This window comes from Erwinia sp. Eh17-17 (genome assembly GCF_039675725.1).
Taxonomy (GTDB): domain Bacteria; phylum Pseudomonadota; class Gammaproteobacteria; order Enterobacterales; family Enterobacteriaceae; genus Erwinia.
The window spans coordinates 57,672-169,759 of sequence record NZ_JBDFQT010000006.1 but is presented as its reverse complement, the minus strand read 5'-3'; the positions used below and the strand labels follow the sequence as shown (position 1 = coordinate 169,759).

112 protein-coding genes and 2 pseudogenes (2 of these 114 cut by a window edge) are annotated in these 112,088 nt (G+C 55.1%); 46 read left to right on the top strand and 68 right to left on the bottom strand.

The annotated features are described in order from the left end of the window. The 5 genes from ABEH87_RS16415 to ABEH87_RS16395 all read right to left on the bottom strand — a co-directional run. Nucleotides 1-1,024, bottom strand: partial view of a PTS sugar transporter subunit IIC gene (locus ABEH87_RS16415; RefSeq protein ID WP_346577795.1) — the 5' portion only. 242 nt of this gene lie to the left of the window's left edge; the window shows 1,024 of its 1,266 coding nt (coding positions 1-1,024); its start codon is at nt 1,022-1,024; the stop codon falls past the left edge of the window. 96 nt (nt 1,025-1,120) lie between these two features. Beyond that, nucleotides 1,121-1,420 (bottom strand): PTS sugar transporter subunit IIB, encoded by a 300-nt coding sequence (locus tag ABEH87_RS16410; protein ID WP_346577793.1) that lies wholly within the window; start codon nt 1,418-1,420, stop codon nt 1,121-1,123. An 81-nt stretch (nt 1,421-1,501) separates the two neighbouring features. Then, on the bottom strand, nt 1,502-1,945 hold the full coding sequence (locus ABEH87_RS16405; protein ID WP_346577791.1) for a PTS sugar transporter subunit IIA: 444 nt from the start codon (nt 1,943-1,945) through the stop codon (nt 1,502-1,504). A gap of 231 nt (nt 1,946-2,176) precedes the next feature. Next, nucleotides 2,177-2,758: an AAA family ATPase gene (locus ABEH87_RS16400; protein WP_346577789.1), complete on the bottom strand. Its 582-nt coding sequence runs from the start codon at nt 2,756-2,758 to the stop codon at nt 2,177-2,179. Next, nucleotides 2,751-3,680, bottom strand: a complete 930-nt coding sequence (locus ABEH87_RS16395) for a tagatose-bisphosphate aldolase (RefSeq protein ID WP_346577787.1) — start codon at nt 3,678-3,680, stop codon at nt 2,751-2,753. Before ABEH87_RS16395 ends, ABEH87_RS16400 begins: the two co-directional genes overlap by 8 nt. Before the next feature lie 199 nt (nt 3,681-3,879). Between ABEH87_RS16395 and ABEH87_RS16390 the strand changes: the two genes are divergently transcribed. Both ABEH87_RS16390 and ftnA read left to right on the top strand, forming a co-directional pair. Continuing rightward, nucleotides 3,880-4,857, top strand: coding sequence for a sugar-binding domain-containing protein (locus ABEH87_RS16390; protein WP_346577785.1), 978 nt, complete (start codon nt 3,880-3,882; stop codon nt 4,855-4,857). Between the two features lie 393 nt (nt 4,858-5,250). Then, a complete protein-coding gene (gene ftnA / locus ABEH87_RS16385) occupies nt 5,251-5,763 on the top strand; it encodes a non-heme ferritin (RefSeq protein WP_346577783.1) in 513 nt (170 codons plus the stop codon). A gap of 257 nt (nt 5,764-6,020) precedes the next feature. On the opposite strand, the gene ABEH87_RS16380 is transcribed toward ftnA, so the two are convergent. The 3 genes from ABEH87_RS16380 to ABEH87_RS16370 all read right to left on the bottom strand — a co-directional run bounded on the left by ABEH87_RS16380 (nt 6,021) and on the right by ABEH87_RS16370 (nt 8,843). Then, nucleotides 6,021-6,881, bottom strand: a complete 861-nt coding sequence (locus tag ABEH87_RS16380; protein ID WP_346577781.1) for an SMP-30/gluconolactonase/LRE family protein — start codon at nt 6,879-6,881, stop codon at nt 6,021-6,023. 77 nt (nt 6,882-6,958) lie between these two features. Further along, on the bottom strand, nt 6,959-7,432 hold the full coding sequence (locus ABEH87_RS16375; RefSeq protein ID WP_346577780.1) for a DMT family transporter: 474 nt from the start codon (nt 7,430-7,432) through the stop codon (nt 6,959-6,961). Nucleotides 7,433-7,445: 13 nt separating this feature from the next. Next, on the bottom strand, nt 7,446-8,843 hold the full coding sequence (locus ABEH87_RS16370) for an amidohydrolase family protein (RefSeq protein ID WP_346577778.1): 1,398 nt from the start codon (nt 8,841-8,843) through the stop codon (nt 7,446-7,448). Nucleotides 8,844-8,973: 130 nt separating this feature from the next. Here ABEH87_RS16370 and ABEH87_RS16365 point away from each other — a divergent pair, with 130 nt between their 5' ends. After that, nucleotides 8,974-9,903, top strand: coding sequence for a LysR family transcriptional regulator (locus ABEH87_RS16365; RefSeq protein WP_346577776.1), 930 nt, complete (start codon nt 8,974-8,976; stop codon nt 9,901-9,903). Between the two features lie 82 nt (nt 9,904-9,985). On the opposite strand, the gene ABEH87_RS16360 is transcribed toward ABEH87_RS16365, so the two are convergent. Next, complete coding sequence (locus ABEH87_RS16360) at nt 9,986-11,176, bottom strand: MFS transporter (RefSeq protein WP_346577774.1); 1,191 nt, start codon at nt 11,174-11,176, stop codon at nt 9,986-9,988. Between the two features lie 87 nt (nt 11,177-11,263). Here ABEH87_RS16360 and ABEH87_RS16355 point away from each other — a divergent pair, with 87 nt between their 5' ends. Further along, a complete protein-coding gene (locus tag ABEH87_RS16355; RefSeq protein ID WP_346577772.1) occupies nt 11,264-12,058 on the top strand; it encodes a helix-turn-helix transcriptional regulator in 795 nt (264 codons plus the stop codon). A 186-nt stretch (nt 12,059-12,244) separates the two neighbouring features. Here ABEH87_RS16355 and ABEH87_RS16350 read toward each other — a convergent pair whose 3' ends face one another. The 3 genes from ABEH87_RS16350 to ABEH87_RS16340 are packed head-to-tail and all read right to left on the bottom strand — an operon-like array spanning nt 12,245 to nt 15,403. Further along, nucleotides 12,245-13,072 carry a metallophosphoesterase gene (locus ABEH87_RS16350; protein ID WP_346577770.1) on the bottom strand — a complete coding sequence of 276 codons (828 nt, stop codon included), beginning with the start codon at nt 13,070-13,072 and terminating at the stop codon, nt 12,245-12,247. Continuing rightward, nucleotides 13,069-14,598, bottom strand: a complete 1,530-nt coding sequence (locus ABEH87_RS16345; RefSeq protein ID WP_346577768.1) for an alkaline phosphatase family protein — start codon at nt 14,596-14,598, stop codon at nt 13,069-13,071. Before ABEH87_RS16345 ends, ABEH87_RS16350 begins: the two co-directional genes overlap by 4 nt. After that, the gene (locus ABEH87_RS16340; protein WP_346577905.1) at nt 14,588-15,403 is read right to left on the bottom strand and encodes a DeoR/GlpR family DNA-binding transcription regulator; all 816 of its coding nucleotides are present in this window, start codon (nt 15,401-15,403) and stop codon (nt 14,588-14,590) included. Before ABEH87_RS16340 ends, ABEH87_RS16345 begins: the two co-directional genes overlap by 11 nt. Before the next feature lie 582 nt (nt 15,404-15,985). Between ABEH87_RS16340 and ABEH87_RS16335 the strand changes: the two genes are divergently transcribed. The 6 genes and pseudogenes from ABEH87_RS16335 (at nt 15,986) to ABEH87_RS16310 (ending at nt 20,649) form a co-directional block, all read left to right on the top strand. Then, on the top strand, nt 15,986-17,095 hold the full coding sequence (locus ABEH87_RS16335) for an ABC transporter substrate-binding protein (RefSeq protein WP_346577766.1): 1,110 nt from the start codon (nt 15,986-15,988) through the stop codon (nt 17,093-17,095). Nucleotides 17,096-17,102: 7 nt separating this feature from the next. Beyond that, the gene (locus ABEH87_RS16330; RefSeq protein WP_346577764.1) at nt 17,103-18,029 is read left to right on the top strand and encodes an ABC transporter permease subunit; all 927 of its coding nucleotides are present in this window, start codon (nt 17,103-17,105) and stop codon (nt 18,027-18,029) included. Then, entirely contained in the window at nt 18,026-18,820 is a 795-nt protein-coding gene (locus ABEH87_RS16325) for an ABC transporter permease subunit (protein WP_346577762.1), read from the top strand. The genes ABEH87_RS16330 and ABEH87_RS16325 overlap by 4 nt, the downstream gene beginning before the upstream one ends. Next, entirely contained in the window at nt 18,817-19,908 is a 1,092-nt protein-coding gene (locus ABEH87_RS16320) for an ABC transporter ATP-binding protein (RefSeq protein ID WP_346577760.1), read from the top strand. The genes ABEH87_RS16325 and ABEH87_RS16320 overlap by 4 nt, the downstream gene beginning before the upstream one ends. Before the next feature lie 18 nt (nt 19,909-19,926). Further along, nucleotides 19,927-20,115: pseudogene (locus ABEH87_RS16315) on the top strand (Rid family hydrolase); the annotation flags it as partial. Nucleotides 20,116-20,271: 156 nt separating this feature from the next. Next, nucleotides 20,272-20,649, top strand: a complete 378-nt coding sequence (locus ABEH87_RS16310) for a RidA family protein (RefSeq protein ID WP_346577758.1) — start codon at nt 20,272-20,274, stop codon at nt 20,647-20,649. Between the two features lie 208 nt (nt 20,650-20,857). Here the strand turns inward: ABEH87_RS16310 and ABEH87_RS16305 are convergent, their stop codons facing one another. Beyond that, nucleotides 20,858-21,985, bottom strand: a complete 1,128-nt coding sequence (locus ABEH87_RS16305; protein ID WP_346577756.1) for an FAD-dependent monooxygenase — start codon at nt 21,983-21,985, stop codon at nt 20,858-20,860. Between the two features lie 100 nt (nt 21,986-22,085). On the opposite strand from ABEH87_RS16305, the gene ABEH87_RS16300 reads away from it, so the two are divergent. Continuing rightward, nucleotides 22,086-22,994 (top strand): LysR family transcriptional regulator, encoded by a 909-nt coding sequence (locus tag ABEH87_RS16300; RefSeq protein ID WP_346577754.1) that lies wholly within the window; start codon nt 22,086-22,088, stop codon nt 22,992-22,994. A 155-nt stretch (nt 22,995-23,149) separates the two neighbouring features. Here the strand turns inward: ABEH87_RS16300 and ABEH87_RS16295 are convergent, their stop codons facing one another. Together ABEH87_RS16295 and ABEH87_RS16290 are read right to left on the bottom strand one after the other, a co-directional pair. Continuing rightward, on the bottom strand, nt 23,150-23,647 hold the full coding sequence (locus ABEH87_RS16295; protein WP_346577752.1) for a hypothetical protein: 498 nt from the start codon (nt 23,645-23,647) through the stop codon (nt 23,150-23,152). Nucleotides 23,648-23,728: 81 nt separating this feature from the next. Next, a complete protein-coding gene (locus ABEH87_RS16290) occupies nt 23,729-24,166 on the bottom strand; it encodes a VOC family protein (protein ID WP_100703025.1) in 438 nt (145 codons plus the stop codon). Nucleotides 24,167-24,460: 294 nt separating this feature from the next. Here ABEH87_RS16290 and ABEH87_RS16285 point away from each other — a divergent pair, with 294 nt between their 5' ends. Together ABEH87_RS16285 and ABEH87_RS16280 are read left to right on the top strand one after the other, a co-directional pair. Further along, on the top strand, nt 24,461-25,204 hold the full coding sequence (locus ABEH87_RS16285; protein WP_346577903.1) for an SDR family oxidoreductase: 744 nt from the start codon (nt 24,461-24,463) through the stop codon (nt 25,202-25,204). Nucleotides 25,205-25,329: 125 nt separating this feature from the next. Continuing rightward, nucleotides 25,330-25,451, top strand: a pseudogene (locus ABEH87_RS16280) (integrase core domain-containing protein); the annotation flags it as partial. A 90-nt stretch (nt 25,452-25,541) separates the two neighbouring features. Here ABEH87_RS16280 and ABEH87_RS16275 read toward each other — a convergent pair. From ABEH87_RS16275 to ABEH87_RS16265, 3 genes are all read right to left on the bottom strand, one after another. Then, the gene (locus ABEH87_RS16275; protein WP_346577750.1) at nt 25,542-25,895 is read right to left on the bottom strand and encodes a hypothetical protein; all 354 of its coding nucleotides are present in this window, start codon (nt 25,893-25,895) and stop codon (nt 25,542-25,544) included. A 149-nt stretch (nt 25,896-26,044) separates the two neighbouring features. Beyond that, the gene (locus ABEH87_RS16270) at nt 26,045-26,290 is read right to left on the bottom strand and encodes a hypothetical protein (RefSeq protein ID WP_346577748.1); all 246 of its coding nucleotides are present in this window, start codon (nt 26,288-26,290) and stop codon (nt 26,045-26,047) included. 587 nt (nt 26,291-26,877) lie between these two features. Further along, nucleotides 26,878-27,093 carry a hypothetical protein gene (locus tag ABEH87_RS16265; protein ID WP_346577746.1) on the bottom strand — a complete coding sequence of 72 codons (216 nt, stop codon included), beginning with the start codon at nt 27,091-27,093 and terminating at the stop codon, nt 26,878-26,880. A 990-nt stretch (nt 27,094-28,083) separates the two neighbouring features. On the opposite strand from ABEH87_RS16265, the gene ABEH87_RS16260 reads away from it, so the two are divergent. Both ABEH87_RS16260 and ABEH87_RS16255 read left to right on the top strand, forming a co-directional pair. After that, nucleotides 28,084-28,467 carry a lysozyme inhibitor LprI family protein gene (locus ABEH87_RS16260; RefSeq protein WP_339457126.1) on the top strand — a complete coding sequence of 128 codons (384 nt, stop codon included), beginning with the start codon at nt 28,084-28,086 and terminating at the stop codon, nt 28,465-28,467. Nucleotides 28,468-28,852: 385 nt separating this feature from the next. Beyond that, a complete protein-coding gene (locus tag ABEH87_RS16255; RefSeq protein ID WP_346577744.1) occupies nt 28,853-29,848 on the top strand; it encodes a serine hydrolase domain-containing protein in 996 nt (331 codons plus the stop codon). A gap of 137 nt (nt 29,849-29,985) precedes the next feature. Here ABEH87_RS16255 and ABEH87_RS16250 read toward each other — a convergent pair whose 3' ends face one another. Continuing rightward, nucleotides 29,986-30,573: a TetR/AcrR family transcriptional regulator gene (locus ABEH87_RS16250; protein WP_346577742.1), complete on the bottom strand. Its 588-nt coding sequence runs from the start codon at nt 30,571-30,573 to the stop codon at nt 29,986-29,988. A gap of 134 nt (nt 30,574-30,707) precedes the next feature. Between ABEH87_RS16250 and ABEH87_RS16245 the strand changes: the two genes are divergently transcribed. Beyond that, the gene (locus ABEH87_RS16245; RefSeq protein WP_346577740.1) at nt 30,708-31,904 is read left to right on the top strand and encodes an MFS transporter; all 1,197 of its coding nucleotides are present in this window, start codon (nt 30,708-30,710) and stop codon (nt 31,902-31,904) included. Between the two features lie 27 nt (nt 31,905-31,931). After that, the gene (locus tag ABEH87_RS16240) at nt 31,932-33,122 is read left to right on the top strand and encodes an MFS transporter (protein ID WP_346577901.1); all 1,191 of its coding nucleotides are present in this window, start codon (nt 31,932-31,934) and stop codon (nt 33,120-33,122) included. Here ABEH87_RS16240 and ABEH87_RS16235 read toward each other — a convergent pair. From ABEH87_RS16235 to ABEH87_RS16225, 3 genes are all read right to left on the bottom strand, one after another. Further along, nucleotides 33,095-33,928 carry a hypothetical protein gene (locus ABEH87_RS16235; RefSeq protein ID WP_346577738.1) on the bottom strand — a complete coding sequence of 278 codons (834 nt, stop codon included), beginning with the start codon at nt 33,926-33,928 and terminating at the stop codon, nt 33,095-33,097. The two genes, ABEH87_RS16240 and ABEH87_RS16235, sit on opposite strands and share 28 nt — an antisense overlap. Nucleotides 33,929-34,106: 178 nt before the next feature. Then, nucleotides 34,107-34,517, bottom strand: a complete 411-nt coding sequence (locus ABEH87_RS16230; protein ID WP_346577736.1) for an ASCH domain-containing protein — start codon at nt 34,515-34,517, stop codon at nt 34,107-34,109. A gap of 346 nt (nt 34,518-34,863) precedes the next feature. After that, nucleotides 34,864-35,799 carry an aromatic alcohol reductase gene (locus ABEH87_RS16225; protein ID WP_346577734.1) on the bottom strand — a complete coding sequence of 312 codons (936 nt, stop codon included), beginning with the start codon at nt 35,797-35,799 and terminating at the stop codon, nt 34,864-34,866. 85 nt (nt 35,800-35,884) lie between these two features. On the opposite strand from ABEH87_RS16225, the gene ABEH87_RS16220 reads away from it, so the two are divergent. The 3 genes from ABEH87_RS16220 to arsH all read left to right on the top strand — a co-directional run bounded on the left by ABEH87_RS16220 (nt 35,885) and on the right by arsH (nt 37,698). Further along, nucleotides 35,885-36,286: a helix-turn-helix domain-containing protein gene (locus tag ABEH87_RS16220; RefSeq protein ID WP_346577732.1), complete on the top strand. Its 402-nt coding sequence runs from the start codon at nt 35,885-35,887 to the stop codon at nt 36,284-36,286. A gap of 360 nt (nt 36,287-36,646) precedes the next feature. Further along, entirely contained in the window at nt 36,647-36,979 is a 333-nt protein-coding gene (locus ABEH87_RS16215; protein ID WP_346577730.1) for a metalloregulator ArsR/SmtB family transcription factor, read from the top strand. Nucleotides 36,980-36,984: 5 nt separating this feature from the next. Then, complete coding sequence (arsH, locus tag ABEH87_RS16210; RefSeq protein WP_346577899.1) at nt 36,985-37,698, top strand: arsenical resistance protein ArsH; 714 nt, start codon at nt 36,985-36,987, stop codon at nt 37,696-37,698. A gap of 64 nt (nt 37,699-37,762) precedes the next feature. On the opposite strand, the gene arsC is transcribed toward arsH, so the two are convergent. The 4 genes from arsC to ABEH87_RS16190 all read right to left on the bottom strand — a co-directional run bounded on the left by arsC (nt 37,763) and on the right by ABEH87_RS16190 (nt 40,671). Then, on the bottom strand, nt 37,763-38,191 hold the full coding sequence (gene arsC, locus ABEH87_RS16205; protein WP_346577728.1) for a glutaredoxin-dependent arsenate reductase: 429 nt from the start codon (nt 38,189-38,191) through the stop codon (nt 37,763-37,765). A 48-nt stretch (nt 38,192-38,239) separates the two neighbouring features. Beyond that, a complete protein-coding gene (locus ABEH87_RS16200; protein ID WP_346577726.1) occupies nt 38,240-39,523 on the bottom strand; it encodes an arsenic transporter in 1,284 nt (427 codons plus the stop codon). Between the two features lie 88 nt (nt 39,524-39,611). Then, a complete protein-coding gene (locus tag ABEH87_RS16195; protein ID WP_346577724.1) occupies nt 39,612-39,971 on the bottom strand; it encodes a metalloregulator ArsR/SmtB family transcription factor in 360 nt (119 codons plus the stop codon). A gap of 226 nt (nt 39,972-40,197) precedes the next feature. Beyond that, entirely contained in the window at nt 40,198-40,671 is a 474-nt protein-coding gene (locus tag ABEH87_RS16190; RefSeq protein ID WP_346577722.1) for an NUDIX domain-containing protein, read from the bottom strand. Between the two features lie 234 nt (nt 40,672-40,905). Here ABEH87_RS16190 and ABEH87_RS16185 point away from each other — a divergent pair, with 234 nt between their 5' ends. Next, on the top strand, nt 40,906-41,556 hold the full coding sequence (locus tag ABEH87_RS16185; protein ID WP_346577720.1) for a DUF2268 domain-containing putative Zn-dependent protease: 651 nt from the start codon (nt 40,906-40,908) through the stop codon (nt 41,554-41,556). Between the two features lie 205 nt (nt 41,557-41,761). On the opposite strand, the gene ABEH87_RS16180 is transcribed toward ABEH87_RS16185, so the two are convergent. Both ABEH87_RS16180 and ABEH87_RS16175 read right to left on the bottom strand, forming a co-directional pair. Beyond that, a complete protein-coding gene (locus ABEH87_RS16180) occupies nt 41,762-42,205 on the bottom strand; it encodes a MarR family transcriptional regulator (protein WP_346577718.1) in 444 nt (147 codons plus the stop codon). Next, on the bottom strand, nt 42,198-42,824 hold the full coding sequence (locus tag ABEH87_RS16175; RefSeq protein WP_346577716.1) for a type 1 glutamine amidotransferase family protein: 627 nt from the start codon (nt 42,822-42,824) through the stop codon (nt 42,198-42,200). Before ABEH87_RS16175 ends, ABEH87_RS16180 begins: the two co-directional genes overlap by 8 nt. A 225-nt stretch (nt 42,825-43,049) precedes the next feature. On the opposite strand from ABEH87_RS16175, the gene ABEH87_RS16170 reads away from it, so the two are divergent. Together ABEH87_RS16170 and ABEH87_RS16165 are read left to right on the top strand one after the other, a co-directional pair. After that, nucleotides 43,050-43,535, top strand: a complete 486-nt coding sequence (locus ABEH87_RS16170; protein WP_346577714.1) for a GNAT family N-acetyltransferase — start codon at nt 43,050-43,052, stop codon at nt 43,533-43,535. 242 nt (nt 43,536-43,777) lie between these two features. Continuing rightward, on the top strand, nt 43,778-43,987 hold the full coding sequence (locus ABEH87_RS16165) for a DUF6434 domain-containing protein (protein WP_133842120.1): 210 nt from the start codon (nt 43,778-43,780) through the stop codon (nt 43,985-43,987). A 213-nt stretch (nt 43,988-44,200) separates the two neighbouring features. On the opposite strand, the gene ABEH87_RS16160 is transcribed toward ABEH87_RS16165, so the two are convergent. Continuing rightward, nucleotides 44,201-44,530, bottom strand: coding sequence for an NIPSNAP family protein (locus ABEH87_RS16160; RefSeq protein WP_346577712.1), 330 nt, complete (start codon nt 44,528-44,530; stop codon nt 44,201-44,203). Between the two features lie 186 nt (nt 44,531-44,716). Continuing rightward, nucleotides 44,717-45,013, bottom strand: coding sequence for a chorismate mutase (locus ABEH87_RS16155; RefSeq protein WP_346577710.1), 297 nt, complete (start codon nt 45,011-45,013; stop codon nt 44,717-44,719). A gap of 280 nt (nt 45,014-45,293) precedes the next feature. Here ABEH87_RS16155 and ABEH87_RS16150 point away from each other — a divergent pair, with 280 nt between their 5' ends. The 3 genes from ABEH87_RS16150 (at nt 45,294) to ABEH87_RS16140 (ending at nt 47,332) form a co-directional block, all read left to right on the top strand. Next, nucleotides 45,294-45,788 carry a GNAT family N-acetyltransferase gene (locus ABEH87_RS16150; protein WP_346577708.1) on the top strand — a complete coding sequence of 165 codons (495 nt, stop codon included), beginning with the start codon at nt 45,294-45,296 and terminating at the stop codon, nt 45,786-45,788. A 221-nt stretch (nt 45,789-46,009) separates the two neighbouring features. After that, nucleotides 46,010-46,414 (top strand): Insecticidal toxin complex protein tccz, encoded by a 405-nt coding sequence (locus tag ABEH87_RS16145; protein WP_346577706.1) that lies wholly within the window; start codon nt 46,010-46,012, stop codon nt 46,412-46,414. 405 nt (nt 46,415-46,819) lie between these two features. Next, nucleotides 46,820-47,332 (top strand): GrpB family protein, encoded by a 513-nt coding sequence (locus ABEH87_RS16140; RefSeq protein WP_346577704.1) that lies wholly within the window; start codon nt 46,820-46,822, stop codon nt 47,330-47,332. Between the two features lie 87 nt (nt 47,333-47,419). Here ABEH87_RS16140 and ABEH87_RS16135 read toward each other — a convergent pair whose 3' ends face one another. The 5 genes from ABEH87_RS16135 to ABEH87_RS16115 form a co-directional block, all read right to left on the bottom strand. Next, nucleotides 47,420-48,547 carry an ABC transporter substrate-binding protein gene (locus tag ABEH87_RS16135; protein ID WP_346577703.1) on the bottom strand — a complete coding sequence of 376 codons (1,128 nt, stop codon included), beginning with the start codon at nt 48,545-48,547 and terminating at the stop codon, nt 47,420-47,422. A 135-nt stretch (nt 48,548-48,682) separates the two neighbouring features. Then, nucleotides 48,683-49,177, bottom strand: a complete 495-nt coding sequence (locus ABEH87_RS16130) for a GNAT family N-acetyltransferase (RefSeq protein ID WP_346577701.1) — start codon at nt 49,175-49,177, stop codon at nt 48,683-48,685. Nucleotides 49,178-49,308: 131 nt separating this feature from the next. Beyond that, complete coding sequence (locus tag ABEH87_RS16125; RefSeq protein WP_346577699.1) at nt 49,309-50,442, bottom strand: porin; 1,134 nt, start codon at nt 50,440-50,442, stop codon at nt 49,309-49,311. Between the two features lie 146 nt (nt 50,443-50,588). After that, nucleotides 50,589-51,710: a porin gene (locus tag ABEH87_RS16120; RefSeq protein WP_346577697.1), complete on the bottom strand. Its 1,122-nt coding sequence runs from the start codon at nt 51,708-51,710 to the stop codon at nt 50,589-50,591. Nucleotides 51,711-51,823: 113 nt separating this feature from the next. Next, on the bottom strand, nt 51,824-52,720 hold the full coding sequence (locus tag ABEH87_RS16115) for a LysR family transcriptional regulator (RefSeq protein WP_346577695.1): 897 nt from the start codon (nt 52,718-52,720) through the stop codon (nt 51,824-51,826). Between the two features lie 118 nt (nt 52,721-52,838). Between ABEH87_RS16115 and ABEH87_RS16110 the strand changes: the two genes are divergently transcribed. From ABEH87_RS16110 to abgT, 3 genes are all read left to right on the top strand, one after another. Then, on the top strand, nt 52,839-54,155 hold the full coding sequence (locus tag ABEH87_RS16110) for an amidohydrolase (protein ID WP_346577693.1): 1,317 nt from the start codon (nt 52,839-52,841) through the stop codon (nt 54,153-54,155). Beyond that, nucleotides 54,155-55,603, top strand: coding sequence for a M20 family metallopeptidase (locus tag ABEH87_RS16105; RefSeq protein ID WP_346577691.1), 1,449 nt, complete (start codon nt 54,155-54,157; stop codon nt 55,601-55,603). Before ABEH87_RS16110 ends, ABEH87_RS16105 begins: the two co-directional genes overlap by 1 nt. Before the next feature lie 98 nt (nt 55,604-55,701). Then, on the top strand, nt 55,702-57,225 hold the full coding sequence (gene abgT, locus ABEH87_RS16100) for a p-aminobenzoyl-glutamate transporter (RefSeq protein ID WP_346577689.1): 1,524 nt from the start codon (nt 55,702-55,704) through the stop codon (nt 57,223-57,225). 91 nt (nt 57,226-57,316) lie between these two features. Here abgT and ABEH87_RS16095 read toward each other — a convergent pair whose 3' ends face one another. The 4 genes from ABEH87_RS16095 to ABEH87_RS16080 form a co-directional block, all read right to left on the bottom strand. Then, on the bottom strand, nt 57,317-58,582 hold the full coding sequence (locus tag ABEH87_RS16095) for a phosphatase PAP2 family protein (protein WP_346577687.1): 1,266 nt from the start codon (nt 58,580-58,582) through the stop codon (nt 57,317-57,319). A gap of 95 nt (nt 58,583-58,677) precedes the next feature. After that, nucleotides 58,678-60,414: an iron ABC transporter permease gene (locus ABEH87_RS16090; protein ID WP_346577685.1), complete on the bottom strand. Its 1,737-nt coding sequence runs from the start codon at nt 60,412-60,414 to the stop codon at nt 58,678-58,680. 4 nt (nt 60,415-60,418) lie between these two features. Beyond that, the gene (locus tag ABEH87_RS16085; RefSeq protein WP_346577683.1) at nt 60,419-61,396 is read right to left on the bottom strand and encodes an ABC transporter substrate-binding protein; all 978 of its coding nucleotides are present in this window, start codon (nt 61,394-61,396) and stop codon (nt 60,419-60,421) included. 32 nt (nt 61,397-61,428) lie between these two features. After that, entirely contained in the window at nt 61,429-62,496 is a 1,068-nt protein-coding gene (locus ABEH87_RS16080) for an ABC transporter ATP-binding protein (protein WP_346577681.1), read from the bottom strand. Nucleotides 62,497-62,863: 367 nt separating this feature from the next. Here ABEH87_RS16080 and ABEH87_RS16075 point away from each other — a divergent pair, with 367 nt between their 5' ends. Next, nucleotides 62,864-63,799 carry a LysR family transcriptional regulator gene (locus tag ABEH87_RS16075; protein WP_346577679.1) on the top strand — a complete coding sequence of 312 codons (936 nt, stop codon included), beginning with the start codon at nt 62,864-62,866 and terminating at the stop codon, nt 63,797-63,799. On the opposite strand, the gene mdcH is transcribed toward ABEH87_RS16075, so the two are convergent. The 9 genes from mdcH to ABEH87_RS16030 form a co-directional block, all read right to left on the bottom strand. After that, nucleotides 63,789-64,694 (bottom strand): malonate decarboxylase subunit epsilon, encoded by a 906-nt coding sequence (gene mdcH / locus ABEH87_RS16070; RefSeq protein WP_346577677.1) that lies wholly within the window; start codon nt 64,692-64,694, stop codon nt 63,789-63,791. The genes ABEH87_RS16075 and mdcH overlap by 11 nt on opposite strands. Beyond that, nucleotides 64,691-65,302 carry a malonate decarboxylase holo-ACP synthase gene (locus tag ABEH87_RS16065; RefSeq protein ID WP_346577675.1) on the bottom strand — a complete coding sequence of 204 codons (612 nt, stop codon included), beginning with the start codon at nt 65,300-65,302 and terminating at the stop codon, nt 64,691-64,693. The genes mdcH and ABEH87_RS16065 overlap by 4 nt, the downstream gene beginning before the upstream one ends. 1 nt (nt 65,303) lies before the next feature. Beyond that, nucleotides 65,304-66,263, bottom strand: coding sequence for an AEC family transporter (locus ABEH87_RS16060; RefSeq protein ID WP_346577674.1), 960 nt, complete (start codon nt 66,261-66,263; stop codon nt 65,304-65,306). Between the two features lie 138 nt (nt 66,264-66,401). After that, the gene (mdcE, locus tag ABEH87_RS16055; protein ID WP_346577672.1) at nt 66,402-67,202 is read right to left on the bottom strand and encodes a biotin-independent malonate decarboxylase subunit gamma; all 801 of its coding nucleotides are present in this window, start codon (nt 67,200-67,202) and stop codon (nt 66,402-66,404) included. Continuing rightward, nucleotides 67,199-68,035, bottom strand: coding sequence for a biotin-independent malonate decarboxylase subunit beta (locus ABEH87_RS16050; RefSeq protein WP_346577670.1), 837 nt, complete (start codon nt 68,033-68,035; stop codon nt 67,199-67,201). Before ABEH87_RS16050 ends, mdcE begins: the two co-directional genes overlap by 4 nt. Further along, a complete protein-coding gene (gene mdcC, locus ABEH87_RS16045; protein ID WP_346577668.1) occupies nt 68,028-68,327 on the bottom strand; it encodes a malonate decarboxylase acyl carrier protein in 300 nt (99 codons plus the stop codon). Before mdcC ends, ABEH87_RS16050 begins: the two co-directional genes overlap by 8 nt. A 183-nt stretch (nt 68,328-68,510) precedes the next feature. Continuing rightward, entirely contained in the window at nt 68,511-69,380 is an 870-nt protein-coding gene (locus tag ABEH87_RS16040) for a triphosphoribosyl-dephospho-CoA synthase (RefSeq protein WP_346577667.1), read from the bottom strand. Beyond that, complete coding sequence (mdcA, locus tag ABEH87_RS16035) at nt 69,380-71,032, bottom strand: malonate decarboxylase subunit alpha (RefSeq protein WP_346577665.1); 1,653 nt, start codon at nt 71,030-71,032, stop codon at nt 69,380-69,382. The genes ABEH87_RS16040 and mdcA overlap by 1 nt, the downstream gene beginning before the upstream one ends. A 255-nt stretch (nt 71,033-71,287) precedes the next feature. Beyond that, on the bottom strand, nt 71,288-73,015 hold the full coding sequence (locus tag ABEH87_RS16030; RefSeq protein ID WP_346577664.1) for a GNAT family N-acyltransferase: 1,728 nt from the start codon (nt 73,013-73,015) through the stop codon (nt 71,288-71,290). A gap of 156 nt (nt 73,016-73,171) precedes the next feature. Between ABEH87_RS16030 and ABEH87_RS16025 the strand changes: the two genes are divergently transcribed. After that, nucleotides 73,172-74,368, top strand: coding sequence for a serine hydrolase domain-containing protein (locus tag ABEH87_RS16025; RefSeq protein WP_346577662.1), 1,197 nt, complete (start codon nt 73,172-73,174; stop codon nt 74,366-74,368). A gap of 84 nt (nt 74,369-74,452) precedes the next feature. On the opposite strand, the gene ABEH87_RS16020 is transcribed toward ABEH87_RS16025, so the two are convergent. The 5 genes from ABEH87_RS16020 to ABEH87_RS16000 form a co-directional block, all read right to left on the bottom strand. Further along, complete coding sequence (locus tag ABEH87_RS16020; protein WP_346577660.1) at nt 74,453-75,163, bottom strand: proteasome-type protease; 711 nt, start codon at nt 75,161-75,163, stop codon at nt 74,453-74,455. Nucleotides 75,164-75,181: 18 nt separating this feature from the next. Next, nucleotides 75,182-75,982, bottom strand: coding sequence for a transglutaminase family protein (locus tag ABEH87_RS16015; protein ID WP_346577659.1), 801 nt, complete (start codon nt 75,980-75,982; stop codon nt 75,182-75,184). After that, nucleotides 75,982-76,911: an alpha-E domain-containing protein gene (locus ABEH87_RS16010; protein WP_346577657.1), complete on the bottom strand. Its 930-nt coding sequence runs from the start codon at nt 76,909-76,911 to the stop codon at nt 75,982-75,984. Before ABEH87_RS16010 ends, ABEH87_RS16015 begins: the two co-directional genes overlap by 1 nt. After that, nucleotides 76,905-78,341 carry a circularly permuted type 2 ATP-grasp protein gene (locus ABEH87_RS16005; protein WP_346577656.1) on the bottom strand — a complete coding sequence of 479 codons (1,437 nt, stop codon included), beginning with the start codon at nt 78,339-78,341 and terminating at the stop codon, nt 76,905-76,907. The genes ABEH87_RS16010 and ABEH87_RS16005 overlap by 7 nt, the downstream gene beginning before the upstream one ends. 177 nt (nt 78,342-78,518) lie before the next feature. After that, nucleotides 78,519-79,130, bottom strand: coding sequence for a cupin domain-containing protein (locus tag ABEH87_RS16000; RefSeq protein WP_346577654.1), 612 nt, complete (start codon nt 79,128-79,130; stop codon nt 78,519-78,521). Between the two features lie 396 nt (nt 79,131-79,526). Here ABEH87_RS16000 and ABEH87_RS15995 point away from each other — a divergent pair, with 396 nt between their 5' ends. After that, on the top strand, nt 79,527-80,450 hold the full coding sequence (locus tag ABEH87_RS15995) for a transcriptional regulator (RefSeq protein WP_346577653.1): 924 nt from the start codon (nt 79,527-79,529) through the stop codon (nt 80,448-80,450). After that, complete coding sequence (locus tag ABEH87_RS15990; RefSeq protein WP_346577651.1) at nt 80,425-80,889, top strand: hypothetical protein; 465 nt, start codon at nt 80,425-80,427, stop codon at nt 80,887-80,889. The genes ABEH87_RS15995 and ABEH87_RS15990 overlap by 26 nt, the downstream gene beginning before the upstream one ends. Here ABEH87_RS15990 and ABEH87_RS15985 read toward each other — a convergent pair. Beyond that, entirely contained in the window at nt 80,870-81,865 is a 996-nt protein-coding gene (locus tag ABEH87_RS15985) for a hypothetical protein (protein ID WP_346577650.1), read from the bottom strand. The genes ABEH87_RS15990 and ABEH87_RS15985 overlap by 20 nt on opposite strands. Before the next feature lie 192 nt (nt 81,866-82,057). Here ABEH87_RS15985 and ABEH87_RS15980 point away from each other — a divergent pair, with 192 nt between their 5' ends. After that, entirely contained in the window at nt 82,058-82,540 is a 483-nt protein-coding gene (locus tag ABEH87_RS15980; RefSeq protein ID WP_346577648.1) for a YlaC family protein, read from the top strand. A 94-nt stretch (nt 82,541-82,634) separates the two neighbouring features. On the opposite strand, the gene ABEH87_RS15975 is transcribed toward ABEH87_RS15980, so the two are convergent. Further along, nucleotides 82,635-84,041, bottom strand: coding sequence for a PLP-dependent aminotransferase family protein (locus ABEH87_RS15975; RefSeq protein ID WP_346577647.1), 1,407 nt, complete (start codon nt 84,039-84,041; stop codon nt 82,635-82,637). Between the two features lie 65 nt (nt 84,042-84,106). Beyond that, a complete protein-coding gene (locus ABEH87_RS15970; protein WP_346577645.1) occupies nt 84,107-86,239 on the bottom strand; it encodes a bifunctional diguanylate cyclase/phosphodiesterase in 2,133 nt (710 codons plus the stop codon). 552 nt (nt 86,240-86,791) lie between these two features. On the opposite strand from ABEH87_RS15970, the gene ABEH87_RS15965 reads away from it, so the two are divergent. From ABEH87_RS15965 to ABEH87_RS15940, 6 genes are all read left to right on the top strand, one after another. Continuing rightward, nucleotides 86,792-87,358, top strand: coding sequence for a spore coat protein U domain-containing protein (locus tag ABEH87_RS15965; protein WP_346577644.1), 567 nt, complete (start codon nt 86,792-86,794; stop codon nt 87,356-87,358). A gap of 56 nt (nt 87,359-87,414) precedes the next feature. Beyond that, nucleotides 87,415-87,906, top strand: a complete 492-nt coding sequence (locus tag ABEH87_RS15960) for a spore coat U domain-containing protein (RefSeq protein ID WP_346577897.1) — start codon at nt 87,415-87,417, stop codon at nt 87,904-87,906. A gap of 24 nt (nt 87,907-87,930) precedes the next feature. Beyond that, nucleotides 87,931-88,647 carry a molecular chaperone gene (locus tag ABEH87_RS15955; protein ID WP_346577642.1) on the top strand — a complete coding sequence of 239 codons (717 nt, stop codon included), beginning with the start codon at nt 87,931-87,933 and terminating at the stop codon, nt 88,645-88,647. 3 nt (nt 88,648-88,650) lie between these two features. Then, nucleotides 88,651-91,074 carry a fimbria/pilus outer membrane usher protein gene (locus tag ABEH87_RS15950; RefSeq protein ID WP_346577640.1) on the top strand — a complete coding sequence of 808 codons (2,424 nt, stop codon included), beginning with the start codon at nt 88,651-88,653 and terminating at the stop codon, nt 91,072-91,074. Next, the gene (locus tag ABEH87_RS15945; protein ID WP_346577639.1) at nt 91,071-92,057 is read left to right on the top strand and encodes a spore coat U domain-containing protein; all 987 of its coding nucleotides are present in this window, start codon (nt 91,071-91,073) and stop codon (nt 92,055-92,057) included. The genes ABEH87_RS15950 and ABEH87_RS15945 overlap by 4 nt, the downstream gene beginning before the upstream one ends. Before the next feature lie 184 nt (nt 92,058-92,241). Further along, the gene (locus ABEH87_RS15940) at nt 92,242-93,564 is read left to right on the top strand and encodes an MFS transporter (protein WP_346577638.1); all 1,323 of its coding nucleotides are present in this window, start codon (nt 92,242-92,244) and stop codon (nt 93,562-93,564) included. Nucleotides 93,565-93,641: 77 nt separating this feature from the next. On the opposite strand, the gene exbD is transcribed toward ABEH87_RS15940, so the two are convergent. Together exbD and exbB are read right to left on the bottom strand one after the other, a co-directional pair. Beyond that, nucleotides 93,642-94,064, bottom strand: coding sequence for a TonB system transport protein ExbD (gene exbD / locus ABEH87_RS15935; protein WP_346577637.1), 423 nt, complete (start codon nt 94,062-94,064; stop codon nt 93,642-93,644). 5 nt (nt 94,065-94,069) lie between these two features. After that, complete coding sequence (exbB, locus tag ABEH87_RS15930; protein ID WP_346577636.1) at nt 94,070-94,804, bottom strand: tol-pal system-associated acyl-CoA thioesterase; 735 nt, start codon at nt 94,802-94,804, stop codon at nt 94,070-94,072. 248 nt (nt 94,805-95,052) lie between these two features. On the opposite strand from exbB, the gene metC reads away from it, so the two are divergent. Together metC and ABEH87_RS15920 are read left to right on the top strand one after the other, a co-directional pair. Next, a complete protein-coding gene (metC, locus tag ABEH87_RS15925) occupies nt 95,053-96,243 on the top strand; it encodes a cystathionine beta-lyase (protein WP_346577635.1) in 1,191 nt (396 codons plus the stop codon). Between the two features lie 176 nt (nt 96,244-96,419). After that, nucleotides 96,420-97,076 carry a DedA family protein gene (locus tag ABEH87_RS15920; RefSeq protein ID WP_346577634.1) on the top strand — a complete coding sequence of 219 codons (657 nt, stop codon included), beginning with the start codon at nt 96,420-96,422 and terminating at the stop codon, nt 97,074-97,076. 49 nt (nt 97,077-97,125) lie between these two features. Here ABEH87_RS15920 and ABEH87_RS15915 read toward each other — a convergent pair whose 3' ends face one another. From ABEH87_RS15915 to ABEH87_RS15905, 3 genes are all read right to left on the bottom strand, one after another. Beyond that, on the bottom strand, nt 97,126-98,589 hold the full coding sequence (locus tag ABEH87_RS15915) for an aspartate aminotransferase family protein (protein ID WP_346577633.1): 1,464 nt from the start codon (nt 98,587-98,589) through the stop codon (nt 97,126-97,128). A 13-nt stretch (nt 98,590-98,602) separates the two neighbouring features. Next, nucleotides 98,603-99,988, bottom strand: a complete 1,386-nt coding sequence (locus tag ABEH87_RS15910) for a diaminobutyrate--2-oxoglutarate transaminase (RefSeq protein WP_346577631.1) — start codon at nt 99,986-99,988, stop codon at nt 98,603-98,605. A gap of 213 nt (nt 99,989-100,201) precedes the next feature. Next, a complete protein-coding gene (locus ABEH87_RS15905) occupies nt 100,202-101,095 on the bottom strand; it encodes an AraC family transcriptional regulator (protein WP_346577629.1) in 894 nt (297 codons plus the stop codon). A gap of 179 nt (nt 101,096-101,274) precedes the next feature. On the opposite strand from ABEH87_RS15905, the gene yqhD reads away from it, so the two are divergent. Together yqhD and dkgA are read left to right on the top strand one after the other, a co-directional pair. Beyond that, entirely contained in the window at nt 101,275-102,432 is a 1,158-nt protein-coding gene (yqhD, locus tag ABEH87_RS15900; RefSeq protein ID WP_346577628.1) for an alcohol dehydrogenase, read from the top strand. A gap of 86 nt (nt 102,433-102,518) precedes the next feature. Further along, nucleotides 102,519-103,343, top strand: a complete 825-nt coding sequence (gene dkgA, locus ABEH87_RS15895; RefSeq protein ID WP_346577627.1) for a 2,5-didehydrogluconate reductase DkgA — start codon at nt 102,519-102,521, stop codon at nt 103,341-103,343. A gap of 53 nt (nt 103,344-103,396) precedes the next feature. On the opposite strand, the gene ftsP is transcribed toward dkgA, so the two are convergent. The 4 genes from ftsP to ABEH87_RS15875 all read right to left on the bottom strand — a co-directional run bounded on the left by ftsP (nt 103,397) and on the right by ABEH87_RS15875 (nt 109,033). Further along, on the bottom strand, nt 103,397-104,824 hold the full coding sequence (gene ftsP / locus ABEH87_RS15890; RefSeq protein ID WP_346577625.1) for a cell division protein FtsP: 1,428 nt from the start codon (nt 104,822-104,824) through the stop codon (nt 103,397-103,399). Between the two features lie 139 nt (nt 104,825-104,963). After that, nucleotides 104,964-105,701 (bottom strand): 1-acylglycerol-3-phosphate O-acyltransferase, encoded by a 738-nt coding sequence (locus ABEH87_RS15885; RefSeq protein WP_346577624.1) that lies wholly within the window; start codon nt 105,699-105,701, stop codon nt 104,964-104,966. A gap of 119 nt (nt 105,702-105,820) precedes the next feature. Beyond that, the gene (gene parC, locus ABEH87_RS15880; RefSeq protein ID WP_346577622.1) at nt 105,821-108,097 is read right to left on the bottom strand and encodes a DNA topoisomerase IV subunit A; all 2,277 of its coding nucleotides are present in this window, start codon (nt 108,095-108,097) and stop codon (nt 105,821-105,823) included. A 171-nt stretch (nt 108,098-108,268) separates the two neighbouring features. Then, nucleotides 108,269-109,033, bottom strand: coding sequence for a transporter substrate-binding domain-containing protein (locus ABEH87_RS15875; protein ID WP_346577895.1), 765 nt, complete (start codon nt 109,031-109,033; stop codon nt 108,269-108,271). A gap of 136 nt (nt 109,034-109,169) precedes the next feature. On the opposite strand from ABEH87_RS15875, the gene ABEH87_RS15870 reads away from it, so the two are divergent. Continuing rightward, entirely contained in the window at nt 109,170-109,751 is a 582-nt protein-coding gene (locus ABEH87_RS15870; RefSeq protein ID WP_346577620.1) for an NAD(P)H-dependent oxidoreductase, read from the top strand. Nucleotides 109,752-109,795: 44 nt separating this feature from the next. After that, nucleotides 109,796-110,104, top strand: coding sequence for an antibiotic biosynthesis monooxygenase (locus ABEH87_RS15865; protein ID WP_346577618.1), 309 nt, complete (start codon nt 109,796-109,798; stop codon nt 110,102-110,104). A 50-nt stretch (nt 110,105-110,154) separates the two neighbouring features. Here the strand turns inward: ABEH87_RS15865 and ABEH87_RS15860 are convergent, their stop codons facing one another. The 3 genes from ABEH87_RS15860 to parE all read right to left on the bottom strand — a co-directional run. Continuing rightward, nucleotides 110,155-111,057: a LysR substrate-binding domain-containing protein gene (locus tag ABEH87_RS15860; RefSeq protein WP_346577617.1), complete on the bottom strand. Its 903-nt coding sequence runs from the start codon at nt 111,055-111,057 to the stop codon at nt 110,155-110,157. Nucleotides 111,058-111,205: 148 nt separating this feature from the next. Then, the gene (locus ABEH87_RS15855) at nt 111,206-111,373 is read right to left on the bottom strand and encodes a YnfU family zinc-binding protein (RefSeq protein ID WP_346577615.1); all 168 of its coding nucleotides are present in this window, start codon (nt 111,371-111,373) and stop codon (nt 111,206-111,208) included. 180 nt (nt 111,374-111,553) lie between these two features. Further along, nucleotides 111,554-112,088 carry the final stretch of a DNA topoisomerase IV subunit B gene (gene parE / locus ABEH87_RS15850; protein ID WP_346577613.1) on the bottom strand. 1,361 nt of this gene lie beyond the right edge of the window, so the window shows 535 of its 1,896 coding nt (coding positions 1,362-1,896); the start codon falls outside the window, past its right edge; it ends in the stop codon at nt 111,554-111,556.

Here is a 112,088-nt window from a genome sequence, read left to right as displayed (position 1 = left end):
TCATCGCTAACCCCACCCACGGAAACAGAAACATGCCGATCACCGCCCCGGCTGTAGTGGAGATAAAACCGATAATGACCGCATTAGGCGCATAGGGGAACAGTACCGGACAGTCGAGAGCCGGAACCGCATCCGGGACGATGCGCAGCGCGATGCCGCGAAATGCCGGAACAATTTCAGCCAGCAGCAGGCGTACACCCGCCAGCAGAACATAGACGCCAACCACAAACTGGATCGCCTGCAGGAAGGCATAGACCAGATAATTGACACCGTTTGAGGAGGCCGCCACCACTTCCGGACCTGCGGCAATCGCCGGGATCAGATAGATCGGGATCATCACTACCATCATCGACAGATAGGTATCCTGCAGGAACGACAGCGCCTGCGGCAGTTCCACGTCTTCCGTACTTTTGCTGACATCCCCGGTCACTTTCGCCACCCCGGCCTGCACCATATAGCCAATGGTGCAGAAATGGCCGAGGGCAATGTCATCCCCTCCGGTGATCTTGCGCACGATCGGCTGAGCAATCGCGGGCATCAGCACCGCCATCACCCCGGCAATCCCTCCGCCGAGCAGGATCAGCTCCACGCCGCGCAGACCGCCCATATAGCCGATCACCGAGCATACCGTCGCCATCCACAGCGAAGCCTGACCGGTGAGGAAGATGTACTTATAGCGCGTCAGGCGGGCAATCAGGATATTGACCACAAAGGCGACCACCATAATCAGCGCCGTTTCGCGCCCCAGCGTCTGCTGCGCGATCCCGGCGATAGAACCGACATCGGTGACCACGCCGCGCATATTAAACCCTTTCTGGAAGATATCCCCCAGGAAGGTCAGCGTGGCGACAATAATACTGGCCCCGGACAGCAGCACTAAGAAACCCAGTAATGTTTTTAATGTACCGGTGATAACCTGACCCGGGCTTTTTTTCAGGGCGATAAGACCGATCATGGCAATCAATGAAATAAGAATTGACGCCTGCCCCAGCACATCATGGACAATAAAAGTAAGGAAAGACATAGTACTCCCCTGTTTTTTGGCACAGTTACCCTTTATATTTAAGCGGCACGATGCCGCAAAAATATTTTGGATTATTGGTTAAGATTAAAAAGGAAATTAAATAAGATAGCCTTTCTCTTTCAGAACAGGCTCTAGTTTTAGTTTTATTTCATTTTTGTCCACCAGTCGCTTGAGATAAATGATGGTGGAGTTAATGGTGTAATGCTGAAACTGCGAACGGAAGTTTTCCCCGGTCATGATAATATCCGCACGTGACGAGGTGGCGCTGGAAATATCACAGTGAGATAAATCAGCATCCACACCCAGATCTTTCAGAGCCGCTTCAATACTCATTTCACAGGCAAAACTGCTGCCAAGTCCGGCACCGCATACGGCCAGAATAGATAATTTTTTCATCAGGCATACCTTATAAAGTGTCTGTAAGTCCGCGACCACTGACTGCGGGTATGATGACGGGCATCCCTGCCCTGATGCGGTTCAGAACTGCTGAAGAATCTTCATTACCGCAGCTTTATCCCGTGCCTGTCTTAGCTGTTCAACTACATTATCCTCACAAAAAAGCTGTGACAGGCTGGCGATCATTTCAATATGCGAGTGGCTGTCGATAGCGGCCAGAGCAAATATGATATATACCGGGTCATTATCTTCGCTGCCGAAACTCACGCCTTCTGAAACAATTAATAAAGAGAGCCCGGTATGATTCACCCCTTCTTCCGGCCGGGCATGTGGCATAGCAATCCCTTCGCCCAGCACATAATAGGGACCAATCTGTTCATGCATATCATAAATAGCGTTTAGGTATCGTGGTTGAACTGCACCATTATCGATCATCGGTTGCAGTGCGATCTCTACCGCTTTACGCCAGTTATCCGTATGCGTTAACAGATTCAGGTTACTGTGATTAATCCAGTCGGTTAACATACATCGTTGCCCTATTCATGATTCAGAGAGTTAATTCACTATACTTTTTGCAAAAAGATAAAAATGTGATCGGCCTGACTTATTTAATAATAAATAATTTAACATCAACTAATTATATTAATAGCCATAGCTTCGCACTGGTTAATTAAACCAGTCGTAACAAAATTCATTAAATATACCGTCAATATTCAGGATTAATCCTGGTTATTTATGGCTAAATGAATGCATTAACTAAACCTGATTTAAATTCTCCTGCAGCCAGTGAATTAACCGTGTGAAGTCGATCTCGCTACGCTGATCGGCAACCCATACCGGCCCGAGTTGCATCGGTTCGGCTCTGTCGGCCAGTTGTTGCAGCTCTGCCACATATTCCGCTCCCGGATGGCCCGGTAATCGTACCCCCAGTCTGTCGCTGTAACGCTTTGCAGCCAGCACCCCTGGGATCTGGCACCAGACTTCCGCCACGCATTCAATGCCCGCCGTATGAATAAAAGCGGCCAGATCTGCTTTTGGCTGGAAGCCAAACCACGCATCGACGATAAAGGTGTTACCCGCTGGCGCGGCGGCAATGATCGACCAGATTACCTGATAAGCGGCGATGCCCAGCCTGCGGTTCATCGGACGATCAATTCCGTCAATCTGACGCATAAACGGCTCTTTGATCTGATCCAGCGTCAGCAGCGGCCAGCCGGTCTCCGTTGCCAGACGGGTCGCGATATGGCTTTTTCCCGACGCGGGTACGCCGTTGACCATCACCAGGCGTTTAGCGCCGGGCTGCTGGGCAGAGTGCTGCAAGACAGGCTGTTCAGGCATGGCTGGTTTTTTCCTCTGTGGTACGGGCATGGAAATACTGTCCGATGACGGCCTGGATCTCACGCAGACGCGGGATGGCCAGCGTCTCAAGCTTTTCGCGGGTGACGCGACTGTCCAGCGAAATACAGTCTTTCCATAAGGCTCGCCCGGCAATCACCCCCGACGCCCCGTTACTCATGGCATCGGCCACCTGGGTCAGAAACGTGCTGTGATCCACCCCCGCCGAGAGTACGGCCCACGGCACATCGCCGGCAAGCGCCGTGATATCGGCACAGGCTTTAGCGGAACCCGGATAGGGGATCTTCAGCACTTTGGCCCCCAGATCCAGCGACAGTCGGGTCCCTTCATAGATCAGCGACGGTACCCGGCTTTTATAAGCTTCATCCGTTTCGTCCGGCAGCGGATAGGTGAGAAACTCAACCACCAGCAGCAGGTCTTCGCGGGCAAAGTCTTCAATGCAGTGACGCAGAATATCAAGATTATGTTGATTGGCATCCGGGCGGTCGGCGCGTAAGTAGACCATAATTTTACCCCCGTTAGCACCCAGTTCGCGCACGCGGCGGGCGCTGATCCCCTCAACCAGCCGCGAGTTACGGTAGCCTTCAGGTGTCGTATCGAAGCCGGAGGCATCAAGGCCGATCAGTAGGGCAGTATCGCGAGCGATAATCCCGTCATCGACCAGGTCAGGTACCGCGCAGACGGCATCCACCAGCACGCAGGAGGCCTGACTGGCGAGATAGCGGGTAATATCGGCTTTGATACCGCCGAGCTGCTGCTCGGAAATGGATTTTTGCTGTTCGGGATCGGCGCTTAACAGGGTGCGCATTGCGCCGCGCTGGTCGCACGCAATCACCAGCATCGCGCCATTGCTGCCGCAAATTTGCTGATAACCGCGCAGTTCAGAAGTGGACATGTGTGACATGAGATGTGCTCCGTTATAGAGATACAGGGGTAAAAAGCCGTCATTGACGACCCGAAAGTTACCTTTAAGCCTGTGTGCACGACGCCGGGCTGTTGCCGGTGAATCTCCAGTCCTGTCAGGGGTTTCAGCCACCTGTGCACGTTGCAATTTTTCTGGTGTTGCGCAATAATTCTCCAACCGATGAAGTGAGTGTAATACATTGCAGAAAGGAATTACAACCCTGAAAGAGCCTCTTTTACAAGATCCCGCCACCACGCGGGCGATGATGCACATGGTGGCGAAGCTGCACTATCAGTCCGATATGTCGCAGGTCGATATCGCTAAAAAACTGGGGGTGTCCACCGCCACCATTTCGCGCCTGCTCACCAAAGCGCGTGCAGCGGGGATTGTGCGCATAGAGGTGATTGAGCTCACCTCACCTGAAGAGATCACGGCCGATCTGATTGCGCGACTGGGGTTAAAAACCGCCGCCGTGGTGGAGTCGCCCCCCGCTAACGTCCTTAGCGCACTCAACGCGCCGCTGGCCTCATTGCTCCAGCAGGCCGATCTGGTCAGCGGGTCGGTGGTAGGTATTGGCTGGGGACGGGCGGTACGTGAAGTGACGTTATCTGGCCTGCCGCGCCTGCCGGGGGTGCTGACGGTGGCGCTGAACGGTGGTATGCAGCAGGCTGCAGCGCATTTTCAGATTAACGAATTTGTGCGTCAGGCCGCAGAACAGATGGAGGGTACCCCCCACTTTCTGCATGCACCCTATATCTCGTCGCCAGTGCTGCGTGATGCGTTCCTCTGTGACCCTGGCGTGCAGCAGATTACCTCGCTGTGGGACAAACTGGACGTGGCGATTGTCGGGGTCGGTCTGACACATCACGCTCCCCACGCCAGCGAAACCACCACTGCCACCCCGGATGAGCAGGCGCTCAGCCATGCCGCAGGCGATGTGCTGCGTCATTACGTCACGGAACAGGGCGAGGTGCTGCACTGGGAAGGTGAACAGCGGATGATTGCCGCATCACCCGACCAGCTGCGCCAGACGCCGCTGTGTATCGGCGTGGCGGCCACGGCGGAAAAAGCCGCCGGCATTATCGGTGCCGTTCGCTCCGGAATGATCAACGCGCTGGTTACCGATATTAAAACGGCCCAGGCGATCCTCGACCGTCTGGTCAGCGACCCGCTGTAAATCCATTAGCCGTCTTTGCCGGGCAGGCAAACGCGGCTAATCGGCTGGAAATGAATAAGTTATCAGAAACAACCTAAAGCTGATTAATTCTCATTACGTGTTTATAGCGCGCAAAGATATAAATAAGAACAGTTATCATAACTATTTAAAAAGCAGAACAATTCAGATTCATTATGGAATGATTATCACTTACCAATCATACCCTTAGCTGATCAAAATTAAATTAGCCTGTGCTATATAAAACGGTTTTTATTTTATCAATCTGGGTGCATAATGCGCAGAAATCACCTGTTTACTCGTTATGATTTACGTTCCAGATACATTTACCGTGTATCTGCAACGCGAATTATTAAGAGTAAAAAATCGCAAAAAATATAATTTAAAGGAGTCACCATGCTGACGAATGAAATGACCGCTCAGTTGAACGATCAGCTGAATCTGGAATTCTACTCTGCCAACCTGTACCTGCAGATGAGCGCATGGTGCAACGACAAAGGTTTTGAGGGGGCTGCCGCGTTTATGCGTGAGCATTCCAGCGAAGAGATGCAGCACATGCAGCGTCTTTTTAACTACCTGAGCGATACCGGAGCCATGCCGGTACTGGGCACCATTGATGCACCGCCGGTAACCTTTAACTCCCTGCACGAAGTGCTGGATCAGGCTTATCAGCACGAGCAGCTGATCACTAAAAAAATCAATGAGCTGGCACATTCAGCGATGACCACCCAGGATTATTCAACCTTTAATTTCCTGCAGTGGTACGTGTCCGAGCAGCACGAAGAAGAGAAGCTGTTCAAATCGGTGCTGGATAAACTGGCGCTGGTCGGTAACAGCGGTCAGGCTCTGTTCTTCGTGGACAAAGACCTGCAGAAACTGAGCGAGCCGGGCGCAGGCGCGCACGGTTAATCGTTGATAAAAATCGGGGCAACCTTCTTGTGAGGTTGCCCTTTTTTATTCCCCTTTCCACAGTGCCCTCACCTGCCCCGCTGTCACTTTCCCCGCCGGTTTTTCCCAGTTATTGCATACAAAGTGACTGAATTTAGCCACCTGAGTGTATGTTTAGAACGTCTGATTAAACTGACGTGCAGGATGCCAGACTTATCAATGATTACGGCATGCGTATGAAGCCGGAAGCAGATACAGTGCTGCCAGCATCAAAGCCGTTACATTGTGTGTGCTGCAAAGCGGCTTTCTGGCAAACCAGCATTAACTGCGGATTCGGTCTTAATTAAAGCACCATCATAAAGTGTTGGCGCAGAGAGCCCGACAGAAGCCGTGGTGCAATAAAGGCTGGTGAAGCCTTCACCGGCCAGAGTCGGACATGTGCTCTGGGTTCCAGGCGATGGCAGGAATGCGTCTGTCGTTCCATCCGGACGGTAACGGACAATACGACTCCCTCCCCATTCAGCATTCCATAAATAGCCCATCGCGTCCACGCAGGAGCCGTCGGGCGCACCATTGCCTGATGTTTCGGTGAACAAGCGCGGGTTGTCCAGTGAGGGATAATCGCAGCAGAATATTTTGCCCTGCATCGAGTCGCTGTAATAGATGGTTGCACCATCGGGGCTGAAACAGATGCTGTTCGGAATGGCGACATCTGGCAGCGCCAGCGTCTCAACGGTCAGCGTTGCCGCATTAAGACGGTGAAATTTACCGATGACTTTTACGGGATAGCCGTCATCCATAGTCCCAAACACAAAATTACCGCCACGGTCGCACCGTCCATCACCTGTGCGGGTGCCCGCTTCTCCCGGTGAGGCCGCTACCGTGGTAAGTATACCGGTGTTGAGGTCATAGAAAGCCAGCCTTGAGGCGAGTCCCATCAGCAAAATGTGACTCTTTTCGGTTAAGGCAAAGGATCCCAGCCGTTCGGGCAGCGACCACCGCATCACAGCGCTATTGCCTTCTTCTAAGGCCAGAAGTTCACTGGCTTCAATGTCAGTCCAGTATAATCTGCACGTTCTTTCACACCACAGCGGGCACTCTCCCAGCGTATTCCTGACATCAGCTGCAATTGAAAACATGTTAATTCTCCGGGTGAATAAAAGTCATACCGCGCTCAAAGCCAGACTCACACAGGTCTGCACTATGGAAAACGCAGTTACTGCAGAAACCGCGCAGAGAGCCGATCGCCGAAAAGCATGACGGCAAGTCCGATCAGCATGACCAGCATTCCCCCCAGCTTTAGTAACGAAACCGGCCGTCGCATGGCACCCAGCAAGCCAAAATGGTCAATCATCTGTGACGAGAGTAATTGTCCAACAATCGCCAGCCCCAGCAGGGCTGAAAAGCCGATTTTCGGCGCAAGCACCACATAGCTGAACAGGGCACATGCGCCTATGAGACCGCCCGCCAGACTCCAAAGTGGCTGCGAAGGAATGGCTGCAAGCGAGGTGAATAATCCCCCGCGCAACAGCGAGTAAATCCCAAGGCCGAATGCGCCGGCGGCGAAGGAAAACAACGCGGCGGTGACCGGGTCGCCGCCCAGTCCTCGCGCCAGCTGGCTGTTAAGGGTCGTCTGCAGGGTGATACCGAGACCTGCGGCAAAAGCGATTACGTAATAGATCATGCTCATGCTGTCATCCCGGTCAGTCTGCCTGCCCCAGCGGCAGGAAGGTGTCAGCAAAAATGTCAGGCTGGTAGCCGGACGCTGCAAACAGGTGCTCACGCGACTCATCAATCACTGTACGCAGTCGCGCGCTGTCTACGCCCAGCACCCTGCCGTTCTGTTTAACGATGCGTCCGCCGATCATAACGGTATCGATGTTGCTACGCTCTGCGGCATGAACCACCGTGCCAAAGGCATTTCCTGACGGGTAAAGATTAATATCACTGGCATTAATCAGCACCAGGTCAGCCTGTTTGCCCGGCGTCAGACTACCCACTTTGTCCTGCAGCCCAGCACACTCTGCGCCATGGAGAGTCGCGGCTTTAAGGAGCTGCGCCGCCGGAAGCGTTTTCAGCGCATTTTCAGAATCGCAGCACTGCTGCTGATGCATACCCATCACGCGCTGCAGGTAAAAGGCCACGCGCATCTCCATAAACATGTCAGTGCTGTATGACGTTTCATTATCAACGCTCAGGCCAGGGTTGATGCCATGACGCTGTGCAGCCTCTATGGCGAACATTCCGCTTTCGATGCCATAGTGCGAATCTGAGCGTGGGCAGACGTTCACCCGGACACCGGCTTCCCGCAGAATTTTCCATCCCCGGTCGGGCAGCGCCGTGCAGTGATTGAAAATATTGTCCGGACCCAGCAGCCCCTGCTGATGCAGCGACTCAAGTTCAGCCCCCATCTCAGCGCCAAAGAACTCAGTGACAATCGACAGTCCCAGCCTGCGGGCCTCGGCCCACAACTCCGGCTCCAACTGGGCCATGACCGAGAGAGAGACCAGGCTTTCAGGGTTGTCGGTGAAATACTTATCCTGCAGACGCTGCCAGTTTCCCGGCCAGTGCGCTTTATCCCATTCGCCTGCTACCGGTGCACCGGAAGCATGGACAGCACGAATGCCGCTATCAAGCAGAGCCTCAACGGCGGCATCAGAATGCGCTGCTGTACGGCTGTTGTGCGAATTATCAATCATGGTGGTGATACCCGCGTCAATAGCACCCAGCGCCGTCAGCAGGTTACCGACATAGATATCGGCAGGCCGGTAATATTTAGCGAACGAGAAGTGCGTGGCGTTGCTGTAGTCGTCCAGACAGGTGGCATTAGGGTTAATGCGGCGCAGTTGTCCTTCCCATGCGTGACGATGAGAATCAACCATACCCGGCATAGCGATCATGTTGGTGGCATCGATGACATGGGCGCCCGCCGCTTCCAGGTTCTGGCCCACGGCGGTAATCGTTGAACCGTTGATGAGAATATCACCGCGTTCAATGTTACCGACGCGCTCATCCATGCTCAGTATCGTCGCACCACGAATCAAGGTTGCCGGTGGCGTTACAGTCTGATTATTAATAATATTTCTAATGTAATCGTTCATAAAAGTTCTTCTTTTCTGATTAATGAGAAAATGATACGTCACGCGATTACCCTGAAAAAGATGCTTAAAACGTTTTCATAATTCATAATTTACGAATAATCAGACTCACTCTTTGCCAGGGAGAAGGACAATGGATCGGATTCAGGCTATGCAGGTTTTTACACGGGTCGCCGAAGCCGGAAGTTTTGTGCGCGCGGCAGAGACACTGTCACTACCCTCTTCATCCGTCACCAGCACGATTAAAAATCTGGAGAAATACCTACAGGTTCGTCTGCTTAACCGGACGACGAGGCGGGTCAGCCTGACCCCGGAAGGCCTGCAGTATCTTGCGCAGTGCCGGGAAATCCTGTCGTTAATTGAACACACGGAATCCAGCCTGACGGATTCCGTCAGGCGCCCCCAGGGGCGGCTGCGGGTTGATATGCCTGGTGGGATCGCCCATTTTATAGTCATGCCAAACCTGAAGGATTTCTACCGGCGCTATCCGGATATCTATCTGATGATTGGGGTCAGCGACCGGCAGGTCGATCTCGTTCAGGAGGGCGTGGACTGCGTCATCAGAACCGGGGAATTAACCGACTCCACGCTGGTTGCCCGTCCGCTTGGCCGGTTTCGCTGGATAACCTGTGCCTCTCCGGACTATCTCAGGGAGTACGGTGTCCCTGAGACGCCTGAAGCGTTGTCTCGCCATCGGGCGATCCATTACTTTTCAGGCTCGGGAAGACTTTCGAATGAACTGCGTTTTACGTGTGGTACTGAGGCGATCTCAGTCCCGGTAAAGGGAGATGTCGCCGTGAACGAAACGGGCCTCTTTATAAAAATGTGTCTTGACGGTTTTGGGCTGGCACAGCTTGCTGAGAATGTGATCTCTGAGCATCTGCAGCACGGAAAGCTGATCGAGATTCTGGCGGACTGGCAGCCGCCATCAGTGCCGGTAACGATGCTTTATCCGCATCAACGCTTTCTTTCTCCCGCCGTGCGCGCTTTTACGGAATGGGTCGACGGCCTTTTAAGGGATGGCGCAGGAGGCATGAATTCTTCTGGACAACAGATCGGCTAAAGCAAGATGAAAAGCGCTTAAAACCTCAATTCAAAACATCCGCCTCAGGAGAACAAATCGTTCCCCTGAGGCTTATGATAATTCAGCCTGGCTGCTGTGCAGGCTCCAGATGCGCATTTCGCCCGGCGGCCATTCCGGTGCAGGCGCCAGCGACCGCGATTGCTGCCGTCATCAGTAGCGGCACCTTCCAGCCTCCGGACATATCGTGGATTTTGCCCAGAAGCAGCGGGCCTACTGCCGCCATCAGGTAACCCACGCTCTGCACCATGCCAGACAGCGCGGCGGCGTCACCGGCATTTTTTGTACGAAGCCCGATGAAGGTCAGGCCCAGCATCATGCTGGCACCCGAGCCAAAGCCGAGAAGAGCTGCCCACAGCATCGCCACATTAGGTAAGTACAGAATGCCGACAAAGGACACTGCCGTTAAAAGACTGACTCCGGCTGCAGCTAATTTCTGATCGTTGAGACGACGCAGCGTGGCCGCCAGAATTAAGCCCGGAATCGCGGTGGTCAGTTGAAGGATGCCATGTACCTCACCGGCTCTTGCAGAGGAAATACCACCGTCAGTAAGAATGGCTGGCAGCCAGCCCACCGCAACATAAAACGGCATCGCGTTCAGGCCCATAAATAAGGTCACCTGCCATGCCAGAGGCGAGCGCCAGACCGCGACGGTCACCGCTTTTCTCTCACCCGACTCTGGCAGCTGATGCTTTTTCTTTAACTGGGGCAACCATAAAAGCAGCGCAAGCAGCGGTGCAATAACCAGCATCGCCAACGCGGTGTCCCAGCCCCAGGTTTCCGTCAGAGGAATGACAATGGCAGAACCGACTGCGCCTGCGGCCCCCATCGTGATGGAATAAGCGCCCGTCACGGAGGCCATGCTTCCGGAAAAGTCACGCTTGATAAGGCCAGGCAGCAGGACGTTGCCCAGGGCAATCCCCATGCCTATCAATACTGTTCCGCCATACAGCGCCCAGACACTGCCTGTGGATCGAAGCAGGATCCCGGCGGAAATCACTGCCAGAGCACCAAAAAGTGTGCGTTCCAGACCAAACTTGCGGGAGGTGGATGCGCTCAGGGGAGAAAAGGCTGCAAAGGCGAGTAAAGGCAGCGAGTTAAGAAGTCCTACTTCGGTAATACTCAGTCCAAAATCATGACGAATGTGTTCTAAAACGGGTGCGATAGCCGTAAAGGGAACACGCAGGTTAATGGCAATAAAAAGGATCCCGGTCACAAGTATGACTGAAGACCACTTGTTCGTAATGTGTAACATACATTTTGCTTTCTTCTGAAAAAAGAAAGACTTTAAAGTGCGAATGGGTTACAGAATATAGATAACCTGACAACATATAGCTCAATCATGCCAAACAATAGAAAACTGGTGTCGTCACCTGAAGAATTTGATGCTGATGCTTTCAGTCAGGCCGCTCTCGCGCTGCATGTGTCATCGACAGGTGAGTATGACGGGATGAGTCCGCACGCTCACCGTAAGGGGCAACTTATTCTGTCCTTACATGGTGCAGTGAGTTGTGAGGTTCAGGATGCACTGTGGATGGTTCCGCCAGGACATGCAGTCTGGGTTCCGGGTGAAATTCCCCACAGTTGCCGGGTGACAAAAAATGCCGATACCTGTTTTCTTTTTATCGAACCCGGCGCGGCAGCAATGCCGGAAAACTGCTGTACCCTTGCCGTTACCTCTCTGGTTCGCGAACTTATTCTGTTTCTGGCAGAGCAGGAACATGCTTATTCACCAGACAGCAAAACGGCCAGGCTGGCGGCTGTTCTTCTGGAATATATTCCTGATGCGCCGGTTGAAGCGCTCCATCTGCCTGTATCCAGGCATCCTAAAATCCGTCAGATGGCAGATGCGCTTTTTAAGAACCCCGGCGATCGGAGGACGTTACAGCAGTGGGCTATCCGTCTTGCAATCAGCGAACGTTCTCTGGCCAGACTGGTAAAAAACGCAACGGGAATGAGCTTTGGCCGTTGGCGTCAGCAACTGCATTTGATGATAGCCCTGAGCCATCTTGCTGAAGGTAAATCCGTACAGAGCGTAGCCGGTATTGTTGGATATGACTCAGTAAGCGCATTTATCACAATGTTCAGAAAAGCGCTGGGGAAATCACCGACACAATACTTTTCTTCTCTGGATTGATACAACACCGATAATCAGCGGATGTTGACGAAGCCCTTCTGTTGTCCGCTATTCGCTCAAAGCGATGGCACATGAAACACCGCAACGATTGCGGCCGCCTGAAACAGGCTGTAGAGAGGCCGACCACACTTCACCTCAGTTTGTGGCAAGCCCGATTGTTCATACACCGCATCAAGCGAAGTGTGTTCAACAATCACCTTTAACGCTGAGGAGGTGGCGAGTTTTATCTTCCAGAATTACGCAATTGAGAACTCCGCGGGTGTAAATTTCCGTATCAACGTTAATTCTGTTCGGCAGGCTTTCTACGTTCCTGGCCGGGGTATGTCCATGGACCACTACTTTCCCGAAATCCTTTGTTGAGTCCAGGAATTTGTAACGGATCCACGTCAGGTCATGATCAGTCTGCTGATCGAGCGGGATGTCTGGATCAACGCCCGCGTGGGCAAAAAAGTAGTCACCCCATTCAAAGTGACTCACTAAAGAACGAAAGAACGCCATATGTTCCACTGGCACCAGGTTCAAGAATTGATGACGGACATCCTTGGCAACCAAGGGGTTCCCGATGCCTGCTTCAATTTGCGACAAGGGCACCCCATATGAACAGAGAGTCTGCAGACCTCCTTTTCGGCCCCAGACAGGAAGAATGGTACTGTCTTGCGAGAAATCGAGGAGCCATTGCTCATGGTTACCTCTCAAAAAAACACAGTCCAGTATTCTGCTATTCTGCAGTTCACAAAGTCTTTCGACCACGAGTTTGGAGTTCGGGCCACGATCGATATAGTCACCAAGAAATATAATGATGGGCTTTGCGCTCGGCACCTCCGCCATATCTTCCCAGATTCTCCTCACCATGGCGTTGAGCTGAAAATCATAGCCGTGGATATCAGCGACCGCGTAGATCCGGCGAGAGGTCATCGGTGCTTGCGCTCTGATCCGCAAGTGCTCCCAATCCCCACTTCTGAAATCCACCTCCAACGGTGTTCTACTGTTCTCCGCGCGAACTTTGCTGGTCATTGTACCGCTCCAACACCGCCACTTGTCGTGATGTCGTGCGACATAGCCCCCTCAATGCCTCCTTCGTTCAGGTACATGCGGTCACCCAACCTTGAGACGCTGAGCACGGTTGGTTTGATGCCTCCCGACGATCGTATCTTCTTACTGGTGACCTCGCTCAAAATTGACCTGTCGTCAGTAAGCTCTTTCAGGACCCTCCCGCTCATTGATGCTGGGCATGGTATACCTAATATGCTCAGGACTGTCGGAGCGATATCTGTGATTGAGCTTGGCGCATCCGCAATGAGCCCCTTCGACTGCCCCGCCCCAAAGGTGGCGAGAACGGACGAAAGCTCGGCAGCGTGGAGACCGCCATGCGTTCCACCCCCCAGTCGCAAGTCGTAGTCACCCGCATCATAATAGGCACTACCGCAGATGCCAGTTGCGTTGACGCCGAGACCGGCTGCAAGATTGACGCATAAATCTGGCGCGCGGGGTCCGCCGGCACCAATAAGTTCGAGCGCCAGCGTGTTGGCCAAGATACCGTCATGGGCCCCCGGCTCAATGGCACGAGTAAATGCACCACCAAACCATGCTTGTTCAGTCATAAAGCTCAAAACATCCCCGAGAAGTACGGGATCGAACCTTCGCATCCAAATTCCCGCTGCACGGCCGGGTCTCAAAAGAAGATCAGTAGCCTTATCCTCGAAAGACGAGTCTGCGGCAAAGCCGGCCTTTCGCAGTTCTTCTGCAACTGACACCAAACCATTAATAGTGATGTGCCCGTGGTCAGACACGACAAAGATGCTGATTTCGTCCCGGTCGGGTTGAAGGCTGTGCCAGGAGAGAAACTCTCCTACCACATCGTCGCAAAGGCGCATCCTGTCATAATGTTCGGGCGAGCCTAATCCGTACAAATGAGCCGCGCTGTCGACCTCTGTGAACCAAAGGATAGATACGGCTGGACGATGGTGTGGCCATACTTCCTTCTGAAACAACTTGAGAGCTGTTTTCGGGCCGTCCACTGACAGGCCTCCGGCTGGAATTTTTAGATTGCGATGTACTCTCGCTGCGAAGCCATGAGGGAAGGCCGTCTGAGGATGTTTTACATTGAACCCAATTTGTCCGTACTTGTCACCTTGCCAATTCAACGCCGACAGAGCTCCAGGTCCACTGGACGTTATGACTGCGAGGTTTTTCTCTGCGTCACGCAAGACTTTCGCAAGCGATGTAGCGGTGACCAACTGCCCTTTCAGCCGATTATCAGCTGCATACCAGTCGTGGGTAGTTTCAGTGAAAATCTGATTGGGGTCGGAGTCCCTGATGTAGAACTGATTACCGAAAATCCCGTTGGTTTCAGCGTTTGATCCAGTGACGAGAGCCGTCAACGCGCCTCTTGTCTCGCTAGGGAACACGGTCTTATGGTTCTTGCTCCAAGTGCCCTTTCGTCCCAGTTCAGTCAGATTGGGCATCGTCAATTCGTTGACCATGTCCGGTCTTAAGCCATCAATGCCAAGAATAATGACTTTTTTCGCTTTACAGGTCATGTTGTTTAGTCCCAACAGTACTTGGATAAATAACTTTGACGCCCGATTCATTGAAAACGGTGACGAAGTCTTTTGGCGGAGCGTCGTCCGTGACGATGATGCCTATATCTGATAGAGGAACGGAAACGTAAGGGCCTGAAGCGCCGAACTTGCTGTGGTCAGCAACAAAGATACGCCTGCTACTCCTCTGACAAAGTAGGCGCTTGAGATGCTGGTAGTATTTCTCGGCCTCGACCAACCCATGCACAGGGTTGATTCCGTAAGTACCCATAATGACGGTGTCGAACACGCACTCGGAAATAGCCTCAAGAACCTGCTGGCCACCCAAAGCACCATCAGCGTGGTTGTATTCGCCGCCGGTTAACACTACGCGATGCTTTGCCCCACCGTGGAGAGCCTCAGCAATTGCCGGCATATTAGTCATCACGGAAATTGGAGGACCATCGTTAAGCGCTCTCGCGACTGAGAGTGTCGTGCTTCCATGCGTCAGGAATATCCATTCATCTTTCTCAACCAACCTCGCCGCCAATGCGCCTATCGACGCTTTCTCGAGAATGAGGTTATTTACCCGGATGTTGATAGAAGCTGAACGCCCAGCCGGCATGGCGCCACCGTGCACACGGTAGACGAGCCCTTCCTTTTCCAATGCTGCGATATCGCGACGTATGGTTTCCATCGATACTGAGTACTGCTCCGCTAGCCCGGCAATGCTGATACTTGATCCAGCATCGACCATTTCGGTTATGGCCTGCAGCCGGCTAGCAGCTGGCAATCTGCCCATTCGTTGGCTTCGAACTTCAGTCATCACGCGGGGTACTCCTGGCCAGAATGTTATGTTTATTGAGATATAATGATATTTTGTGTGCGACGTCGTGTCAACGACGCCCACCCGATCCAATAGACTGATCTAAGAAAGGCAGCTGTAATATAGGCTTACGATCAACAACACCCAAGTATGGAACCTGCGGAGACCATCGACAGGGAAGCAGGAGGGAACCATTCGGACTTAATAGCGAAATATATTCTGAGGAAAGGCCTAAATACCCACATTTTCAAAGCCGAACGTCCTCACAGAACATATATTTCACAGCACCAGTATCATTTTAACTCGTTTTTCCCAGGTGGGAATCTCTTCATAATCTCCAGCGCTATCTTTCCAAACCCGAACAACATATTGATATTAATGCCATTTAATTCGGAAGACATATGACGAATAGCAAGAGGTACAAAGAGCAATGCCTCTTGACGAGGCCAAAGCCATAAAAGATCACTTATAATCAATTAATGTCACATTAATGTAACGCAAGGTCAATAATCTGGCTGTCAATAAGGCGGCCTCGTTTGGATGCCTCCAGGGCCCTGTTCGTTGGATGAAAACCAGGAGAAAATGATGCACGTTAATATCACTGCGGGACTGCTTGCCAGCGTGGCGACAATGGCGCTGGCCGTCCTTCCCATCACTGCATCGGCACAGGACCTCAATGCCCTCGTCGCTGGCGCCAAAGCTGAAGGTCAATTGACAGTTATTGGCGTTTCACACGACTGGTGCGGTTACGGAGCTCTCATTCAGGGCTTCAAAGACAAGTACGGCATCGTCGTAAATGAACTGAATCCAAACGCTGGTTCGGGAGAAGAACTTGCTACGATCAAGGCTAACATCGGGAACACGGGGCCGCAGGCTCCCGACGTCATCGACGTTGGCATGGTGTTTGGTCCGACTGCCATGCAGGAAGAATTACTGCAGCCGTACAAGGTCAAGACCTGGGATTCGATTCCGGACGCCGTTAAGGATCCGGAGGGGCACTGGTACGGCGACTATTATGGCGTGTTGGCATTCCTTGTGAACAAGGACGTGGCCAAGAAAAGCCCTACTGATTGGTCCGATCTCCGCGATCCGATGTACAAGAAAAGCATTTCGGTGCCAGCAGACCCGAGAACGGCGAACAACGCGATCCTGAGCATTTATGCCGCCGGGCTGGCCACTGGCGCGAAATCGGGTGCCGATGCAGCCAGGGCGGGTATAGAGTTCTACCGTCAACTCAATGAAATCGGCAATCTCGTTCCGACTTTCGGCACCGCTGCTGCAATTGCCAAAGGCGAAACGCCAATTACAACACGCTGGGATTTTAACGGAATCATCTACAACGAAAACTTCCACGGTAACCCTCTAATTGAAACAATCGTCCCCAAGGTGACCGTTGCCGGCGTTTACGCCCAGGCGATCAGCAAGTATGCACCTCATCCCAACGCGGCGAAGCTCTGGATGGAGTACTTGTATTCCGACGAAGGGCAGATCGGATTTCTGCAGGGTCTCTGCCATCCGATCCGTTTCGACCAAATGCGGAAGGCTGGCTCAATAACGGATGAGATGGTCACTAAACTTCCTCCATCCGGGGATAATGTTGTGTTCCCGTCACTTCAGGATTTGATTGAAGTCGGCAAGATTGTCGCTGAAAACTGGACTACGAGAATCAACGCAAATGCCTGGAAAAACTGAGGTGTCCGTGTCAGAGAAGGATGTCCCTGAGTTGAGGATTTCCGAACCCAGCAAGCTTCCTATCACTCGGCGAGCTTCAGCGTTACGACGATTGGATTGGTCCGCGCTGATCGGAGTCGCGCCGTTTTTCATCTTCGCTCTCGTGATGATGGTCGCGCCAACAGTTGCACTGATCGCCAACGCGTTTGTCGATCAGCAGGGGCACCTGACGTTCGGGAATTTTGCTGACCTCAATACGCCTGAGGTTACGGGCGCGTTTGCCGAGTCTATAAGGCTCTCTGCAGCGTCAGCTGTGATTGGTGCAGTAATTGGCCTCGGCCTTGCTCTAACCGTGGGGCGCGGTATACGTAGCACTAAGGTCCGTTCTATCGTGATGACATTCTGCGGTGTCGCTTCGAACTTCTCGGGAGTTCCGCTCGCCTTTGCGTTCGTCGCAACACTTGGACGTCTCGGATTGGTCACCGTAGCAATCAAGGCGGCCTTTGGCATTGATATTTATGCCGCCGGCTTCGATCTGGCCAGCTTCTGGGGTCTAACAGTCACTTATCTCTTTTTCCAGATCCCGATCACGATTACCATCATGATGCCAGCCATTGATGGCTTGCGTAGAGACTGGTGCGAAGCTGCGTCAATCCTGGGCGCCAGCTCTTGGCAATATTGGCGACATATTGGCCTGCCCATATTGTGGCCCAGCCTCCTTGGGACACTAGCGCTCCTTTTCGCGAACTCGTTCGGGGCAATTGCCACAGCTTACGCCCTCACCGGTTACGCGGTGAACATCGTGCCGATTGTGCTATATGCGCAGATCCGTGGTGACGTCCTGCACAATGAGAGTCTCGGTGCTGCACTGGCGCTTGGCATGATTATCGTCATGGCGTTTGCCAACACGATCTATCTTATCCTCCGCACCCGCGCTGAACGGTGGCTCAGATGATAAAAACTATGCATCTTCTTCGTTGGACCTGTCTGTCCCTGGGTGTTGCTTTTTTCCTCATGCCATTGATCAGTACAGCAGAGTTCTCGCTTAGCCTAAGGCGCGATGGTTACAGTTTCGATGCCTATCGTTACGTGTTCGCCGATCCGGATTTCGTTTCGAGTTTCAGTTATTCGGCGCTCATCGCCTTATGCACCATCTTCGTAGGTACTATTCTCGTCGTGCCAACCGTATATTTGGTACGCCTGCGCCTCCCATGGCTTAGGCCGGCCGTCGAGTTTATCGTGCTGCTGCCGCTGATCGTTCCACCAATAATATTGGTGTTTGGTTATGTGCGAATGTTTTCTTCTTCATCGCTGCTTCCTCTTACAGGAACTTCTCGCGGGTCCGATATATTGTTGATATGTGGTTACGTGACGTTAGCGCTCCCGTATCTGTATCGAGCTGTTGATACCGGCCTCCAGGCAATCAATGCCCGCGTGCTTACTGAGGCCGCAACAATTCTTGGCGCCAGACCAATCACTATTATTATCCGCATAATTCTACCAAATATACTGGTTTCAGTGTTGTCTGGTGCGTTCCTGACTTTCGCCGTTGTAATCAGTGAGTTTGTAATGGCGAGTCTTCTCACAAGGCCTGCCTTTGGCCCCTATATTCAGAGAGTTGGGGTCGCAAAGGCCTATGAACCGGCGGCATTGGTTATTCTGTCATTCTTCATTACCTGGACCGCCATGGGACTGGTCCAATTTTTGGCGCGCTTTTCCCCTAATGTGCAGAGAGAGAGTAAATGAATCTGGTCGCGTCCTCCGCTAAAACAAATACCGCCCTTCACCTTTCCGGGGTCATCAAACGGTTTGGGGAGCATGAAGTCGTTCGCAATCTGGATCTTGAAGTACGCAAAGGCGAATTCATTTCGGTTCTCGGCCCATCAGGCTGCGGAAAGACTACGGTATTGCGTATGATTGCAGGATTTGAGCATCCGACAACTGGCCGAATTCTGATTGATGGGAGAGATGTTTCCAGGTTGCGCCCAGATCAACGCAACCTCGGAATGGTATTCCAAACTTACGCGCTGTTCCCGAATATGTCGGTTGCCGCCAACGTCGGCTTTGGTCTAAAAATCGCGGCTATGGCAGATCGAGACATTCAAAGGCGTGTTGCTGAAATGTTGGAACTCGTCGGTCTGACAGGGTTCGAGCGGCGCTTTCCTTACGAACTTTCGGGCGGGCAGCAACAGCGCGTGGCTTTGGCACGAGCGTTGGCAACAAAACCAGCGATGCTCTTGCTTGATGAACCGCTCTCGGCACTCGATGCAAAGATTCGTCTTTCTTTGCGCGAACAGATTCGAGACATCCAAACTGAACTTGGCATCACGACGCTTTTTGTGACTCACGACCAGGAAGAGGCATTGTCGATGTCTGACCGGGTTGCTGTGATGAACAGTGGAAGCGTTGAGCAATTTGGCACACCACTTGAAATTTACAATCGTCCGGCCACACGTTTTGTCGCATCATTCGTTGGAACACTTTCTGTCCTCAAGGCAACACTATTGGACCCTGCGAGCGGGGCGGTTGAGCTCGCAACCGCAACTCTCAAAAATCTGGAACTTCCGCATGGTTTAGCGCGGGGCGACCATATCTCATTGGCCGTCCGGCCAGAAGCAATACGCTTTGGCGCCCACAAGGGAGATGCCATACTGAGAGGTAAGGTTACGGGGGTTGGCTTTTATGGTTCCGTCATTCGGGTTCGCCTGCTCGTTGGCAATGAGACAATCACTATTGACATGTTTAACACGCCACTGTCTTCCCCGCCGTCGCGCGGCGAGGACGTTGATATTTCGATAGACCCTAACAGCGTGTTTGTGATGCGAGCGGAATAATGGGTTCTGTTGCAACGTTTGGTTGATGTCACCACCTTCCATACTGACCCGGAAAATCAGTTTCCGACGATTATGCAGGTGAAACAGTCAATTTTCCCGCAGCCCCCCTACCCGAACTGGACAGCCGTTGGTGTTACCTGGCTTGCGGGATTCGATTTTGAAATTAAGGTCATTGCCCGAATCCCAGCACCAACCTCCGCTGGCTGAAAGACCTTGATGTTAGTGACGTCCACATCAACGGGATGAGGACATCACTACGAAAAGCGTTGTTTCACATCCGACTTAACGATACGCCAATCAACGTTGAGTATTCACAGTGGAATGGTAAGGTTGTGGCTTGTTTCCTTTCAAAAGGCCATCGGCATGAGCAATCCGGTTAGAAAGAATTACCGTGTGTTAGGTGAAGTAAAAGCCCCTTACGTCCATTCGGTAAAGCACGGCAACACGCTCTATATTTCCGGCCTGACCGCGTTTGGCACAGCGGCACAACATGAAGGCATCGTTGAGCAGGCTGAAGAAATATTCAGCCAAATAAGGAAAATTGCTAGCGTAGAAGAGATAGATTTTTCAGCACTAATCAAAGTGACTATATTCATCACATCTTTTGAGGAGATAAACGGGCTACGCAAAGTACTGTATCAAAATTACGGTGAGCACCTGCCCGCCAGCTCGCTCGTAGAAGTCAGCCGCCTCTTCTCACCTGACCTCTCGATAGAAATTGAGGCTATATTCGGCCTTTGATTAATTGCTCATAGCCGGAAAGTGAAAACTGTTCGGCTCTAATGCCGTTTTATCAAACATAACGTCCCCCTTCTTTAAGGATAGCGTTGCATCGACCCGTTGAACGCACAGCCAGAAGCGGACATTATGAGTTCAGTGTTTAACAATAACATCGTACTGGTCAGTATTCGTCTGACATACAGTCATACCGCATCCTTATAACCAGGTTTCAGAAGGCTACAGGCTTTAAACCCTGCATCCAGAACCGACTGAGTTCTGCTGCGGAAATAGTGGATGCAGGCAGCAGTGGTTCAGGCTGCTCAGAAAAAATTTTTTTAGCGAATTGTCTTCCAACCAACTGCGCAGCTGAGGTTTTGATATGTCTCTGTTGGTAAAAGGCCTGCAGAGCAATTTCCAAATCATCTGTCTCCTTCATTAAACAAGTAAGGTGCCATGCATCTTCCAGCGCCTGACATGCTCCCTGCCCAGATGTCGGCAAGGAAGCATGAGCCGCGTCCCCGATGATTAAAACATTGTCTTGATGCCAAAAGGGAAGAGGGTCAATGTCATGCACGAAAATGCTCTTAATAGATGCACTGTCACATGACAGCAACAAATTCCGCACTGGATCAGGCCAGTCTCGAAAACGCTGATGCAATTCATTGTACCAATGTGCCCGAGGACGTTCATTGTCAACAGGAGCGTTCCACGCTCCTGCCCAATAGCACAACCCATCCTTCACCGGGACGATACCAAAACGCTCACCTTGACCGCGAAAGTCATCAATAGCGTTGTTCAATGTGTCCTCTCGTTGCCTTCCCACTCCTATCACGTTCACAAAACCATGATAACGAGGCGTTTCTTTTTCCCCATGCAATGACTGACGAACGACTGAATTCATACGCCCGTCAGCTCCGACGACTAAATCAAACTCCAGGCTCAATTTCGTGACGTCCGCAGTAGTGATTGAACAATTGAATTTAATCTCCCTACCCAGACTCTCTAACCTACCAGCCAGTAAGCGCATCAGTTCACGCCGTAACACTGTCACACTCGGAAAACCGCAAAGTGAATTCACGGCTAAAATATCGAACTGCGTCTGAAGGTGACCATTCCGATCAAACTGGCGCATCATGCACGGTGTACCACCTACGTGCTTGATCTTTTCGTCCAGCCCCATCTTCTGCATGACGAACATGGCATTGGGCCATAAAGTCACGCCAGCTCCCATGTGAGACACGTTGCTGCCACGCTCAAACAGGCTGACTTGATGGCCCTGTTTGGTCGCGAGTATTCCAAGTGCCATTCCAGCAACGCCGGCACCTACGATGGCAATTTTCTTAGGCTTGGTCATCATTACTTTCCTGTTGAGAAACTTAACGAAAATTGTAATGATCACCTGATTATTGATAAATATAGAGTTATAACTTTGTTAATCTCATTTTTTGGGATAATTAATGATTGATAAATGTGAATTGCAGTGGCTGATCAGCTTTCAGGTGGTTTATGAAAAGCTGAGTTTTAAGCTCGCGTCAGAGCATCTTCAGTTGCCATCGTCCAATGTCAGTAGACATGTCGCTTTACTTGAACAACAACTTCATGTGCGGCTACTGGAGCGTACGACGCGTAAAATAATGCCAACCGCTGCCGGTAGAATGCTGTATCAATCCATTACGCCGCTCACGCACGCTTTGGATCATGCTCTGCAAGAAGTCGCACTGTTTGGTGATTCAGTATCAGGCCACCTGAAGATCATTACACCAGACCTTCCATTCATGGCAGATATTCTCGCTGACTTCTGCATCAAGCATCCACAAATACAGCTCAGTTGTGACACACAATTGGATCCAACAGAGGGCCTACTGGATGGATTCGATCTGATATTACGCTTTGGACGTGGACCACTGGAGGATTCTTGCTGGGTTGCGAGGGAAATTCTGCGTTGGCCGAGCTGTGTGGTGGCCGCACCAGAACTTCTGAAACGTCACCCATCACCACAATCGGTGGATGAACTAACCAAAACCCCCTGCATTACGAGTATGTCGGTACTCCAGGGAATGCCCTGGAGATTTAAACAAAACCAAAACGTCCAGGTGCAGTCCAGCTATAAGGTGAACAGTGGACAGATGGCCAAGGCCGCTGCACTAAAAGGACTTGGTTTCGCCATTTTGCCTCTCCATGCCTGTGAATCAGAAATCAATAACGGCTCCCTTGTTAAAATTAACTGTAACCGCGAACCCGAAGATTTGGTGCTGTACGCGCTCTATTCCGGCAGAAAATACCTACAGGTGAAAGTGAAGGCGTTTCTGGAACACCTGCAAGAGGCTATTGCTCAATTAGATATACGCAGTAAGGAAGGAACATGATTGACTAAGCAATCCAGTATCCTGGACAAAGTGAAAAGAAATTCCGGTGAAATGTTTTAAAGGCGAAGTTTTTCCGTATAGCTGCATTAAGCTGGCTTACCCCCCTTTGTTTCCTGGCATTTGTCAAAATAAATGAGTGTGCTTCACCATACTCGCTACTCCGGCTGCATTTTCCTGTTCCATCCAAAAGTGTCGGCGCAGGGTGCTAACCATTGACGGATTTTGGAATTGCACGACAGCGCCTCGGGTTCGAGCAAGCGCGCTCCGAAATTGGCATGCCGCAGGAAGCGCACATCCAGGCATTGCTCAAGTTGCCCAGCCAGCAGGGGAAAATCCATAAGGCTGTATAGTCGGGGCCATTTGATCAATTTTCGATAGCGCAGTTGCTCCGACTCGATGCGCAAGTCATCATTCGGGCGCCACTGAATGTTGAACAGCTTGTCATGACGCGATAGGTCGACCAACCAGTTCCCGTTAGATGGGATGCGCAAATCCAGTTTCAGGCTTTCAGGCCGCAACTTGTTGCGCTTGTAAAACCAGTGCTCAGGCGGTTCGTTGGTCAGGTCGACGGAACACCCGCTATATGACACCTCGGCAACACCAAACCTTGCAAACCATTCGGCGACTTCGGGGTGGGTAGAATGGTCGAACATATTTTGCATGCTCCTTAGAAAGCGTCATATAGCAAACATCTCTGTTTTAATTAGAGGATAACAGGCCATGATATGTGGGCCTCATTGACTGCGTTCCATCAATTCAAGCGTCTGACCATCAGGGCTTTGTAAATATATTACTCTGGTTCCCTGCATGGGGCCTGACAATACTGTCTGAGGTTTACCCGGCGTTTTCCAGCCGTAGTCCGATACTTTGCCCAAGAGCGTATCAAGATCCTCTACATTAAAAGCAAGGTGAGCGTAGCCTGGGATATAGGGCGCTGAAGGTTCTTCTGGCTGCTCAATGTTATTGTATTGTAGTAATTCAATTCGAATATCAGCCAGTTCAAGCAAAGCCATTCGTACATCAGCTCCCCTTGCACCTGTTACCTCATCGATTATAGGTCCGGACATTTTTCCTTCACGTAATAATTTACCTCCAAGAATCTGAGTCCAAAAAAATAATGAGTCTTCAATGTTTTTAACTGAAAAACCAACGTGATTAACATTTAAGATCATGCACTTACCTGCTGAGTTTTGAAAGTTCATCATCCAACTATATAGAAAGCCTGCTTTATTTCTACACGATAAATTGTAAATGTCCGCTTTTCGCTCACAGCGGACCACTCGCACCATCATGTCTGCATCGTGCCAGAAGCGGACGTTGCTAATCCCCTGACACACGCTTAAACAGTTTGCAGTGCAGCTTATTTCTGTTCCTCATGCAAAAAGAGCATTAACTGAAAGATGTCACTTAACTCCCTCATGTATACCTACATCCACACATAGTCATCAGGAAAAGGATGAATGAAGATGCTGAGAGGTAAAAGAGCTGTTATTACCGGTGGAGGCGGGGGATTTGGCCAGGCGCTGTGCGTGTGGCTGGCACGAGAGGGTGTCGAGGTGGATTTTAGCGCACGGCGGGCTGAAGATATTCAAAAAACCTGCAGCATCATCGCGGCTGAAAGCGGCATTGCAAAAGGGTATATCTGTGATTTAACCCGGCCTGAATCCCTTTCTCAGTTTTCTTCACAGTTGTTAACTTCAGAGAAGCCTGTAGACATTTTAATCCTGAATGCTGCTCAGTGGTTGTCAGGGAGATTAGACGATCAGCCTGACACAGAAATTATCAATACCGTCAGTTCAGGCCTGACAGGTTCGATTCTACTGACTCAGGCTCTGCTGCCTGGGTTAAGACGTTCAGGAAATGCTGATATTGTCTCAATTATATCTTCATGTGGGATCCCGAATTTTACGGATTCTATTGCCCACCCAGCCTTTTTCGCCAGTAAACACGGGCTTAGCGGGTTTACAACTAAACTGGCACAGCAGTTATCTGAAGAAAATATACGTGTTACCGGGTTGTACCCTCCGGATTTTGAATTTACTGGGTTAGATACGTCTGTCGATAGTCAATCCAGAATGGGAGAACGTTTAATGAATGGACGATCGATCTGGGAAACGATTCGTTTTGTGCTGACACAACCGCGTAGTTGCCATATAAGTAGCATCTACTTTCAAGGCCCAACTCGCGAAGATCTTAACGCCAGGAGCTGAACTGGGTGACGTTGAGCAGAATACTCAACGTCGCTCCTCGCTCACAGCGGACCACTCGCACCATCATGTCTACATCGTGCCAGGAGAGGATATTGATTAATCCCTGAGCCAGGGCTACTCAGTCCGAATGTCTGAACGAGAACGGGTTCATGTCTCTGGAGGATGCACGGTGCAAAATCGGGGCATGGCGCGTCGTCCTCATTCTGCACCGGGCTGGATGACGCCCTGTGAATTTGCCAAAAATCTGCCGGTTGCCAGAATATGCAGCCAGAATGAAGTGATCTGTTCCCTTTGTTCAGTGCCGGCTTTCGCAGTTCAGGCCCTGCAGCACGTTGTCTCAGCATTGCCTTACTGTCTGCTCAGTCTGTATGCATGAGGTCGCCGGGGTAATTAACCTCCGGCAGACCACGTTAACGGCAGACGGATAACTATTTAGCGCCACTACTCCCGGGAGAACCATCATGTCCTCCCTCATTCCCGCCACTGCCACCCTGACCGCCGACGCCGCCAGGACCCGCATCGCCTCCGTTTCCACCATTACCTGATCCGTCACCATTACCGCCGTTCCCTCCGTTTCCTCCGTTCTCACCTCCATTACCGCCGTCGCCGCCATCTCCGTTGCTGCCAGAGCCAGCATTCCCTCCGTCTCCGCCGTTTCCTTCACCGCCACCGTCACCACCGTCGCCACCATCACCGTCTGCCCATGCCGCCGTGCTGAATATTCCGGCCGCCAGAGAGGACGTTACAGTGAATACGGCAACGAAAGGTCTCAGTAATGCTGAGGTCAGAATAATGAGGTATACAACTTTCATGAGAAGGTTTTTCATATCATCCTCTGCGTTATAAATTATATGCCGCCACCATCACCACCATCACCACCATCACCACCATCACCACCATCACCACCGTCACCACCGGATGAATTATTCCCGCTTCCTCCGTTGCCACCATCCCCTCCATCGGCTCCGTTTGTGCCTCCATTTCCACCATTTCCGCCATTTGAGTGGGAGCCTGTGCCAGCATTGCCGCCGTTACCGCCATCCCCTCCGTTTTCACCCGGACCACCGTCCCCGCCGTTTCCACCATCAGAAATCAGTGATAAGGAATCAGGAAAAGGGATCGGATATGCCGCAGAGGCATAAGCGTAGTGTGTTAAAAACGCCAGTATTAGCGTGGAGCACCTTAGTACGGTACGGCATCGTTTACAGATGTTCTGACTGGTCATTGTTACCTCCATCACCGCCAGCACCTCCGGGCGCATTGTCTGTTGACCCACCATCACCACCGTTTCCACCATTAGCGCTACCGTGTGTATTTTTATGATGTTTGTGGTGTTTGTGATGGGTTTCATTCGCAGCGCCTGCGCCATTTCCCCCATTTCCGCCGTTACCACCTGAAGCAGAGCCGTTACCGCCGTTACCTCCGTTCAGACAGCCTGTGCCAGGCACGCCGTCTTTACCATTTTCTCCGTCAGGCGAAGTGCCGTTCCCATCCTGTCCGTTCTGGCTCTCACAGGCAGACAGCTGGATAGTGTCCTGCGGGAGTGTCTGACTGAATACCGGCAGGGAAAGGAGCAGCCCTGCAGACAGCGGAAAAAAAATCAGAGTGTTGTGTAGCTTTGACATAAAAGTTTCATCCTTTAATTAATGGCCGCCTTCATCAGGCGACCATTTTTAGTTAGATTCTGCAGCCTGATTACGCTCCGCCGCCGTCACCACCACCACCATCGCCACCGCCGTCGCCACCATCACCGCCGCCGTCACCGTCTCCGGAACCATTGCCGTTAGCTGAACCGTTGCCAGTACCGTTGTCATTACCACTGCCGTTCCCGTTACCGCTGGCGCTGTTATTTCCTCCGTCTCCTCCAGAACCACCAGGAGAATTGGCACCAGAACCCCCGTTCCCGCCGTCACCGCCATTAGCATCGCCGACAAGCAAGAAGGTATGTGGGGAGTGATCCGTAAACGGTTCGTTATGTAAGGGTGCGGCGACAGAAAGTCGCGCCGCAGAGAGGACAAAAACACCCAAAGCAAGAGTTAATTTTTTATGTCTCATAATCCATCCTTAAAGGTAATAAATACATGAGATAATCGTTGGCCCATCCCGTAGCTAATGAGCTACTTCATTAAAGTTAAATTAACTGGAAAATAAAAACCATGGAGTGTAATGAAACGTTTTCCGTTGTTTTAGAATGTTTTTTTAAATTTCAAAAGAAAGTTACCGAGCTGTCAGGGCGCGATTAACCAATTGATATTAAAAGACATTTAATACCAATGATTACTCTGTTAACAATTTACTCTTTTCATGAAATGATACATATTACATTTTTATTAAGCGCTATTCTTAACAGAAGTAGTAAGTGATAACCCTAAATTCAAAAAAAGCAGAAGCAAATATCATTGTTATATAACCAATCTGAACCTGAGGTATCAGGCGACAATTACTTTGGCCTGTTTATAATCTTAGCGTCATGTTTCTTCTTCCCATGGAGAGGTTGTGACGCTCAACATCAGACAGGTCGATTTTTCCATAACTCAACGAAATAAAGGTCTTACTCAGGAAGTGTCGGCGGCAACTACCGGTATCTCCGTCCGTTCCGGACGCCGAGTCGAAAAAGGCCTGTGGCGACAGGCCGGGGGGCAGGTCAGAAGGCTATCTGTACTTTATTGTGCACCAGCCGCATCGCCAGCCGGCGTTTCATATGAATAAAGATATGCACCAGAAACCCTATGCACTTATGCGTGCAAAAATAGATGAAAAGCCGTTCACTACCAGATAAAATCTTGCTGACATATTCAGCAAACCAGCAACCCCTATTGCCTTAACCTGCGTCTGGCGTTTCAAATTAAACGTGAGTTCATCATATTAATGGAGTATTTATGAAAAAACTGATTCTTGCTTCGCTGCTCCTCTGGCCTGTATCTCAGGTCTCGGCAGCAGACTGTGACAATGCAGAAACCCAGCTTGAAATGAACCAGTGCGCGAATGCAGATTACAAGAAAGCTGACAAGGAATTGAATTCTACCTATCAGCAGGTTCTGAAATCCACCTCTGGAGAACAAACAGCACTTTTTCGGAAGGCTCAGAAAAAATGGATCGAATATCGTGATGCTGATTGTCAGTTTCAGACTTTTGCATCGCGTGAAGGTTCCGTTAATTCAATGAATATCGGGCTCTGCCTCAAGGCAAAAACTGAACAACGTACCAAAGAACTGAAAGACATGCTTAGCTGCCCTGAAGGTGATGTGAGCTGTCCATTATGAAGAATTCGCATTGATCCTTTAATGATATTCGAATTCGACCCGGGCAGAGTTAGTGCGATTATGATTTTTCTGTCTTGCAAATTATGTCCGCTCTTCGCTCTGGCGGACATATTAACCCTTAGAGGGCCTGTTTCGTGCCAGATGCAAACATTGGGATATTGTATAACAAGAAAACCGCGCGCGAACCACAGATGCTTTCGGTTCTGGAGTTATAAACATTTTACAAATTATGGTATTTAAGGCGATTATTATGTCTCTGTTAACCACGCTTGTATGACGAACGCGACTCAGAAACACTGCAAGGAAGGAACAATTACCTCTTTGAAAATATCGCTTTGATTATTAAATTGCATGTATTAATAATTAACAGATTTGATGGATAATTATGACCAACTCATTATTTAACAGACCCGGTGTTATTGCACTTATGCACTTTGATGATGGCAGAACTAGCGAGTTCAGCATGGGTGTTGAAGATATGCTGACCGGTGTACCAATCAATAAAAATAGCATATTCGATCTTGCTTCAGTATCAAAGCAGTTTACAGCATTCAGCATTCTTCTCCTGGAAAAAAATGGATTACTGAATTTAAATAACAACCTCTTCGACTTCATTCCAGAAGTTAAACTCCTTACAGATAATATAACACTTGAAAACTTAATCTATCACACCTCTGGACTCCCGTGTCTTTTTGATATTGCTGAAGATAAAGGCGTTGACTATTACTCACCATTTAAAACCGAAGATATAATCAAAGGAATTAGCGAAAGAAAATATTTAAAATTTACTCCCGGAACCCGGTACGAGTACAGTAATACTGGATATATTTTACTTGCTCAAGTGGTTGAAAAAGTCTCAGGACTAAGCTACCCGGACTTTGTTAAAAAGGAAATATTTTCACCTCTGGATATGAATGATTCCTTTGTTTCTGATGGGGTTTCTATGGAGAAGGAATCTGTCAGCGGATATCAAGAAAAAGATAACAATATATTTCTCCCTGTTCACAGCCCATGGGGCGTTACCGGAGCAGGCCTTGTACACTCATCTGCTAATGATTTAATGAAATGGGGACTGAATTTTTCTTCGGGTTTGGTCGGAGGAAAGGAGTTGATAAGAAAAATGCTTACCCCTCTTCCCCTGACTACTGACGCCAACATTATGATTGAAGACCATAATTCATACTGCTTTGGCATTGAGCTCGATGAGGATAAATCAGGAAAAATTTATTGTCACCAGGGTTCTACGTTTGGAAGAGAAACATATTTTTTGCGCTCACAGGAAGCAGCCTATACCCTGGCAGTATTATCAAACATCGAAGATTATGATGTCTGTTCAATGGCTGTAAGATTGTTTAATGACATGACTTCAATAACTGCATAAAAATATTTTTTCTTATCTGGCTCAATGATAAGGGCATAAGTTGGACGTCCGCTGCTCGCTCAACGCGGCACCACACTCCCTGATGACGGTTTGTCGCCAGTCGCGGCCCCCCCTGCCCGCGCATGCCCGCATGATTTTCAGCCAGTCCGTCGCAATCCGCGAAGTAACAGGTTCAGCGCGGTAATGCCTTGTGTCAGCTTCGTATTGCTCTCATCACCGTCGGCAATCCAGAATGCCGCTTCTGCCAGACTACCGTATATCAGAGAAGCCAGTCCCTCAGGGTCGACATCTTCCACGACACCTTGCTGAACCAGATCGTGAATCAGGCCCCGCATGGATTCCAGGCAATGACGCTGTGATTCAGGGGAGGCCCCCCCCAGCACCGCTTTTGCATCACGCAACACAATGCGCTGAAATTCAGGTTCCAGCGCCATCTCGAGGTAAGCCCGGCAGCGGTGACAAAAGCCCTCCCACGGGTCATCTGCATCACTGGAAATCTCCTGCAGGCGTTGATCCATCTCGTCATCTATCTGCTCCACAACGGCCGTCAGCAATCCTTTTTTGTCACCAAAGTGATGATAAAGCGCGCCACGGGTCAGCCCTGCCTGCGCGGTCAGGTCATCCATTGAGGTATCAGCGTAGCCATATTCACGAAAAACCTTACGGGCAGTGGCTAACAGTGTGGCTCTTGTCTCTTCCATATCAGCGCGGGTCCGACGAACCATACTTTGCTCCTTACATACGCCATGAATGATTATTTACAAACACTCCGTATGAATATAGGATTGGATTCATACGCGTTGTATGTATTGTCGCTTTGTCACCTTGCTGTGGCAAGCAAATGCCACCGGAGATGATGATGGCTAATCTGTATCGAGACCTTTTTACTGCCCCTGGCACGGCACATTTTGCCATAGCGGGTCTGCTCGCGCGCATCCCGTTGCCGATGACAGGCATCGGAATTATTACTCTGTTTTCGCAACAGTACGGAGGCTATGCGCTGGCAGGAGCCATTTCCGCAACCTTTGTTCTGACCTACGCCCTGCTTTCGCCGCAGATTTCCCGATATGTGGATCGTTATGGACAGCACCGCGTTTTGCCTGCGGCTACGGCGATCAGTGTGGCTGGGTTTGTCATCCTCATCGCCTGTTCCTGGTGGCGTTCTGCCAGCTGGATTCTGTTTATCGGCGCATTGCTGGCGGGGTTTATGCCCAGTATGTCTGCCATGGTACGGGCACGCTGGACGCAGCTATACCGGGGCCAGCCGCGTTTGCAGACAGCCTATTCACTTGAAACGGTGCTGGATGAGCTGACGTTTATTGTTGGCCCGCCCCTCTCTATTGGCCTTTCCATCGCGCTGTTTCCTCAGGCGGGTCTGCTGCTCGCAGCACTTTTGCTGTTTTCAGGCGTGCTTGCCCTGGTGATACAGCGCGGAACGGAACCCCCGGTAATGGCCATCTCCTGCGGCAAAATGGGCTCGGGTTCGGTCATCAGGATGACAAGCGTACGGCTGCTGGCGCTGCTGATGGTGGCGATGGGCGCCATTGTCGGCACGGTGGATATCGTGAGTGTCGCCTGGGCCGGAGAGCGGGGGTACCCGGCTGCTGCCAGCCTGGTGCTATCTGCGTATGCCGTTGGTTCGTGTTTGTCCGGACTGATTTATGGCTCGCTCAAACTGAAAACCCCACTCCATCGGCTGCTGTGGCTGGGCGGGCTGGCAACGGCCACGACCACTGTCCCACTGATACTGGTCACCCATCTTACCGCGCTGACGGCGGCCGTCCTGGTGGCAGGCCTCTTTTTCGCCCCTACCATGATCGTGGCCATGTCACTTATTGAACGTCAGGTTTCTGAAAGCCAGCTAACAGAGGGCATGACCTGGCTGCTGGCCGGGCTGAATGTAGGCGTTGCGCTGGGCGCTGCCCTCGCTGGTCAGGTTGTCGACAGCGGTGGATCACGGGCTGGATTCTACGTCGCCTTAGGTGCCGGCGCCGTCGTGCTGCTTATGGCCCTTTTAAGTCATTTAACCCTGCAAAAACAGGATAATCGCGCCTGATTTCGTGCGCTTTTTAGGATCTGAATGATGAATACATGTTCTGCCATGAAATGCGTTCACACCCCCTGGACAGCCGTTCTTGCTGTCGGTCTGGCGACTTTCTCTGTTGTCACAACAGAAATGCTCCCGGTGGGTTTGCTGACCTCCATCGCCGGTACGCTCGGCATGACCACAGGAAGCGCAGGTCTGATGATATCCCTGCCAGCCTTACTGGCCGCTTTATTCGCGCCATTCGTCGTCATTGCATCGGGTGGAACAGACCGCCGGTGGATTCTGTGTGGCCTGCTGTCGTTACTGGTTTTGGCAAACATTGCCTCCGCGCTGGCACCTAATCTCATCGTCATGCTCGCCGCCCGCATCCTGCTTGGCTTCTGCATGGGGGGGATATGGGCCATCGCCGGCGGTCTTGCCTCGCGTCTGGTTCCGGAGAAGGCTGTTGGCCTGGCAACCGCCATTATCTTCGGTGGTGTTGCTGCTGCATCGGTATTGGGCGTCCCCCTGGGGGCATTTATTGGCGATGTTATTGGCTGGCGCTGGGCATTTGGCCTCATGGCCATTTTCAGCGCACTGGTGCTGGCACTCCATCTTGCGGTCATTCCGGCATTGCCCGTTACAGGTTCGGCTAACATTAGCCAGTTCATAGCTCTGCTGGGCAACCGCAAAATACAAGCGGGCGTGTTCCTGACCTTATTACTCGTAACAAGCCATTTCGTCGCCTTTACCTTTGTACGCCCGCTGCTGATCTCAGTGTCAGAATTTGATACGCAGTGGATAGGTGCCATCCTGTTCGCCTACGGGATCGCTGGCGTCGCAGGTAACTTTCTGGCGGGTATCACCGCAGCACGCTATACGACATTCACCCTGATAGTCATTGCGGCAGGGCTGGTGTTAACGCCGTTACTGTTCATTACCGCCGGGCACTCGGTCACGGGCGGGAGTGGTGTGCTCATCTTCTGGGGGCTGGCTTACGGTGGGCTTTCGGTCGGACTGATGACCTGGATGATGAAAGCCGCCCCCCGCGCCGTAGAGATTGCCGCTGCGCTTTATGTCGCGGTATTCAATGCAGGGATTGCGCTGGGAGCCTGGATCGGGGGCCAGATCGTCGATATGTTGGCCCTGACAGATACACTCTGGCTGGCCTGCGGATTGGCGGCGGCAGCGTTACTTTTGGCCGTGGCGGCTGGCCTGAATCAGCAACGCAACCATTCGCCAAAGTGAAGGCGAACAGCGTCCCTGTCATAGCGATCTTCCCCACGCCATGCTGCTGCTGCCGCCGACCAGTCGCTCTTGCCGTGAACCGGCCGATCGAATGATGCGGGCCTGAGCACGTCCAGGTTGGCCAGGATATTGATGATGGTACGTCGCTCGTTTTTTGACGATTTAACGGCGGTCGCCAGTCGCTTTTCGAGCGCACCGGCATGATCGGTCGGCTGGCTCGATTCGATGGTCGAGAGGATCCGCTCAAGGATCACGATGTCCTCATCCGTCGGGCGTGGAATGTCGGCACCGTCCAGAGCCTGTAGATCGAACCACGTATAGAGCAGCTGCCCGTGACGGACACCGCCCCACTTAATTCGTTCGAAATTGAGGACGTTGAGGTCCGCATTCACATACCGTTCAGCGCCAATCGTCAGCCCGGGGACGACGTCCCGGCAAACGATACAGGTATGGCTCGTGCTGCACAGGGCACCGTCCGGGCTAAAACTTTGCCCGCTAATAACCGGTGTGTATTGATGTGGGCTCATTTGACGGGCGAGATGGTATGAGGCGACGCCTGACCGCCAGTCGAGTCTTTTTGTGGACAGGCTGGACAGAAAAGCGTGCGACGCTTTGGTGGGCGGCATCCGTTTCGCTATTGCCAGGATCGTCTGCAGACAGTCGTCGTGGGCCACATTGACCGGATCAAACATCACCCCCTGGGACCTGGCATAAACAAAGTCTTCGGGATCGGTCTTGTGTTCAGAGAGCCAGCCGCTGCTGTCCCAATACGTTTTGAAGAGTATGTTCCTGGCTTTCTTGTCCATGATGGCTTCCGAAAAGTGTATTGTCTGGCCTGCACCTGGCGCTGCTTTGCAGCCTCAGGGCGCCCGGCAGGTTCAGACTGGTTTCTGTCGCATGACAACGTCGCCAGATAAAATGTCGCTCAACCTGTCGGGGTTTAAAGAAACGGATCACCTGAGCAAAGGGGGCATTCTCACCTCTTCACAGAATCTCAACCACCTCAAATTCTTCTGTGATCAGCTCCATTTCATCAGAAAAATAACCTTCCCGGGTAAAAAATTGCTGATGCTCTTTCCGCCAGTAACCGAGGCTTAAATCGCCCTCGCCCTCTTTTCGGGCAAACGCCTCGGTAACATCACAAAAACGCACCAGTCGCATCGAAACCAATCTGATAACGCATACCGGTACATCCTGACCATCAAGGATGATGTTATAACTCCCTATCCTCGGGGCGGGTTCTTCCTGATGATAAGATGCAAAAGATCCACATGAGGCTGTTTTAATTCCTTTTACAATAAGGGTTGCGAGTTCGTGGGCCAGTTCAGGGCTGTCACCCATTTTCCAGCTATTCGCGCCTGGATATTTCGCCTTTAATTTATCAATCGCATCCATTTAAAGTCCTTTATTATTTAAAATCAAAATTTACCCGGTACCGGATATGCCCGAACATTTTCAGTGATGCTTTTAGGTAAATCACACTCGGCTACTCGATCATAGCCGGTATGCGCTCTCCAGACGCAGCTATGTGCCCGGCGCGGACACTGGAGTTTGGCGCTGTAAGTATGTGATAGCTATCTTTTTAACTTCTGGCATTCCCTGGATATGCAGGCATAACGCCGTACCAGAAATCCTGGTATAGGCTTCATATGCGCCAAAGACATTCATCTTAATATTAACGACATTAAAATTCGCTTTTGGTATATGCCCGATCAGGCTGTGTTTTTAATAGTCAGGAGTGCTATATGCCTTGCTGTTTTGCAAGCCATTGTTCGGCCGTCGTGGTTGCAATTCCCTGACGGTGATTGAAGGTATTTTCTTTACTCCAGGCCACCCCGTCAGGCCGTGCAAAAGCAAGTCTGTATTTTGCCGCGAGATCTTGCTGTTTGTGCTGCACATCATCCTGAAGCTTTTTTCTATCCAGTAATTTTCTGTTTATTTCATTGCCCCAGTGGGCACGCATTAAATCAGCAAGCTCGCTATAAGTCAGCGTATCCCCAGCGATAAAGACGACCTCGTTATGAAAAGCAGGCTGATGGAAGAAAATTTCTGCCGTCAGCCGACCAATATCTTCAGGTGTAGTCAAAGTCACCGCATGTTGCCAGTCACCCAGGCCATAAACCGTTTTACTCTGTGCATCAACCACACCAAAGTCGGGTTCGAAAAGGTAGCTGGTAAAAATACCAGTAGAAACAATAACCCATCCTGTCGCCTTCTGCTCGCGCAAAAGGTGGCGAACTTCAAGCTGTTCGTCCCATACTTGTTGCCCGCTGCCTTTACCTACAACGTCATAATCAACGCCGAACTGCCATGGGAAGTAGCGGGCAACTGCCGCTTTTAATACCGCCTGCGTAATCTTGATCTGTGTTCCCGGCCCGCCGACAAAACCGCTGCAGTTGATGACGGCGTCGAAAGCACCAAATATTTCACTAAGCTCATCAACACTGTTTTCCTGCAGATCGCCCTCGACCACAGTGATGCCGAGCTTGATCAGCTCATCCAGGCGTGCCTTTCGTGAACCAGAAACGGCATGAGCGGCTTCGCTTCTGAGTAACACGCTAATTTTTACCTGCGTATGTTCCTGCACTTTATGACTCATCGCTCTCAACACCTGAATGCCAAGCTCTCCCGCACCGAGTACAAGTGCAGTATTAATAGGTTTGGTCTCGCATTTCATTCTTGCATCCTGTCGTATTAAAACGTCATCCTGACAGCTGACATTGCCTAGTTCAATTAGGCACACACATGATACCGGAGGGGATATGGAGGCTGAACATGAAGAGTTGTTGCGATTTTCCAGGGAATTTTGTGAGGAGTTAAGCAACGATGATGAGGGATTAAAACGCGAGATCCTGGCGCATGCAGGTAATCGCTGGTCACTGGGTGTGCTACATATTCTCGGTACCAACGGACCTCTTCGCTATGGAGAAATACGCCGCTACCTTTTGGGCGTGACTCAAAGAATGCTGACGCGAACGCTGCGCCATCTGGAGCGGGACGGGCTTATATCCCGCTATGATTACGAGGAAAAATTGCCCCGGGTGGTTTATGCGATTACAGATATGGGAAAAGAAATGCTTCTGAAAATGTTACCTTTATGGTCCTGGATTATCACCTCCGCCGGCTATTTTCGTGCAGCTAGAGCACAATACGATGGCGGTTGAGTGCCCAGGTGACAGACTGTTAGAAAGAGTCGACAGGACTTCATGAATGTTGACACACTGATCAAAGCAGTCTGTTAACCATGCTGTCTTAATGAGAAAAAAGCAGGCATGGCTGTTCGCCTTGATCTTAGGTCCATTTAACATGATGCCGGATGCCTCTCTGCACATGATATTGCAACTGCACTCAACTTATGGCCGGTAGGTCCGCTTTTCGCTCAAAGCGGACCACTCGCACCATCATGTCTGCATCGTGCCAGGAGCGGACGTTCAGCTTTAACGATCGCTCAAATACAACGATTTCGCGCCTGTTTGACTTCATCGTTATTTCCATTATTCTGGAAATATAGTTATGGAGGATGTATGGATTTAAACACAGCAGCAAACGCACTGCGAGAATTAGGACACCCGACGCGCCTGGGCATTTATCGGGAGCTGGTTAAGGCGGGCCATGATGGCCTGCCAGTCGGCGAACTGCAGAAGCGCCTCGGCATTCCGGCATCCACGCTCAGCCATCACCTTTCTGCGCTTATGTCCGCCGGCCTGATTAGCCAGGAACGGCAGAGCCGCACCCTGTTTTGCAGACCGTGCTATGCGCAGCTTGAACAGCTGATGGCCTTTCTGACAGAAGAATGCTGTGCAGGCGGCAGTTGCAGCCTGTCATCCGCGACGACTCATGAAGAGACCTCATTATGAAAAACATGAACGATACCCTGAAAAACATTGACCCCACACTTCTGGACGCGCCGATGACGCAAGAGAAACTGCGTCCCAAAGAAGTGGCACATCCGCCCCGTATTCTGATGCTCTACGGCTCGTTGCGGGAACGTTCTTACAGCCGGCTGACGACGGAAGAAGCCGCCCGGCTACTGATGGGAATGGGCGCAGAGGTGAAAATTTTTAATCCGTCCGGTTTGCCGCTGCCTGATGATGCCCCGGAAACGCATCCGAAAGTTGTGGAGCTGCGCGAGCTGGTTCTCTGGTCGGAAGGTATGGTCTGGTGCTCGCCGGAACGTCACGGCGCCATGACCGGTATCATGAAGGCCCAGATCGACTGGATACCCCTGACGTCCGGAGCCGTCCGGCCTTCTCAGGGAAAAACTCTCGCCGTCATGCAGGTCAGTGGCGGCTCGCAGTCATTTAATGCCGTCAACCAGATGCGAATCCTCGGCCGCTGGATGCGTATGATCACTATCCCGAATCAGTCATCCGTGGCAAAAGCCTGGGCTGAGTTTGAGGAAGACGGTCGCATGATGCCTTCTCCCTATTATGATCGCATTGTTGATGTAATGGAGGAGCTGATGAAATTCACCCTACTGACGCGCGGACGCAGTGATTACCTGACCGATCGCTACAGCGAAAGGAAAGAAAGCGCTGCGCAGCTCTCAGAGCGGGTCAACCAGCGCAGCATATAAAAAAACCGGCATCTGCCGGCTTCTATTTTCGCATCTTCTGTACTGCCGGCTGGATGCTCCGGAGTCAGTGACTGATGCGATTCCCGTACTCATCAATGACCTGTTCACCATCTTCTTTCGTAAATGCCCCTTTCTGCGGGTCAGGCAGAATGTCCAGAACCGCTTCAGACGGACGACAGAGCTTTGTGCCGAGAGGTGTCACAACTACCGGACGGTTAATGAGGATGGGGTGAGCCAGCATGGCATCCAGCAGTTCGTCATCGCTGAACCTGTCCTCTGCCAGACCCAGATTCTCATACGGCTCCGTATTTTTGCGCAGCAGTGCGCGTACGCTGATCCCCATATCCGCAATCAGCTTTTGCAGCTCGTCGCGGGTAGGTGGTGTATCCAGATACAGAATCACCGACGGCTCTGCGCCGCTATTGCGGATAAGTCCCAGTGTATTACGCGACGTCCCGCAGGTGGGGTTGTGGTAAATGGTTATGTCAGTCATAAGTGATGCTCCGTTAAGGCGCTGTGCACACACAGCCCCGGATTAAGGTTAGAAAGACAGGCGCAAGGCCAGTGCAGCCAGCGTCACAAAAAGCACAGGCAGGGTCATCACGATGCCCACGCGAAAGTAATAGCCCCAGCTGATGGTGATGTTTTTCTGCGCCAGGACGTGCAGCCACAGCAGGGTTGCCAGGCTGCCGATCGGGGTGATTTTCGGACCGAGATCGCAGCCGATGATGTTGGCGTAAATCATCGCCTCCTTCACCACACCCTGAGCGGTACTGCCGTCAATGGAGAGCGCACCAATCAGCACGGTGGGCATGTTGTTCATCACCGATGACAGGAAGGCCGTCAGAAAACCGGTGCCCAGCGTGGCACCCCATACGCCGTGCTCCGCAAAGCGGTTCAGGGCGGCAGAGAGATAATCTGTCAGTCCGGCGTTACGCATGCCATACACGACGAGGTACATGCCAAGCGAGAAAATGACTATCTGCCAGGGCGCACCTTTCAGCACCTTCCGGGTGTCGATAGCGTGCCCTTTCCGGGCAACCAGCCAGAGAATAAATGCAGCTACCGCCGCTACCAGACTGACCGGCACGCCGAGTGGTTCCAGACCAAAAAAGCCAGCCAGCAGCAGGAGCAGCACCAGCCAGCCGGTTTTAAAGGTGCGCATGTCACGGATGGCTTCCCGTGGCGTTTTCAGCTTCGCCAGGTCATAGGTTGCCGGGATGTCTTTGCGAAAAAACAGGTGCAGCATTAGCAGCGTGGCCGCGACGGAAGCAATATTTACCGGCATCATGACGGAGGCATACTCGCTAAAGCCCACCTTAAAGAAGTCTGCCGTAACGATGTTAACCAGGTTCGATACGATGAGCGGCAGGCTGGACGTGTCCGCGATAAATCCGGCTGCCATCACAAATGCCAGCGTGGCACCGGGGCTAAAGCCCAGCGCCAGAAGCATGGCGATAACGATTGGCGTCAGGATGAGCGCCGCACCGTCATTGGCGAACAGCGCCGCCACCGCCGCGCCCAGCAGAACAATATACGTGAACAGCAGCCTCCCTCTGCCACCACCCCAGCGGGAAACATGCAGTGCCGCCCACTCAAAAAAGCCGGACTCATCCAACAGCAGGCTGATGATGATGACAGCAATAAACGTGGCCGTGGCGTTCCAGACAATCTGCCAGACAACCGGAATATCACCGATATGCACCACGCCGGTCAGCAAAGCCAGCGCGGCCCCGATAACGGCACTCCAGCCAATACTGAGTCCTTTCGGCTGCCAGATAACCAGTACCAGCGTCAGAATAAAAATCGCACCCGCCAGAAACATACTATCTCCTCTGATACTGCACCGGTCAGAATGGGCACAGCGAATTCAAGAATATACATACGAAAATACATATATGTATGGTCAAATTTTAAATGCAGACAGGCTTGCCGTTAGTCGTTGCGTTGTCCCGCTCAGCCTGCTGGCTGAGATGCAGAATGTCATCCCGCTGACACAGATAAGCCTGTTCAATTACAGCTGCAGCCCAGGCGGGCATGTGTGGTGATAGCCGGTAATGAATCCATTTGCCGTCACGCCTGTCGATAAGCAGGCCGCTGTCTCTGAGTAACGCAAGATGACGGGAAATTTTTGGCTGAGCTTCCCTGAGAATGGATGTGAGTTCACAGACGCAAAGCTCTCCCTTTTCCCGCAGTAACAGCACAAGACTGAGTCGTGTTTCGTCAGACAACGCTTTGAAAAGCTGAAGAGGATTAAGCTGAACCTGAACCATGACAACTCCTGGGTATGAAGCAACAAGCAGTATCGCTGCGTAAAGATTGACGATCAACTATATATTCGAAAAAGTGCATATATTAGGCCAATTTCATTTTCTGTTCCTGCAATATGACCGAATGTTTATGACGGGAGGGTGTAATCGCTCAATGTCCGCTTCTCGCTCAAAGCGGACCACTCGCACCATCATGTCTGCATCGTGCCAGCAGCGGACGTTCAGGATATCATGATGTAGTTAACGTCGAAGATCCGGCTGACTTGCCTTCAAGCATCTTAATGATCAAATCGTGTGGGAAGATTGTTTCTTCAGTATGTCTGAGCTCATCGACTGCCCACCAATAGTAATCGCGAATGACTTTCTTTTCGTTGCAACTCCAGCCTGAGATATCGATATCTGATTTATCTGTATAAATAACAAAAAAACGCTCTTCAGCAAGAACTGTCTCCCCACTTGGTAGCATCATTGTGAAGGTTCTGGATGCTACCTGCGGTCCTGCTGCTGCTCTTGTCAGACCAGTTTCTTCAAATAATTCGCGTAACGCAGCCTGCTCATAGGATTCATTGTGTTCGAGTCCTCCACCTGGAGTTGCCCAGTATGTCTTTCCACTCAAAGCATCGTCTGTATGGCAGAAACTAAAAAGTAGGACGTGATTTTCAGGCGAAATAACTATCAATCGAGATGATGGACGAGTGCGCACAAGGCCCCCTTAAATAAAATTAAACCCTAATTTTTGAATTTATGTAAACATAAGCAGCATTCTTACTTGCCTAATATAGCAGGCTTTTTCTCAGCTTTAACTGCATTCAAGGCCCGCTCCTCGCTCATAGCCGACATGGGCCATTGTAAGGGTCAGGACGTGCGTACTGCTGGACCTATCTAGCGAGGTGAAGCAATACTAAGAACAGTCAGAATTTTAAGGGGCAATCACATCATGTCTTACATGAAACTTCATATCTTAAATGCGCAGGATAAACTGACAGCCCACAGTGAATGGCTTAATACCTGTCTTACAGAAACATATGCAAAAGCAAGCATGCTGATGAATCTTCCCTCTCTGGATATTATCGTTAAAGCTGGGATGCAGGTTATTCCTGAGAAAGGGCATCTCGGATATAGCCCTGAACCAGGTATAGTGTATATAACGGTTGATCCTAAAAACCCTTCATTTTGTTCTAATCATAATAATTCCCTAGAGCGCATGTTAGCTCATGAACTTCATCATGCGGCAAGATGGGCCGGGCCGGGGTACGGCTTCACTCTGGGGGAAGCTATTGTATCTGAGGGGCTGGCGGGACATTTTACCCTTGAGCTATTCGGTGGGGAGCCTGAACCCTGGGAGTGCCTTAATGAAGTAGAAGTCCAATCGCATATCCTACGGACGCGAAAAGATTGGGATCGCACCGATTACGACCACAATGCATGGTTTTATGGAACCAGTAACTTGCCAAGATGGCTTGGATATACCGTAGGATTTAATCTGGTTACTAGATTCCTTTTAGCTAATCCGCATTTACGCGCTTCAACGCTTACGAACGTGAATGCAAAAGAATTCAAGACATTACTTCGGACTGAAGAGCCATAATTTCGGTAGCTATCACTGGTGGGTTTTATAATGAAGAACAAAAAATACTGATGTCAGCTCCTCGCTCAAAGCAGACCACTCGCACCATCATGTCTGCATCATGCCAGAAGCGGACAGAAACTATGAGCTTGATGAGATCATCGTTTTCACGCTAAGCCATCAGGGTTGTGTTCCAGAAACGGGAAATGGGCAAGCCCACATGCTTTTAAGATCGTACAATTTCTTCGAGCGTATTTCGCAGTCCGGTCATAGCATCAATAATTTCTGCCATCTTGTCTTTCCCTATTCTATCTTCTAGTTGCTTTGCAAACGCAGCGTGTTGCGGACTGATTTTATTGACAACCGCGTACCCCTTTTCTGTCAGATGGAGCAGCATAGCTTTGCGGCTTGATGGGTTTGAAGTGAAATATAGCATTCCCTCAGCAACGAGTTGGAGGCTTGTTCTGCGTACGCTCTGCCGTGTTATTCCCATCCTGCGTGCAATTTCTGACTGAGTTAAGGGTTCTTTCAGAACCGCGCCAATGACCTGCCAGCGGGTTGCCGTAATCCCTACCGGCGCAGTAAGCTGTTCAGCAACAGTAAGAAACAGGCCATTCAGTGCGAAGGTCGTCAACGCTAATGTACTCAGCTTTTCCTGTGTTTCACTCATCGCTATGTTCCGCCATAAGTTCGTAAAAGCCTTCAGGATTGTGGTCTTTATATAACTTGCTCCAGGCACGCAATGTCGTGTCGGAGTAAACATCAAGTTTACGGAAAATTTCGATCGCAAATTCAATTGGAGCAATTCCGCTCGCAGTGATCAAGTTTCCAGAAGTTACAACCAGTTGGTCCTGGTAGTGGGCTCCACCTTTATAGCCCACCATTTCAAGAAAAATTTTTGCATTACTGGTGTGTGGTAATTCATCCAAGAGTCCACCTTTAGCAAGTGCAGCCGTTGCCCCACAAATGGCAGCAACTGGGGTTCCGGCACTTAAGAACTGAGAGGCTGTTTTGACAAAGCTATCAATCCCTCCTTTTAGGGCAATATCTGCACCAGGTAATATCAGCATCTGACTTTTTTGCGGTTCCAACGTGTCCAGACTGAGGTCGGGAACAATCTTTAGCCCACCTTTACTGATAATCGGCGTTAGCGATTTGCCAACTGTTTTTACCTCAAACATCCCTGGTTTTTTATGGAATTCAGGTGAGTTTAAATGTGCGATTACATAACCCACCTCCCAATCAGCCATGGTGTCGTAAATCGCGAGATGAACTGTTTTTTTATTCATTCCTGTCATTCCCTGTTTAAATTTGACAGCAGAGAACCAAGATGACAGCTTGCTGTCATCTTAGCAAATGAATAGTGTGTACACCATACGGTCTCGTCTGGTTGAGTGATATCGGGTATTCGGGCATCATCAGGTGCCATAGGCGTGGAGCAACGTGACGTCATTATTGATGCCAGCGTGAGCTGGGGAGTTACATTATCTGCAATCTGTTCCAGGAGGCGTTAAATGGATATCTTACTTGAAGATTTCACAGAAATGTGTTTCCCCGATTATTTCAGACTTGTCAGTAGCGTAGAAGTTATGGCTATGATCACAGAGTGTGCGATTCCCTATGATGAGGCATGCCATGATTTTGAAAAGATGCTTAATGATAATGCACGGAATGCAGAATTAGGCTGTTTCAGGATTGTAGATGCTAATAAAGGTAATTTTATCGGCCTTGCTAAACTGGTGCAGATTAGTGAAAAACCGCAGACCGCCGAGCTTGGTTACATGCTATTACCTGAATTCTGGGGGCGCGGTATCGCCAGCCGTGTCACCAGATTACTGATTGAGAAAGCCAGTAAAAATCATGAAATATCCGCACTCATCGCCATTATCGATCCTGCAAATGCGGCTTCGAGAAAAATTCTGACGAACCATGATTTCGTTTCCGTTGAGTTCAGGGATTTTGATGGTTTGCCAGGTGAAATTCTACAGCGAGCAATATAGTCAATAATTTTTATCAATTTTTGTTACCCGATTTATTACTGTCCAGGATCAGTCTTTAATGAGATTTATTTCTATGGTTGTTATTGGGGTTTTTTATAATTTTACATTCTGATTTACGTTAAATATAGGGACATGTATTCCTTGATACATGTCCGCTTGTCGCTCATATCCGGCGATGAAGTCGACATTCAGACCATTCCGGGTAAGAACAAATGCAAAAAAAACCATTACAGGGGGGTAAATTGAAAATAGATTGGCATAGCTCATTGCTTACACGTGCTACGAATGTGGATAAAAACTATAAAAACACTCAAAACGTCCGTCGTTTCATGATTAAGGCGTGTGGAGACGACTTTCGATTTAATCGAGAATTTATGGCCTGGATACGTAATGATGTTCCAAAAACTTTAGGTGATGTCGTCGATGAGTGGAAACGCAGACAGTCATTGTAGGTCTGCTCCCCGCTCAAAACTGCCTGTCATGCCTGCCTAAGAAATAGGCTTAGCGTAGGATGTTTCCATTTTTCCATCGGAAAGTCAGCCCCTGATTGTCGACTCTGTGATCATCCATACGGACGTCAATCAGACTTCCTTTCGCCACGCAAACAATGTGACGACAGTTCCATCCTTTATAGCTGTGATGGGCAGTCAGCCCACGCTGAACAATCAGCTGGATCGCAAATTCTCAATGGCATTGTTGCTAAGCATGAGCACGGATTTAACGCTGACGCTGATTCTATCGACAATGGCCTGCCGGGGGCCAAGACGCCACTCTTCGCTGTTATAAAAAGATTCCTGAGAGGATTTCAGCTGGGAGAGGTTGTCATAAGCTCTGATTAAATAGTAAGCATCGTCGTCATGGGCTGATATACCAAAAGAAATGATATCCATACCCGCTAAACGGTGAAGTGGAGCACTCTCCTCCGTCATTATCCTGTGGAAGTCTTTCCCGGTGCCGGGTTTTAGGGTGTACAGCAAAAATTCGACTGTTTTCATCTTCGATATCCTGTTCATTTTTATCATCATAGCGAATTATTGCGCCGTGGAACCATGAGGCTTGCCAGAACTGGCTTAGCGCCCTGATTGATATTAGCTCTTTCCTCGCCATGCTGGGCCTGAGCGGCTTCTGAGCGCCAGAAGCAGACATTCAACAGCTCTTATATAGTAACTTGACGCACGATTTCAGCGGTTTTCTTGTCGCAGTTGGTTGTGTTGATCGAGTTCATAATCGATAAACGCACCGATCATAGCCCGGTAGACCTTTTCGATAATCACTGTGGGAAGTCCTGCTTCAGTCGCCTGTTTACTTACCTTATCGATTACCTGCTGGACGCGGTCTGGAGCACGCACGGCTGAATGGTCACTTTTGAAAGCTGCTGCAGCTTTAACACACTGGCTACGTTGCACGATCATTTTAACCAGTTCACTGTCAATCTGATCGATACGGTTCCTAACATCCTCAATTGACGAAAAATCCATTGCAGTCCACCTGACTAGTACATGAATATGATAGGTTACATAAATCTTCGATTCAAAACAGTTTTAAATTTGTAAAGTCTGACTGAAAGAACGATAAACCAAAGAATTCAATCAAGAATATGCGGTTATTGAGAGTGCGATAAAAGAGATAGGGCGAGCTCAAAGCGGCCCCTTACCAGCAACTGTCCGCTGTGTGCCAATAGCAGAAGTTTCACATGAACTCTTATGCTAGTTTAATTAGGTTGTGACAATGCAAATCTGGAGAGCAAGGAGCCCATAAGTGGAAGCATTCACAGTACGACGCATAATTGAAAGCGATCTGGACGATTTCAGGGAATTGAGGCTGGAGGCTTTGCGCCTTCATCCGGAAGCCTTTGGCGCGTCCTACGGCGAATGCAGTCTGAAGCCAATGCAGTTCTTTGCCGAACAGCTGCTGACAAGTCATGTTTTCGGTGGTTTTGATGTTAACAACTCCTTGCAGGGCATGATTGGGATTAGCAGCAGCTCGTTACTAAAGTTGAGTCATGTGGCGAATATCTGGGGAATGTATGTACGCGCCGGGAAAAGAGGTTCCGGGCTTTCAACAGAATTAATGGATGCGGCGCTGGAAGCTGCCAGTTCAGCAAAAACAGTGAAACTGTCAGTGGTTACAACTAACCGGGCCGCGTATGCGCTTTATCATTCCTTCGGGTTCAAAGAGTGGGCGACTGATGCCGATGCGCTATGCGTTGACGGAGTGTTTCATGACGAATTCCTGATGAGACGAGACTCATAGGCTAATTCATAATCGGGATAGGATGTTTTATGTGAAAAAATCCAGCCCCATTTAGTCAATGTCTGCAGTTCGCTCACAGCGGATCTTGATGTTTCCGAGACTGTTCACTCTGTGCCAGGAGCGGGTGTTGCTTACATTGCGATATGCTAATTTATGGGAAGCAGACAGGCTGTGTTTCATAAGGATTAATGTATAATCCTTGCCAAAACAAGGAGACGAGGATGTATATCAAATCTGGGGCGTTGTTAATCGTAGCACTCATTCCATTAACATCGGTTGCAGCAAAAGGAGATTTTGATTTTTCGATCTCAGGGAAAAATACTTCCTTCGACTCTGGATGTATAGAGTCCATTCAGTATGTTGAGACGGATGAAGTGGGTAATGAGAATATAATCATGAAACTCACCGATGAATGTGGGAAAAAATTATCGACCCTGACCCGACAGAACATCGGAAAGCAGATGACCATCGCCTATAACGGTAACAAACTTACATCCGCTGTGATTGCCTCGCGCCTGAGCACTAGTTTCAGAATCTCTGCAAAGGAAATACCAAGGGTGCTGTTGATGAAAATATTTAAAGATTATGAAACAGTTATTAATTTACCGGGACAGAGTGAAAAATAATCCGGAACATTTTAATAAAGGGTATCAAGAAATTTAACACCCTCTCCCCTCTCAAAGCTGCCGAATTAGAGGGGCTTGTTCGTGCCAGAAACAGGCGTTAAGACCGGGTAAATGTGTTAGCCCAATCGTATTAATTGTGTGGTACGCGATAATGTCTTTGTCAGTATCCCACCAAAGCGGCCCATTCACTTTTAGAGATCTTCCGACATACTGATTATGTCCCCTGAGGAGATCGCCACGCGTAAGATCCGATTCACCGAGCACCAGATCATCGCCGTTCTGGAGGTAGGCGACCCGGCTGATTGTGTTTTCAAAAATAAGACTGATGAGATATGCAGACAGGCGGTGGTGGTGCTAAAGCCTGCCTGATTATGGTTAATATCACAGTGGAAAGGAGGGGTATCTATGCGGACAGTAACAGTGGTGCCCTACAATAAGCAATGGCCGCTGATGTTCGAGTCTGAACGTTCGCTGATACAGGCATTGCTCGGTGAGGTAGTTAAAGGCGTTCACCATATTGGTAGTACCTCCGTGCCGGGTTTGGCAGCAAAGCCCGTCATCGACATACTGCTGGAAGTTGCCGGGGTAAGCGAGTTGGACAAGTGTCATGCTGCAATGACTCAAGCCGGATACACTGCGCGTGGTGAAAACGGAATTCGCGGGCGCCGATATTTTATTAAGGGTGGTGATAAGCGTAGCCATCAGGTGCATGCATTCGCCGTCGGTGACAGGCAAGTGGTAAAACATCTGGCTTTCCGTGATTATCTGATAAAAAACAGGGAGGAAGCAGAGCGATATGCCGGGATAAAGCGTGCTGCTGCGTTAGCAAGCCACAACGATGCTCAGCGCTACAGTGAATTAAAGGCGGGCTTTATAGAGCATCATCTGCAGCTGGCACTCATTGATTTTGAACGATAGACAGACGTCGGCGGCTGTGACTGAAAGACCCTCCCGGACGCATCAGGAAATAAAAAAAGAGTGCTCATCGCACTCTTTTTCCACGTTTTATGGCGTCGGTTTTAACGTCACCCAGTATCCCGGCTGATACGCCACCGGCAGGAAGCGCTGATGGAATTCGCGGAAGGTGGCGTCCGGGTCGATGTCTTTAAACAGATCCGGGTGCAGCCATTTCGCCATCGCCTGGATGGCGACAAACTGATACGGGCTGTCGTAGAACTGGTGCCAGATTGCGTGCGCATTACCGTTGGTCGCGACCGGCAGCGTGCGGAACGCCGGACGTGCCATCAGCGCGGTTAAACGCTGGGTAGCCAGATTGAGGTCAGCCCCCGGCCCCACGCCAACCCAGCCGCCCGCCGTATTGTAGTTTTTCCAGTTCGCCCCGGTGACAATCACTACGTCCGGGCGCGAAGCAATAATCTGTTCAGGATTAAGCGTACCGAAGGTGCCGGGGATCATCCCTTTGGCAATATTGGTGCCGCCTGCCACTTCTACCATGCGGCCGAAGTTCTCGTTGCCGAATGACATACAGCACTCTTCGGTATATCCCCCGGCGCGGTCGAGCATCACTTTCGGGCGCGGGCCCTGATAGTTTTTCAGACGTTCAGTCACGATGTCGATCTGCTGCTGGCGGAAAGCGATAATCTCTTCGGCGCGCGCCGGTTTGCCGACCAGCTGGCCCATAATGCGGATGCTTTTCACCGCATTCTCAAACGGCTTCTCGCGGAAGTCGATAAACACCACCGGTATGCCCAGCTTATCGAGTTTCTCCGTCAGCTTAGACTCATCGGTAGCGGCTTTGGACTCCAGGTTCATCAGGATCAGGTCGGGCTTCAGCGTCAGCGCCTGCTCAACGTTAAAGGTGCCGTCTTTCGCTCCGCCAAAAGTCGGCAGCGAGGTGATAGAGGGATATTTTTTCGCGTAGATTTGATAGCTGTCGAAATCGGCTTTTGGCAGGTCGTCACGCCAGCCAACCACGCGCTGGAACGGCGCCTCGGTATCAAAGGCCGCCAGCAGGTAGATCTGCCGCCCTTCCCCAAGGATCACACGCTTCACTTCCGATTTGATTTCAACTTTGCGTCCGCTGACGTCTTCTACCACAAACGGTGCGGCCAGCAGGCTGGCGGATGACAGCAGCCCGCCTACAAGGATTAATGCTCTACCCCAGAACGTCATAGCAAACTCCATAAAGGAAATGATTATTATTATCAAAATGAGAATACGCAGGGATGCTACGACGACGGGCAGGCTATTACAAGATGTGTCAGAAAAATTTCATTCAGCGATCGCGCCGCCCGCAGGCACCGCGATTCAGACGCTGAGCTGGTAGAATTTGCTGTCGACAGCCATCAGCGGGAAGCGGGCAGGCAGTTGAGACGTCGTGATTTCACGAAAACCGTTTTTCTCGTAAAAACGGTGCGCAGCAACAAACGTCGCCGTGGTGCCAAGAAAGATATCCGTCACCTTACGGTCACGCGCCGACGTCAGCAGGGTATTCAGCAGCGCAGAGGCCACCCCGAAAGCTTTGCCTCGCCATTCAGCGGCGACAAACATTTTGCGCAGCGCCGCCTGCTGATTGCCGATATCTTTCAGGGCAATACAGCCGACCACCTGATTATCCACCAGCGCCAGCCAGAAATCCCCGCAGCCCTGCTGGTAAAAGTTTTCGATATCGCACAGGTCCGGCTGCTGCGCGGCAGTGATATTAATAGCGAACTCTTCCGTCTGGATCGGCAGGATTAAGGCGAGTACGCCGGACTGGAATTCAGGACGATAGCGCTGAAGCGTGACATGCTGTGTGGACATCGGCGTAACTCCGCTGGTTTCAGGAACATTCTGGCGTTTTAATTTATCGCTTTTGCTCCTGCTCTGGCGAATGAAAAATCACCCGCAGCAGGGTGAAACGCTCTGCTGATAACGCGTTCCTTTGCTCCCCGTTAAAAATCATAATAAATCGACAGCCAGGTCTGGTCCGGGTCGTTATCTGAGGTGGACGTAAAGGTGTGCTCCAGATAGAAGGAGAAACCGTAAGCCAGCTGCGTCATCACGCCCAGATATTCGTGGTTAGCGTGATAATCACCGCTGCCGCGCAGCCGCAGCGTATCGGCGGCAACATAGGGCTGCACCGACTTCAGCAGGAAGCGGTTGACGGGAATGGTGTAGCCCGCGAACATCTCCAGCCCGTAGCCGCTGCCGGCAAAATAGTGGTTTGTCTCCTGGCGTTTCTTTGCCGGCACAAAATTGTGGGTCCAGCTGGCGGTACTGACTAAATACCAGTTGCCCGGTTGCCAGGTGGCGGCAACGCCGGAAAACTGCTGGCGATAGCCTCTCTGCTGGCCGCCGCTCTCTTTCACTACCGCACTGGTCTGGTTCCAGCTGGCGCTCAGCACCAGATCTTTGCCGGCCTGATAATCCAGCCCCAGGCCCGCGCCGTGTTTACGCCGGTAATACTGGTGGTTATCCAGCACAATATCGTCCTGCGGCAGCAGCCAGTCGGCGTAGAGGGTAAAATCGGCGAAAGTGTTGGTGTATTTCAGGCTGTTGCGCGGGCGGTCACCGCCGTCGATATTTTTATCCAGGCCGCTGCCGTTAGGTCCGGCGAAACCATCGTTATCCCAGACGTCACTTTTCACCCCAATAGTGTCGTAGTAAACGCCATACTGATGGCCAAAGGTCAGCGTACCGAAGCGATCGTCCTGGATACCACCGTACAGTTTACGCTGGCGGGACCAGTCATCCTGATGATCGTAGTGATGCTTCAGCCCTAAGGCGTGGGCGGTGTCCAGCCCCAGCGAGTAGAAACCAATCAGGGAGGTGCCCGGCCTGAGCAGGTAATCGGCAGCGAAGCGGAAACGTGAACCGCCATCGTGCCCGCCGTGATTATCCGGGCCGCGATTCCAGATAAACTCCGGACGCACGCTGCCGCTGACCGTCAGGCTGAATGGTGCAAGAAACGGGTCATGAAAGGTATTTTTTTTCAGCAGTTCGACATCGGCCCGTGCCTCTGTTGAAAATAGCGCCAGCGCAGCGAGGCCCGGAAGTAAAGGGTGTAACAGTGGGTAAGATTTCATCAGTCTGTTCCTTAGACTCAAAGGGTTCCCTCACTCAATATCCTGTTAAGCAAGGCGGGGTTTATTCAGCTTGTGCGCTTTTGGCGCGCTGGCAGCATGGAGATGTCCAGATTGCCAGCGGGTTCATGTTTCTTATCGTCCGCGAATCAGAAATTGAAATGGAAGGAGAGCCAGGTCTCATCGGGGTCGTTATCGCTGCTGGCGGTAAAGGTGCGCTCCAGCCAGACGGTCAGTCCCCAGCCAACGCTGGTCCCCATGCCGAGATAAACGTGGTTGGAGTGATAGTTTTCCGCGCTTTTCAGACGCAGCGAGTCAACGGCAACGTAGGGCTGGATCCACTGCAGACCGGGCTGATTAATCCTGAAGGTGTAGCCGCCGAAGGCTTCCAGCCCGTAGCCGTCACCGGCCAGATAGCGGTCGGTTCTCTGCTGCTGACGATTGGGCAGGAAATGGCGGTAGTAGGTGGCCGTCCCCGCCAGATACCAGTTATCCGGCTGCCAGGCGAGCGCCACGCCGGAAAACTGCTGCTGATAGCGGGTTTGCGTTCCGTTGCTGTGTTTGATGGTGGCTGTGGTCTGGTCCCAGGCGGCGCTGAACGTCAGGTCTTTCTGCAGCTGGTAGTCGAAGCCGATCGCCGCACCGTGATCGCGCCGGTAGTATTTGTTGCCTCCCAGCACCAGTTCGTCCTGCGGCAGCAGCCACGCGGTGTAGAGCGTCAGGTCACCGAAGGTGTTGGTGTAGTGCAGACTGTTCTTCGGGCGGTTGCCGCCGTCGTAGTCCCCGGCGACCCCGCTGCCGTCAGCGGCGGCATGACCATCGTTATCCCAGACGTCGCTTTTCGCCCCTACCGTTTCATAATAAACGCCGTACTGGTGGCCGAAGGTCAGGGTGCCGTAGCGGGTGTCTTTGATCCCGCCATACAGCTGGCGCTGCTTATCCCAGTTGCCGCCATGATCGTAATGGCTTTTCATCCCCAGCATATGCGCGGTATCGATGCCCCACTCGTAATAGGCAATGACCGAGGTTTCTGGCGTCAGTAAATAGTCGGCGCTAAAACGTAAACGCGTGCCGCCGTCGTGGCCGTTATGATTATCCGGCCCGCGGTTCCAGATAAACTCCGGCCGAATGCTGCCGCCAACCTGCAGGCTTAACGGATCCAGCCACTGAACGTCAAAGGCTTTTTTAGGCAGCACCGTCATTTCGGCCTGAGAAGCGGGCGCAAAGACCACCAGCGCGCCGGCGCCCATTAACATCCTTGTATATTTCAAAACATCACTCCATTTCTGTTCATAAAGCTGACAAATTTTTACTAGCGGAATCGTTTAAATCAGATCGTGCTCTTATTTATGATGATTCGTGCTTTTACCCCTTATTTCGCAGATTAAGCGCAATAAATGCGAAATAAACGCGCCAGTTCAGCCCCCATCGGCGTCAGGGTGGCGTCCTTGCGCTGAATCAAATAAAACGTGGCCTTTGGCAGCACCTCTTTAATATTCAGCGCCACCAGCTGGTTGCCGAGGATCGGATCGCCGATCACGTCGCTGGAGAGAATACTGACAAAATCACTCCGGGCGATCAGGCTGGTGCAGGCCATAAAAGTCTCGCAGGTGACGCTGATGGCCGGGGCCATCCCCATATCGTGCAGCAGGTCGTGCAGCAGACGATAGTAGCTGCCGCGCGGCGTCGGCATGGTCCAGTCGCAGTGCTGCAGTTCCGCCAGCGAAGTCACGTGTTCGCACGGGTGCCCCTTTCGCACCACCACGCGATACTCGCGCTCCATCAGCCGCTCGTAGCTCAGCTCGCTGTCCAGATGGCCGGGATAGGAGGTATTAATGGTGAAGTCCAGCTCGCCCTGGCGCAGCTCCGGGATCATCGACACCAGCTGTCCTTCCACAATGCGGATCTTCACCTTCGGGTACTGACGACGGAACTGGGTGACCACCTGCGGCATCAGGGTGCGCGCCACACTGCCTCCGACGCCGATGTTTACCGTGCCGCCCGCCAGCCCCAGGCGCTGCTGGATATCCTCCTGCGCCACGCGCAGCTCTTCTATGATCAGGCTCGCATGTTGGAAAAAGTTATCACCGATATCGGTGAGCGCCACCCCCTGGCTACGGCGGATAAACAGCCGGGCACCGAGTACCTCTTCCAGTTCCTTAATCGACTTAGTCAGCGCAGGCTGTGACAGCCCGGCGGCGCGGCTGGCGGCGCGAATACTGCCGTAGCGCGCCACGTCTACAAAGGCGCGCAGCTGGTGCAACTTGATGGATGCGGGCATCGGATCTCCGTTTGGTGATAACCACTGATTATCAATCACAAGATATTGGCATCTTCTGCCTGCGGATTCCATTGTGTAGAACAGAGTGTAATCACCCTGAACTGAGAAGGATAAATCCATGTACCAGGCTATTGCTGACGCCGTCAACGAAATCGCTCCCCGCCTGCAGGAACGGCGGCGCGACCTGCATAAATTTGCCGAATCCGGCTGGCTGGAGTTCCGCACCGCTACGCTGGTGGCCGCCGAGCTGCATCGCCTCGGCTACGCGCTCCAGCTGGGCAAAGAGGTGGTGAAGGCCGAAGCGCGGATGGGCCTGCCATCGCCGGAGGTGCTGGCACAGCACGAGCAGCGCGCGCTGGAACAGGGGGCGCTGAGCGAGTGGCTGCCGCACTTTTCCGGCGGATTCTGCGCCATCGTTGCCACCCTGGCGACCGGCCGCCCCGGCCCGGTGATGGCGTTTCGCGTCGATATGGATGCGCTGGACGTGATTGAAAATCAGACCGCAGAGCACCGTCCGCAGCGCGAAGGCTTTGGTTCGGTCAACGCGGGCATGATGCACGCCTGTGGCCACGACGGCCACACCACCATTGGCCTGGGTCTGGCTCAGGTGCTGCAGCAGTTCGCCGCGCAGCTCAACGGCACCATTAAGCTGATTTTCCAGCCCGCCGAAGAGGGCACGCGCGGGGCAAAATCGATGGTGGAAGCAGGCGTGGTTGATGACGTCGATTTCTTTACCGCCATCCACATCGGCACCGGCGTACCGGCGGGTGAGCTGGTGTGCGGCAGCGATAACTTTATGGCCACCACCAAGCTCGACGTCAGCTTCCGCGGCAACGCCGCCCACGCCGGGGCGCGCCCGGAAGAAGGCAGCAACGCGCTGCTCGCCGCCGCGCAGGCCACGCTGGCGCTGCACACGCTGACCCAGCACAGCGGCGGCAGCGCCCGCGTAAACGTCGGCGTGTTGCAGGCAGGCACCGGACGCAACGTGGTCGCCGACCGTGCCGCAATGAAGGTAGAAACCCGTGGCGCCACCAATGAAATTAACGATTTTATCTATCAGCGCGCCCTGCAAACGATAGCCGGTGCCGCCGCGATGTACGGCGTGGAGCACCAGGTGACGCTGATGGGCGCAGCGCGCAGCAGCCAGCCGACCGCGCCGTGGGTGCGTTATATCCGCCGCCAGGCAGCGCAGATCCCTGAACTGACCTCGCTGGTCGATACGCGCGGCGCGGCGGCCGGGTCGGAAGATGCTACCTACATGATGGAGCGGGTGAAGCAGCACGGCGGCCAGGCCTCCTACATCATTTTCGGCACCGAGCTGAGCGCCGGGCACCACAACGAAAAATTCGATTTTAACGAGCAGGTGATGGCGGTAGCGGTGAAAACCCTCGCGGCGATTGCGCTCAATGTGGCTGAATTCGAAGCGGAGGCGTGATGAACGAGGCAATCTGTGACTTTGTGGCGCACTACATCGACCAGCATCAGGCGCGCTTCAGCGCGTTAAGCGATGCCATCTGGGACCAGCCGGAAACGCGCTTTACCGAGACCTTCGCCGCCGGGCTGCTGTCCGGGGCGCTGGAACAGGAAGGCTTTCACATTGAACAGGCCGCAGGCGGCATCGACACCGCGTTTATCGCCAGCTACGGCAGCGGCCAGCCGGTGATTGCCCTGCTGGGGGAGTATGACGCGCTGGCGGGGCTGAGCCAGCAGGCGGGATGCAGTACGCGCGCGCCGCTGGTGGCGGACGGCCACGGCCACGGCTGCGGCCACAATCTGCTGGGCACCGCCGCGCTGGCCGCCGCCTGCGCGGTCAAAGCCTGGCTCCAGCAGAACGGTACAGCAGGCACCGTGCGTTTTTACGGCTGCCCCGGTGAAGAGGGCGGCTCCGGGAAAACCTTTATGGTGCGCGAGGGGCTGTTTAACGACGTGGATGCAGCGCTGACCTGGCACCCGGAAGGCTTCAGCGGCATGTTTAACACCGCCACGCTCGCCAATATCCAGGCGGCGTTTCACTTCAGCGGTATCGCCTCCCATGCGGCCAATGCGCCGCACCTCGGACGCAGCGCGCTGGATGCCGTGACGCTGATGAATACCGGCGCTAACTTCCTGCGCGAACACATTATTCCCGAAGCGCGGCTGCACTATGCGGTGACCAACAGCGGGGGCAACTCCCCCAATGTGGTGCAGGCAGAGGCGGAAGTGCTCTATCTGGTACGCGCCCCGCAGCTCGATCAGCTGCAGGATATTTACCAGCGGGTGACCGATATTGCCCGTGGCGCAGCGCTGATGACCGGTACAGCGATGAGCGTGCGTTTTGAAAAAGCCTGCTCCAACTATCAGCCCAACCGGGCGCTGGAACGGCTGATGTACCGGCAGCTCAGCCACTTTGGTCTGCCGGCTTACAGCGAGAAAGAACGCCAGTTTGCCGCAGAGATCGGCCAGACGCTGAGCGCCGACGATCGGCGCAATGCCCGGCTGAACGCCGCGCGTACCGGGGCCGCAGCGGGCCAGCAGTGGGCAGAAGCGCTGGGCGACCGCGTGCTGACCGACAGCGTGGCACCCTACAGCGCCAGTGAAGAGGTGCTGTACGGCTCAACCGACGTCGGTGACGTCAGCTGGGTGGCTCCGACCGCACAGTGCTTCACCCCCTGCTTTGCCTTTGGTACGCCGCTGCACAGCTGGCAGCTAGTGGCTCAGGGGCGGACCTCAATTGCCCATAAAGGCATGTGTCTTGCAGGGAAAACCCTGGCGGCGACCGCGCTGGCGCTGTTCAGCGATACCGATCTGCTGGCTGAGGCGCAGCGGGAGTTCCATCAGCCGCGCGCCAGACAGCCCTATCACTGCCCGATCCCGGCCGGGATCAAACCAACGCCGCTGGCGTAACGATGTTGCAGTTCCCGGAGGCCTGGCTCGATCCCGGCCCCGTTAAAAAATAAAAACGCAAACAACACCATAACGACAACAAGACATAGGGTTAATCAATGAGCGAGACAACAGCGGCCAACAAAAGCCCGGGGAAGATCTTTTACTGGATTGAACGCATCGGCAACAAGGTGCCCAATCCGTTTCTGTTATTTGTTTATCTGATCGTGGTGCTGATGGTCTCCACGGCGCTGCTCTCCTGGTTTGGCGTGGCGGTGAGAAACCCGGCCAGCGGAAAAATGGTCGAGGTGAAGAATCTGCTGAGTGTGGCGGGGATCCAGTGGATCCTGCCGAATATCATTAAGAACTTCAGCGGTTTTGCCCCGCTTGGCTCGATCCTCGCACTGATGATCGGTGCCGGGCTGGCGGAGCGCACCGGGCTGCTGCAGGCGATGATGAATAAGATGGCCTCGTTTGTCAGCGCCCGCTACGCCAGCTATATGGTGCTGTTTATCGCCTTCTTCAGCCATATTTCGTCCGATGCCGCGCTGGTGGTGATGCCGCCGCTCGGCGCGCTGATGTTCATCGCCGTGGGCCGCCACCCGGTCGCCGGGCTGCTGGCGGCGATTGCCGGGGTGGCCTCCGGCTTTACCGCTAATCTGCTGATCGTCACCACTGACGTGCTGCTTTCCGGCATCAGCAGCGAGGCGGCGAAAGCGGTCAGCGATACGGTACACGTCAGCGTAGTGGATAACTGGTTCTTTATGGCCAGTTCGGTGATAGTGCTGACGATTGCCGGCGGGCTGCTGACCGATAAATTTATTGAACCGCGCCTGCCCGCCTGGCAGGGTAACAGCGAGGAGAAGCTCGCCAGCCTGACGCCGCTGCAAAACCGGGGGCTGCTGATGAGCGGGCTTTCCGCCCTGGTATTTATCGGCCTGGTGGCGCTGATGGTAGTGCCGGAGGGGGCTATGCTGCGCGATCCGGCCAGCGGATCAATCATCCCGTCGCCGTTTATTAAGGGCATCGTGCCGCTGATTATTCTGTTCTTCTTTGTGGTGGCGATTACCTACGGCGTATCAACGAAGCAGATTAAACGCCCGGACGATGTGCCCGCCCTGCTGATTGAACCGATGAAAAATATGGCCGGGTTTATCGTGATGGTGTTCCCGCTGGCGCAGTTTGTGGCGATGTTTAACTGGAGCAACATGGGGACGTTTATGGCGGTGGGCCTGACCGATGTGCTGGAGCAGCTGGCGATGACCGGTGCCCCGGCGTTTATCGGGCTGATGTTCCTGTCGGCGTTCCTGTGCATGTTTATTGCCAGCGGTTCAGCGATCTGGTCCATTCTCGCGCCGATTTTCGTACCGATGTTTATGCTGCTCGGCTTCCACCCGGCGTTCGCGCAGATGATTTTCCGCATTGCCGACTCCGCCGTCCTGCCGCTGTCGCCGATGTCCCCCTTCCTGCCGCTGTTCCTCGGCTTCCTGCAGCGCTACCGCAAAGACGCACAGCTCGGCACCTATTACACGCTGATTATGCCGTACCCGCTGGTGTTCTTCGCCGTGTGGATCCTGCTACTGCTGGCGTGGTATGCGCTGGGCCTGCCGATTGGGCCTGGCGTGTATCCGGTGATGCCGTAGGAGCTTTGTCGGGGCGGACCTCTTTTCCGGTCCGCCCTGAATACCGGCAGGGGCCGATCGGAAAAGACGATCGGCTCCTGCAAAGGCTCCTTTAATGTCTGGCGGCACTCACTGCGTCATGCAGATTGACCCGCTGCCAGAAGCTCTGTTCGGCATTGCCGGACAACGGATAGCCCCCCGCCAGCGCAGTGCGAACCAGCAGCTGACGACGCTGGGCGGCGCTCAGGTTCGGTAACGGCGCTTCCAGCAACACTTCCGCCCCCTGCGGCACCACCAGCGGCGCGGCTTTCACCTTTTGCGCCGGCAGATTGTAGGTCATGGTGAAGCGGTAGAAGGTCTGCATCGACTTTGCAGCGTACGGGTCATCTTTCAGCGGCACCTGCGCACAGGCTTTCAGCGACATACCGCACTCTTTCTCCAGCGCGGTGCGCAGCTGCTGTTTCGCTTCGTCAAACAGCTTGCGGTACGCCGGGTCGTTCAGATAGTGCGCCACGTTGCGCTGCGCCACCATGCGTGAGCCGATCACATCCAGCGGATAGTGAACGCCGAGCACGATGCGCGAATAGCCATAGCGCGCACCGCGATCGATCAGCGGCAGATAGCGCTCCGGCACCATCTGCGCCATCAGCAGCGAATCGGTGTAACCACTGTTGGTATGTCCGCTGGGGTAAGAGCCGCCGTCTGCGGTATACGGCTGATTATCTTTCACCACCGCCGTATCCGGCACCAGGTGAATGGTGTTGGCCGGGATAAGGAAAGGACGCTTATTGTCGAAATGCTTTTTCGCTTCGCCAGTGCTGACTTCGCTGGCTTTAATCAGCGCAGCGGCTTTACCCAGCTCGCCTTTGTTGTAGGCATTGACGAACGCCTGACCAAGGCGTGGCCCCAGCGCGTCGGCAAGGAAGTAGAGATAGTTCTGCCCCTCGGCATCAATCAGCGCCTGCTGGCGCAGCGTGGCGGTAGCGTTGAGGTTGATGCTTTCCACCGTCTCCAGGTTCTGCCTGAGGACCGCTTCCGGCTGCGTGCTGAATGCACTGAGCAGCGCAATGCCTGCCTGCTGGTTGGCTTTTTTAGCAAAATCGTAGCCGCTGGCTTTCAGCCACGCTTTATCTGCCAGAGACTTATCCTGCTTTACCTCTTCAAGCTGGCTGCGTTCGATCCTGTCATGTTTGCCCTTAATCGCATCAACCAGCGCACTCTGCACATGGTCCTGCAACGCCCGATAGTCAGCGCTGCCGCTGGCGCTGGAGACGCTGTCAGCGATGGCGGCGATCTGAGGAAGTGATGCTGGTGTTTTAGCCTGGGAAAGCTGACTGACGAGCAGTGCGGCGGTCAGTAAAGTGATGCGAAAGCTCATAACCCATCCTTTTTTTGATTAAATAGTAACCTTTACGCCCGCTAATTTATTGCATCTTTATGACATTTTCATTACATGTTGCATTCTGATACACATCATTCCTGCCACGGCAGAATGCCGCGATGACGGCGCGCCAGCAAGGAGGCCAGCAGCATCAGCACCACCACCAGCAGGATCATCAGGCAGCCCACCGCCGCCGCCAGCGTGGACGATCCGCCCTCATCCAGGAAGACGATCGTCGGCCCCAGCGTCTGGGTAGCCGACGTCACCAGCAGAATCGAAACCTGAATCTCATTCAGCGCGGTGAGGAACACCAGGATCGCGCCGGCAATCGCCGACGGCGCCACCAGCGGCAGTACAATGTCGCGCATACGCCGCAGGAACCCCGCTCCGGCCAGCTGTGCTGCTTCATCCAGCGATCGCTCAATACGCGCAAATCCGGCCAGCGTGGGCCGCAGCACCAGAGCGAGAAAGTTAGAGAGGTAGGCCGCGAGGATAATCCACACCGTCCCGTACAGGCTGACGTTCACCAGCGGCAGCGGTTTGAGGAAGAACAGCAGTGCGGCAATGCCGGTCACCACGCCGGGTAAAGCATAGGCAAGCTCGCTGGAAAGGTGCAGCATCCGCACCAGCCGGCTGCGCCGCCAGCTGAGGAAGCAGGCCATAAACAGCGCCATCACGGTGAGGATGGCCACCGCCAGCAGCGTTAACCCCAGGCTGGTGAGAAAAGCGTGACGGACTGCCGGGTAGTCAAACAGTGCATTGCGGTAGTTGAGCAGCGTCAGCGACTGCCAGTTCAGCGCCTGGCCGAAGCCCTGAGTCAGTGAGGTGGTCAGCAGCGCCGACAGCGGCAGCAGCAGGATCAGCACCATCAGCAGCCAGCTGGCACACTCCACCGGCAGACGCCAGCGGCCAAGTGACTGGCTTAACGGCTGCGTGCTGCCGTTGACGCGCACATCGCGCCGCCCGCCGAGCAGGCTGCTGATCAGCATCCCTGCCAGGGTGATCGCCGCCAGCAGCAGCGACAGCACCGCCATATCCGGCAGCGCGCCCGGTCCGGTCGTATTGAGCTGCTGATAGACCAGGGTGATCAGCGTCGGCACCCGGCCGGGAATGCCAAGCATCGCCTGAATACCAAAGTTACCGGCGGCGGCGACAAACGACAGCGCTGCTCCGGCAAAAATCGCCGGGCGCGCCAGCGGCAGCACCACGGTCAGCAGCACGCGCAGCGGTGAAGCCCCGGTGATGCGCGCCGCCTCGACCAGTTCAGCCGGCAGCCGCTGCAGCCCGGCGCGTACCGCCAGGAAAACCAGCGGCGCATTGTGCAGGCCAAGCAGCAGAATAATACCGCCCAGCGAATAGAGCGGCGGTGTCCCGCCGCCGTCAACCGGCAGCCCCAGCGCCGCCAGCCCCTGCATCACCAGGCTCGACGGCGACAGCGCCTGCACCCATGCAAGGGCAGTCACCTGCGGCGGGATCATCAGCGGCAGGATAAAGGCAAATACCCACGCCGATTTTGCCCGCATATTGCTCAGCGCCACCAGCCAGGCGGCCAGCGTGCCGAGCAGCAGCGCCAGCGCCGTCGATGCCAGCGCAATAACTAACGTGTTGCCGGTCGCGCGCAGCACGCGCGGGGTGGCCAGCAGCTCAAACAGGCGCTGCGTGTCCGGCACGCCGTGCGGGGCCACTGCGGCCCAGACCAGCCGGACCAGCGGAGCAACGGACAGCAGGCCTATCACCAGCGCCAGCAGCCACAGAACCCCGTGTTCACTGCCCGGCCAGCGGCTGCGCTGGCGTGGAACGCCGCACGTCAGAGAGGGCAACACGCTCATACCGTTATCCGCCGAAGATTTCAGTGAACTGGTCGCGCACCTGTTTATCGTCAGCCACGGCTTTATCGCTGTCCAGCGTCAGCAGTTTGATGCTGTCGATCGGCGCAAACCCTTCCGGCGCCGCCACACGCTTGTCGATCGGGCGATTACCCTGCTGCGCCACCAGCTGCTGGCCTTTTTCGGACAGCATAAAATCAACGAAGGCTTTAGCCGCCGCCACGTTATGCGCCCCTTTGAGGATCGCCACCGGCTCGGTGACAAATGATGCCCCCTCCTGTGGATAGACCAGATCGACCGGCGATCCCTGCTTTTTCGCGCGGATCAGGTCAGCGTCGGTGATCACCCCGTATTTCGCCATGCCGCTGGCGACCGCTTTCAGCGCCGGACCGTTACCCCCTTCCGGCGTGATGCCGTTCGCTGCCAGTTTTTTATAAAATTCCCAGCCAATAGCGGGCGTATTGATCGCCGTATGCAGATGGTAGAGCGCCGCACCGGAGTAAAGCGGGCTGGGCACGGCCACCTGCCCCCGGTTTTCCGGGGTGGTCAGCGCCATCCAGCTGTTGACCGGTTTGGCCTTCTGCGTGTTATAGCCGATCACCGTGGCGATAATTTTGGTGCCGAACCAGGTTTTATCTTTGTCGTAAAAGTCCGGGCTGATGTGGCTGACCGGTGCCTCTGGGTAAGCCATCAGCTTGCCCTCTTTTTTCAGCGCGCCGAGGTTGATGGCATCCGCTACCAGCAGAACGTCGGCTTTAACATCGCCGCTCATCATTTCCGTACGCAGAACGTTCATCAGCTGAGTGGTACCGTTGCGCGTCCACTGCACCTCGATGCCCGGATTAGCCGCTTTAAACGCGTCGATAGTCTGCTGGGCAATTTCCGGGGCCTGCGAGGTGTAGACCACCAGCTTGCCCCCGGCCGCAGCGGCAGACAGAGAAGAGATGCCAACAAACAGAGCCAGAATTTTTATCGTGCTACGCATATCCCTGAGGTCCTTAAAGTAACGTGAGAAAATTAAGCAGGAATGACCCAGCCGTCGATCGCTGCAAACTTCAGGCGTTCGCCCGTCTGCCACAGCGGCGCATCGGTCAGCATCAGGGTCAGGCGGTTCTGTGGGTCGGCCTCCGGGGCGATCTCCAGCTGGCGGTAGCCGCCACGGTAGATCACCCGCTGGATAGTGCCCCAGAAACCAGGTTGTTGTTCGTCGGCCAGGCGCAGGTCGGCGGCATGCAGGCAGATTTTCCCTTGCGGCAGTACCGCCTGCTGCGGGCTGGCGCGCAGCCGCAGGCGCTGACCATAAAGGGTGACCCAGGCGCTGCCGTTGCCATCCGGTTCGATATCGCTGACGCTGACCACGCGACCGTCGTCAATAAAGCGCGCTACCATTTCGCAGGCGGGCTGGCGGTAGAGCGTTTGCGGGCTGGCGAACTGCATCACGCGACCGGCGTGCATCACCACAATGCGGTCGGCCAGCGCCATCGCTTCGTGCTGGTCGTGGGTGATGTACAGCAGCGTGGCCCCGGAATGCTGGTGAAAACGGGTGAACTCCTCCTCCATCGTGGCGCGCAGATGGACGTCAAGGTTGGCCAGCGGCTCGTCCAGCAGCACCAGCTGCGGACGCGTCACCAGGCAGCGGGCGAGCGCCACGCGCTGGCGCTGTCCGCCGGAGAGATCGGCCGGTTTACGCTCCGCCATCCCCTCCAGCCCGACCTGTAACAGGGCGGCCGCCACCCGCTGCTGGCGCAGGGGGCGCGCCATGCCTTTCACTTTCAAGCTATATTCAACGTTCTCTGCTACCGACATATGTGGCCAGAGGGCGTAGTTCTGAAACACAATGCTGAGGTCACGCTGTTCCGGGGGCAGGTGTTGCCCCGGTGCGCTGTAGCAGCGATCACCAACGACGATGGTCCCGGCATCCGGGGTTTCAAACCCGGCCAGGGTGCGCAGCAGGGTGGTTTTACCGCAGCCTGAGGGACCAAGTACCGCGATGAACTCACCGTGTTCAATCTGCAACGAGACGTCGCGCAGCACGGGCTGCGAGCCAAAGGATTTACACAGATTGTCGATCAGGATCTCAGACATGGATTCAGCCCGGCTCAGTGGTGACAGCAACGGTTTAAAACATACTGAGCGCAGATGACAGAGAGGTGACAGGAGCGTTTGTGCATTGGCATTGAGGGCTGACCGGAAAAAAAGGTCAGCCCCTACAAAAAAAATTCCGTAGGGGCCGATCCTCTTTTTCGATCGGCCCGCAATAAAAGGGAATACCCCAGGGGCCGATCCTTTTTTTCGATCGGCCCATGCTATGACTATCATTCATCGACGCTTCAACTGTCGGGGAAACAGTTGATTACAGGCCGCAGCGCATGATTGCGTTAAACAGAACGCGCTGCGACAGCCTAGAATACCGTCCATTCTTCCACCGTCCTCCAACCGGATACAGGCTGTTATGAACATTGATTCAGATATCACTTTTCGTAAACTGGAAATTTTTATCGCTTTTATGAACCGGGGTAATCTGGCGCGCACCGCTGAAGCTCTGGGCATCAGCAGCGTCAGCGTCCACCGGGCGCTGCACAGTCTGGAAGAGAGCATGCGCTGCCCGCTGTTTATCCATAAAGGGCGCAATCTGGTCCCGCTGCCTGCCGCCCATACGCTATGGGAATACAGCCAGGAGGCGATGGATGTGATGTCACGCGGCATTGAGGAGACGCGCAAAACTGCCGGTGTCGGCCAGGGTCGGATGCGCATCGGCACGCTCTATTCACTGACGCTGGAGACCGTCCCGCAGCTGATCATGGGTATGAAAATACGCCGCCCGGACCTGGAAATAGAGCTGACCATGGGATCGAACCAGATGCTGACCGCGCGCCTTGAGGAGGGGTCGCTGGATGCCATTCTGATTGCCATCGCTCCCGGTGAGCTGGACTACAGCCGTTTCGAAAGCCTGCCGCTGTTTGATGACGATATCTTTCTCGCTGCCCCGGCGGCGTCCGGTCTGGACACCAGTTTCCCGGCAGACCTGCGCGATTTCCGTCAGCAAAAATTTGTTTCGCTGGCGGAAGGCTTTGCCACCTGGCAGGGATTTCAGGAGGCCTTCAATGTGGCCGGATATGAGCCGAATATTGTCACCAGGGTCAATGATATTTTTTCAATGCTGAGTCTGGTGCAGGCGGGCGTGGGTTTTACCCTGCTGCCGGGAAGAATGAAGCGGGTGTATGAGAACTCGGTGCAGCTACTGAAGCTGGCGCAGCCGTATCAGATGCGCCAGAATATCGCGATTGTGTTTGAGCGCAACCGCGAGTATGACCCGAACCTGCTGGCGCTGGTGGCCGAAGGCCGGATGTACAGCCGGCAGCGCTCGCTGACAACCACTAGCGTGTAAGACGTGCCGCCAGGCGACGCACCAGCAGATCGCCCCCCTGCTCCAGCGCAACCGCCTCTCCCGGACAGCCACAAAATGCCACGCGCGTCAGGCCCGTCAGAATGGCCCCCGGCGGCATCTCAATAGCCAGCCGCACGTCACGTTCATTTGCCGCCACCATCGCCTCGTGCCAGCGCACGGTACGTGCCATATTGCCTGCCAGGTCATCTGCAATCTGCTCAGGCTGCCACAGCACCCGCGCCGTACTGCCGCTGAGATACGCACAGCGCGGGCGCTGTAGTGCGACCGGGCGGAAGGCTTCCGCCAGCTTCGCCGCCGGTGCATCCAGCAGCGCACAGTGAGAAGGGACGCTGACCGCCAGCCGGTGAATTTTCTGCGCCCCGGCGTTCAGCGCCCGGCTGGCGACGGCGCTCATTGCCGCTTCACTGCCGGCAATCACCATCTGCTGTGGGGCGTTGATATTCGCCAGCCAGCATTCGCTGCCCAGCAGCGGCTTCAGCTGCTGCTCGCTCAGGCCGACAATCGCCGTCAGGCCATAGCCTTCAGGGTAGGCCTCCTCCATCAGGGTGCCGCGCAGTGCCACCAGCCGCAGCGCGTCGTCAAAAGCCAGCGCCCCGGCCGCTACGGCTGCCGGAAAAGCGCCAATCGACAGCCCGCAGGTGATATCCGGCTCAACCCCCTGGCGTTGCAGCTCACGGGCGTGTGCAACCCCGGCAATCAGCAGGCACAGCTGCACCGCACGGGTATGTTGCAGTTCGGCGGCGCTGTCCAGCAGACGCGCGTCCTGCTGCAGGATCTCACTGGCCTCGTCGAGCAGCGCCGCACCGTCAGGCAGGTGTTGCAGCATCCCCGGACGCTGCGCGCCCTGGCCGGGAAAAGAGAAGAGTATTTTCATGATGTTGCACTCCACGGCTGCGGGGTGAGGCGCGGTCCCGCGTTGGTTTTCAGCAGCACCTGCCCGTCGCGCAGCCATTCATTTAAGGCAAAGGCCCCTGCGGGCGTTTCCACCTGGGTATCGACCCGGCACGGCAGCTGGCTGACAAACGCCTGCCAGCGTCTCAGCTCCTGTTCCGCCACCGGCTGCGGGCAGCGGATCAGCAGATCGAGGTCACTGTCGTCGTGCAGAACCGGCACTTCGGTGGCCAGCGCATATCCCACGCTGCCGGTAATCCCCCACGGCCACCACCAGCGCTGCTGCGCCAGCTGAATCGCCGCCTGCACCGGCGGCTGCGAAACAAAAGGCGATGCCAGCAGGTGCGCGGTGTCACTCAGCGCCTCCGGCGACAGCGAGCGCACCATGTGCTCTGGTGCCACCCAGCCTGCGGCACGCTGATCGCGCCGCAGGCCGCGTACGCCAACCGCAATACGCCCATGTTGATCGCTGTCGCGGCGCACCACCAGCGGCAGCACCCGCTGCCACTGGCTGGCCACCCAGTCTGGCAGCTCCCCTTCAAGGGCATCCGCAGCGCGGATCCAGATCAAATCATGTGGCGTCACGGTCATATTAAATTCCGGAAGTCAGGGTGATAAACAGCGGTAAGGTAATGATACACAATAGCGAACTGATCAGCAGCGTCGCCTCGGCATCGGGTGACTGCACACCGAACCGGTTGCCAAATACCACACCGAAGAACCCGGCCGACAGCGCCACCATCAGGATCGCTGTGATCGCCACCGGGCCACTGATGCCGAACACGATCACCAGCCCCCAGGCAATCAGCGGCTGGATCAGCATCGTGGTGATACTGGACATCACCACCACCCCGTTGATCTTCAGCTGTCGTGCCGACAGGATCACCCCGGTCAGGAACAGGGCTCCGGCGGTCGCCGCCAGCCCTAGCGGTTTGATAGCCGCCAGCACCAGACCCGGCATTGAAATGCCCAGCCCGGAGAGCACCACGCCCAGCAGCGGCCCCCAGACAATCGGTTTGGTGACCGAGCGCCACATCAGCACCGGCAGCATGCCGATGCCGGTATTGGCACCATTCCCCGCCGCACGCGCTTTTTCTCTTTCCAGCGTCAGCAGACAAAACGGGGTCATCAGCACTGAGCCGCAGGCAATGGAAACCGCCACCGACAGCGAGGTGGATGCCCCTTCCCCCAGTACGCTGCCGAGGATCGGCAGGCCCAGCGCCGCATAGTTCGGCAGGGCAACGGTCAGCGTCAGTACCGCCGCATCCTGCGGCGACTTATGGAACAGCCTTGTGCTGATGAAATAGATCGCCGCATAGACAATCCACATGGCCAGCACCAGCACCAGAATCAGCGGTGACTGCTGGATAATTCCGCTCCACGGCGTCTGCACGGTGGCGCTGAACAGCGCAGCCGGCAGGGCGAAATCCATCACAAAAATATTCAGTAAAGAGACGTTTTTGTTGTCCACCATCCCGGTTTTGCCGGCATAGAAGCCCAGCAGCATAATGACGAAGATAGGGGCAAGAGCATTAATGATTACATAAGTCATAACATCACCTGATAGTTGAAGTAAGCACAGGCGCGATGATTATTATTTTTCAGGTGACAGCCGTTGAGCATGCAGGAGCAGGCTCAACGACACCTGGCAGGTTGTCTTATTTTCTAAAAAAAAGGGTTGGATATGCAGTTACCAAAGGCTGCGCAGTCGCTCCCTGACCATGGCCGAACTGCGGCGATTTTCCGCCTGTAAGCGACACTGCAGACCGGGGTCACGCCGTGCCGCAGCGACAGCGGCGGCCAGCGCCTGCTGCACCTGTGCCACGTCGGCAGCGTCCGGAGCATCCGGCTGGCGGATATCCAGCAGCGCCTCCAGCAGCCCCAGCTTGTGGTAGTTTTTGATGTCGTAAGCCATTGGCGGAATGGTCTGCGCCAGTTTTTCCAGCGCTTCCACGCTGCGCAGCGTGATGCGCGCTGCGGCCTCTTTGCCCATGGCATGGATCAGCACGCCGCTGTCGTTAAAGGCGATCAGCCGGTTGGCCTGATAGCCGTGGGCGAGGAAAGCTCCGGACATCGCTTTACCGACGATCAGCCCAATCACCACGTGCCCGGCCAGCCGGGCCTCGGCGTAGGCTCCTGCAGCGGCGGCCAGCGCCTGATGAATGCCGAAAGCTTCTTCGCGACGGCCATACGCCTGGCTGGGGACATCAATCACCGCCACAATCAGCCGCTTGTCGGTTTTAGCCGCATCCTCTGCCACCGTTTCATTCACCACTTTCGCCAGCGTCCAGCCCTCTAGCAGCCCGACCTCGCCCTTAGCAGCGCGGGGATAGTGGTTATCAGCATCGGGCACCACGGCAATAAAGCGGGCTGCCTCACCGTTTACTTCACCGTCAGCGACCTGTACGGAAGGACATAATCCCGACATGCGCGCCGCGCCGCCGCTGAGCTGCTGTAGCCAGATTTCACCGCGTCCTGTTGGCTGTTTCATTTGCGATCCTCCCCACTGAATAGCTGTGTGATCTGTTGTTCACCGGCCTGCTGGCGGGTGTCAAACTGCGCCAGGCGCGGCAGATAGTGCGGGTAACGCTGCGAGCGCACCGTCGCCGGTACGCCTCTGGCCAGCGCTGCGCGCATCGCTTCTCTGATGGCCTGCTGACCGTCAGCAACAATCGCATCCACCAGGCCGCTGCGCGCCCGCACGTCTCCCCCGGTCATGCTCCAGATAAACGGTCTGTCGCGCGAGTCGTACTCATCGATTCCCGCTTCCTGTTCAATCACCTGCGGGCCGTTCAGACCAAGACGAGCTTCACGCGTGACAATCAGATAGCTACACAACCCGGCGGCGATAGACATACCGCCAAAGCAGCCCACGGTCCCGGCAATAATGCCCACCACCGGGGTGTAACGGCGCAGGTCAACAATCGCAGCGTGAATATCGGCAATCGCCGCCAGGCCGAGATTCGCCTCCTGTAAGCGCACGCCACCGGTTTCCAGGCACAGTACGGCGCGGGTCGGAATGCCGTTGCGGTTATCTTCTGCCGCCAGTTCCAGCGCGGCCGCCATCTTCGCGCCGGAGACCTCGCCCATGCTGCCGCCCTGAAACGCCCCTTCAATGGCAATCACTACGGCAGGCTGGCCGTCGATGGTGCCTTTGGCTACCACCATGCCGTCGTCTGACTGCGGCACGATGCCCTGCGCACCGAGCCACGGTGAGATTATGCCGTCGAAAGGATCGAGCAGTTCGCGAAAGCTGCCGTCATCCAGCAGCAGGTGGGCGCGTTCACGCGCTTTCAGTTCGATAAAGCTGCTGTCGTTACGCATCGGCTACCTCCTCAAACACCTGTTCAATGCGGATGCGCGCCACGCCGGGAGTGGCACCAAAGTCGTGGATCGTCATCTGCCCGGACGGCAGCGCGCTAAAGCTGCTCAGGCGCTCAAACAGCGCCTGCCAGCGCGGGCTGCTGTTATCTACCGAGGTGGTGATGGCCACGCGCAGTTCGTCACGATCGTCCGCGACGTAGAGCACTTCCATATCGCCGGAACCGACTACGCCCGCCAGCGCCTTACCGCTGAGGCGGCGTGTGGCCGGAAAAGAAAACGTTATCTGTTGCATAAGATCCTCGTAAAATTTGTTTCATGTCCGGGCGGACCGGAAAAAAAGGTCCGCCCCTACAGGGGACCAGGTTCCCCACACCGGGCATGTGCCGCTGTCGTTATCCCGGCGGACCGGAAAAAAAGGTCCGCCCCTACAGAGAAGCGGGTGCTCCTACACGGACACGGTCCAAAAGGTCCGCCCCTACAGAGAAGCGGGTGCTCCTACACGGACACGGTCCAGAAACAGTGCGGCAGACAGCAGATCTGCCGCGCCGCCCGGTGAGGCATTCAGCGCCAGCATCTGCGCATCCAGTACGGCCAGCGCCTGCTGCCCGGCAGGGTGCTGCACCCCGCCTGCCGCCAGCACCGCTCTTGCGCCCTGCTGCATCGCTGCCAGCCCGGCCATGCCGGCGCGTGACAGCACGCAGGTATCGCTCAGTGAGGTCATGATCGCCATCAGCGCATTGAGCCGGGCAGCGTTAACGTCCGCCCCCTGCTGGCGGCTGTGCCAGAGCTGCGGCAGCGCCAGATTCATCACGTGGGGGAACCCCTGCTGAGCCTCTTCGCGCGCGCCAGGCAGGCGGTAACGTGAGCTGGCACGCTGGCCGTTGCTGAACAGCTTCGGGGCGGCGGCATCCGGCAGCTGTGCCAGACGCGCGGCGGTTGCGGCAATCTGCGCCGGACTGCCGCTGCCACCGCACATCGCCGCCGCAGACACCAGCAGCCCCAGCGCCCAGATGGCGCCGCGATGGGTATTGACCCCGCCGGTCTCGCGCATCATCACCGCCTCCCCTTCGCGCCCCAGGCGTCCTGCGGTCTGGCGCAGAGCAATATCTGCGGGACGCCGCCAGCTTTGCAGCGCCAGCTGATGGAACATCGGCGTCAGGCTGTGGGCAGAACGCGCCATCAGCGCCAGCGTCAGGTCATGATGCGCTCCGCTACCGCGGCGATCGACCAGCCCTGGCTTCGGCGTCAGGTTCGCTTCCATCAGCAGGCAACGGGTTGCCAGAGATGAAAGACGCCGGGCGTGACGTTCAGCAGGAGAGGCGGCGAGCTGCCGCTGCAGGCTCATTACCAGCTCCTGAATTTAGCGGGCGGCTGGTATAAACCACCGGACCACTCCACCAGGTCAGCAACGCTGCCTGCGGCCAGCAGAGAACGGCGGGCATCGGTACGGCGGATGTCCAGATCTTCCGGGAAGGCGACTTTGCCTTCGCGGCGCAGCTGCGCCACGCGCTTCGCATCAACACCCAGACCGATATCGGTGATGCCGGCGACTGACGCCACCATCGCGCGCCGCTCTTCCAGCGATGTTGCCCGATAGAGGTAGGCAATCCCCTCTTCGGTCAGCACGTGGGTGACGTCATCGCCGTAGATCATCACCGGGGCCAGCGGCATGCCGGACTCTTTTGCCACATCAATCGCTTCCAGCTTCTCAACGAAGGTCGGTTTTGAGCCAGCCTGGAAGGTTTCCACCATCTGCACCACCAGCTTACGGCCGCGCGCCATCGGGTCAGGTTCATTGATCATCGCCAGCCAGGCAGGCGTGGCATGGCGTCGGCCGTGCGGATCGTGGCCCATATTCGGTGCGCCGCCGAAGCCAGACAGGCGGCCACGGGTCACCGTGGAGGAGTTCGCGTCGCCGTCCACCTGTAAAGTGGAACCGATGAACATATCAGCGGCATACTGACCGGCCATCTGGCAGAAAGCGCGGTTCGAACGCATCGACCCGTCGGCCCCGGTGAAGAACACGTCCGGGCGGGCGGCGACATATTTTTCCATCCCCAGCTCGCCGCCGAAGCAGTGCACGCTCTCCACCCAGCCGCTTTCAATGGCCGGAATTAAGGTCGGATGCGGGTTCAGGGTCCAGTGGCGGCAGATTTTACCTTTCAGACCCAGCTGTTCCCCGTAGGTTGGCAGCAGCAGTTCGATGGCGGCAGTGTTGAAACCGATCCCGTGATTCAGCGACTGCACCTGGTGCTCGGCGTAGATGCCTTTGATCGCCAGCATCGCCATCAGTATGTGTTCCTGTTTGATCAGGCGCGGATCGCGGGTAAACAGCGGTTCGATAAAGAACGGTTTGTCGGCCACCACCACAAAGTCGATCCACGAGCCCGGAATATCGACGCGCGGCAGATCGCATTCATCGTCGACCAGCTCATTGACCTGAGCGATGACGATGCCGTCATGGAACGCAGCCGCTTCAACCAGCGCCGGGGTATCTTCGGTACTCGGGCCGGTATAGAGGTTGCCTTTACGGTCAGCTTTGAACCCGGCGACCAGCGCGACGTTCGGGATCAGGTCTACGTACAGCCGCGAGTAAAGTTCGATGTAGGTGTGGATAGCGCCAATTTCCAGCTGGCCGTCTTCCAGCAGCTGCGAAATACGCAGGCTTTGCGTGCCGGAGAAGGAGAAGTCGAGCCTGCGGGCAATCCCTTTTTCGAAGATATCCAGATGTTCGCTGCGCCCGACGCTCGGCATGATCATATGCAGGTCGTGCAGCTTTTTCGGGGCAGCCTGCGCCAGTGAACGGGAGAGAAAATCCGCCTGCTTCTGGTTATTCCCTTCCATAACCACCCGATCGCCGGGAACGATCAGTTTTTCCAGCATGGCGACCAGGTCGCCGGTGGGCAGTATTTTATTGGTGAGGCCAAGGCTGGCAATGCGCCGCTGTTTTTCACGACGGCGCGTATCCCAGACACGAGGGGACGGGTTGGAAATCATGATGTAACCTCCTGTAGGTGCATCCTGTCAGGGATGCTTCAGTCTGATTGCTAGTCTGCACCCACCGGTGCGCGGTAACAATTACGCTCAGAGTCGGAACGTTAGCCAGGGGGTAACGTTCTGGTAAAACCGATTTTATTCAGTGAGATAAAGGAATTCGTTTCAGAGAGAGGTCACAGAACGGGTCTGGCAGGCGTTAAAAAAAGAAAAGAACCCTCCAGCGGACGGGCTCTTTTTCAGCACGGCAAGGGCAGTTTACGCCGCCGGGTTTTGCTCTGGCTGCCGCTGGTGTACCGCGATATAGCGCTGGAAGCGGCTCTCTTTCAGCCGGGTGAGATCCACCAGCACCAGCCCGTCAATGCAGTGATTGAAGTCCGGGTCGCTGCCGAAGTCGATAAACTGCACGCCGCCAGGCTCGCACAGTTCCGAGTACTGCTTATAAAGCGGCGGAATGCCGGTGCCAAGGTTGCTTAACAACCGCTTCAGCCGTTTCAGATCTTCGCTGTAGTTATCGCCGCTAAACTGGGCCAGCACGTCCGGCAGTGAGGCCGGATAAGGGCGGCGTGACGTCGCCAGCGCCAGTTCCGGCGCAAAGTAGAGGCGGTAGAAGGCCACCAGCAGATCGCGCGCCGCCAGCGGCAGTCCGCCGGAGATCGACACCGGACCAAACAGATAACGGTACTGCGGATATTTTGCCAGATAGGCGCCAATCCCCATCCACAGATAGTCGAGGCCGCGTTTGCCCCAGTAAGCGGGCTGAATAAAACTGCGCCCCAGCTCAATGCCCTGCATCAGCACCGGGTTCATCTGATGGTCATAGTGGAACAGGCTGTGGCTGTAGATACCGTCGAAGCCTTTGCGCTCAAACTGTTCAGCGGTGGGGATAAAGCGGTAGGCACCCACGATATCCAGCGCTTCGTCATCCCATAAAATCAGGTGGTAATAATCGTCGTCGTAATCATCGAGATCGCGCCGCGTACCGCTGCCCTCGCCCACCGCCCGGAAGGCAATTTCACGCAGCCGCCCCAGCTCGCGCAGGACAGGGACATAGTCCTCCCCCTGACGGCGATACAGATAGATCATTTTGCCGTCGGGCAGATGCCCCAGCATTTCGCACCCTGCCAGCGCACGCTTCAGTACCGCCCGATCTTCCGCGCGCGCAATCGCCGCTTCGGTCTGGAACAGCGCCGACTTCCCCTGCCCGATGCGGTACAGATGGCGACGAAAACGTGCCGCCAGCTCTTTCGCCGGGGTGCGGCCATCGTGCCAGCTGGCATAAGGAATGCGTTTACCGATTTTTAATTTCAGCCGCGTCCCGCGATTGCCGAACATTTCACGCACCAGCAGCAGCATCGACAGCGGCTGGTAAATTTTTGAGGTGAGGTAGAACAGCGCACTGTTGCGGCCGCTGACGTGAACAGGCACCACCGGCGCACGGAAGCGGGCAGCCAGGCGCAGAAAACCGTGGCTCCACTTGCCGTCTTTAACGCCTTTGCTGCCGAAACGGGAAACCTCCCCCGCAGGGAAGAAGATCAGCACCCCCTGATTTTCCAGCTGATCCTGCATCTGTCCAATCTGCTGGCGGCTGGTGCGGTTTCCCATATTATCGACCAGCACCATCAGGCTGCTCAGCGACTCCAGGCAGTTCAGCAGGCGGTTGGTCACGATTTTAACATCGCGTCGCACCTGCGATACCGCATGTAACAATGCCAGACCGTCCAGCGTTCCCAGTGGATGGTTAGCGACAATCACCACCGGCCCACGGCTTGGGATCTGCTCCAGGTCTCGTTCACTGAGTTCGCAGCTGACATCCAGGTATTCCAGCACCTGCTCCACCATATCCAGCCCTTTCAGGTGGCGGTTGCGCTGGTTGAACTGCTGGAACTCTTTTTCGCGCAGCAGGCGGCGAAGTATGCTTTTCTGCCAGGAAGGGGTGTCATGACCGGGACTGAGATCGTCCAGTACGCGCTCTATTGTAAACACAGGTTAGCCTCCGGGTGTTTTAACGGCACACTAACCAGCCCGCATGACGCTGGCGTGTCGGAAAAATGACAGCTGCAAGACGCTGTCAGTTTACGTATAGTTCAGCCACGCAAATCTGATGCAGCAGACACGACTATCCGCGCCCCTGGCAGCATTATGAACAACCTGAAAACGCTGCTGCTCCTTTTCTGCCTGCTGGCAGCGGGCTGCGGCTCACTTTCCAGCAACAGCATTGATACCTCGACAGCAGCCAGCCTGCAGGCGAGCTGTCATCTGCCGCTCAGGACGCAGATTGACCAGCTGGCGCAGCCGCTGATCGATCGGCAACAGACACCGGGCATCGTGGTGGCCGTTCTGGACGCGAACCGCCAGCGCCATATCTTCAGCTACGGTTTTACCGACAGCGATAAGCGCATCCCGATTAGCGGCGATACGCTGTTTGCCGTCGGCTCGCTGACCAAAGGGTTCACCGCTGAGAGCGCCGCGCTGCTGGTGGCTGAGGGTAAGCTGCACTGGCGCGATACGCTCGGACAGCTGACGGGCGACCGCGTGGCGCTCAGCGCGGATGCGCGCCAGATTACGCTGCAGCAGCTGGCGACCCACACCGCCGGGCTGCCGCGCCAGATGCCCACGCTGCATATGTTGCGCAAACTGACGGTGTATCTGTTCAGCGGCGCGCCGTTTTACGACGATCTGGATGACGGGGAATTCCTGGATTATCTGGCAGATTTTTCGCGTCCGCATCGTCAGCAGGTGGTCTACTCCAATCTCGGCTATGCCATTCTTGATTACACCCTGACGCAGTATTCCGGGCAGACGCCGCAGTCGATTGCCCGGCAGCGAATTATTGCGCCGCTGGGCATGCAGCACACCGGCTATCAGCCACAGCGGCTGCCGGGGTATGCGCTGCGCGCGCGCGGCCACGCCGGGGATCAGCCCAGATTTGTTATCCGTGGGGAAAAAGTGCCGGACTGGCAGTTTAAGGGGGATATGGTTGGGGCGGCTTCACTGTGGTCGAGCGCGAACGATCTGCTGAGCTACCTCAGCGCGCATCTTTACGGCAGCGGTGATGCGCAGCTGGACCAGGCGTTTGCCGATGCCATCACCGTTCGTTTTAAGCAGGCGGAGCATGACTCTCCGGCGCTGGCGTGGCTGAGCAATCATCTTCACGGCCAGAACATCATCTATCAGTCCGGGTTTATCGGCGGCTATGCCAGCTATATCGGCATGGACCTGAAGCACAGGACGGCGATAGTGGTGTTACAGAACAGTTTTAACTGGGATAACACCATCGGCCACCGCATGTTATTGCGCATGGCGGAAAACAGGGATATGCCGGGGGGATGCCGCTAAAACGGGTTGAGCGGAAAAGAGGGTCACCCCCGACAGAAAACAACGGAATGGGCTGTTGCAGGGAGCGGTCATGTGTTCCACAGGTTATTCGTCCAGCTCCAGCGGCGGCAGCTGCGAAAACACGCTTAACAGGCCGCTGCTCCACAGCTGGCGGATCTGGGAAAAATAGGGGTGTTTTTCGGTAATATGATACTGCTGCATGCTGCTGTAGCTGTCGGTCGGGTAAACCATCACGTCCAGCGGCAGGCCAACCGAGATATTGCTCGCCAGGGTTGAATCCATCGAAATCAGCGCGCACTGCATCGCCTGGTCTAGCGGCGTGTCATAGCGCAGCACGCGATCGATAATCGGCTTGCCGTATTTGCTTTCTCCGATCTGAAAATAGGGCGTATCCGTGCTGGCCTCAATGAAATTCCCCTGCGGGTATATCTGAAACAGCCGTGGCTCCTCGCCTTTAATCTGCCCGCCGAGCATCAGCGTGCCGCCAAACTCCTCGCCGTCGCGCTTGATCACCGCGCGCAGCGTCTCACCGACCAGCAGCGCCACGTCGTACATATTCGTCGCATTCATCAGGCTGAACTGGCTGCCGTCCTCGCAGCCGCGCCGCAGCAGACTCAGCGCACTCTGGGTGGTCGCCAGATTCCCGGCGCTTTGCAGCACCAGGGTTCGTTCGCCCTCCTGCTGAAAAACATGAAGCTTACGAAACGAGGAGATGTGATCCACACCCGCATTAGTGCGCGAATCAGAAACGAAAATCATCCCTGACGATAAACGCATTGCCACACAGTAGGTCATAGTTAGTCCGATATAAGATTACTGCTGCGAAAATACCAGCTGTACCGCAGCCACTGCCTGCATATTTTCACTGCCGCCCCCCAGGCGCATTCCGCGTACCGGGCAGGCATCCAGGTAGTCCACGCCCACGGCCAGCTTCAGATGCTGGCGGGTGCTGCGGGTGTTATTCGTGATATCAAAACTGTGCCAGCTGCCGTCTATCCAGGCTTCCACCCAGGCATGCGTCGCCACGTGTTCAACGTGATCAGTATACAGATAGCCGCTCACATAACGAGCGGGGATATGCAGACTGCGACAGCAGGCAAGGAAGACATGGCTGTGATCCTGGCACACCCCGCTGCCCGCCGCGAAGACTTTCGCCGCCGCATCGGTCACCAGCGTCGATCCGGGCTGATAGGGCATCTTCAGCAGCAGTTCACCCATCAGGCGCTCGAGGCTGGCCAGCGGTGCTTCTTCCCGCCAGTAGCGCCGGGCAAAATCCACGATAGCCTCATCCGGCTGGGTCAGCGGGCTGTAGCGCAGGAACACCAGCGGCGACAGCGTACAGTCCGGGTCCGGTGAAGGATCCTCGTCGTCGAGGATCTCCACCACGCCGCGCGCTTCAATCTCTATTTCCTGATGCGGGCGGTCGAGCGTCAGCACGTGCAGCACGTTACCCCAGGTATCGGTGGTGCAGATCGCCTCTTCCGGCAGCAGCAGCTCCCACGAAATAATATGCTGATGCACCGAGTTCTGCGGCGTCAGGCGCAGATACTGGGTACTCTGCCGCACCAGGCTCTGATAGCTGAAACAGGTTTTATGGGCGATGGTCAGCTTCATTATTTTGCCTCCAGATAGGTGTGGTGAATGCTGTCGGCAATCAATGCCAGTTCGTCGAGAAAACGTTGCAGCCAGGCGTGCAGCCCGTCGCTCATCAGGGATTCCCAGCTGCTGAACCGCAGCTGGGCGTGCAGCACGGTCAGCAGATAGCGCGGCCGATCTTCGCCGCTGCTGCCGATCAGGTTGAGCTGATTGGCGATCTCATCCAGGCAGGATCGCAGCGATCGCGGGCTCTCCTCGCGCAGGATCAGCATTTCGTTTACGCCGTCGGCCGCCAGCTGCTGCTTGTAGATGGTGTGGTAGGCCTCGCGGGCGGAGACCGAACGCAGCAGCGTATCCAGCCGGTAATATTCACGTACCGTGTCGTCATCGTCGTCGCTCAGATACTGGTAAACATCCAGCAAACGTGCCGTGCAGTCAGCCCGCTCCAGCAGCGTGCCCAGGCGGATAAAACTCATCGCATCGCCGCGCATTAGCGTGCCAAACATCGCGCCGCGAAACAGATGCGAGCGCTCTTTTACCCAGTCGAAGAAGGCATCCGCCCCGCTGCTGCTGATGCCGGTCTGGCGCAGTTTGCGCAGCTCTATCCAACTGGAGTTAATGCTTTCCCACACCTCGGAGGAGAGGCTGCCGCGCACCGCGTGGGCATTATTCCACGCCGCCTGCCAGCAGTTATAAATGCTGCCGGGGTTGCGCTCATCAAAGGCAAAAAAGCTGAACAGCTGCGGCATGGAGAGCCGGTCGCTGACCGACCAGTAAAGCTCATCGGTGTTGGTCAGGTTAAGGGGGACGCGCAGCTCATTGTTATGGCTGCCGCGCACCGGCATCAGGGAAAGACGATGAGTCACGTCGAGCACTCGTGCAATATTTTCGGCGCGTTCTAAATAACGCGCCATCCAGTACAGGCCAGTGGCCGTGCGGCTTAGCATGCGTCATCCTCCAGAACCCAGGTATCCTTGGTGCCACCGCCCTGCGAAGAGTTCACCACCAGCGAACCTTCGGTAAGCGCCACGCGGGTCAACCCGCCGGGAACCAGGCGGATATCGGCCCCGCTCAGGGCAAACGGCCGCAGGTCAATATGGCGCGGTGCCAGCCCCTGCTCGACAAAGGTCGGGCAGGTAGAGAGCGCCAGCGTATTCTGCGCAATGTAGTTCTGCGGCCTGGCTTTCAGCAGCGCACGGAAATCCGCCAGCTGCTGCTGGCTGGCTACCGGCCCTATCAGCATGCCGTAGCCCCCCGCGCCGTGGACCTCTTTCACCACCAGCTTTTCAAGATTTGCCAGCACCCACGACAGTTCATCCGGGCGGCGACACTGCCAGGTGGGGACGTTATTGAGGATCGGATCCTCATTCAGATAGAAGCGCACCATGTCAGGGACGTAGGGGTAGATCGACTTATCATCGGCCACGCCGGTGCCGATGGCATTGGCCAGCACCACATTACCGGCGCGGTAAACCGACAGCAGTCCGGGAACGCCCAGCATGGAATCGGGCCGGAAGGCCAACGGATCGAGGAAAGCATCATCGACGCGGCGGTAGATCACGTCGATCTTGCACGGCCCGGCGGTGGTACGCATCAGCACCGCACCGTCTTTAACAAACAGATCGGCACTTTCCACCAGCTCCACCCCCATCTGCTGGGCAAGGAAGCTGTGCTCGAAGTAGGCGCTGTTGAAGCGACCAGGGGTCAGCACCACCACCACCGGATCGTTGACCGGCGAGCTTTCGCGCAGGGTCTGAAGCAGCAGCGAGGGGTAACGCTCAACCGGGGCGATGCGCTGGTCGGCAAACAGCTCCGGGTAGAGGCGCATCATCATTTTGCGGTTTTCCAGCATATACGAGACGCCGGACGGAGTTCGCAGATTGTCCTCCAGCACGTAGTATTCGCCATCGCTGTTGCGCACCATGTCCACGCCAATAATATGCGCGTAGAGATGGCGGTGCAGGTTGATGCCCTGCATGCAGGGCTGATACTGGTCGTTAACCAGCACCTGCTCCGCCGGGATGATACCCGCCTTGAGAATACGCTGCTCATGATAGATATCATGCAGGAAAGCATTAAGCGCCTGTACGCGCTGACGGATGCCTTTATCCAGCATGGCCCATTCGCTGGCGGGAATAATACGCGGTACGCTGTCGAACGGGATCAGGCGCTCGGCGCCACCGTCGTCGCCATAGACGTTGAAAGTGATCCCCAGGCGGTGAAACAGCAGTTCCGCCTCTTCGCGCTTGCGCGCAATCGCCTGCTGGTCAGCCTGCTGTAACCACTGCCAGTATTCCCGATAGTGTCCGCGATAGCGTCCATCGTTCAGCAACATCTCATCATAGAAGTGCGATGCTATTTGATAGCTGTGATTCATGATTTCCCTACCGCTGTCTGTGAACCTGAGTGAGAGCTGCACAAAGTGTGCCAGATCGGGACGGGCAGCCCGTCCCGCACGGAATGAGGTTCTGACGTTAACCTGGTGGTCAGTCGGGTCAGGGAAAGCGAAGCGCGGAAGGCGAACGCACCGTTACGGTGCGTTGCGGTGAAGCGATTATTGGGCCAGCGGGTGCCAGACTTCGGTCAGTGCGCCTTCCCCACCGGTTACGGGGTCGGTCTCTGGCATCGCGACGCGTTTTATTTCAAGCATAGACTGTTCCATCAATGCCTGCTCGTCGCGCAGGGTTTTCGGGGTGACGCCCGGTGGATAAGCGCCAACGGCCATAAAGTCGTCACTGGCCGCAATCTGCTGATGCCCGACGCCCGCCGGGATCAGCACCACATCACCGGCGTAAACGGTGACCATGCGTCCGCTTTCGCCGCCGAACAGGATCTCTGCCCAGCCGTCGGTGATCCCCAGCAGTTCATGCGTGTTCGGGTGGTAATGGGTATAGGGGTAAATCGGCGCATGCCAGCTGACCGGCCAGCCGTGGCGGCCAAACTCAGTTCTGAACCACTGAGCCAGATCCGTGGTGATCTCTTCTTCCCCTTCTTCCGCCTGGTCCGGGACGATCTGCGGATAGATGATCAGCGGCAGCACGTTATTAGGAATGCCCTGTGAGGGCTGCGCCAGCATAAGATGTCGCGGATTAGAGGAGGCACCTGCAGCAAAGGTCCCGGCAGCAAACGACATCATTAACATTACACTGCGAGAGTTGGTCAACATATCTGGCTCCTGGGTAAATTTCCTTGTTAAGGACTGGTTAAATTAATTGTGGCACTTTTCCACCAGCTTGCAATAAATACATCGCGCAGCAGATCACATAACTTATTAATTTAAATAGACTTAACTCAAATTCACACCCGGTTCTGCAGCCGCTATCGTCGTGCGCTTCGCGCCCGGTAGGGCGTCTGCCGTTAGGTGACACTCGTAACAGTCACTCCTTACAATAATAATCATTGCTTACTAAGCTTATTCAGATAAAAATAACCCGATTAATTCCAGTTAAAATTTCTGTACGCTAATATTAGGAATAAACTGACCAATGGTGCCCGTTGATTCCTGGTCGCACCTAAAAACACCCCAACATACATTCACCGATTTTTTGAAATATGACACTTTATGACCGCGGATTATATTATTCACCACTGGTACATTGATTTTGCCTCTGGCACGTTGCTTCACCAGGAAAGTGGTGAACAGCGTCGGCTGGGTGAATATCAGCTCAAGCTGTTGCAGGTTCTGGCAGAACACGCCGGAAAGATTCTATCGAGGGATGAGCTGAACACGCTGGTCTGGGAAAGACGGGTTATTGGAAATAACAGTTTACCCAATGCGATTCATGCCCTGCGTGTCGCGCTTGAAGATGATGGTAAACAGCAGCGTATTATTAAAACCATTCCGAAGAAGGGCTATATCCTTGAAGCGGAGTTTTGCCAGCGTGTATCCCCTTCTGACCTGGATGCGCTGGCAGTGATTACGTTGCAGCCTGATGAGGCCGCGCCCCCTGCGGGGACGTTACCGGAAGGGAGTGAACCGCAGCGTGAGGCGGCTTCTGCATCCGTTTCGCCGCCACAGACGCAGCCCGAAACCGCCGCGTTGCGCACGGAGCACCAACGCTGGTTCTGGCTGGTGCCGGTGCAGGCGTTATTATTGCTGGCCCTTCTGGTGTGGATTAGCGGGTCCTGGTTTTCCTCTCCGCGCACCACGCTCAAACAGCAGGATGCCTCGCTTTACAGCAATATCAGTCTGCGCGAACTGATACACAGCGGTGACCCTTCCGCCACTGCCGAGTTAAATAAACAGCTTGGCACCACGCTCTATATGCTTAATCAGCATCTGAAAAATCAGCAGGTAAAAATGGATGTCATCTACGGGTTTTCAGGGACATCACTGAATTATACGATGACGCTGCACAATACCTGTGGCCGCAAACAGCTGGCAATGAAAATTCTGAACTGGCGCATTAACGGCACGCTGCTGAGCGCGCTGATCTATCGGGAAAGCGAGAGAAAATTGAATGAAATGGCGAACTGCGTCAATTAGTTTACTGCTGGTCACGGTAGGAGTTGCCGCAGGCGCACTATTGCTGAAGCCATTTTCAGAAAACCACGAGGTTCTGTTCACCTCGGCGTTGAACGGAGAAGATCAGCAGCTGGGTTACTATGACCTGCTGTCAAACCAGCGTGAAGTCTATAATCCGCACTTCCTGGTGCTTGACGATAAAATCACCATGACGCTGACCAGTCCTGATGACAGCCAGTTTATGATCAAAGTGAATTTACAGCAGTTGAAGAGCGACGCTGAAACCACGACCTTTGACTATCAGCCGGTCTACTACGCCGATAAAGGTGATGCGCGCATTATTAAAAGCATACTCGGCCCCGGAGGCCATAATCTCGTGCAGTTTTACGCTCTGCGCTTTGGCAATGAACGTATGATTATCTTTCCTTCGGGGCAAATTCTCAGCGTTGATGCACGTTAAAACGAGCCTGCCAGCCAGACAGCGTGTTAGGCAGTCTCTTTTTATCCGGCTCGGTGGTGGCGTAATGCAGGGTCACCTCATCACCTTTTGTCGGCTCGACGCGTAGCGCCCAGATTTTCCCTTGTGGATCCGTCATGATCATCGCGGCCTGGCGATCGGCCCGGCCTTTTACCCACATGGTCACCACGCTGGCCCCGAGATTATCGAGGTCGTTCTCGCGGGTGAATGCGGTCGCCGTATCGACATACTTCTGGTAGTCGTTGCCGACCAGCTGACGGAATTTTTCATCGGTTTGCCGATCGGGAAGAATGCCCAGGCTCAGCAGCGTAGCGGCGGGACGCGGATCGCTGGCGCTTTTTGTGTAGATACCATCAATAGCCACCCCGCCCGACATCAGCAGCTTACAGCTGTTAGTGCTGTCGCTGGTGACCTTGAGTCTGCCATCAGGCAACGGGATCAGCATCATCGCGCAGTCCCCACCCCAGGCAATTTTATCGCTGAAGCCAATGCCGTAATACTGGCGCACATCGGCTCTCAGCGCCGTTTGATAAATGCCGCCCTGCACCGTAGCATCCATGCGGAATCCCCATCCTGACGGGCTGGTTATCAGAATTTTTCCACTATTCCCGTGGCTGGCCGAGGTGTTCCACCAGGTGCCTTCCCAGTCAAAGCTGCGTTCTGTACCATACATTTTGCTGAACACATACAGATAGGCACTGCGCAGACAGCTTTCACTGGAGCAGGCATCCGGTTCATGATGCATGTTAACGATCAGTTGCTCCGCATGCTGCGGGTCATCTTTGACCCGATCGTAGAAATCATCGTTATAAACGCCGTCCAGCCACATCAGCTGCGGGCTGCTGCACACGGCCTGTTCCGCCATGCCAGAGACACGGGCGCAGTTAAAGGCGCGCGCGGGGCTGATGCAGAGCATCAGCAGAGTGAAAAGCAGTAAAAATAAGCTGTTTTTAAACATATTGTGGTAACCGTCTGTTCCTTCATCCGTAGCCTGATGCTGCGGGGCGAAGATTTTACCTGCAAAATCGCCCCCAGGCTACATTTTAGCCAGACAACTGTTATAGCGTAATAGCCGCAAACTGTGTCTGCTGTTATAGCCATAAGCATGGTTTACTTTCACCCTGCCCGTACTCTTTTGCAGAGGTAAAAAATGGAAGAAGTTAAAAAAATATTGCTGCGCGAGATCGATACGTTGAACCGCGAGGAACAGCGCGATAACAAACCACGCTTTAGTTTTCAGTTTCTCAAGACCCATCCGGGGCTGTGGGCATCAATGTACGGCTGCTATATCCTGACCGTCGCTCTGATCTTCACCACGGATTTTCTCGGCTGGCCAGCCTTCTGGGGGGCGACGATTTTTATCCTGCTGATGAGCGGCCTGATGCTGATGGACGTCAATCCCAAATACCGCTTTGAGGATATCGATACGCTCGATCTGCGCGTCTGCTATAACGGCGAATGGTATTACGTACGCACGCTGTCTGAGCAGGCGATTGGCGATATTCTCAGCAATGATAATGTGCCGGATAAAGTCAAAAAAGGCATTCGCAAGCTGCTTTCCCTGAAGGGCGAAGTTGATTTTTACGATGTCTTCCACCTCACCTGGGGCCAGAAAAGCGCCGCCACGGTGTAACACGGACGGGCGGGTCGTTTTCTCCACGGCCGACCTTTTCTTCCGGTCGGCCCGTGTTAATGATTCGCAGCGGGCCGGAACAGAAGCTCCCCCTTTAGAGTAATTCGGCGATCAAGCGGCCGAGCGTCGCTACTGCGGCTTCCTGTGAATCATCCCACCATGCGGTGTTAAAGCGAAAATAATTGGCGTACTGCTCGCTGGAGGAGAACATTTTCCCCGGCGCAATACTGATCTTATTTTCCAGAGCGCGGTAATACAGTTCGGTGGTGTTGACCTGTTTCGGCAGCTCTACCCAGAGAAAGTAACCCCCGCGTGAATCGTTGATCTGTGCGCCGACGGGAAGATGACGCTTCAGCACCTGACGCGCCAGATTTTTACGCTGCTCCAGCACCTGACGCAGACGGCGCAGATGGCGATCGTAACTGCGCGTTCCCAGATAGGTGGCCAGCGCCTGCTGCATCGGTGCGCTGGTCGACAGCGTGCTCATCAGCTGCAGACGCTGAATACGCTGCGCATGTTTCCCTGCGGCCACCCAACCCACGCGAAACCCTGCCACCAGGTTTTTCGAGAACGACGAGCAGTGCAGCACGTTATCGTGGCGATCGAAGGCTTTCGCCGGCAGCGGTTTCTCATGGCCAAAATAGAGTTCGCTGTAAACATCATCCTCAATCAGCGCCACGCCGTGCTCTGCCAGCAGCGCCACCAGCTGCTGTTTCTTCTCTTTGCTCAGCGTACAGCCCACCGGATTCTGCTGGTTGGTCATCATCCACAGGGCTTTGATCGGCCAGCGCTCCAGCGCCCCCCGCAGCTCGTCGAGGTCGATCCCCGTCTGTGGATCGCTGGCGATGGCCACGCTTTTCAGTTTCAGACGTTCAATCGCCTGCAGCGCGCCGTAGAAAGAGGGGTTTTCGATCGCCACCCAGTCTCCGGGCTCGGTCAGCGCCTGCAGGCTGAGATTAAGCGCTTCCATTGCCCCGTTAGTGATGACAATTTCGTCCGGCGAAACCTGTATCCCCTGTAAGGCATAGCGCTGAGCCAGCGTTTTGCGCAGGGCTTCGTTACCCGGCGGCAAATTATGCAGAGCATCAACGGCTTTCATACTGTGAGAAACGGTGGTCAGGGCGCGCATCAGCTGGCGCTGGGGGAACAGTTCCGGATCGGGGAAGGCCGAACCAAAGGGCACGATTTGCGGATCGCGACAGGCCTGTAATACGTCGAAAATAAAGGCATTGATATCGACCGACTCAGCCAGCTGGACTTTCTGATGGGTCAGTGGCTGGCTGAGAAACTCCGCACGCGGAGCCACATAGTAGCCCGACTGCGGACGCGACTGGATCCATCCCTGACTTTCCAGCACCTGATAGGCGTGCATCACGGTCATCAGGCTCATGCCACTGAGCGACACCTGCTGCCGCAGCGAGGGGAGTTTTTCCCCTGGCTGCCAGATTTCCGTTTCGATTTGCTGCTGGATCTGTGCGATCAGCTGTTCAAATTTTGCCACTACTGTTACAGGCCGTTTTAGCTCAAGAGAAAACTATTATAGGTCGACTGCCCGTAGCAGCACAATCACACCGCATCAGGAAGTGAGACGACCGTCATCCGCTTTGGGGCCTCCACCACGGGGTTTTCTTCATCGCCGCCGTCAACATACTGTTTCAGGTCGGGGACCTGCTCCGGCGGGACCGGGCGGCCCAGCAGATAGCCCTGGAGAGTATTGCAGCCCAGCCCGGTGAGAAACGCCTGCTGTTCGGGGGTTTCAACCCCTTCCGCAACCACTTTCAGGTTCAGCGTCTGCGCCAGGGCGACAATCGCGGTGACGATAGTGGCATCTTCGGTCTGCGCCTGCAGCTCGTTAACAAAGGCGCGGTCGATTTTCAGCTCGCTGGCGGGTAAGCGTTTCAGGTACAGCAGGCTGGAATAGCCGGTCCCGAAATCATCGATGGAGGCTTTCACCCCCAGCTCAGTTAACTGCGTCAGGATGCGAATGCTCTCATCCGGGTCGCGCATGGCGGTGGTTTCCGTCACCTCCAGCGTCAGTTGTTCAGGAGGGATCTGGTGCATTTCCAGCGCCCTGACCACGGTTTCTACCAGGCCTGCCTGTTCAAACTGCAGCGCTGACAGGTTAACGGCCACCGACCAGTCGCTGTGTCCCTGCAGGTGCCAGCAGCGCAGCTGACGACAGGCTTCTCCAATCACCCAGTTACCGATGCTGACAATCAGCCCGGTCTTTTCCGCCAGCGGCAGGAAGATATCCGGCGTCAGCAGGCCGCGCTGCGGATGCTGCCAGCGCAGCAGCGCCTCAAAACCAATGATCGGCCCGCGCGGCGCGCAGAATTTCGGCTGGTAATACAGGCGCAGCTCTTTATGTTCCTGCGCCAGCCACAGATCGTTGATCAGCTGTAACTGGTTCTGCGCGATGGTATTCATCGACGGCTGGAAGAAACTGTAGCCGTTACGACCGTTGTTTTTGGTGTGATACATGGCCGCATCGGCGTTAAACATCAGCTCGCGTTCGTCGCTGCCGTCACCGGGGAACACGGCAATACCGATACTCAGCGACACCACCAGCTCGTAGCGCGAAATATCAAACGGCCGCTCGATGGCTTTCACCAGCGCATCAGCCACGACGGCGGCATCGTTCGGGTCGTCAATCTCAATCAGCAGCACAAATTCATCGCCCCCCAGACGCGCCAGGGTGTGATGCCCTTCCACTTTCTCTTTCATGCGCTCGGTCACGGCAATCAGCAGGCTGTCGCCAATATGGTGGCCGAAGGCGTCATTGACGGCTTTAAAACCGTCCAGATCCATGAACATCAGGGCAAATTTGGAGCTTTCACGCGACGCTTTGTTGATGGCCTGGTCCAGGCGGTCTTCCAGCAGGATACGGTTGGGCAGACGCGTAAGATTGTCATGCAGCGCCAGCTGAGCCAGCTCACGGTTAGCTTCAGCCAGCGACGAGGCCAGGACCGAGGTCCGCGCCTGCAGGCGCGCATCCAGCATAGAAACCAGCAGCGTAATGCCGAGGATCGCCAGTGTCACCACTACGACCAGGATTGCCAGCCAGTTGCTGTTCATCCCCAGATGCGTGGCATGGCTGTCCATCGGGAAACTGGCGGCGGCCATACCGGTGTAGTGCATACCGGCGATAGCAATCCCCATAATCAGCGCCGCACCGCTGCGCATCAGCGCCAGAGGCCCGCTGCCCTGCCGCAGGCGGAAGGCCAGCCACAGCGCCGCGCCGGAAGCGACCAGCGCAATCAGCACCGACAGCCATATCCACGCCCAGTTCCAGACGATGCCGGGGTTGATCATCAGCGCCGCCATGCCGGTGTAGTGCATGGCGACCACGCCGCTGCCCATGATGACCGCCCCACCCAGCAGGCGATACCACGGCAGCTGGCCGTAGCAGACGACCCACAGTGCAAATATTGAGGCCGCCACGGCAATCACCATTGAGACTACGGTCAGGCTGGCGTCGTAGCTCATCACCATCGGCAGGCTCATCGCCAGCATGCCGATAAAGTGCATTGACCAGATACCAACTCCCATGGCAAAGCCGCCACCGAGTAGCCACACGCGGGCCACTTTGCCGGTAGAGGTGGCCACCCTTCCCGCCATATCCAGCGCAGTATAGGAAGCCAGAAAGGCGACGATGAAAGAGACGATAACCAGTAGTTGATCGTACGAACTCATGAGCATATGACAATCTCGAATGCAGTAGCCAGGATGACCTGTGTGTAATGACCCGGAGTCGTGATAACTGACTCCTGGCTGAGGCTTATTTTATCGGCTAAAAATCACCCGACTTTAGCGACAGCGCGGGAAAGTGGAAGGTGCTGAAAAGTGTGTCAGGAAAATTAAGGCATATCCCTATAATTTATAATGTCTATTAAACTGTTTTTTCGTGCTCAGTGAACATATTACCGGCCCGATAATTCACCTGGTTAATCTTAGGAACATTCTTGGAAATTTTCCATTGCCCTGCTCTCACAAGGGGTAAACCCCTCTTATCTTTGACCGCCTTAACACATAAATAATATTTTTAAATTTCACTTATCAGCCAGGGTCAGCCTGATCTATAGTTAGGTAAAATACGACTAACTTATTAATTCAAATAAGAGATTATTCCTCAGGTTATATTAAATCCTGGTTAGGTTTTTTTTATATTTTCATTGTTCTTTGCGCTGTGCAGAAGACAATTTACATCAGGCGGAAAAGCACGTTCATCACTCTAATCAGTAAGGAATGGTTATGAAAATGAAGCTTTTTCTGCTGGGCTGCGGCCTGAGCATTGGCGTAGCCAGTCCTGGCTTTGCCGCCACCACCACCGGAACAATTGCGGCCAAACTGGTCCTGACTGCAGGGTGCCTGGTTAACGGACTGCCCGCCACGACAGGTGCCGCCTTCGGTGACCTTGACTTCGGCAGCAGTGCGGCAACCTTTACCACGATTGACACCACTCTGGTCGGTACACAGGGTAATGGCATCTATGTGCGTTGCTCGACCGGATCGACCTACACCATTCAGCTGGTCAGCAGCAGTGCTAAACCCGCCACGGTCTATGGGACTGAAACGGCACAGCCGCGCTATCTGATCAACAGTACCACCGCCACGATCGGTGTCGCTTACACCCTGTACACGTCGAACGCCTATACCACGCCGATTGCCAATAACACCAATCTGGTCCCGGTAGGAACCGCCGATCCGGTGAAAGGCGATAACTATCCGATCTTCGGCCGTATCGCCGGTGGTGGCAATAACGCCGCCATTCCGGCGGGCACTTACCAGGACTCGATTAGCGTCGCAGTGAACTACTGATTGCCTCGACGAGGGAGTTCATCGTGTGGGAGCGGGTCCAGCGACACGCGGGCGTCATGCGCCCGCTGGCCCTGCTGCTGCTGGTTTACAGCAGCAGCGGGTATCCGTTACCTACCGTCGACTTCGCGGTCACGGCTTCCATCGTCAATGGCTGTGTCATCACGGGTTCCGGTCCCGGTGTTTTCGGCACGCTCGACTTCGGGACTCAGCCGGGCGTGGGCACGACCACCGCCAATGCTGCCTATGTGCAGAGCTCAGGCATTGTGCTGGCCTGTACGCCGGGAACCACGCTCAATATGAGGATCGACGGGGGGAGCAACTACACCACCACCCGCAACCTCAGAGTCGCCGGCAACACCAATCTGGTGGCATACCGCCTGTATTCCAATGCTGCCCGCACCATCGCGATACCGGTCAGCCAGGATGTCGCCGTGACGTTAGGCAATGCCAACAATATTACCCTGCCAATCTACGGCCAGTTACAGCTGAGCGGTGTTAACCGGGCAGGGACCTACAGCGACACGTTGAACGTGACTTTAAGCTGGTAATTTTAGGGAAGGTAAGGAGCAGGAATGAAAAATCGACGGGTCTCAGCCACGTTACTGGCCCTGCTGTTAAGTGTTCTGGCGCTGAACGCCCGCGCCGGGAACTCGGTACTGATCTGGCCGATCGATCCTAAAATCCATCAGGATCAGAAAGCCACCGAGCTGTGGCTGGAGAACCGTGGCGAGAACACCACGCTGATGCAGGTACGCGTCTTTGGCTGGCAACAGGTCAACGGGCAGGAGCAGTATCAGACGCAGCAGCAGGTGCTGGCCAGCCCGCCCGTGGTGCGTATTGAGCCAGGCAAGCGTCAGCTGGTGCGCCTGATTAAGCAGACAGCACCCGCTGCCGGTCAGGAAGCCGCTTACCGCGTGCTGCTGGATGAGATCCCCACGCCGCAGAGCAGTGAAAGCCAGGCCGGTTTAACGCTTCAGATGCGCTACTCCGTGCCGCTGTTTGTCTATGGCAGCGGCCTCAATCCGGCCACTACCCGCCCTGAACTCAGCTGGAAGCTGGTAAATCGCGAGGGCAAACAGGCGCTGGAAATCACCAACCGCAGCAGCGTCCACGCGCGTTTAAGTAATGTAACGCTGGGGGGGCGCAGGCTGCCCGGCAGCCTGTTGGGGTATGTGCTGGCCAATGCCACAAATACCTTCCCGTTAAGCAGCCCGGCCTCAGATCGGGCTGAAATCACCGCTGAACTGGATGATAACCAGACCTGGCGAAGCAACAGCTCAGCACGCTAGTCGATGAAAAGAGGCTACCTTGGGCCGGGACGACACTGTACGCTGATCGCCACCGGTCTGCTGACCTGCCTGTCCCCGCTGAGCGGCAGCGCGGAAACTTACAGTTCGCTACCGCCGCCGCCCGCTGCCAGCGTCCGCCCGACGCCGGACCAGAATTATATGCTGGGGCTGGTGGTCAATGATGACGATCGCGGGCTGGTGGTGCCGGTGCAGTTTCACGACGGTCACTATCTGCTGCGAGCCGCAGATTTGCAGAGCGCCGGTATTCCGGCGTCAAAAATCACCTCGTCGTTGATGGATGTGTCCGCTATGGACCAGGTTAACGCCGGGTACGACCGCCGGCGTCAGCGTATTCTTTTGAGGGTGCCCGCAGAATGGCTGCCTGCGCAAACGTTCGCGGGCACCACGCAGAACGGTCCGCGCTTTGAGGGGCGCAGCAGCAACGGCGCGCTGTTTAACTATGACCTGTATACCAGCCAGACCAGCGGAAGCGGTTCGCGAATGTCCGCCTGGAATGAACTGCGTCTGTTCGGCGGCTACGGCCAGTTCTCCAGCAACGGGACTTATCAGCAGCAGCTCTCCGGGCAAACCGGCTACCAGAAAAATGGCTATCTTCGCTATGACACCTGGTGGTCAAATCAGAATGAAGAAAATGCCCTTAACTGGCAGGTCGGTGACCTGATCAGTGATTCACTGGCGTGGAGCACCAGCGTGCGTCTGGGAGGGATTCAGGTGGGGCGCGACTTCTCGCTGCGCCCGGACCTGGTCACTTATCCTTTGCCCTCTTTTTCCGGGCAGGCCGCCGTTCCCTCCACCGTTGACCTGTTCGTTAACGGCTATCAGGCCAGCAGCAATAATGTCCAGCCCGGCCCTTACTCGCTGACCAATATGCCGTTTGTCAACGGAGCCGGGAATGCGGTAGTGGTCACCACCGATGCCCAGGGCCGCAGGGTAAGCACAACGCTGCCGTTTTATGTCGCCAGCAGCCTGCTGAAAAGCGGCCTGTCTGATTATTCCCTCTCTGCCGGGGCGCTGCGTCAGAACTACGGGCTGAAAAATTTTGACTATGGTTCAGCCGCTACCAGCGGCGCTTACCGCTATGGTCTGGCCGACTGGCTGACGCTGGAGAGCCATGCCGAAGCCGCGCCCTCACTGGCACTGGGCGGAGCTGGCGCCCTGCTGAAGCTGGGTGCCTGGGGGGTGGTGAACGGTGCCGTCAGTCAGAGCCAGATGCAAGGGGACAGCGGCAGACAGTACAGCTGGGGCTATCAGTACAGCACCAGCCGTTTCAGCGTGGGGATGCAGCAGACCAGACGCACCACCGGCTTTGGTAATCTTGCCGTGTATGCCGACCGTAAAAGTAACCCTGAGACCGCCGCGCTTTATACGCTCAGCCGCAGCAGCGCCCAGTACAACGCCAGCCTGTCGCTGGATCGGTTCGGTAGCCTGGGCGCCGCGCTGATTGATATTACCAGCGGTGAGGGAGACCGCACCCGTCTGCTGAACCTGTCGTGGAGCCGTAATCTGTGGGCCGACGCCAGCATGTATGTTTCAGCCAGCCGCGACCAGCAGCTCGGAAACTGGTCCGGTGCCATCGGCGTGATGATCCCGTTCAGCGATCTGAGCAGCGCCAGCATCAGCGTCGAGCGTAATCAACAGGGTGGCACCGCCGAGCGTCTCACTCTGTCCCGTTCCATGCCGACCGACGGCGGTTTAGCGTGGGATGGCTCCGTGGCGAATCAGAGCACAGGGGGCAACTATCGCCAGGGGAATCTGCGCTGGCGTAATCAGAAAATGGAAACCTCGGCAGGCTATTATGGCGATGACGACTACAGTACCACCTTTGCCGACGTTGCAGGCTCGCTGGTGCTGATGGACGGCAGCGTCTTTGCCGCCAACCAGGTGACGGATGCCTTTGTGCTGGTGAAAACGGATTACCCGGCGGTTAATGTGCGTTTTGAAAACCAGCTGATGGGCAAAACGGACGAGGACGGTTACCTGCTGGTGCCGCGAGTCAGCTCCTATTATCCGGCGAAATATGATATCGACACGCTCGATCTGCCTGCGGGTCTGGCCGCCAGTAGCGTCGAACAGCGCTTCTCCGTTAAGCGCCAGAGCGGCTATCTGCTGCACTTCCCGATTGAGCAACTGCGCGCCGCCAGCGTGATCCTGCACGACCAGAACGGTGAACCGCTGCCGCTCTCCACGCAGATTGACCGCCCTGACCAGCCGACCACCTTCGTCGGCTGGGATGGCATCACCTGGTTAGAGAATCTGACCGGACGCAACGTGATTCATGCACGCACCCCTGATGGCCGCCAGTGTGATACCGCACTGACGGTGCCCGGCGGTCGGCCTGAATCACTGACCACTTACGGCCCACTGACCTGCGCGCTGTCCCCCTCCTCTTCAGGAAATACGCCATGAGAAAAACACTGCTGCTGTGCTGTACCCTGCTGCTGATGGGCAGCTCACTTCCCGCGCTGGCGGCCTGCACCACTGCGGCAGTAACGGCCAGCTTTGGCGGTGTCAGTTCGTTTACCGTCAACACCAACATCAGCACCGTCACACAAAATATCAGCGTGAACTGCGGAGGCGGCGTGCTGGCCCTGCTCTCAACGGATACTATCCGGCTTCAGCTAACCGGTGCCAGCGCCGTCGCGGCGGTCGGCAACCGCGGCGCGATGAAACTCGGCAGCGATCTGATCCCGGTGCAGCTGTGTACCGATGCCAGCTGCACCAGCGAACTGGGGATCGGGGGCACGATCTACACCCTGTCGCGCAGCCAGCTGCTGGGGCTGAATATTGGTCCGGCCGGCCAGGTGATTTTTAGCATTCCGCTCTATCTGCGCACCGTACCCGGTGCCGTGGTCGCTGCCGGGAGCTACACCGTGCTGCTGACGGTCAGCGTTCCGTACAATGTCTGTACCGGCGTTGGCGTGCTGGGTGCCTGCCTGCTGGGCTCACAGCAAACCGGTACGGCGACCCAGCTGATCACCGTGAATATTGAGATATCCAAAGACTGCACCACCATCACCGCCCCGGCGGTCAACTTTAGCAGTGCCCCGCTGGTCGGAAGTTTCAACAGCGTCAGTCAGTCGATTAACGTCATCTGTACCAAGGACAGCACCTATACGGTTGGCCTGAGTAACGGCCTGCACGCGGTGAATTCACAGCGCTATATGACCAGCCCGGCCGGAGGCCAGCTGGCGTATGAAATTTATCAAGGGTCGGGTACCACGCGCTGGGGCAGCGCCACTCCTGACCGCGTGGCCAGCAGCGCGGCCAGCAACACCAGCGGTGACGGGCTCACACGTACCTTTAACTACAATGCCCGGGTACTGACCAACCAGGCAACACCGGTGGCGGGTAATTACAGCGATACGGTCACGGTAGATTTGTCTTTCTGATACCAACCCTTACCGCGATGGTGAGGCAATGGTGCAAAATTGTGTGCATATTTTAATCAACAGCAGTTTCTGTTAATTTTTGGTTACTAATGTGAACAAATAGTAAATCCACACGGTGATGTGCATCACATTATTCCCCTCCCTGGCAGGTTAAAAACGAGGAAAACAGACAAAGGATGCGGTAATGACCACAACGATTCCGGCAGGGACATCGCGACAGGGCGGTGCAAGAACCATCTTCAACGTCACCAGCGGTAACTTCCTTGAGATGTACGATTTTATGGTGTTTGGCTACTATGCCAGCGCCATTGCTAAAACCTTCTTCCCCGGTGATGACCCCTTCGCCTCGCTGATGCTGACGCTGATGACGTTCGGTGCCGGTTTCCTGATGCGCCCGCTGGGGGCGATTATCCTCGGCTCTTATATTGACCAGCACGGGCGACGCAAGGGGCTGTTGCTGACGCTGTGTATGATGGCGCTTGGGACGCTGACCATTGCGGTGGTGCCCGGCTACAGCACGCTGGGGATGGCGGCACCGATCCTGATCCTGCTGGGCCGCCTGTTGCAGGGGTTCTCCGCCGGGGTTGAACTGGGTGGGGTGTCTGTTTATCTCTCCGAGATCGCGCCTAAGGGCAGGAAAGGGTTTTACGTCAGCTGGCAGTCGGGCAGTCAGCAGATTGCCGTGATCTTCGCCGCATTGCTGGGCCTGCTGCTTAACCATCTGCTGGATAAAGGCGAAGTGACGGAATGGGGCTGGCGTATTCCCTTCGTCATCGGCTGCCTGATCGTGCCTTTCCTGTTCTGGATCCGCCGTATGCTGGAAGAAACGGAGGCGTTCAGCCAGCGTAAACACCACCCGACAATGGGTCAGATTTTGCATTCAGTGGCCAGTAACTGGGCGCTGATCCTCGCCGGGATGCTGATGGTGGTCACCACCACCGTAATGTTTTATATGATCACCGCCTTCACCCCTACGTTCGGTAAAACGGTGCTGATGATGAGTGACAAACAGAGCTTCTTTGTCACGCTGTGCGTCGGCATCTCTAATCTGTTCTGGCTGCCGGTGATGGGATCGCTTTCCGACCGCTACGGCCGCCGGCCGCTGCTGCTGCTGTTTACCGTGCTGATGATCCTCACCGCATGGCCGGTGCTGCACTGGCTGGTCGGTGCGCCGAGCCTGAGCCACCTGCTGGAAGCCGAGCTGTGGCTCTCTTTCCTGTACGGCAGCTATAACGGGGCGATGGTGGTGTATCTGACCGAAGTGATGCCTGCGGAGGTGCGCGCCACGGGGTTCTCGCTGGCCTACAGTCTGGCGACGGCGCTGTTTGGCGGTTTTACCCCGGCGATTTGCAGCTATCTGATCCACGTCACCGGGGATAAGGCGATGCCGGGCGTCTGGCTGACGATTGCTGCGGTGTGCGGGCTTGCCGGTTCACTGATGATTAAACGGCTGGTGAAGCAGTATCAGATAAGGCGTCTGAAAGAACCGGCGATTCAGGTGTCATAGCCGGGGATTTGCCAGGGGGCGACCGGAAAAAAAGGTCGCCCCCTGCACGGTTTCAGTCGGCCAGAGAGGCAGACATTTTATTTACCGACGGTTTCCATCCCCATCAGACCGATCTTCAGATATCCCGCCTGGCGCAGTTTATCCATCACGCTCATCAGCGTTTCATAATCGACTGACTTATCGGCCTGGAAGAAGATAGTGGTATCTTTCTTGCCTTCAGTCTGCTTAATCAGCGTATCGACCAGCGTCTCTTCCGTCACTGCATCGTTGCCGATAAACAGCTGACGGTCAGCTTTGATCGACAGATAGACCGGTTTTTCCGGGCGCGGCTGGGGGGAACTGGTGGAAGCAGGCAGATTGACGCGTACGTCAACGGTGGCCAGCGGTGCGGCGACCATAAAGATAATCAGCAGCACCAGCATGACGTCGATAAACGGCGTCACGTTAATTTCATGCATTTCACCGTTGCTATCGAGATCTTCGTTTAATCGCATGGCCATGGTGCTTAACCTACCCGCAGTTTCTGCGCGGGCTGAACGCGCTGTGCGCTTTCGCTGGCAGCAAGGTCCAGGTCACGGCTCTGTAACAGCAGAACCTGCGCGGCCACATCGCCCAGAGACGCTTTGTAGCTGCCGATGCTGCGGGCAAAGACGTTGTAGATCACGACCGCAGGGATAGCGGCAACCAGGCCGATAGCCGTCGCCAGCAGCGCTTCAGCAATGCCGGGAGCGACAACCGCCAGGTTAGTGGTCTGCGTCTTCGCGATGCCGATGAAGCTGTTCATGATGCCCCATACCGTGCCGAACAGACCAACAAACGGCGCGATAGCCCCGATAGTGGCGAGGAAGCCGTTACCGCGACCGGCATGACGGCTGAAGGCTGCCACGCGGCGCTCAAGACGAAAACCGGTACGGTCTTTGATGCCGTTGTTATCGTCAGATCCGGCGGAGAGTTCCAGCTCATTTTCCGCTTCTTTCACCAGCAGCGCGCTGAGGCTGAGACCTTTAAAGCCTTCACAAACCTGTGACGCTTCTTCCAGCGAACGTACGCCGGCCAGCTGCTGCTGCTCGCGCTTCAGACGCTTGCGCGCCGCGCTCAGCTCAATGCTTTTGCTGAAGAAAATGGCCCAGGTGACAACGGATGCCAACAGAAGGCCAATCATCACCGCTTTAACCACGATGTCTGCATGCTGGTACATGCCCCAGACGGAAAGGTCCATCTGCATCAAATCATTTGTCACGCTGTGTCTCCAACGTCAATTGCTGAAAGCGAAAAATCCATCGCCGATCATACCAAAACAGCCGGGAATTGATAGTAGTTCTCATTACTATTTACAACGTTCTGCGCGTTTTTTGCACAAACCGTTGACTGGCAGAACGGCTAAAAGCACTGATAGTGAATTTTCATCACTTATCCTCTTACCGAATATCACCAGAACGGCTGGCGTGGTAACGTTGAAAAAAAGGGTAAAAATGACACAGGATTCTTATGAGCAGCGAAAAAATTGAAACGGCACTGATTCGCGCCGGACGCAGCAAACGTTATACCCAGGGCGCGGTTAACAGCGTGATCCAGCGGGCTTCTTCGCTGGTATTCGACACCGTGGCGGATAAAAAGCGCGCCACTGCCGGGCGGGCAGACGGTGAGCTGTTCTATGGCCGTCGCGGCACCCTGACTCATTTTTCGCTACAGGAAGCGATGACCGAACTGGAAGGCGGCGCAGGCTGTGCGCTCTACCCGTGTGGCGCTGCGGCAGTCTCCAACGCCATCCTCGCCTTTGTCTCCGCCGGGGATAATGTGCTGATGAGCGGCAGCGTGTATGAACCGACGCAGGATTTTTGCAGCAAAATCCTCAGCAAGCTGGGGGTGACCACAACCTGGTTCGATCACAGCACCGGCAGCGAAATTGCAGATCTCGTGCAGCCCAACACGCGCGTGGTGTTTCTGGAATCTCCGGCTTCGATCACGATGGAAGTGCAGGATATCCCGGCGATTGTCGCCGCCATCCGCCACAAAGCCCCTGAGGCGATCGTGATGATCGATAACACCTGGGGGGCCGGTATTCTGTTCCGCGCGCTGGATTTTGGCGTGGATATCTCCATTCAGGCAGGAACCAAGTATCTGATCGGCCATTCCGATGCGATGATCGGCACCGCCGTCGCCAGTGCGCGCTGCTGGGAGACGCTGCGGGAGAACTCGTATCTGATGGGGCAGATGGTTGACGCGGATACCGCCTATATGGCCAGCCGTGGCCTGCGCACGCTGGCCGTGCGTCTGCGTCAGCACCAGGAGAGCGGCCTGCGCGTCGCTCACTGGCTGGCAGAACGCCCCGAAGTGGCCGTGGTCAATCACCCGGCGCTGCCACAGTGTAAAGGCCATGCGTTCTGGCAGCGTGACTTTACCGGCAGCAGCGGGCTGTTTTCCTTTATACTGAAGGACAAACTGAGCGACGTTCAGCTGGCGCACTACCTCGATAACTTCCGCCATTTCAGTATGGCGTACTCCTGGGGCGGCTATGAGTCACTGATTCTGGCTAATCAGCCGGAAGAACTGGCCGCTATCCGCCCGGCGGGCGGCATTGATTTTACCGGTACGCTGGTACGCGTTCACATCGGGCTGGAAAATGTTGACGATCTGATTGACGATCTGGCCGCCGGTTTCGAACGTTTAAAGGGGTAAGGCACTGGATCCTCAACAAAATGTTAACGACCCGCAGGCTTCGCGCCTTTGATCAAGATGTTGGAACGTATTTACAGTTACACTAACGGGTGGTGTTGCAATGGCCAACATAATGGGCGTGACAGGATGGACGCTGTTACGCCAGCGATAATGGCAATGAGTTAACGGGAAATAGAATGGGTGTACTACACGAGATTGTTCAGGCGCTCTGGCATCAGGACTTTGCCGCGCTGGCCAATCCGGATGTGATTTGGGTGGTCTACGGCATTATGTTTCTGACGCTGCTGCTGGAAAACGGCCTGCTTCCTGCCGCATTTTTACCCGGTGACAGCCTGTTATTGCTGGCCGGGGCGATGATTGCTAAAGGAGTGATGGCGTTTATCCCTACCCTGTTGATTCTGACCACGGCGGCCAGCCTCGGCTGCTGGCTGGGATATTTACAGGGCCGCTGGCTGGGGAATACCCGGCTGGTGAAAGGCTGGCTGCTGCATCTGCCCGCGCAATATCATCAACGCGCATGGAACCTGTTTAACCGTCACGGTCTGATGGCGCTGCTGGTCGGGCGTTTTCTCGCCTTTGTGCGCACCATTCTGCCTACGCTGGCGGGGATTGCAGGGTTAAAAAGTGCTCGTTTTCAGCTATTTAACTGGATGAGCGGACTACTGTGGGTGGCGATTCTGGTCGGGTTTGGTTACACCATCAGTCAGGTGCCGTTTTTCAAACGCCATGAAGATCAGGTGATGGCCTGCCTGATGATCCTGCCGCTGATTATGCTATCCATCGGACTGATCGGCAGTATTGCTCTGGTGATCAGAGGAAAAAAAGCCCGGTAATCACCGGGCTCGTTTTATATGAGGGGCAAGCGCGTTGCCCTTGTGCGTTTTACAGCTGTTCTGCCGTGGTTTCCACCAGCGCCAGCAGGACTTTAATATCCTGCAGGGTGACGGTGGGGTTCAGTAACGTCATCTTCAGGCAGGTTACCCCGTCAGACTCCGTCACTCCCACGTTCGCCCGGCCTGAATCCAGCAGGGCGTCACCAATTTTCTGGTTCAGCAGTGCGATGGTTGCATCGTCTGCACTGGCCAGTGCGGCCGGACGGTAGCGGAACAGGACGCTGGCCAGCTGTGGCTGCATTACCAGCTCCAGCGATGGCTGCTCAGAGACATACTGCGCCACGTCCTGCGCCAGCGTCACGCCGTGGTCGATGATCTCCGCGTACTGCTGCTGGCCCAGCGCTTCCAGGCCCATCCACAGTTTCAGCGCATCGAAACGGCGGGTGGTTTGCAGCGATTTGGACACCAGATTTGGCACGCCCTGCGCTTCATCGAACTCCGAGTTCAGATAAGCCGCCTGGTAGCGCATCAGCTCATAGTGGCGCGCTTCCTTTAACAGGAAAGCGCCGCAGCTGATGGTCTGGAAGAACTGCTTGTGGAAGTCCAGCGTGATCGAGTCCACCAGTTCAATACCGTCCAGGTAGTCGCGGTATTTCTCCGACAGCAACAGTGCGCCGCCCCATGCCGCATCAACGTGGACCCAGATCTGATGTTCTGCCGCCAGCTGAGCAATCGCCCGCAGCGGGTCAATTGCGCCCGCGTCGGTCGTGCCTGCGGTCGCCACGATCGCCAGAATCTGCTCGCCGTTAGCCTTAGCCTGCGCCACTTTTTCGGCTAAGTCGTTGAGGTCCATACGCGCGAAGCGGTCGGTTTTCACCAGCGTGACCGAACGGTAGCCCAGCCCCATCAGTGCCATATTCTTCTGTACGGAGAAGTGGGCATTTTCAGAGCAGAACACTTTAATCTTGCTCAGGTCGCCCGGCAGCCCATCCTGCTGTACAGAATGGCCCATACGCGCAAAGAAGGCATCCCGTGCCAGCATCAGGCCCATCAGGTTACTCTGGGTGCCACCGCTGGTGAACACGCCAGCATCGCCGGCCTGATAGCCGACCTGAGTGCGCAGCCATTCAATCAGCTTGACCTCGATGATGGTCGCCGACGGGCTCTGGTCCCAGGAGTCCATGCTCTGGTTGGTGGCGTTGATCAGCACTTCCGCCGCCTGGCTGACGACCAGGCTTGGGCAGTGCAGGTGCGCCACGCACTGCGGGTGATGAACCGACAGGCTGTCTTTTAAGAAGAACTCCACCGCGCGCTCAATAGCGGCCTGGTTACCCAGGCCCTGAGAGGTAAAGTCCAGCTGGATGCGCTCACGCAGTTCAGCAACGCTTTTACCCTGATACATTTCAGGCTGTTGCAGCCACTGCACCACGGCTTCGCTGGTCTGCTTAATCGCTTGCTGGTACGCGTCCGTGCTTTGCGCTGACGCGGCCAGAATCGGGTTTAACCGGGACATCAACTTACTCCAGTTATACAGGTTTGACGCCAGCAGACAGCAGGGCGTGTTCGAATTTATCCAGGAAAACGCCCAGTTCTTCGTTGGTGATCAGCAGGGACGGCAGCAGACGCAGCACGCAGCCGTGACGCCCACCGCGCTCCAGGATCAGACCGTTTTCGAAGCATTTTTTCTGAATCAGTGCAGACAGGTCGCCGTCAGCCGGGTAGCAACCCATGTGATCCGGGGCTTCATTCGGCTTGACCAGCTCAATACCAAGCATCAGGCCCAGACCGCGCACGTGGCCAATAACCGGATAGCGCTTCTGCAGCTCAGCCAGTTTGCCTTTCAGCCACTCGCCCTGCTGCGCCACTTTGGCCGCCACGTCGTTGTCTTTCAGGATCTTCAGCGTGGTCAGACCGGTGGCCATCGCCAGCTGGTTGCCGCGGAAGGTGCCGGTGTGATGGCCAGGAGACCAGGCATCGAACTGCTTCTTGATGCCCAGCACGGCCAGTGGCAGACCGCCGCCGACGGCTTTAGACATCACGATGATATCGGGCTGAATGCCCGCGTGTTCGAAGGCGAAGAATTTGCCGGTACGGGCAAAGCCAGCCTGAACTTCATCGATGATCAGCATAATGCCGTGTTCTTCGGTGACTTTACGGATGCGCTGCAGCCACTCCACCGGAGCCGGGTTTACCCCGCCCTCGCCCTGAACGGCTTCGAGGATCACCGCCGCAGGTTTGCGTACGCCGCTCTCAACGTCGTTGATCAGGTTTTCGAAGTAGTAGGTCAGTGCTTTCACGCCCGCTTCACCGCCAATGCCCAGCGGGCAGCGGTACAGGTGCGGGTAAGGCATAAACTGCACTTCCGGCATCATGCCGTCGACCGCTTCTTTCGGTGACAGGTTACCGGTCACTGACAGCGCGCCGTGCGTCATACCGTGATAGCCGCCGGAGAAGCTGATCACACCGGCACGGCCGGTCACTTTTTTCGCCAGCTTCAGCGCGGCCTCAACGGCGTCGGCACCGGAAGGACCGGTGAACTGCAGGCAGTACTCTTTACCTGCGCCCGGCAGTAAGGAGAGCAGGTATTCTGAGAACTGATCTTTCAACGGCGTTGTCAGGTCTAGAGTATGTAACGGCAAGCCGCTGGTAATGACATTCTGGATGCTCTGTAAAACGTCCGGATGGTTATGTCCAAGCGCCAGCGTTCCCGCGCCGGCAAGGCAATCAAGATATTGATTATTCTCAACATCAGTGATCCAAACACCCTGAGCTTTCGCAATTGCGAACGGCAATTTACGTGGATAGCTCCTTACATTAGATTCAAACTCAGCCTGTCTGGCTAAATAGGTCTCATTGTTTCCATCAAAAGATTTGGCATCTAAAGTATCAATACGGACTTTATCCGTCATCATATCTCTCCTACAACCAGGGGTTTCAATAACGCCGCAGTTGAATTAATTGAATTAAGTTAAAAGTGAGGCCTGCATAAAACGCGGCCAATATATGGCTTTTTAAGTATCTTCTCAATAACTTATTTTATTTAGATTTTCTTACTATTTATCAATGCGTTGATGATTTTTTGCCCGGTAAACCGTTGATATAATGCGACCTGCCGGGGCTGACCGCTACCCGGTCTGGCGCATACGGCTCATCTCTTCGCCGGGCGTGACGCCGAAGTAGCGCTTAAATTCGCGCGAAAACTGCGACGGACTTTCGTAACCGACCTTCATCGCCGCCACGCTGGCCTTCATCCCTTCCTGTAACATCATCATTCGCGCCTGATGTAGCCGGTAACTTTTCAGATACTGCAACGGGGAAGTGCTGGTGACGGCTTTGAAGTTATGGTGAAACGCCGAGACGCTCATATTGGCCTCTGCTGCCAGCAGATCGACGCTCAGATTGTCGGTGAAATGGTGCTCAATACGCCGCAGTGCGCGGGCAATCTGGCTGAACTGCGTCTGACGGCTGACCAGCGCCAGCAGCGCACCGCCGCAGGGCCCCTGTAAGACGTGGTAGAGGATTTCCCGCACGATCTGCGGCCCCAGCACGCGGGCATCGCGCGCATGGCTCATCACGTCCAGCAGTCGCTCAGTGGCGCACAGCATCTCTTCCGTCAGCAGCGCTGAATGAATGCCGCGCGTTTGCGGCTCCGGGCGAAAGCCATCGTCTTCGCCAATATCAAACAGCAGATCCTGTAGCTTGAGCGCATCGACGCGCAGAGAAATTCCCGCCAGCGGCTGTTCCGGGGTGGCAAAGGTTTCACACTCAAACGGCAGCGGTACGGTGAGCATCAGATATTTTGTGGCGTCATACTGAAAGACGCTGTTGCCGAGGTAGCCAGTTTTCTGGCCCTGAAACAGAATAACGATAGCCGGCTGGTACATCACCGGCTGGCGTGACCAGTAGCGGTCTGCGTAAATAAGGCTGATACCCGGCACCGGAGCCAGCTGCCCCTTATCGCCGGTCATCAGGCTGATGACCTGTTGCGCCAGTCGGGCGCAGATTGCCTGTCGATCCATTGTTGATTCCCGCTCGCAGAATGAAACCCGAGGGTATCATCCCCTGAGCCCGGTTATTTCTCCAGCCCTTTGGAGGATCAGGCAAGAAACAGGCAGGAATGTGCATTGAGCAAAGAGCCGTCGATCGCCACAATTAATTTCCCTACTCAGGCCGACGCTACTCTCCAGGAGGAGGATCGATGAATAATTTTGTCTTGCATACGCCCACCCGCATTCTGTTTGGTCAGGGCCAGATCGCCCATCTGGCCGCCGAAATCCCCGCTGACAGCAAAGTGCTGATCACCTTTGGCGGCGGCAGCGTGAAGAAAAACGGCGTGCTGGACCAGGTTTACAGCGCGCTTCAGGGTTTTGAGGTGCAGACGTTCGGCGGTATTGAGCCTAACCCCAGCTATGAAACGCTGATGCAGGCCGTTGAGGTGGTGAAGCGGGAAAACATCACTTTCCTGCTGGCCGTTGGCGGCGGTTCGGTGCTGGACGGCACCAAGTTTATTGCCGCTGCGGCGTGTTATCCGCAGGATCCGTGGCACATTCTGCAAAGCGGGGGCGCGGAGATCCAGCAGGCGCTGCCGGTTGGCTCCGTCCTCACCCTGCCTGCTACCGGCTCAGAATCCAACCGCAGCGCGGTGATCACCCGCCGCTCCACGCACGATAAGCAGGCGTTCCGCAGTCATCACGTCTTCCCGCGCTTTGCGATACTCGACCCGGTGTTTACCTACAGCCTGCCGCCGCGACAGATTGCTAACGGGGTGGTTGATGCGTTCGTGCACACCATTGAGCAGTATCTCACTTATCCGGTGGATGCCCGCGTTCAGGATCGTTTTGCCGAAGGCCTGCTGCTGACGCTGATCGAAGAAGGCCCGAAAGCGCTGGCCGAACCGGAAAATTATGACGTCCGTGCCAATGTAATGTGGAGCGCCACTCTGGCCCTTAACGGCCTGATTGGTGCCGGGGTGCCGCAGGACTGGGCGACACATATGCTCGGCCACGAGCTGACGGCGCTGCACGGGCTGGATCACGCCCAGACGCTGGCGATTGTGCTGCCCTCGCTGATGAACATCAAACGCGACACCAAGCGCGGGAAGCTGTTGCAGTTCGCCGCGCGCGTCTGGGGGCTTACCGAAGGCAGCGAAGAGCAGCGCATCGACGGTGCGATTGCCGCGACCCGGCGTTTCTTCGAACAGATGGGGGTAGCGACGCGCTTCAGCGATTATCAGCTCGACGGTTCCTCGATCCCCGCGCTGCTAAACAAGCTGGAAGAAAAAGGTCTGGTTGCGCTGGGTGAACATCAGGACATCACGCCTGAGGTCAGCCGTCAGATTTATCTGGATGCCCGTTAATCCCCCACTGATATCTGTGTATCTACTAGACTTAGAGCCAACAACCGGTACCCGCGTACCGGTTCATCCGCTGACAAGGAGATAACATGGCAGATCAACCAATCATTAAACTGCACGATGGCAATATGATGCCGCAGCTCGGACTGGGTGTCTGGCAGGCCAGCATTGATGAGGCGCGTGCCGCCGCCGTTACGGCGCTGAAGGTGGGCTACCGTTCCATTGATACGGCAGCCATCTACAAAAATGAGGAGGGCATCGGCCAGGCACTGCAGGAAACCGATGTCGCCCGCGACGATATTTTCGTGACCACCAAGCTGTGGAATGATGACCAGCTTAATGCCCCGCAGGCGCTGGAAACCAGCCTGAAAAAACTTCAGCTGGAAAGCGTGGATCTCTATCTGATGCACTGGCCCTGCCCGGCAAAAGATAATTTTGTCGCCGCATGGAAGGCAATGATTGAGCTGCAAAAACAGGGGCTGACCAAAAGCATTGGCGTCTGTAACTTCAACGAGTCGCATCTGAAGCGTCTGCTGGATGAGACCGGCGTCAGTCCGGTGATCAATCAGGTGGAGCTGCACCCGATGCTGCAACAGCGCACCCTGCATGCCTGGAATGCGCTGCACCAGATCCAGACTGAATCCTGGAGCCCGCTGGCACAGGGTGGGAAAGGGGTGTTCGAGCAGGACGTGATTAAACAGCTGGCGAAGAAATACGACAAAACCCCGGCGCAGATCGTTATTCGCTGGCATCTGGACAGCGGTCTGGTGGTGATCCCGAAATCCGTCACGCCGTCGCGCATTGAGGAAAACTTCAGGGTATTCGATTTCCGGCTACAAAAAACCGAGATCGGTGAGATTGCGGCGCTGGATCAGGGTAACCGGCTGGGGCCAGACCCGGAAGAACTGAATTAATATCGCGTAAAAGTCAAAAAGGGGCGACCGGGAAAAGGTCGCTCCTGCATTTTCTAACCCATCGGCTGTGGCGATGGGTTCACCGCCAGTTGCCCTGCCGTTCCGCGATCCGCCATTTCCAGCATCTGGCTGTAATAGGTGAACGGGAAATGCTCTGAAGACGCCTGGGTAAACGAGACAAACAGCTCCACGTCGCCATCCACCCATACCGTATCTTTCCAGCCGCGATCTTCCGCCATTGGCTGTGCGCCATTGACGTTCTTGATCAGGAACATCACGCCCTGAATATGCAACGCCTGCGGCATGTCCGCATGAATGATCCAGCGCTCGAAGCTGCCCTGCTGTGCCTGCACGTCAATACGCGCCATATCCCACAGCGCGCCGTTAATGCCCGGCATCGAATCGCCTAAGCGGAACTCACGCGTACGGCTGACCGCGCCTTCAATCATCTGATCGGCCAGCAGCCGCATCGGTAAGTTATCCGTCACTAAGGGCAGCAGCCCGGTCGGGCGCAGGTTGAGGATCTGCGTTGAGGTCAGAATGGACGAAGGTTCAAAGAAGCCGCGCAGACGGTCAACAATGCCGGCCGCTTCCCCGGCGGTAATCGATACTTCATTGCCCTGGGACATATCCACCAGAATTTCACGCCGTTCGCCCGGCGCCAGCGACAGCTGGTCTACCGCTACCGGAGCAGGCAGGAAGCCCTGATCGCTGGCAATCACGTTAAACGGGCGGCCATCGCTCATGCGCAGCTGATAGCGGCGGGCATTTGAGGCATTCAGCAGACGCAGACGCACCCAGCCGCGCGACACTTCCAGATACGGGTTCTGCACGCCGTTCACCAGCAGTATGTCACCGACAAAACCTCCGCTGCCCGGCGGGTCATATTCCGGAGCGCCAAAGTTATCCAGGCGCTTATCCTGAATAATCAGCGGGAAATCATCAACGCCGTAGTGATTGGGGATCGGTAATGATTTGCTGACTTCATCCTCGACCAGCCACATGCCCGCCAGGCCGTTATAAACATGCGGCGCCATGCGGTTTGGCGTATTGGCATGATACCAGCAGGTCGCCGCCGCCTGACGAATCGGCATCACCGGGGCCCAGTCAACGCCAGAGGACATCAGGCGCGCCGCGCCGCCCATCAGCACGCCAGGGACCTGCAGGCCACTGACCGTCATCGACACCGGCTCATTCAGACGGTTGCTGTATATCAGCTTAACGTCGTCTCCGTTCCATACGCGCACCGTCGGGCCAAGATAGAGGCCGTTCAGGCCCCACACCGGCACTTTATTACTGCCGTTAAATGACCAGTGGCTGCGTTGCAGCGTGAGAAACAGCGGCTGCCCGCGACGGGATTCGATCAGGGGAGGAACAGGCAGTGGATTTCCCTGCCCGGCAGCGCGGGCGCTGAAAGGTAAAGCAGAAGCACAGAGGGCAATGCCTGAGGCCTGAATAAATTGACGTCGACTGAAGGACATACCCACTCCGTAAGCCAAAAAACGGCCGCCGCAGCGACCCTATTCCATTTTTTATCATTCTGCGCGGGCTGTGTTTCCGCGAGTTGTGCTGCCGCTGACGGCAGACCGTGCGGCCGGAATAACCGGCCACTCCGTTTATTTATAGCTTACCTGACGCTTCGCGCGCGGCAACTTCTGCATTCAGCTCATCCAGTTTTGCTGACATCAGCTCACGGCAGTGTGTCGCCAGCTTGCGCACCGACTGTTCTGCAAACGCCTGGGTATCAACCGGGGGCAGCATTTCAACAATCGCCAGACCGTTTTTCAGCCGGTTCAGTTTAATTTTGCCGTGGGTGTTGGAAACCACGACCGGAATAATCGGTACACCCGCCGCGACCGCCGCATGGAAGGCCCCGGTTTTAAACGGCAGCAGGCCACGGCCCCGGCTGCGCGTGCCTTCCGGGAACATCCAGAAGGAGATTTTTTTGCGCTTAAACTGATCCACCAGCTCGCCAATGGTGCCGTGTGCTTTGGCGCGGTTATCACGGTCAATCAGCAGGTTGCCGGTCAGCCAGTAAAGCAGGCCAAAGAACGGCACCCACAGCAGGCTGCGTTTACCCACGGTCACCGTGGTGGGCTGAACCATTTTGGCTGCGGTGATCATGTCGTAGTTATTCTGGTGGTTACAGATATAAATCGCATTAGGGTAATTTTCAGCGCCCTCAGGCTTACGCAGTTCAACCTTGAGACCAAATACCGGGGCCAGGCGACCAAAAAGATGGCCGAACGTGGCGACATGGCGCGGATCTCGCGGGCTGAATAAACAGTAAATGCAGCCAAACACGCATAAAAATATTGAGTAAATCACCATCGTGAAGATACGGAGAATAGAGAGCATCACAACCTCATTATCACTGGCAGATATCGCGCAGATACCTTCCGCGCGACCCTGAGCTTATTATATTTTTCAACGACACCCCGGCCAGAGGCGCTGTCACTCTCTGACCGGGAGGAGGATTACTCCTCGCTGTCATCCGCTGGCGCAGCACGAACCGGCCCGTCAACATCCACCCGGTCAATGCGCTGCAGGCCGCGCGGTAACAGGGTGCCACGGCGGCCACGCTCCGCACGGAATTTCTGCAGATCGGCCGCTTTGAGCGTCAGCTTACGCTTGCCAACATGCAGCGTGATATCGCTTTGCGGCGTCAGCAGCAGCAGCCACGCCAGCTTGTCTTCACCCGATGCGGCCTGCGCTGACGGGATAGAAACAATTTTATTGCCCTTCCCTTTCGACAGCTGCGGCAGGTCACCTACCGGGAACATCAGCATACGTCCGGCGCTGGTGATCGCCAGCAGCAGGTCGTCGTTGCTGTGGATCGCCATCGGCGTCATGACTTTGGCGTTCTGCGGCAGGGTCAGCAGCGCTTTACCGGCACGGTTACGCGAGATCAGGTCACTGAAGGTACAGACGAAGCCGTAGCCCGCATCGGAAGCCATCAGCAGCTTCTGATCGTCCTCTTCCATCAGCACCTGTTCGATAACGGCACCCGGCGGCGGCGTCAGTTTACCCGTTAGCGGCTCACCCTGGCCACGCGCCGACGGCAGCGTAATGGGATCCAGCGCGTAGCTGCGCCCGGTAGAGTCGATAAAGGCCACCGGCTGGTTGCTCTTGCCGCGCGCGGCAGCACGATAGCTGTCTCCGGCCTTGTAGCTGAGGCCCGTCGGGTCGATATCATGGCCTTTTGCGCTGCGCACCCAGCCGCTTTGTGACAGTACGATAGTCACCGGTTCGGACGGCACCAGCTCGCTTTCGCTGATGGCTTTGGCCTCTTCGCGCTCGCGCAGCGGTGAACGACGATCGTCGCCGTAAGCGTCGCTGTCGGCCTGTAATTCTTTTTTCAGCAGCGTATTCATCTTACGCTCCGAAGCCAGCAGACCTTCCAGATACGCCCGCTCTTTTTCCAATTCGTCCTGCTCACCGCGAATTTTCATCTCTTCCAGTTTGGCGAGATGGCGGAGTTTCAGTTCGAGAATGGCTTCAGCCTGGGTCTCAGAGATGTCGAAACGCGACATCAATACCGGCTTCGGCTCATCCTCGGCGCGGATAATGTGAATCACTTCGTCAATATTGAGGAATGCCACCAGCAAACCGGCCAGGATATGCAGGCGCTTCTGCACTTTTTCCAGGCGGAAGTTCAGGCGGCGACGCACCGTATCACGGCGGAACACCAGCCACTCGCTGAGGATCTCCAGCAGGTTTTTCACCGCCGGACGATTATCCAGGCCGATCATGTTCAGGTTGATACGGTAGCTGCGTTCCAGGTCGGTGGTGGCAAACAGGTGGTTCATCACCTGTTCCATATCCACACGGTTGGAGCGCGGCACGATCACCAGGCGCGTCGGGTTTTCGTGGTTGGATTCATCGCGCAGGTCTTCCACCATCGGCAGCTTTTTGTTGCGCATCTGGGCTGCGATCTGCTCCAGCACGCGCGCCCCGGAAACCTGGTGCGGCAGCGCGGTGATCACCACGTCGCCATCTTCTTTCTTCCACACCGCGCGCATACGCACTGAACCACGGCCGCTCTGGTAAATTTTGCGGATCTCGCTGCGCGGGGTAATGATTTCGGCTTCCGTCGGATAGTCCGGCCCCTGAACGATATCGAGCAGTTCATCAAGGGTGGTTTTCGGGCTGTCGATCAGGGTTATCGCGGCTTTGGCCACTTCGCGCAGGTTGTGCGGAGGAATATCCGTCGCCATACCCACGGCAATACCGGTGGTGCCGTTCAGCAGGATGTTCGGCAGACGTGCCGGCAGCATCGACGGCTCCTGCATGGTGCCGTCAAAGTTAGGAACGTAATCAACGGTGCCCTGGCCGAGTTCCCCCAGCAGCACTTCAGCATATTTCGACAGGCGTGATTCGGTGTAACGCATCGCGGCGAAGGATTTTGGGTCATCCGGTGCCCCCCAGTTCCCCTGACCATCGACCAGCGGGTAACGGTAGGAGAACGGCTGCGCCATCAGCACCATCGCTTCATAGCAGGCGCTGTCGCCGTGCGGATGGTATTTACCCAGCACGTCACCGACGGTACGGGCCGATTTCTTGAACTTGGCGTTATTGCTCAACCCCAGCTCTGACATCGCATAGACAATGCGGCGCTGAACCGGCTTCAGGCCATCGCCGATGTAAGGAAGCGCACGATCCATGATGACGTACATGGAATAGTTAAGGTACGCATTCTCTGTAAAGGTATGCAGGGCAAGGCGCTCTGCACCATCCTGCGTCAGGTCTGTCATTGTTCTCTTTTCCTCACGTCGCGGCGCGTTAAGAACTCCGCATCACACAGCGGTAAGTTTGGCGAGGATAGTACCTTATCTGGTGACGGTCTGTCACAGGGAACGATGGTTATGCCGCAACAACCCGCAAGTCTGCTACCGGGGGCAAGCCCCCGGTGCCGCTTCGGCCTGTTACTTCACCGCCAGCCACTGCTGCACAATCTGCTGATATTCACCGGTGGCTTTGCTCAGGTGCAGCCACTGGTCAACGTACATCTTCCAGCTGATATCATCACGCGGCAGCATCCACGCCTTCTCACCGTACTGCAACGGCTTGTCGGGATTGATGGCACACAGGGACGGATAGCGCTTCTGCTGGTACAGCGCTTCTGACGCGTCGGTGATCATCACGTCGGCTTTTTTATCCACCAGCTGCTGGAAAATGGTCACGTTGTCGTGGAAAAGGGTCAGATCCGCTTTTGGCAGGTACGCATGTACGAAGGCTTCATTGGTGCCGCCCGCCGGTTCAATCAGGCGTACCGACGATTTGTTCATCTGCTCCACCGTGCGGTATTTCTTCTTATCCGCGCAGCGTACCAGCGGGATCTTGCCATCGGTATCCAGCGGGTTGGCAAACCAGGCCGTCTGCTGGCGCTTCAGCGTGACGGAGACGCCGCCCAGCGCCACGTCGCACTGCTTACCGATAAAATCAGGCGTCAGGGTTTTCCAGGTGGTGGGCACCCACTTCACCTCGGCACCCAGGCTTTTTGCCAGCGACTGCACCAGGGAAATATCAATCCCTTCGTAGCTGCCGTCCTGGCGCAGGTAGGTATAGGGTTTGTAATCGCCGGTGGTGCAAACCACCAGCGTTTTGCTTTGCATTGCACGGTCAAGATGCGACTGGGCACTGGCGCTTCCCGCCACCAGCAGAAGGGCCACAGCCCCGATTTTCATCATCATAGTTCTCTCGTTGTTCTTATCAGTGCCGCGTATTGTTGCTTAAAACGCAATAGTATTGTGATTGATACCACATTTTTCTCCGCCCTGTCCTCTCGTACACTCTACGAAATTGCACACAGCCGAGAAAGAATTGATGAGCCAGATTTTAATTATTGATGCCGGTAAAGCCTTCGCCCACTCAAAAGGCGAACTGAACCATACCCTGACGAATGTTGCTGCCAGCTTCCTGCGTGACGCCGGACACCAGGTCGATGTCACCGTGCTGGACGACGGTTACGTGGTGGCCGATGAGATCGAAAAGTACCTCGCCGCCGACACGGTGATTTATCAGATGCCAGGCTGGTGGATGGGCGAACCGTGGACGCTGAAAAAATACATCGATGAAGTCTTCACCGAAGGCCACGGTAAACTGTACGCCAGCGATGGCCGTACCCGCTCTGACGCCGCGAAAAAATATGGTTCCGGCGGCCTGTTGCAGGGTAAAACCTACATGCTTTCGCTGACCTGGAATGCCCCGTTACAGGCGTTCACCGACCCGGAACAGTTCTTTGAAGGCGTGGGCGTTGACGGCGTATATCTGCACTTCCACAAAGCCAATCAGTTCCTCGGTATGGACGGTCTGCCGACCTTTATATGTAACGATGTGATCAAACAACCGGATATTGAGGGTGATATTGCACGCTATCGGACTCATCTGAGCGAGATTTTTGCTTAACTAAAGGCTCACCCATCAAGTATTGCGCGTAATGAGGAAACAGTATGCTGACCGTGATCGCTGAAATCTGTATCAAGCCAGGCCGACGTACTGCTGTTTTACACGCTATTCAGCAGCTGACCCCCACCGTCCTGGAGGAGGAAGGCTGCGGCAGCTATCAGGCGCTGACTGACCACAAGGCCCAGGTGCCGTGGAAGCAGCACTCTCCTGATTCGATCTTTATGGTGGAACATTGGGAGTCGCTGCGCCATCTGGAGCAGCACCAGCAGGCGGGGCATATGGAAATCCATCGTACTGCGATCAAAGACGACGTGGTCGATGTGAAAATCTTCGTACTGGAACCCGCGTTTTAAAACCACCACATTCCCCGTAGGGGCGGACCTTTTGTTTCGGTCCGCCCTGTTTACAGCAGGGTTTTGCTGGCGAACTGCTCGCTGAGATAATCGAGGAAGCAGCGGATACGCGTCGACAGCGTGCTGTTGCGATAGTACACCGCATGGATGGGGTGATACATCTCGCGAGTCTCCGCCTCCAGCACCGGCACCAGCCGACCTTGCGCCACATCTTCACGGCTGAGAAAATCCGACACGCGCGTAATCCCCATTCCGTTCACGGCCAGCTGGCGCAGCGTTTCGCCGCTTGAGGCCATCACCGTCGGCTTAATCTGTAAAAATTCCCCCTCCCCGCGCCACACCGGCCAGATGTTGTGCTGGTCCAGATTGCAGAACCCCAGCAGCCGGTGATTCTCAACCATATCCGCCACGCTCTGAGGCACACCGTGCTCCTTCAGATAACCCGGACTGGCCATCAGCCGCAGCCTGCTGCTGCCCAATGCACGGGCGTGCATGGTGGAGTCACGCAGCTCGCCAATACGGATGGCGATATCCGTCTGCTGTTCCAGCAGATCGATCACCACCTCATCGGTATTCAGCTCCAGCTCAATCAACGGAAAACGCCGCGAGAACTCCGGCATCAGCGGCACGATCACGTGCAGCATAAACGGCGTGGCAGCGTTAACGCGCAGGCGACCGGACGGGATTTCACGCCGCTGGGCGATCTGCTCTTCGGCGGTTTCAACGGAACGGATAATCTGCCGGGCGTGCTCAAGAAAGATCTGCCCTTCTTCGGTCAGCGCGATGCGACGGGTGGTGCGGTGCAGCAGCGTGGTTTGCAGTTTGCTTTCCAGCCGGCTGAGGGCGCGGCTGATGCCAGAGGTAGTCTGGCTGAGCTGCTCTGCGGCGGCAGTGATCGAACCGGTATCGACCACAACAACCCACGCACGAAGCTCTTCAAGGGTGATTTTCAATAGTTCAACCTGTTAGGAAGATGACCCTGCAATTCTAACAGAATCACGACAAGTCCTGGCACAGGTTGACATCTTAATGCGTTGAAGGCTTCACCGGGACTGAATACGGAAAAATCCGTCCGGGCGGCAGCAAAGCAGATGACTGGATTTAAATTTTAGTTTCTGAAGGGGTAAAGAGGACACTGCAGAACGGGCAAAGAAGGTTTTTATTCTTATGAACTCTGGGGGCGCTATGGTCGGCACTTTTACTGCATTTAGGACAGGCGATGGAGATGAGAAAACCGTTGGTTTTAGGTTGTTTTTGATTATAAGCCATAAATAGTTCCTGTGTTGTTTGGAGGCGTATAGTACACCCTCAACGGCATTCCCCTTAATGTTTATTGCTTAAATGTCGTCCCGAACGGGATATCAGCCGTTTAATTGGCTAAAAAAAAGCCGACTGCCCCTACGAATTAAGGAAAAACAGTCGGCCTTCAGCGCGGACAGGATGAAACCCTTAAACCTCGATTTCAGCCATGTCGCCTTTTTCCTGCAGCCAGTTGCGGCGATCTTCAGAGCGTTTCTTCGCCAGCAGCATATCCATCACCGCCATGGTCTGCTGAAGATCGTCATCGCTGATGGTGAGCTGCACCAGGCGGCGAGTATTCGGGTCCAGCGTGGTTTCGCGCAGCTGGAGCGGGTTCATTTCACCCAACCCTTTAAAGCGCTGCACGCCAGGTTTGCCTTTCTTGCGCTTCAGCTGCTCAAGAATGCCCGCTTTCTCTTCTTCATCCAGCGCGTAGTAAACTTCTTTGCCCAGGTCGATGCGGTACAGCGGCGGCATCGCCACGTAAACGTGGCCATTTTTTACCAGCGTGCTGAAGTGGCGCACAAACAGCGCGCACAGCAGCGTGGCGATGTGCAGACCATCGGAGTCCGCATCCGCCAGGATACAGATCTTGCCGTAGCGCAGCTGGCTCAGATCTTCACTGTCGGGATCGATGCCGATCGCCACGGAAATATCATGCACCTCCTGCGATGCCAGCACCTCG

What these genes read in the sequence shown, in the direction of transcription:
- ABEH87_RS16410 (WP_346577793.1), bottom strand. Translation starts at nt 1,420, where the DNA reads ATGAAAAAATTATCTATTCTGGCCGTATGCGGTGCCGGACTTGGCAGC.
- ABEH87_RS16405 (WP_346577791.1), bottom strand. Translation starts at nt 1,945, where the DNA reads ATGTTAACCGACTGGATTAATCACAGTAACCTGAATCTGTTAACGCAT.
- ABEH87_RS16400 (WP_346577789.1), bottom strand. Translation starts at nt 2,758, where the DNA reads ATGCCTGAACAGCCTGTCTTGCAGCACTCTGCCCAGCAGCCCGGCGCT.
- ABEH87_RS16395 (WP_346577787.1), bottom strand. Translation starts at nt 3,680, where the DNA reads ATGTCACACATGTCCACTTCTGAACTGCGCGGTTATCAGCAAATTTGC.
- ftnA (WP_346577783.1), top strand. Translation starts at nt 5,251, where the DNA reads ATGCTGACGAATGAAATGACCGCTCAGTTGAACGATCAGCTGAATCTG.
- ABEH87_RS16380 (WP_346577781.1), bottom strand. Translation starts at nt 6,881, where the DNA reads ATGTTTTCAATTGCAGCTGATGTCAGGAATACGCTGGGAGAGTGCCCG.
- ABEH87_RS16375 (WP_346577780.1), bottom strand. Translation starts at nt 7,432, where the DNA reads ATGAGCATGATCTATTACGTAATCGCTTTTGCCGCAGGTCTCGGTATC.
- ABEH87_RS16370 (WP_346577778.1), bottom strand. Translation starts at nt 8,843, where the DNA reads ATGAACGATTACATTAGAAATATTATTAATAATCAGACTGTAACGCCA.
- ABEH87_RS16365 (WP_346577776.1), top strand. Translation starts at nt 8,974, where the DNA reads ATGGATCGGATTCAGGCTATGCAGGTTTTTACACGGGTCGCCGAAGCC.
- ABEH87_RS16360 (WP_346577774.1), bottom strand. Translation starts at nt 11,176, where the DNA reads ATGTTACACATTACGAACAAGTGGTCTTCAGTCATACTTGTGACCGGG.
- ABEH87_RS16355 (WP_346577772.1), top strand. Translation starts at nt 11,264, where the DNA reads ATGCCAAACAATAGAAAACTGGTGTCGTCACCTGAAGAATTTGATGCT.
- ABEH87_RS16350 (WP_346577770.1), bottom strand. Translation starts at nt 13,072, where the DNA reads ATGACCAGCAAAGTTCGCGCGGAGAACAGTAGAACACCGTTGGAGGTG.
- ABEH87_RS16345 (WP_346577768.1), bottom strand. Translation starts at nt 14,598, where the DNA reads ATGACCTGTAAAGCGAAAAAAGTCATTATTCTTGGCATTGATGGCTTA.
- ABEH87_RS16340 (WP_346577905.1), bottom strand. Translation starts at nt 15,403, where the DNA reads ATGACTGAAGTTCGAAGCCAACGAATGGGCAGATTGCCAGCTGCTAGC.
- ABEH87_RS16335 (WP_346577766.1), top strand. Translation starts at nt 15,986, where the DNA reads ATGATGCACGTTAATATCACTGCGGGACTGCTTGCCAGCGTGGCGACA.
- ABEH87_RS16325 (WP_346577762.1), top strand. Translation starts at nt 18,026, where the DNA reads ATGATAAAAACTATGCATCTTCTTCGTTGGACCTGTCTGTCCCTGGGT.
- ABEH87_RS16320 (WP_346577760.1), top strand. Translation starts at nt 18,817, where the DNA reads ATGAATCTGGTCGCGTCCTCCGCTAAAACAAATACCGCCCTTCACCTT.
- ABEH87_RS16310 (WP_346577758.1), top strand. Translation starts at nt 20,272, where the DNA reads ATGAGCAATCCGGTTAGAAAGAATTACCGTGTGTTAGGTGAAGTAAAA.
- ABEH87_RS16305 (WP_346577756.1), bottom strand. Translation starts at nt 21,985, where the DNA reads ATGATGACCAAGCCTAAGAAAATTGCCATCGTAGGTGCCGGCGTTGCT.
- ABEH87_RS16300 (WP_346577754.1), top strand. Translation starts at nt 22,086, where the DNA reads ATGATTGATAAATGTGAATTGCAGTGGCTGATCAGCTTTCAGGTGGTT.
- ABEH87_RS16295 (WP_346577752.1), bottom strand. Translation starts at nt 23,647, where the DNA reads ATGTTCGACCATTCTACCCACCCCGAAGTCGCCGAATGGTTTGCAAGG.
- ABEH87_RS16290 (WP_100703025.1), bottom strand. Translation starts at nt 24,166, where the DNA reads ATGATCTTAAATGTTAATCACGTTGGTTTTTCAGTTAAAAACATTGAA.
- ABEH87_RS16285 (WP_346577903.1), top strand. Translation starts at nt 24,461, where the DNA reads ATGCTGAGAGGTAAAAGAGCTGTTATTACCGGTGGAGGCGGGGGATTT.
- ABEH87_RS16275 (WP_346577750.1), bottom strand. Translation starts at nt 25,895, where the DNA reads ATGGTGGCGACGGTGGTGACGGTGGCGGTGAAGGAAACGGCGGAGACG.
- ABEH87_RS16270 (WP_346577748.1), bottom strand. Translation starts at nt 26,290, where the DNA reads ATGGTGGAAACGGCGGGGACGGTGGTCCGGGTGAAAACGGAGGGGATG.
- ABEH87_RS16260 (WP_339457126.1), top strand. Translation starts at nt 28,084, where the DNA reads ATGAAAAAACTGATTCTTGCTTCGCTGCTCCTCTGGCCTGTATCTCAG.
- ABEH87_RS16255 (WP_346577744.1), top strand. Translation starts at nt 28,853, where the DNA reads ATGACCAACTCATTATTTAACAGACCCGGTGTTATTGCACTTATGCAC.
- ABEH87_RS16250 (WP_346577742.1), bottom strand. Translation starts at nt 30,573, where the DNA reads ATGGTTCGTCGGACCCGCGCTGATATGGAAGAGACAAGAGCCACACTG.
- ABEH87_RS16245 (WP_346577740.1), top strand. Translation starts at nt 30,708, where the DNA reads ATGGCTAATCTGTATCGAGACCTTTTTACTGCCCCTGGCACGGCACAT.
- ABEH87_RS16240 (WP_346577901.1), top strand. Translation starts at nt 31,932, where the DNA reads ATGAATACATGTTCTGCCATGAAATGCGTTCACACCCCCTGGACAGCC.
- ABEH87_RS16235 (WP_346577738.1), bottom strand. Translation starts at nt 33,928, where the DNA reads ATGGACAAGAAAGCCAGGAACATACTCTTCAAAACGTATTGGGACAGC.
- ABEH87_RS16230 (WP_346577736.1), bottom strand. Translation starts at nt 34,517, where the DNA reads ATGGATGCGATTGATAAATTAAAGGCGAAATATCCAGGCGCGAATAGC.
- ABEH87_RS16225 (WP_346577734.1), bottom strand. Translation starts at nt 35,799, where the DNA reads ATGAAATGCGAGACCAAACCTATTAATACTGCACTTGTACTCGGTGCG.
- ABEH87_RS16220 (WP_346577732.1), top strand. Translation starts at nt 35,885, where the DNA reads ATGGAGGCTGAACATGAAGAGTTGTTGCGATTTTCCAGGGAATTTTGT.
- ABEH87_RS16215 (WP_346577730.1), top strand. Translation starts at nt 36,647, where the DNA reads ATGGATTTAAACACAGCAGCAAACGCACTGCGAGAATTAGGACACCCG.
- arsH (WP_346577899.1), top strand. Translation starts at nt 36,985, where the DNA reads ATGAACGATACCCTGAAAAACATTGACCCCACACTTCTGGACGCGCCG.
- arsC (WP_346577728.1), bottom strand. Translation starts at nt 38,191, where the DNA reads ATGACTGACATAACCATTTACCACAACCCCACCTGCGGGACGTCGCGT.
- ABEH87_RS16200 (WP_346577726.1), bottom strand. Translation starts at nt 39,523, where the DNA reads ATGTTTCTGGCGGGTGCGATTTTTATTCTGACGCTGGTACTGGTTATC.
- ABEH87_RS16195 (WP_346577724.1), bottom strand. Translation starts at nt 39,971, where the DNA reads ATGGTTCAGGTTCAGCTTAATCCTCTTCAGCTTTTCAAAGCGTTGTCT.
- ABEH87_RS16185 (WP_346577720.1), top strand. Translation starts at nt 40,906, where the DNA reads ATGTCTTACATGAAACTTCATATCTTAAATGCGCAGGATAAACTGACA.
- ABEH87_RS16180 (WP_346577718.1), bottom strand. Translation starts at nt 42,205, where the DNA reads ATGAGTGAAACACAGGAAAAGCTGAGTACATTAGCGTTGACGACCTTC.
- ABEH87_RS16175 (WP_346577716.1), bottom strand. Translation starts at nt 42,824, where the DNA reads ATGAATAAAAAAACAGTTCATCTCGCGATTTACGACACCATGGCTGAT.
- ABEH87_RS16170 (WP_346577714.1), top strand. Translation starts at nt 43,050, where the DNA reads ATGGATATCTTACTTGAAGATTTCACAGAAATGTGTTTCCCCGATTAT.
- ABEH87_RS16160 (WP_346577712.1), bottom strand. Translation starts at nt 44,530, where the DNA reads ATGAAAACAGTCGAATTTTTGCTGTACACCCTAAAACCCGGCACCGGG.
- ABEH87_RS16155 (WP_346577710.1), bottom strand. Translation starts at nt 45,013, where the DNA reads ATGGATTTTTCGTCAATTGAGGATGTTAGGAACCGTATCGATCAGATT.
- ABEH87_RS16145 (WP_346577706.1), top strand. Translation starts at nt 46,010, where the DNA reads ATGTATATCAAATCTGGGGCGTTGTTAATCGTAGCACTCATTCCATTA.
- ABEH87_RS16140 (WP_346577704.1), top strand. Translation starts at nt 46,820, where the DNA reads ATGCGGACAGTAACAGTGGTGCCCTACAATAAGCAATGGCCGCTGATG.
- ABEH87_RS16135 (WP_346577703.1), bottom strand. Translation starts at nt 48,547, where the DNA reads ATGACGTTCTGGGGTAGAGCATTAATCCTTGTAGGCGGGCTGCTGTCA.
- ABEH87_RS16130 (WP_346577701.1), bottom strand. Translation starts at nt 49,177, where the DNA reads ATGTCCACACAGCATGTCACGCTTCAGCGCTATCGTCCTGAATTCCAG.
- ABEH87_RS16125 (WP_346577699.1), bottom strand. Translation starts at nt 50,442, where the DNA reads ATGAAATCTTACCCACTGTTACACCCTTTACTTCCGGGCCTCGCTGCG.
- ABEH87_RS16115 (WP_346577695.1), bottom strand. Translation starts at nt 52,720, where the DNA reads ATGCCCGCATCCATCAAGTTGCACCAGCTGCGCGCCTTTGTAGACGTG.
- ABEH87_RS16110 (WP_346577693.1), top strand. Translation starts at nt 52,839, where the DNA reads ATGTACCAGGCTATTGCTGACGCCGTCAACGAAATCGCTCCCCGCCTG.
- ABEH87_RS16105 (WP_346577691.1), top strand. Translation starts at nt 54,155, where the DNA reads ATGAACGAGGCAATCTGTGACTTTGTGGCGCACTACATCGACCAGCAT.
- abgT (WP_346577689.1), top strand. Translation starts at nt 55,702, where the DNA reads ATGAGCGAGACAACAGCGGCCAACAAAAGCCCGGGGAAGATCTTTTAC.
- ABEH87_RS16095 (WP_346577687.1), bottom strand. Translation starts at nt 58,582, where the DNA reads ATGAGCTTTCGCATCACTTTACTGACCGCCGCACTGCTCGTCAGTCAG.
- ABEH87_RS16090 (WP_346577685.1), bottom strand. Translation starts at nt 60,414, where the DNA reads ATGAGCGTGTTGCCCTCTCTGACGTGCGGCGTTCCACGCCAGCGCAGC.
- ABEH87_RS16085 (WP_346577683.1), bottom strand. Translation starts at nt 61,396, where the DNA reads ATGCGTAGCACGATAAAAATTCTGGCTCTGTTTGTTGGCATCTCTTCT.
- ABEH87_RS16080 (WP_346577681.1), bottom strand. Translation starts at nt 62,496, where the DNA reads ATGTCTGAGATCCTGATCGACAATCTGTGTAAATCCTTTGGCTCGCAG.
- ABEH87_RS16075 (WP_346577679.1), top strand. Translation starts at nt 62,864, where the DNA reads ATGAACATTGATTCAGATATCACTTTTCGTAAACTGGAAATTTTTATC.
- mdcH (WP_346577677.1), bottom strand. Translation starts at nt 64,694, where the DNA reads ATGAAAATACTCTTCTCTTTTCCCGGCCAGGGCGCGCAGCGTCCGGGG.
- ABEH87_RS16065 (WP_346577675.1), bottom strand. Translation starts at nt 65,302, where the DNA reads ATGACCGTGACGCCACATGATTTGATCTGGATCCGCGCTGCGGATGCC.
- ABEH87_RS16060 (WP_346577674.1), bottom strand. Translation starts at nt 66,263, where the DNA reads ATGACTTATGTAATCATTAATGCTCTTGCCCCTATCTTCGTCATTATG.
- mdcE (WP_346577672.1), bottom strand. Translation starts at nt 67,202, where the DNA reads ATGAAACAGCCAACAGGACGCGGTGAAATCTGGCTACAGCAGCTCAGC.
- ABEH87_RS16050 (WP_346577670.1), bottom strand. Translation starts at nt 68,035, where the DNA reads ATGCGTAACGACAGCAGCTTTATCGAACTGAAAGCGCGTGAACGCGCC.
- mdcC (WP_346577668.1), bottom strand. Translation starts at nt 68,327, where the DNA reads ATGCAACAGATAACGTTTTCTTTTCCGGCCACACGCCGCCTCAGCGGT.
- ABEH87_RS16040 (WP_346577667.1), bottom strand. Translation starts at nt 69,380, where the DNA reads ATGAGCCTGCAGCGGCAGCTCGCCGCCTCTCCTGCTGAACGTCACGCC.
- mdcA (WP_346577665.1), bottom strand. Translation starts at nt 71,032, where the DNA reads ATGATTTCCAACCCGTCCCCTCGTGTCTGGGATACGCGCCGTCGTGAA.
- ABEH87_RS16025 (WP_346577662.1), top strand. Translation starts at nt 73,172, where the DNA reads ATGAACAACCTGAAAACGCTGCTGCTCCTTTTCTGCCTGCTGGCAGCG.
- ABEH87_RS16020 (WP_346577660.1), bottom strand. Translation starts at nt 75,163, where the DNA reads ATGACCTACTGTGTGGCAATGCGTTTATCGTCAGGGATGATTTTCGTT.
- ABEH87_RS16015 (WP_346577659.1), bottom strand. Translation starts at nt 75,982, where the DNA reads ATGAAGCTGACCATCGCCCATAAAACCTGTTTCAGCTATCAGAGCCTG.
- ABEH87_RS16010 (WP_346577657.1), bottom strand. Translation starts at nt 76,911, where the DNA reads ATGCTAAGCCGCACGGCCACTGGCCTGTACTGGATGGCGCGTTATTTA.
- ABEH87_RS16005 (WP_346577656.1), bottom strand. Translation starts at nt 78,341, where the DNA reads ATGAATCACAGCTATCAAATAGCATCGCACTTCTATGATGAGATGTTG.
- ABEH87_RS16000 (WP_346577654.1), bottom strand. Translation starts at nt 79,130, where the DNA reads ATGTTGACCAACTCTCGCAGTGTAATGTTAATGATGTCGTTTGCTGCC.
- ABEH87_RS15995 (WP_346577653.1), top strand. Translation starts at nt 79,527, where the DNA reads ATGACCGCGGATTATATTATTCACCACTGGTACATTGATTTTGCCTCT.
- ABEH87_RS15990 (WP_346577651.1), top strand. Translation starts at nt 80,425, where the DNA reads ATGAAATGGCGAACTGCGTCAATTAGTTTACTGCTGGTCACGGTAGGA.
- ABEH87_RS15985 (WP_346577650.1), bottom strand. Translation starts at nt 81,865, where the DNA reads ATGTTTAAAAACAGCTTATTTTTACTGCTTTTCACTCTGCTGATGCTC.
- ABEH87_RS15980 (WP_346577648.1), top strand. Translation starts at nt 82,058, where the DNA reads ATGGAAGAAGTTAAAAAAATATTGCTGCGCGAGATCGATACGTTGAAC.
- ABEH87_RS15970 (WP_346577645.1), bottom strand. Translation starts at nt 86,239, where the DNA reads ATGCTCATGAGTTCGTACGATCAACTACTGGTTATCGTCTCTTTCATC.
- ABEH87_RS15965 (WP_346577644.1), top strand. Translation starts at nt 86,792, where the DNA reads ATGAAAATGAAGCTTTTTCTGCTGGGCTGCGGCCTGAGCATTGGCGTA.
- ABEH87_RS15960 (WP_346577897.1), top strand. Translation starts at nt 87,415, where the DNA reads ATGCGCCCGCTGGCCCTGCTGCTGCTGGTTTACAGCAGCAGCGGGTAT.
- ABEH87_RS15955 (WP_346577642.1), top strand. Translation starts at nt 87,931, where the DNA reads ATGAAAAATCGACGGGTCTCAGCCACGTTACTGGCCCTGCTGTTAAGT.
- ABEH87_RS15950 (WP_346577640.1), top strand. Translation starts at nt 88,651, where the DNA reads ATGAAAAGAGGCTACCTTGGGCCGGGACGACACTGTACGCTGATCGCC.
- ABEH87_RS15945 (WP_346577639.1), top strand. Translation starts at nt 91,071, where the DNA reads ATGAGAAAAACACTGCTGCTGTGCTGTACCCTGCTGCTGATGGGCAGC.
- ABEH87_RS15940 (WP_346577638.1), top strand. Translation starts at nt 92,242, where the DNA reads ATGACCACAACGATTCCGGCAGGGACATCGCGACAGGGCGGTGCAAGA.
- exbD (WP_346577637.1), bottom strand. Translation starts at nt 94,064, where the DNA reads ATGGCCATGCGATTAAACGAAGATCTCGATAGCAACGGTGAAATGCAT.
- metC (WP_346577635.1), top strand. Translation starts at nt 95,053, where the DNA reads ATGAGCAGCGAAAAAATTGAAACGGCACTGATTCGCGCCGGACGCAGC.
- ABEH87_RS15920 (WP_346577634.1), top strand. Translation starts at nt 96,420, where the DNA reads ATGGGTGTACTACACGAGATTGTTCAGGCGCTCTGGCATCAGGACTTT.
- ABEH87_RS15915 (WP_346577633.1), bottom strand. Translation starts at nt 98,589, where the DNA reads ATGTCCCGGTTAAACCCGATTCTGGCCGCGTCAGCGCAAAGCACGGAC.
- ABEH87_RS15910 (WP_346577631.1), bottom strand. Translation starts at nt 99,988, where the DNA reads ATGATGACGGATAAAGTCCGTATTGATACTTTAGATGCCAAATCTTTT.
- ABEH87_RS15905 (WP_346577629.1), bottom strand. Translation starts at nt 101,095, where the DNA reads ATGGATCGACAGGCAATCTGCGCCCGACTGGCGCAACAGGTCATCAGC.
- yqhD (WP_346577628.1), top strand. Translation starts at nt 101,275, where the DNA reads ATGAATAATTTTGTCTTGCATACGCCCACCCGCATTCTGTTTGGTCAG.
- dkgA (WP_346577627.1), top strand. Translation starts at nt 102,519, where the DNA reads ATGGCAGATCAACCAATCATTAAACTGCACGATGGCAATATGATGCCG.
- ftsP (WP_346577625.1), bottom strand. Translation starts at nt 104,824, where the DNA reads ATGTCCTTCAGTCGACGTCAATTTATTCAGGCCTCAGGCATTGCCCTC.
- ABEH87_RS15885 (WP_346577624.1), bottom strand. Translation starts at nt 105,701, where the DNA reads ATGCTCTCTATTCTCCGTATCTTCACGATGGTGATTTACTCAATATTT.
- parC (WP_346577622.1), bottom strand. Translation starts at nt 108,097, where the DNA reads ATGACAGACCTGACGCAGGATGGTGCAGAGCGCCTTGCCCTGCATACC.
- ABEH87_RS15875 (WP_346577895.1), bottom strand. Translation starts at nt 109,033, where the DNA reads ATGATGAAAATCGGGGCTGTGGCCCTTCTGCTGGTGGCGGGAAGCGCC.
- ABEH87_RS15870 (WP_346577620.1), top strand. Translation starts at nt 109,170, where the DNA reads ATGAGCCAGATTTTAATTATTGATGCCGGTAAAGCCTTCGCCCACTCA.
- ABEH87_RS15865 (WP_346577618.1), top strand. Translation starts at nt 109,796, where the DNA reads ATGCTGACCGTGATCGCTGAAATCTGTATCAAGCCAGGCCGACGTACT.
- ABEH87_RS15855 (WP_346577615.1), bottom strand. Translation starts at nt 111,373, where the DNA reads ATGGCTTATAATCAAAAACAACCTAAAACCAACGGTTTTCTCATCTCC.